The organism is Brenneria populi (assembly GCF_036016195.1).
Classification (GTDB): Bacteria; Pseudomonadota; Gammaproteobacteria; order Enterobacterales; family Enterobacteriaceae; genus Brenneria; species Brenneria populi.
Map to the genome: position 1 here is coordinate 863,072 of NZ_JAYWTM010000001.1, position 115,343 is coordinate 978,414.

Annotated in this window: 98 protein-coding genes, 1 tRNA gene, 1 pseudogene and 1 other annotated feature (2 of these 101 running past the window's edge); of the genes and pseudogenes, 43 read left to right on the top strand and 57 right to left on the bottom strand. The window is 56.4% G+C overall.

Annotation, left to right across the window (positions count from 1 at the left end; genetic code table 11):
• From murJ to rimJ, 4 genes are all read right to left on the bottom strand, one after another.
• A protein-coding gene (gene murJ, locus VSX58_RS03910; RefSeq protein WP_327616895.1) for a murein biosynthesis integral membrane protein MurJ crosses the window boundary here: on the bottom strand, nt 1-1,418 show its 5' portion. Its footprint begins 118 nt before the window's first position; only the first 1,418 of its 1,536 coding nucleotides appear in the window; the start codon lies at nt 1,416-1,418; its stop codon lies off the left edge, out of view.
• Between the two features lie 127 nt (nt 1,419-1,545).
• Nucleotides 1,546-2,514: a Gfo/Idh/MocA family protein gene (locus VSX58_RS03915; RefSeq protein ID WP_327616896.1), complete on the bottom strand. Its 969-nt coding sequence runs from the start codon at nt 2,512-2,514 to the stop codon at nt 1,546-1,548.
• Nucleotides 2,515-2,540: 26 nt separating this feature from the next.
• Complete coding sequence (locus tag VSX58_RS03920) at nt 2,541-3,176, bottom strand: YceH family protein (protein ID WP_327616897.1); 636 nt, start codon at nt 3,174-3,176, stop codon at nt 2,541-2,543.
• 9 nt (nt 3,177-3,185) lie between these two features.
• A complete protein-coding gene (gene rimJ / locus VSX58_RS03925; protein WP_327616898.1) occupies nt 3,186-3,770 on the bottom strand; it encodes a ribosomal protein S5-alanine N-acetyltransferase in 585 nt (194 codons plus the stop codon).
• 315 nt (nt 3,771-4,085) lie between these two features.
• On the opposite strand from rimJ, the gene mdtH reads away from it, so the two are divergent.
• From mdtH to VSX58_RS03940, 3 genes are all read left to right on the top strand, one after another.
• Nucleotides 4,086-5,291 (top strand): multidrug efflux MFS transporter MdtH, encoded by a 1,206-nt coding sequence (gene mdtH, locus VSX58_RS03930; protein ID WP_327616899.1) that lies wholly within the window; start codon nt 4,086-4,088, stop codon nt 5,289-5,291.
• Nucleotides 5,292-5,446: 155 nt separating this feature from the next.
• Nucleotides 5,447-6,094 (top strand): glutaredoxin 2, encoded by a 648-nt coding sequence (gene grxB / locus VSX58_RS03935; protein WP_327616900.1) that lies wholly within the window; start codon nt 5,447-5,449, stop codon nt 6,092-6,094.
• A 205-nt stretch (nt 6,095-6,299) separates the two neighbouring features.
• Nucleotides 6,300-6,863: a lipoprotein gene (locus VSX58_RS03940; RefSeq protein WP_327616901.1), complete on the top strand. Its 564-nt coding sequence runs from the start codon at nt 6,300-6,302 to the stop codon at nt 6,861-6,863.
• Nucleotides 6,864-6,914: 51 nt separating this feature from the next.
• Here the strand turns inward: VSX58_RS03940 and VSX58_RS03945 are convergent, their stop codons facing one another.
• Both VSX58_RS03945 and VSX58_RS03950 read right to left on the bottom strand, forming a co-directional pair.
• A complete protein-coding gene (locus VSX58_RS03945; RefSeq protein ID WP_327616902.1) occupies nt 6,915-7,481 on the bottom strand; it encodes a TorD/DmsD family molecular chaperone in 567 nt (188 codons plus the stop codon).
• 33 nt (nt 7,482-7,514) lie between these two features.
• Nucleotides 7,515-8,252 (bottom strand): phosphatase, encoded by a 738-nt coding sequence (locus VSX58_RS03950; protein ID WP_327616903.1) that lies wholly within the window; start codon nt 8,250-8,252, stop codon nt 7,515-7,517.
• A 311-nt stretch (nt 8,253-8,563) separates the two neighbouring features.
• Here VSX58_RS03950 and VSX58_RS03955 point away from each other — a divergent pair.
• Nucleotides 8,564-8,653 (top strand) — tRNA-Ser (locus VSX58_RS03955).
• 53 nt (nt 8,654-8,706) lie between these two features.
• Here VSX58_RS03955 and rmf read toward each other — a convergent pair.
• The 6 genes from rmf to rlmKL form a co-directional block, all read right to left on the bottom strand.
• The gene (gene rmf, locus VSX58_RS03960; RefSeq protein ID WP_239783775.1) at nt 8,707-8,874 is read right to left on the bottom strand and encodes a ribosome modulation factor; all 168 of its coding nucleotides are present in this window, start codon (nt 8,872-8,874) and stop codon (nt 8,707-8,709) included.
• A gap of 248 nt (nt 8,875-9,122) precedes the next feature.
• A complete protein-coding gene (pqiC, locus tag VSX58_RS03965) occupies nt 9,123-9,686 on the bottom strand; it encodes a membrane integrity-associated transporter subunit PqiC (RefSeq protein ID WP_327617063.1) in 564 nt (187 codons plus the stop codon).
• A complete protein-coding gene (pqiB, locus tag VSX58_RS03970; RefSeq protein WP_407654841.1) occupies nt 9,686-11,356 on the bottom strand; it encodes an intermembrane transport protein PqiB in 1,671 nt (556 codons plus the stop codon). The genes pqiC and pqiB overlap by 1 nt, the downstream gene beginning before the upstream one ends.
• Nucleotides 11,316-12,590 carry a membrane integrity-associated transporter subunit PqiA gene (gene pqiA / locus VSX58_RS03975; protein ID WP_327616905.1) on the bottom strand — a complete coding sequence of 425 codons (1,275 nt, stop codon included), beginning with the start codon at nt 12,588-12,590 and terminating at the stop codon, nt 11,316-11,318. The genes pqiB and pqiA overlap by 41 nt, the downstream gene beginning before the upstream one ends.
• A 57-nt stretch (nt 12,591-12,647) precedes the next feature.
• Complete coding sequence (locus tag VSX58_RS03980) at nt 12,648-14,561, bottom strand: ABC transporter ATP-binding protein (protein ID WP_327616906.1); 1,914 nt, start codon at nt 14,559-14,561, stop codon at nt 12,648-12,650.
• Nucleotides 14,562-14,566: 5 nt separating this feature from the next.
• A complete protein-coding gene (gene rlmKL / locus VSX58_RS03985; RefSeq protein ID WP_327616907.1) occupies nt 14,567-16,684 on the bottom strand; it encodes a bifunctional 23S rRNA (guanine(2069)-N(7))-methyltransferase RlmK/23S rRNA (guanine(2445)-N(2))-methyltransferase RlmL in 2,118 nt (705 codons plus the stop codon).
• Between the two features lie 97 nt (nt 16,685-16,781).
• On the opposite strand from rlmKL, the gene VSX58_RS03990 reads away from it, so the two are divergent.
• A complete protein-coding gene (locus VSX58_RS03990; RefSeq protein WP_327616908.1) occupies nt 16,782-17,885 on the top strand; it encodes a YcbX family protein in 1,104 nt (367 codons plus the stop codon).
• An 18-nt stretch (nt 17,886-17,903) separates the two neighbouring features.
• On the opposite strand, the gene VSX58_RS03995 is transcribed toward VSX58_RS03990, so the two are convergent.
• The 3 genes from VSX58_RS03995 to pepN form a co-directional block, all read right to left on the bottom strand.
• Nucleotides 17,904-18,473 (bottom strand): cell division protein ZapC, encoded by a 570-nt coding sequence (locus VSX58_RS03995; protein WP_327616909.1) that lies wholly within the window; start codon nt 18,471-18,473, stop codon nt 17,904-17,906.
• 176 nt (nt 18,474-18,649) lie between these two features.
• Nucleotides 18,650-19,660: a quinone-dependent dihydroorotate dehydrogenase gene (pyrD, locus tag VSX58_RS04000; RefSeq protein ID WP_327616910.1), complete on the bottom strand. Its 1,011-nt coding sequence runs from the start codon at nt 19,658-19,660 to the stop codon at nt 18,650-18,652.
• Between the two features lie 239 nt (nt 19,661-19,899).
• The gene (gene pepN / locus VSX58_RS04005) at nt 19,900-22,515 is read right to left on the bottom strand and encodes an aminopeptidase N (RefSeq protein ID WP_327616911.1); all 2,616 of its coding nucleotides are present in this window, start codon (nt 22,513-22,515) and stop codon (nt 19,900-19,902) included.
• Between the two features lie 233 nt (nt 22,516-22,748).
• Here pepN and pncB point away from each other — a divergent pair, with 233 nt between their 5' ends.
• The 3 genes from pncB to VSX58_RS04020 all read left to right on the top strand — a co-directional run bounded on the left by pncB (nt 22,749) and on the right by VSX58_RS04020 (nt 27,165).
• Entirely contained in the window at nt 22,749-23,954 is a 1,206-nt protein-coding gene (pncB, locus tag VSX58_RS04010; protein ID WP_327616912.1) for a nicotinate phosphoribosyltransferase, read from the top strand.
• Nucleotides 23,955-24,375: 421 nt separating this feature from the next.
• The gene (gene asnS / locus VSX58_RS04015; RefSeq protein WP_327616914.1) at nt 24,376-25,776 is read left to right on the top strand and encodes an asparagine--tRNA ligase; all 1,401 of its coding nucleotides are present in this window, start codon (nt 24,376-24,378) and stop codon (nt 25,774-25,776) included.
• A gap of 294 nt (nt 25,777-26,070) precedes the next feature.
• A complete protein-coding gene (locus VSX58_RS04020) occupies nt 26,071-27,165 on the top strand; it encodes a porin (protein WP_327616915.1) in 1,095 nt (364 codons plus the stop codon).
• A gap of 227 nt (nt 27,166-27,392) precedes the next feature.
• Here the strand turns inward: VSX58_RS04020 and VSX58_RS04025 are convergent, their stop codons facing one another.
• Nucleotides 27,393-27,569: a type II toxin-antitoxin system RelE/ParE family toxin gene (locus VSX58_RS04025; RefSeq protein WP_327616917.1), complete on the bottom strand. Its 177-nt coding sequence runs from the start codon at nt 27,567-27,569 to the stop codon at nt 27,393-27,395.
• Complete coding sequence (locus VSX58_RS04030; RefSeq protein WP_327616918.1) at nt 27,566-27,820, bottom strand: antitoxin; 255 nt, start codon at nt 27,818-27,820, stop codon at nt 27,566-27,568. The genes VSX58_RS04025 and VSX58_RS04030 overlap by 4 nt, the downstream gene beginning before the upstream one ends.
• Before the next feature lie 242 nt (nt 27,821-28,062).
• On the opposite strand from VSX58_RS04030, the gene VSX58_RS04035 reads away from it, so the two are divergent.
• Nucleotides 28,063-29,253, top strand: a complete 1,191-nt coding sequence (locus tag VSX58_RS04035) for an amino acid aminotransferase (RefSeq protein ID WP_327616919.1) — start codon at nt 28,063-28,065, stop codon at nt 29,251-29,253.
• Between the two features lie 67 nt (nt 29,254-29,320).
• Here VSX58_RS04035 and VSX58_RS04040 read toward each other — a convergent pair whose 3' ends face one another.
• The 3 genes from VSX58_RS04040 to ldtD form a co-directional block, all read right to left on the bottom strand.
• Nucleotides 29,321-29,968, bottom strand: a complete 648-nt coding sequence (locus VSX58_RS04040; RefSeq protein WP_327616920.1) for an MBL fold metallo-hydrolase — start codon at nt 29,966-29,968, stop codon at nt 29,321-29,323.
• Nucleotides 29,969-30,027: 59 nt separating this feature from the next.
• The gene (locus tag VSX58_RS04045; RefSeq protein ID WP_327616921.1) at nt 30,028-30,576 is read right to left on the bottom strand and encodes a YcbK family protein; all 549 of its coding nucleotides are present in this window, start codon (nt 30,574-30,576) and stop codon (nt 30,028-30,030) included.
• A gap of 181 nt (nt 30,577-30,757) precedes the next feature.
• The gene (ldtD, locus tag VSX58_RS04050) at nt 30,758-32,488 is read right to left on the bottom strand and encodes a L,D-transpeptidase (protein WP_327616923.1); all 1,731 of its coding nucleotides are present in this window, start codon (nt 32,486-32,488) and stop codon (nt 30,758-30,760) included.
• A gap of 51 nt (nt 32,489-32,539) precedes the next feature.
• Here ldtD and VSX58_RS04055 point away from each other — a divergent pair, with 51 nt between their 5' ends.
• On the top strand, nt 32,540-32,776 hold the full coding sequence (locus tag VSX58_RS04055; RefSeq protein WP_327616924.1) for a hypothetical protein: 237 nt from the start codon (nt 32,540-32,542) through the stop codon (nt 32,774-32,776).
• Between the two features lie 212 nt (nt 32,777-32,988).
• Here the strand turns inward: VSX58_RS04055 and mukB are convergent, their stop codons facing one another.
• The 4 genes from mukB to cmoM are packed head-to-tail and all read right to left on the bottom strand — an operon-like array spanning nt 32,989 to nt 40,241.
• On the bottom strand, nt 32,989-37,428 hold the full coding sequence (gene mukB, locus VSX58_RS04060; RefSeq protein ID WP_327616925.1) for a chromosome partition protein MukB: 4,440 nt from the start codon (nt 37,426-37,428) through the stop codon (nt 32,989-32,991).
• Nucleotides 37,425-38,153 carry a chromosome partition protein MukE gene (gene mukE / locus VSX58_RS04065; RefSeq protein WP_327616926.1) on the bottom strand — a complete coding sequence of 243 codons (729 nt, stop codon included), beginning with the start codon at nt 38,151-38,153 and terminating at the stop codon, nt 37,425-37,427. Before mukE ends, mukB begins: the two co-directional genes overlap by 4 nt.
• Entirely contained in the window at nt 38,134-39,459 is a 1,326-nt protein-coding gene (mukF, locus tag VSX58_RS04070; RefSeq protein WP_327616927.1) for a chromosome partition protein MukF, read from the bottom strand. The genes mukE and mukF overlap by 20 nt, the downstream gene beginning before the upstream one ends.
• On the bottom strand, nt 39,456-40,241 hold the full coding sequence (cmoM, locus tag VSX58_RS04075) for a tRNA uridine 5-oxyacetic acid(34) methyltransferase CmoM (RefSeq protein ID WP_327616928.1): 786 nt from the start codon (nt 40,239-40,241) through the stop codon (nt 39,456-39,458). Before cmoM ends, mukF begins: the two co-directional genes overlap by 4 nt.
• 294 nt (nt 40,242-40,535) lie before the next feature.
• Between cmoM and elyC the strand changes: the two genes are divergently transcribed.
• Nucleotides 40,536-41,333 (top strand): envelope biogenesis factor ElyC, encoded by a 798-nt coding sequence (gene elyC, locus VSX58_RS04080; RefSeq protein ID WP_327616929.1) that lies wholly within the window; start codon nt 40,536-40,538, stop codon nt 41,331-41,333.
• A 13-nt stretch (nt 41,334-41,346) separates the two neighbouring features.
• On the opposite strand, the gene VSX58_RS04085 is transcribed toward elyC, so the two are convergent.
• From VSX58_RS04085 to VSX58_RS04140, 12 genes and pseudogenes are all read right to left on the bottom strand, one after another.
• Nucleotides 41,347-42,240: a YcbJ family phosphotransferase gene (locus tag VSX58_RS04085; RefSeq protein WP_327616930.1), complete on the bottom strand. Its 894-nt coding sequence runs from the start codon at nt 42,238-42,240 to the stop codon at nt 41,347-41,349.
• Nucleotides 42,228-42,416, bottom strand: coding sequence for a hypothetical protein (locus VSX58_RS04090; RefSeq protein ID WP_327616931.1), 189 nt, complete (start codon nt 42,414-42,416; stop codon nt 42,228-42,230). Before VSX58_RS04090 ends, VSX58_RS04085 begins: the two co-directional genes overlap by 13 nt.
• 129 nt (nt 42,417-42,545) lie before the next feature.
• On the bottom strand, nt 42,546-43,298 hold the full coding sequence (kdsB, locus tag VSX58_RS04095; RefSeq protein WP_327616932.1) for a 3-deoxy-manno-octulosonate cytidylyltransferase: 753 nt from the start codon (nt 43,296-43,298) through the stop codon (nt 42,546-42,548).
• Nucleotides 43,295-43,477: a Trm112 family protein gene (locus VSX58_RS04100; protein WP_327614939.1), complete on the bottom strand. Its 183-nt coding sequence runs from the start codon at nt 43,475-43,477 to the stop codon at nt 43,295-43,297. The genes kdsB and VSX58_RS04100 overlap by 4 nt, the downstream gene beginning before the upstream one ends.
• Nucleotides 43,478-43,561: 84 nt before the next feature.
• The gene (gene lpxK, locus VSX58_RS04105) at nt 43,562-44,548 is read right to left on the bottom strand and encodes a tetraacyldisaccharide 4'-kinase (RefSeq protein ID WP_327616933.1); all 987 of its coding nucleotides are present in this window, start codon (nt 44,546-44,548) and stop codon (nt 43,562-43,564) included.
• Nucleotides 44,545-46,293, bottom strand: coding sequence for a lipid A ABC transporter ATP-binding protein/permease MsbA (msbA, locus tag VSX58_RS04110; protein ID WP_327616934.1), 1,749 nt, complete (start codon nt 46,291-46,293; stop codon nt 44,545-44,547). Before msbA ends, lpxK begins: the two co-directional genes overlap by 4 nt.
• A 37-nt stretch (nt 46,294-46,330) precedes the next feature.
• Nucleotides 46,331-48,612: pseudogene (locus VSX58_RS04115) on the bottom strand (ComEC family protein).
• A 423-nt stretch (nt 48,613-49,035) separates the two neighbouring features.
• The gene (tmaR, locus tag VSX58_RS04120; protein ID WP_048639190.1) at nt 49,036-49,353 is read right to left on the bottom strand and encodes a PTS system regulator TmaR; all 318 of its coding nucleotides are present in this window, start codon (nt 49,351-49,353) and stop codon (nt 49,036-49,038) included.
• Nucleotides 49,354-49,454: 101 nt separating this feature from the next.
• Nucleotides 49,455-50,213 (bottom strand): iron ABC transporter ATP-binding protein, encoded by a 759-nt coding sequence (locus VSX58_RS04125; protein WP_327616935.1) that lies wholly within the window; start codon nt 50,211-50,213, stop codon nt 49,455-49,457.
• Nucleotides 50,210-51,217 carry an iron chelate uptake ABC transporter family permease subunit gene (locus VSX58_RS04130; RefSeq protein WP_327616936.1) on the bottom strand — a complete coding sequence of 336 codons (1,008 nt, stop codon included), beginning with the start codon at nt 51,215-51,217 and terminating at the stop codon, nt 50,210-50,212. The genes VSX58_RS04125 and VSX58_RS04130 overlap by 4 nt, the downstream gene beginning before the upstream one ends.
• Nucleotides 51,207-52,166: an ABC transporter permease gene (locus tag VSX58_RS04135; RefSeq protein WP_327616937.1), complete on the bottom strand. Its 960-nt coding sequence runs from the start codon at nt 52,164-52,166 to the stop codon at nt 51,207-51,209. Before VSX58_RS04135 ends, VSX58_RS04130 begins: the two co-directional genes overlap by 11 nt.
• 21 nt (nt 52,167-52,187) lie before the next feature.
• Nucleotides 52,188-53,150 (bottom strand): siderophore ABC transporter substrate-binding protein, encoded by a 963-nt coding sequence (locus VSX58_RS04140; RefSeq protein ID WP_327616938.1) that lies wholly within the window; start codon nt 53,148-53,150, stop codon nt 52,188-52,190.
• A 246-nt stretch (nt 53,151-53,396) separates the two neighbouring features.
• On the opposite strand from VSX58_RS04140, the gene sbcB reads away from it, so the two are divergent.
• Nucleotides 53,397-54,824 (top strand): exodeoxyribonuclease I, encoded by a 1,428-nt coding sequence (sbcB, locus tag VSX58_RS04145; protein ID WP_327616939.1) that lies wholly within the window; start codon nt 53,397-53,399, stop codon nt 54,822-54,824.
• 58 nt (nt 54,825-54,882) lie between these two features.
• On the opposite strand, the gene VSX58_RS04150 is transcribed toward sbcB, so the two are convergent.
• From VSX58_RS04150 to VSX58_RS04160, 3 genes are all read right to left on the bottom strand, one after another.
• Nucleotides 54,883-56,250 (bottom strand): APC family permease, encoded by a 1,368-nt coding sequence (locus VSX58_RS04150; protein WP_327613318.1) that lies wholly within the window; start codon nt 56,248-56,250, stop codon nt 54,883-54,885.
• A 479-nt stretch (nt 56,251-56,729) separates the two neighbouring features.
• On the bottom strand, nt 56,730-57,485 hold the full coding sequence (locus VSX58_RS04155; protein ID WP_327617064.1) for a flagellar brake protein: 756 nt from the start codon (nt 57,483-57,485) through the stop codon (nt 56,730-56,732).
• A 436-nt stretch (nt 57,486-57,921) separates the two neighbouring features.
• Nucleotides 57,922-58,749: an SDR family oxidoreductase gene (locus tag VSX58_RS04160; protein WP_327617065.1), complete on the bottom strand. Its 828-nt coding sequence runs from the start codon at nt 58,747-58,749 to the stop codon at nt 57,922-57,924.
• Nucleotides 58,750-58,941: 192 nt separating this feature from the next.
• Nucleotides 58,942-59,063, top strand: a sequence feature (His leader region).
• 125 nt (nt 59,064-59,188) lie between these two features.
• Here VSX58_RS04160 and hisG point away from each other — a divergent pair.
• From hisG to pepE, 13 genes are all read left to right on the top strand, one after another.
• Complete coding sequence (gene hisG / locus VSX58_RS04165; RefSeq protein WP_327616940.1) at nt 59,189-60,088, top strand: ATP phosphoribosyltransferase; 900 nt, start codon at nt 59,189-59,191, stop codon at nt 60,086-60,088.
• A 5-nt stretch (nt 60,089-60,093) separates the two neighbouring features.
• The gene (gene hisD / locus VSX58_RS04170; RefSeq protein ID WP_327616942.1) at nt 60,094-61,419 is read left to right on the top strand and encodes a histidinol dehydrogenase; all 1,326 of its coding nucleotides are present in this window, start codon (nt 60,094-60,096) and stop codon (nt 61,417-61,419) included.
• Nucleotides 61,416-62,486: a histidinol-phosphate transaminase gene (gene hisC, locus VSX58_RS04175; protein ID WP_327616943.1), complete on the top strand. Its 1,071-nt coding sequence runs from the start codon at nt 61,416-61,418 to the stop codon at nt 62,484-62,486. Before hisD ends, hisC begins: the two co-directional genes overlap by 4 nt.
• A 15-nt stretch (nt 62,487-62,501) precedes the next feature.
• Nucleotides 62,502-63,569, top strand: a complete 1,068-nt coding sequence (hisB, locus tag VSX58_RS04180; protein WP_327616944.1) for a bifunctional histidinol-phosphatase/imidazoleglycerol-phosphate dehydratase HisB — start codon at nt 62,502-62,504, stop codon at nt 63,567-63,569.
• A complete protein-coding gene (gene hisH, locus VSX58_RS04185) occupies nt 63,569-64,159 on the top strand; it encodes an imidazole glycerol phosphate synthase subunit HisH (protein ID WP_327613293.1) in 591 nt (196 codons plus the stop codon). Before hisB ends, hisH begins: the two co-directional genes overlap by 1 nt.
• 6 nt (nt 64,160-64,165) lie before the next feature.
• Nucleotides 64,166-64,903: a 1-(5-phosphoribosyl)-5-[(5-phosphoribosylamino)methylideneamino]imidazole-4-carboxamide isomerase gene (gene hisA / locus VSX58_RS04190; RefSeq protein ID WP_327613292.1), complete on the top strand. Its 738-nt coding sequence runs from the start codon at nt 64,166-64,168 to the stop codon at nt 64,901-64,903.
• On the top strand, nt 64,885-65,661 hold the full coding sequence (gene hisF, locus VSX58_RS04195) for an imidazole glycerol phosphate synthase subunit HisF (RefSeq protein WP_327616945.1): 777 nt from the start codon (nt 64,885-64,887) through the stop codon (nt 65,659-65,661). The genes hisA and hisF overlap by 19 nt, the downstream gene beginning before the upstream one ends.
• An 11-nt stretch (nt 65,662-65,672) precedes the next feature.
• The gene (gene hisIE / locus VSX58_RS04200; protein WP_327617066.1) at nt 65,673-66,284 is read left to right on the top strand and encodes a bifunctional phosphoribosyl-AMP cyclohydrolase/phosphoribosyl-ATP diphosphatase HisIE; all 612 of its coding nucleotides are present in this window, start codon (nt 65,673-65,675) and stop codon (nt 66,282-66,284) included.
• Nucleotides 66,285-66,574: 290 nt separating this feature from the next.
• Nucleotides 66,575-67,327, top strand: a complete 753-nt coding sequence (locus VSX58_RS04205; protein WP_327616946.1) for an IclR family transcriptional regulator — start codon at nt 66,575-66,577, stop codon at nt 67,325-67,327.
• 46 nt (nt 67,328-67,373) lie between these two features.
• Nucleotides 67,374-69,002: an OPT/YSL family transporter gene (locus tag VSX58_RS04210; protein WP_327616947.1), complete on the top strand. Its 1,629-nt coding sequence runs from the start codon at nt 67,374-67,376 to the stop codon at nt 69,000-69,002.
• Between the two features lie 48 nt (nt 69,003-69,050).
• Nucleotides 69,051-69,980: a DUF1177 domain-containing protein gene (locus VSX58_RS04215; protein ID WP_327616948.1), complete on the top strand. Its 930-nt coding sequence runs from the start codon at nt 69,051-69,053 to the stop codon at nt 69,978-69,980.
• A gap of 10 nt (nt 69,981-69,990) precedes the next feature.
• Nucleotides 69,991-70,665 (top strand): AroM family protein, encoded by a 675-nt coding sequence (locus VSX58_RS04220; protein ID WP_327616949.1) that lies wholly within the window; start codon nt 69,991-69,993, stop codon nt 70,663-70,665.
• A 25-nt stretch (nt 70,666-70,690) separates the two neighbouring features.
• Nucleotides 70,691-71,386: a dipeptidase PepE gene (pepE, locus tag VSX58_RS04225; RefSeq protein ID WP_327616950.1), complete on the top strand. Its 696-nt coding sequence runs from the start codon at nt 70,691-70,693 to the stop codon at nt 71,384-71,386.
• A gap of 260 nt (nt 71,387-71,646) precedes the next feature.
• Here the strand turns inward: pepE and ihfB are convergent, their stop codons facing one another.
• The 5 genes from ihfB to serC form a co-directional block, all read right to left on the bottom strand.
• Nucleotides 71,647-71,931, bottom strand: coding sequence for an integration host factor subunit beta (gene ihfB, locus VSX58_RS04230; RefSeq protein ID WP_048639213.1), 285 nt, complete (start codon nt 71,929-71,931; stop codon nt 71,647-71,649).
• 92 nt (nt 71,932-72,023) lie between these two features.
• Nucleotides 72,024-73,697, bottom strand: coding sequence for a 30S ribosomal protein S1 (gene rpsA / locus VSX58_RS04235; protein ID WP_327616951.1), 1,674 nt, complete (start codon nt 73,695-73,697; stop codon nt 72,024-72,026).
• A gap of 128 nt (nt 73,698-73,825) precedes the next feature.
• Nucleotides 73,826-74,503, bottom strand: a complete 678-nt coding sequence (gene cmk / locus VSX58_RS04240) for a (d)CMP kinase (protein ID WP_327616952.1) — start codon at nt 74,501-74,503, stop codon at nt 73,826-73,828.
• Between the two features lie 176 nt (nt 74,504-74,679).
• A complete protein-coding gene (gene aroA, locus VSX58_RS04245; protein WP_327616953.1) occupies nt 74,680-75,969 on the bottom strand; it encodes a 3-phosphoshikimate 1-carboxyvinyltransferase in 1,290 nt (429 codons plus the stop codon).
• Nucleotides 75,970-76,140: 171 nt separating this feature from the next.
• Nucleotides 76,141-77,226 (bottom strand): 3-phosphoserine/phosphohydroxythreonine transaminase, encoded by a 1,086-nt coding sequence (serC, locus tag VSX58_RS04250; RefSeq protein WP_327616954.1) that lies wholly within the window; start codon nt 77,224-77,226, stop codon nt 76,141-76,143.
• 245 nt (nt 77,227-77,471) lie between these two features.
• Here serC and ycaO point away from each other — a divergent pair, with 245 nt between their 5' ends.
• From ycaO to pflB, 3 genes are all read left to right on the top strand, one after another.
• Nucleotides 77,472-79,244, top strand: coding sequence for a 30S ribosomal protein S12 methylthiotransferase accessory factor YcaO (gene ycaO, locus VSX58_RS04255; protein WP_327616956.1), 1,773 nt, complete (start codon nt 77,472-77,474; stop codon nt 79,242-79,244).
• A gap of 454 nt (nt 79,245-79,698) precedes the next feature.
• Nucleotides 79,699-80,556 carry a formate transporter FocA gene (gene focA / locus VSX58_RS04260; protein ID WP_327616957.1) on the top strand — a complete coding sequence of 286 codons (858 nt, stop codon included), beginning with the start codon at nt 79,699-79,701 and terminating at the stop codon, nt 80,554-80,556.
• Between the two features lie 57 nt (nt 80,557-80,613).
• Nucleotides 80,614-82,899, top strand: a complete 2,286-nt coding sequence (pflB, locus tag VSX58_RS04265) for a formate C-acetyltransferase (RefSeq protein WP_327616958.1) — start codon at nt 80,614-80,616, stop codon at nt 82,897-82,899.
• A 69-nt stretch (nt 82,900-82,968) separates the two neighbouring features.
• On the opposite strand, the gene VSX58_RS04270 is transcribed toward pflB, so the two are convergent.
• Nucleotides 82,969-83,097: a hypothetical protein gene (locus VSX58_RS04270; protein WP_327613283.1), complete on the bottom strand. Its 129-nt coding sequence runs from the start codon at nt 83,095-83,097 to the stop codon at nt 82,969-82,971.
• A 71-nt stretch (nt 83,098-83,168) separates the two neighbouring features.
• Between VSX58_RS04270 and pflA the strand changes: the two genes are divergently transcribed.
• On the top strand, nt 83,169-83,909 hold the full coding sequence (gene pflA, locus VSX58_RS04275) for a pyruvate formate lyase 1-activating protein (protein WP_327616959.1): 741 nt from the start codon (nt 83,169-83,171) through the stop codon (nt 83,907-83,909).
• A gap of 91 nt (nt 83,910-84,000) precedes the next feature.
• Here the strand turns inward: pflA and VSX58_RS04280 are convergent, their stop codons facing one another.
• From VSX58_RS04280 to lrp, 6 genes are all read right to left on the bottom strand, one after another.
• Nucleotides 84,001-85,152, bottom strand: a complete 1,152-nt coding sequence (locus tag VSX58_RS04280; protein WP_327616960.1) for an MFS transporter — start codon at nt 85,150-85,152, stop codon at nt 84,001-84,003.
• Nucleotides 85,153-85,599: 447 nt separating this feature from the next.
• A complete protein-coding gene (gene serS, locus VSX58_RS04285; RefSeq protein ID WP_327616961.1) occupies nt 85,600-86,895 on the bottom strand; it encodes a serine--tRNA ligase in 1,296 nt (431 codons plus the stop codon).
• A gap of 105 nt (nt 86,896-87,000) precedes the next feature.
• Nucleotides 87,001-88,344, bottom strand: a complete 1,344-nt coding sequence (locus VSX58_RS04290; protein ID WP_327616962.1) for a replication-associated recombination protein A — start codon at nt 88,342-88,344, stop codon at nt 87,001-87,003.
• 7 nt (nt 88,345-88,351) lie between these two features.
• On the bottom strand, nt 88,352-88,963 hold the full coding sequence (gene lolA, locus VSX58_RS04295; protein WP_327617067.1) for an outer membrane lipoprotein chaperone LolA: 612 nt from the start codon (nt 88,961-88,963) through the stop codon (nt 88,352-88,354).
• Between the two features lie 177 nt (nt 88,964-89,140).
• Nucleotides 89,141-92,479: a DNA translocase FtsK 4TM domain-containing protein gene (locus VSX58_RS04300; protein ID WP_327616963.1), complete on the bottom strand. Its 3,339-nt coding sequence runs from the start codon at nt 92,477-92,479 to the stop codon at nt 89,141-89,143.
• 236 nt (nt 92,480-92,715) lie between these two features.
• Nucleotides 92,716-93,210: a leucine-responsive transcriptional regulator Lrp gene (lrp, locus tag VSX58_RS04305; protein ID WP_005967536.1), complete on the bottom strand. Its 495-nt coding sequence runs from the start codon at nt 93,208-93,210 to the stop codon at nt 92,716-92,718.
• A gap of 525 nt (nt 93,211-93,735) precedes the next feature.
• Here lrp and trxB point away from each other — a divergent pair.
• From trxB to infA, 5 genes are all read left to right on the top strand, one after another.
• On the top strand, nt 93,736-94,698 hold the full coding sequence (gene trxB / locus VSX58_RS04310) for a thioredoxin-disulfide reductase (protein WP_327616964.1): 963 nt from the start codon (nt 93,736-93,738) through the stop codon (nt 94,696-94,698).
• 215 nt (nt 94,699-94,913) lie between these two features.
• Nucleotides 94,914-96,680 (top strand): heme ABC transporter permease/ATP-binding protein CydD, encoded by a 1,767-nt coding sequence (gene cydD / locus VSX58_RS04315; protein WP_327616965.1) that lies wholly within the window; start codon nt 94,914-94,916, stop codon nt 96,678-96,680.
• A 19-nt stretch (nt 96,681-96,699) separates the two neighbouring features.
• Nucleotides 96,700-98,421: a heme ABC transporter ATP-binding protein/permease CydC gene (gene cydC, locus VSX58_RS04320; protein WP_327617068.1), complete on the top strand. Its 1,722-nt coding sequence runs from the start codon at nt 96,700-96,702 to the stop codon at nt 98,419-98,421.
• A gap of 56 nt (nt 98,422-98,477) precedes the next feature.
• A complete protein-coding gene (gene aat / locus VSX58_RS04325; protein ID WP_327616966.1) occupies nt 98,478-99,182 on the top strand; it encodes a leucyl/phenylalanyl-tRNA--protein transferase in 705 nt (234 codons plus the stop codon).
• Nucleotides 99,183-99,298: 116 nt separating this feature from the next.
• Nucleotides 99,299-99,517 carry a translation initiation factor IF-1 gene (infA, locus tag VSX58_RS04330; protein ID WP_002211347.1) on the top strand — a complete coding sequence of 73 codons (219 nt, stop codon included), beginning with the start codon at nt 99,299-99,301 and terminating at the stop codon, nt 99,515-99,517.
• Between the two features lie 582 nt (nt 99,518-100,099).
• Here the strand turns inward: infA and clpA are convergent.
• On the bottom strand, nt 100,100-102,376 hold the full coding sequence (clpA, locus tag VSX58_RS04335; protein WP_327616967.1) for an ATP-dependent Clp protease ATP-binding subunit ClpA: 2,277 nt from the start codon (nt 102,374-102,376) through the stop codon (nt 100,100-100,102).
• A gap of 29 nt (nt 102,377-102,405) precedes the next feature.
• Complete coding sequence (gene clpS, locus VSX58_RS04340; RefSeq protein WP_327613312.1) at nt 102,406-102,726, bottom strand: ATP-dependent Clp protease adapter ClpS; 321 nt, start codon at nt 102,724-102,726, stop codon at nt 102,406-102,408.
• Between the two features lie 346 nt (nt 102,727-103,072).
• On the opposite strand from clpS, the gene cspD reads away from it, so the two are divergent.
• Nucleotides 103,073-103,297: a cold shock-like protein CspD gene (gene cspD, locus VSX58_RS04345; RefSeq protein ID WP_327613273.1), complete on the top strand. Its 225-nt coding sequence runs from the start codon at nt 103,073-103,075 to the stop codon at nt 103,295-103,297.
• Between the two features lie 323 nt (nt 103,298-103,620).
• Here cspD and VSX58_RS04350 read toward each other — a convergent pair whose 3' ends face one another.
• Entirely contained in the window at nt 103,621-105,285 is a 1,665-nt protein-coding gene (locus VSX58_RS04350; protein ID WP_327616968.1) for an ATP-dependent endonuclease, read from the bottom strand.
• A gap of 173 nt (nt 105,286-105,458) precedes the next feature.
• Between VSX58_RS04350 and VSX58_RS04355 the strand changes: the two genes are divergently transcribed.
• From VSX58_RS04355 to hcr, 3 genes are all read left to right on the top strand, one after another.
• On the top strand, nt 105,459-106,358 hold the full coding sequence (locus VSX58_RS04355; RefSeq protein WP_327617069.1) for a lysine exporter LysO family protein: 900 nt from the start codon (nt 105,459-105,461) through the stop codon (nt 106,356-106,358).
• A 170-nt stretch (nt 106,359-106,528) separates the two neighbouring features.
• Entirely contained in the window at nt 106,529-108,181 is a 1,653-nt protein-coding gene (hcp, locus tag VSX58_RS04360; protein ID WP_327616970.1) for a hydroxylamine reductase, read from the top strand.
• An 11-nt stretch (nt 108,182-108,192) separates the two neighbouring features.
• Nucleotides 108,193-109,200, top strand: coding sequence for an NADH oxidoreductase (gene hcr / locus VSX58_RS04365; protein ID WP_327616971.1), 1,008 nt, complete (start codon nt 108,193-108,195; stop codon nt 109,198-109,200).
• A 24-nt stretch (nt 109,201-109,224) separates the two neighbouring features.
• On the opposite strand, the gene VSX58_RS04370 is transcribed toward hcr, so the two are convergent.
• Entirely contained in the window at nt 109,225-110,079 is an 855-nt protein-coding gene (locus tag VSX58_RS04370; RefSeq protein WP_327616972.1) for an N-acetylmuramoyl-L-alanine amidase, read from the bottom strand.
• Nucleotides 110,080-110,127: 48 nt separating this feature from the next.
• On the bottom strand, nt 110,128-110,451 hold the full coding sequence (locus VSX58_RS04375) for a heavy metal-binding domain-containing protein (protein ID WP_327613310.1): 324 nt from the start codon (nt 110,449-110,451) through the stop codon (nt 110,128-110,130).
• 297 nt (nt 110,452-110,748) lie between these two features.
• Between VSX58_RS04375 and artP the strand changes: the two genes are divergently transcribed.
• The 5 genes from artP (at nt 110,749) to artJ (VSX58_RS04400) (ending at nt 114,515) form a co-directional block, all read left to right on the top strand.
• On the top strand, nt 110,749-111,477 hold the full coding sequence (artP, locus tag VSX58_RS04380; RefSeq protein ID WP_327617070.1) for an arginine ABC transporter ATP-binding protein ArtP: 729 nt from the start codon (nt 110,749-110,751) through the stop codon (nt 111,475-111,477).
• A 20-nt stretch (nt 111,478-111,497) separates the two neighbouring features.
• A complete protein-coding gene (artJ, locus tag VSX58_RS04385; RefSeq protein ID WP_327617071.1) occupies nt 111,498-112,229 on the top strand; it encodes an arginine ABC transporter substrate-binding protein in 732 nt (243 codons plus the stop codon).
• Nucleotides 112,230-112,240: 11 nt separating this feature from the next.
• A complete protein-coding gene (gene artQ, locus VSX58_RS04390) occupies nt 112,241-112,957 on the top strand; it encodes an arginine ABC transporter permease ArtQ (RefSeq protein WP_327616973.1) in 717 nt (238 codons plus the stop codon).
• Complete coding sequence (gene artM, locus VSX58_RS04395; RefSeq protein ID WP_327613267.1) at nt 112,957-113,625, top strand: arginine ABC transporter permease ArtM; 669 nt, start codon at nt 112,957-112,959, stop codon at nt 113,623-113,625. Before artQ ends, artM begins: the two co-directional genes overlap by 1 nt.
• Before the next feature lie 158 nt (nt 113,626-113,783).
• Entirely contained in the window at nt 113,784-114,515 is a 732-nt protein-coding gene (gene artJ / locus VSX58_RS04400) for an arginine ABC transporter substrate-binding protein (protein ID WP_327613266.1), read from the top strand.
• A 59-nt stretch (nt 114,516-114,574) separates the two neighbouring features.
• Here the strand turns inward: artJ (VSX58_RS04400) and rlmC are convergent, their stop codons facing one another.
• A protein-coding gene (gene rlmC / locus VSX58_RS04405) for a 23S rRNA (uracil(747)-C(5))-methyltransferase RlmC (protein WP_327616974.1) crosses the window boundary here: on the bottom strand, nt 114,575-115,343 show its 3' portion. The gene runs 371 nt beyond the window's last position; the window shows 769 of its 1,140 coding nt (coding positions 372-1,140); its start codon lies off the right edge, out of view; its stop codon occupies nt 114,575-114,577.

Genomic DNA, 115,343 nt, shown 5'->3' on the forward strand with positions numbered 1-115,343 from the left:
CCGCCAGCGTCCCAGGCCGGCATCCACCACAGCATGGCGAGCAATACCAGCGACATAACCACCACGGCGATGGCGAGCTTCGCCAGAAAAGCGAACCAACCCGGCTGAGGATGAAAAATATCCTGCTTACGCAACTGCCAGAACAGCAGTCCGGCATTCAGACAGGACGCCAGGCCGATGGATAGCGCCAGCCCGGCATGCTGCAACGGCCCAATAAAGATCAGGTTCATCACTTGCGTCAGAACCAGCGTTACCATGGCGATTTTTACCGGCGTTTTAATGTCCTGGCGGGAGTAAAAGCCGGGAACCAGCACCTTCACCACGATAAGCCCCATCAGCCCCACCGAGTAGGCGATCAGCGCGCGCTGCGTCATCGCCGCATCAAAAGCGCTGAATTTTCCGTATTGGAACAGGGAAACCGTTAGCGGCTGCGCTAAAATACCCAGCGCGACCGCGCTTGGCAGCGCCAGAATGAAACACAGGCGCAATCCCCAATCCATCAGGCGGGAGTATTCCCCGTGCTCGCCGCTGGCGAAACTCTTCGCCAGAGAAGGCAGAAGAATCGTCCCCAGCGCGACGCCCAGCACGCCCGAAGGGAACTCCATCAACCGATCGGCGTAATACATCCACGACACCGCGCCTTCGCTCAGAAAAGAAGCGAAAATGGTATTGATGATCAGGGAAATTTGGCTAACCGACACCCCCAGCACCGCGGGCGCCATCAATTTCATCACCCGCCAGACGCCGGGATCGCGCCATTTGATGCGGGGAAGAACCAACATGCCGATTTTTTTCAGATGCGGCAGCTGATAACCGAGCTGGAGCACTCCGCCGACCAGTACGGCCCAGGCCAGCGCCATCACCGGCGGATGAAAATAGGGCGCGGCAAACAGCGTAAACCCAATCATGCTGACGTTTAATAGCGTCGGGGCGAACGCCGGAACGGAGAACCGGTTCCAGGTGTTAAGAACCGAGCCCACCATTGACGCCAGGGAAATCAGCAGGATATAAGGGAAAGTCACCCGCAGCAGCGCCGAGGTCAGTTCAAATCGATCGGCGGTGGCGGCAAAACCGGGCGCCGTTACCATAATCACCCAGGGCGCGGCCACCATCCCCGCGACCGTAACCAGCGCCAAAATCAGCGTCAGCATGCCGGAAACATAAGCCAGAAAGGTTCGGGTCGCCTCGTCTCCCTGCTGGCTCTTGTATTCCGCCAGGATAGGAACAAAAGCCTGAGAAAACGCGCCCTCGGCGAAAATACGGCGTAACAGGTTGGGCAGCTTAAACGCGACAAAAAACGCATCCGTTGCCATTCCCGCGCCGAAAAAGCGCGCTACGATGGCATCGCGCACAAAACCTAAAAGGCGCGAAAGCATAGTCATTGAACTGACGGCGGCCAGTGATTTAAGTAAATTCATCCGATTATATTCTGAAAGATTCGGGAGTTTAGGATGACCCTTCAGCGGTCATCCTGATTCGCGGTGCAACTAGTCTACGCATTGCGCGCGCAATAGCTACCGGGGATTGCGACGACCGCTGGATTTTTCAGCGTATTCTCAGCAGCTCTTCTATCATCCGCTGGGCCAGTAGCGCCTGGCGACCCGAGGTTTCCGCCGCTTTGCGCTGTTCCAGCGCATCGATAAAATGGTTCACCGCGCCGACGAACCCCCGCTGCTCCAGCGTGGTTTGCCAGGACGGCGCCGGATGTTTGGTGGTCATTCCCTGACTATCCTGGCGCCACTCCCGCATATCCTCGACCTGATAAAGCGCGCCGTCGGTCACGGCCTGCACCCATTCTCGCTGACTGCCGGCGCGGCGGTGCATGCTGGTGGTTATTTGACCGCTATCGGTCTGAAAATGATGCTCGGCATAGTGCAACTGCCCCTGCGCATTAGATTGCAATACGCCGCCGACCAGCCTGGCCGGCCCGTCCATCAGCCAGAGCGCCGTGTCGACCACATGCAGATAATCATCCAACAGGGTAAACCGCATCTCCTGCGGACCCACGCTATCGATACGATGCTTATCCATCCGTAGCGAGGCGGGTTGCTGTAACCGATGCTTTAACTGGAGGTATAACGGCGCAAAACGCCGGTTAAATCCCACCATCAGCACTTTTTGCCGCCGCTCCGCCAGTTCAACCAGCGCTTCGGCCTGTTCAATGGTCTCCGCCAACGGTTTATCGACGTACACATGCACGCCGGCGTTAAGCAGCGTACTGACGACGGAGAAATGCGTAGCGGTACTGCTGTGCACGAAAACGGCGTCACAGGCCGCCGCCAGCGTTTCCAGATCGGTAAAGCCCCCCATGCGATATTGCCGGCAGATGCGCCGCGTCTTCTCCTGATTGGGGGAGAAGGCGCCGATCAGCCGCCAGCGTTCGGCCTGAGTGAGTATCGGCAAATAGGCTTTTTGCGCAATCGAACCTAGCCCCACGATGCCGATTCGGGGCGTTTCGTCCTGAGAATCGGGCTGCGCTGCCCGATCGGCTTTCGTCAATGCATTCGCGGCCATTGCACCTCTCCCAATGGGGTATCCGATTACGCCAGCAGTTCCGCAAGCTGCCGCTTGAGTTCCGCGACTTCCTTCTCCAGGCGTTCCACTCTCGCCGCTAAAACGCCGCTCTCCGTTTCGCCGGCCGCATCCGATGCCGCGTCCTCGATCGGTTCCGCACTGAAAAGATGCATATAGCGGCTCTCGCGCTTGCCGGGCTCGCGGGCCAGGCGCGCCACAAACGGCCCGTCTTCGCGCTGCTGTAGCCCGGCCAGATGGGTTTCCACCTCATTAACGTCGGCGAATTCATGCAGTCGGGCCGCCCGCGTACGCAATTCGCCGGGCGTTTGCGCGCCGCGCAGCAGTAACGTCGCCACCAGGGCCACCTCCGCCGGGGAAAACTTCAGATCGCCGAATTCGGAGTTGCAAAAGCGATGCTCATATTTAACCACCCGATTGCCAAAGCCGCTGAGCGTGCGCAAGAAATGCTTTTTTACCAGCAAATCCAGGGTCTGCTGCACCTCGCTTTCGCTCAGTTCCATCACCGGTTCACGATTTGTTTTCTGATTGCAGGCCGTCGTCACGCCGTTTAACGACATGGGGTACTGCTCAGGGGTAGCGATCTGCTTTTCCAACATACAGCCAATCACTCTTGCCTCTTTGGCACTTAGCTGATATTTCATCACGATTCCTTAGCGTTGCGCTTTCCAGTCGTTATTCGTTAGCGCGGTCAAAACATGATCCTGCCATTTCCCGTCGATAAGCAGGTAGTTTTGCGCATAGCCTTCACGCTCAAAGCCCAGCCGCGCCAGTAAATTCCCGCTGCGGTGATTATGCGGCATATAGTTGGCCATAATCCGATGCATATGCTGCTGCCGCTGCATATAGCGTATCGCGGGCTGCAGCGCTTCGAACATCACTCCCTGCCCCTGCCATTTCTGGCCGAGGGAATAGCCCAAATAGCAGGCATGGAAAGCCCCGCGCAGCACATTGCTGAAATTCGCCACGCCCCACACTTCGCTTTCATTCGGGTCGAGCAGCAGAAAATAGTAAGCGCTGCCCTGTTTATGCATATCACAGATCATGCTCAGGCGCGCGTGCCAGCCGGACGGATAACAGTGGCTGATATCCCGAACGGGCTCCCAAGGCTTGAGAAAATCACGGTTCTCCGCATAGTATTCAGCCAGACGCCAGGCATCACGCTCATGAGCCAAACGCACCACCATCCGATCGGTCGTTAAACGAACTTTTGATGGCGTAGAACGATAGCCAAACATTCCTCCCCCCAGGTTGCGAGTTGCTCGATAAGCAAAATTTATCGCGATGAAAAGAGCAAGCGCTCTATGTAAGCAGAAAATATTGTTTACTGCCGATGGCGTTTACTATAACCGGATAAATTCTCTGGCGTAAAACCCCCTTCGCTGAGTTATTGCGCGATCGATTCGATAATTCTGATTTTTATCCTGAAAATGCTACTCAGATACCGTTCTTACGATAAAAAAATATTATCCATCAACGGGCTATCCCAAACGCTAAATTGAGTACAGAATAGTCAACGTTATTCTTTTCCTCTTTTTTCCTCGTGGTGAAACATGCCCCTGATGTCGCAAGCCCGGAGCTTAGGCAAATATTTTCTGCTATTGGATAATATGCTGGTGGTGCTGGGCTTCTTTGTCGTCTTCCCCCTTATCTCCATTCGCTTCGTCGATCAGCTGGGCTGGGCGGCGCTGCTGGTGGGGATTGCGCTGGGCTTGCGCCAGTTTATTCAGCAAGGGCTGGGTATCTTCTCCGGCGCGATTGCCGACCGCCTCGGCGCGAAACCGATGATTGTAACGGGAATGCTATTGCGCGCTTTGGGCTTCGTCTTTATGGCGATCGCCGATCAGCCCTGGCTGCTATGGCTCTCCTGCGGGCTTTCCGGGCTGGGCGGCACGCTGTTCGATCCGCCGCGAACCGCGCTGGTGGTCAAGCTGATCCGTCCTCAGGAGCGCGGGCGTTTTTATTCCATACTGATGATGCAGGACAGCGCCGGCGCGGTGATCGGCGCGCTTATCGGCAGTTGGCTGCTGCGGTATGACTTTGAGCTGGTCTGCTGGGTCGGCGCGGTGATTTTCGTGCTGGCGGCGGCGCAGAACTGGCGGCTGCTGCCGGCTTATCGCACCTCGACGATCAGAATCCCGATGCGCGAAGGGATGACCCGCGTCATCCGCGATCGCCGTTTTCTGACCTACGTGTTGACGCTGACCGGATATTACATGCTGTCCGTTCAGGTCCTGCTGATGCTGCCGATTATGGTTAATGAAATCGCCGGCACGCCGACGGCGATAAAATGGATGTATGCCATTGAGGCGACCCTATCGCTGTCGCTGCTTTACCCGCTCGCCCGCTGGAGCGAAAAACGCTTTCGCCTGGAACAACGCCTGATGGCCGGGCTGCTGATCATGTCCGTCAGCCTATTCCCGATAGGTTTGACAACCAGCCTGCAATCCCTACTGATGTTGATCAGCCTGTTTTACATCGGTTCGATTATCGCTGAACCCGCGCGCGAAACGCTGGGCGCCTCCCTGGCGGACCCGCGGGCGCGAGGCAGCTATATGGGATTTAGCCGCCTTGGGCTGGCGTTGGGAGGCGCCGTCGGCTATAGCGGCGGCGGCTGGCTGTTCGACGCCGGACATGCGCTGGAACAGCCGGAGCTTCCCTGGTTTATGTTAGGCGTTATCGGCCTGATGACGCTGGCCGCATTATACTGGCAATTCAATCTGCGCCGTATCGAGCCCGCCATGCTTGGCGGTCAATAACCCCGCTATTTCTCCGGCATATTTGATCTCGCCGGTATTGGCCCCCATACTTCTTTAATACATTCAATCGATTGTTACGCCGTCGTTTGATGACAGCTCCATTCACGGTCGCGCCTGCGGCCAATGTTTTTTCCGTGAATCAGAGGATAGCGAAGATGAAATTATATGTTTACGACCACTGCCCTTACTGCATAAAAGCCCGCATGATTTTCGGCCTGAAGAATATCCCTGTCGAACTGCTGATTTTAGCCAATGATGATGAAGAAACGCCCAAGAGAATGATCGGGCAAAAAATGGTGCCGATCCTGCAAAAAGATGACGGCAGCTATATGCCGGAAAGCATGGATATCGTTAATTTTATTGATAATTATGATAACAAGCCGCTATTGACCGGACCGATCAACCCGGAGATTAACGCCTGGCTGCGCAAAGTCTCCGACTACACCTCGCGGCTGGTGATTCCCCGTTTCGCCAAAGCGGCGTTTGAGGAGTTCGCCTCCGCCTCGGCCCGGCAATACTTCATCAATAAAAAGGAAGCGCAGATCGGCAGCTTTGAAGAGCATCTCAAGCACTCCGCCGGCCTGATTAAGAAACTGAATAATGACCTATCGGAACTGGACCCGCTGATCGTACAGCCCAACGCCTGTAACGGCGAACTCTCCACAGATGATATTCACCTATTCCCCATGCTGCGCTCCCTGTCGATTGTCGCCGGCGTCACGCCGCCATCACGCGTCGCCGCTTACCGCGACAATATGGCCAAGCAGACGCAGATCTCCCTACTGAGCAGCCTCGCCCAGTAAAAAACCGCCGCAGGCGATCTTCATCGCCGCGTGCAGCGGCGCGAAACGCGATTAAGAAAAGTGTCGCCGCCCTTGTTGCCCGTCGCGCAAGGGCGGCGGGTTATGCCGCACTTTCGGCGCTATCCGATTGGTGAAACGCCCCTCGCGATGCACCCTGCGTTTGTAATAGATTACATCGGTGGAAATGAGACTTGAGGCCAGGATAATGAAGAAGTTGGGATTCGCCACCGCGGCACTGCTGCTGGCTTTTTCGCTGGGCGGCTGCAACAAACTGACGCAGTACACGATCGATGAGCAGGAGGTAAACCAGTACCTGCAAAAACATAACGATTATCAAAAGCAGCTGGGCATACCCGGCGTGGTGGACGCCAATATCGTCTTAACCGGCCTGTCCAGCCAAATCGGCAGAGCGGAGCCAGGCAAAGTCACCCTGTCCGGCGATGCGAAAGTCGACATCACCTCCCTGCTCGGCAATCAGACCGCCGACCTGAAGCTGACGTTGAAGGCGCAGCCGGTATACGATAAAGAGCAAGGCGCGATTTATCTGCAAGAGATGGAGTTAGTCGATTACGCCGTTCAACCAGAGAAAATGCAGACGGTGATGAACACGCTGAGCCCTTACCTGAATCAATCGCTGAAAAGCTATTTCGCGCAAAAACCCGCCTATATCCTGAATGCGGATAACAGCGCCACGGAAGCGCTAGCGAAGAAAATGGCCAAAGGGATTGAAATTAAACCGGGAAAAATCGTTATATTGCTCACCGACTGATACGCTATTCAGGTGACGGCGAGGCCGTCACCTGCTCTTCGGCCCCGCGGCTTAGTCTGAATCCGGCAAGACCTCGGCTTCATCCAGCTCTTCGCGCATAGCGTCAAGCGCCTCGCGACAGATAATCGCCAGGGTGCGATAAAACGCCGTCGCGGCATGGCTCTCCACTTTCCCTAAAAAGCGGCCGCTCCAGGGCAGCAGATATTCGTCAAAGAGCGCGATCTGCGCCGCGGTTTCATCCTCTTGCGCCCGATCTTCGAGCCAGGATGCCGCCAGAAGCAATCCGCCGAAATGGTCGACGGCGCCCTCATTCAGCTCCATGCCTCTCTGCTGTAAAAAAGCGCGCACGTCCGGCGCGTCGGCTTCCGTATCATAGGATGAGCGCCAGGGAGAAACGGCGCACGCCTCGCCGACAAACAGCGTCTGATAATCTTCGGCGATGGCGGCAATGTCGCACCCTTTTTGCAGACGCGCCAGCAACGCATCCTGCTCCAGCGGCCAGTGCGGCTGGAGCTTGCCCTCTTGAATCAGAGCAAGCAGCGGCGCCACCACCGGATCCTGGGGCCGACGATAAAATAGCGTGCCCAGAACACGACAGACGAGAGAAAACTCATTCATGCAAAACCTGCTTACCATTTTATGGTGACAACGTCACATATCAACAAACTCAGCGATAGCGGGCCTTCCCCGCTGTTCAAGGAAATCCAGCACCCGCCGAGGACTCACGTTTAAAATGCGATCCTGCGGGAAATCGACCTCCCGCAGGATGCGTTCGCACTGAGTGAAGTCGCCCAGAGAAAACGCGATGTGGGAATCCGACCCTAAGGAGAGCAAACCGCCGGCGTCGCGCACGGCTTGCGCGACGGCCCGGCAGTTTGCCTCGCTTCCCTTACGGGAATGCGTAAGGGAGGAGTTGTTCAGCTCCAGCGCTACATTATAGCGGGCGGCGGCCTCCGCGATGGCGCGAATATCGACGGGGAATTTAGGGTTGCCGGGATGGCTGATGATATGCGTATCGCCATTGGCCATAGCCGCAATCATGGCGGCGGTATGGGTCGCTTTATCCTGGGGCGGGAATACCGGCTCATGGAAACCGGCGATAACCAAATCCATGTGATCCAACATCGGTCCGGTGCAATCAATGTCGCCGTCCACATTTTTAATATTGGCCTCAATACCGCGCAAAATCCCTATGCCATCCACCACGCGCGGCCAAACCTTCATATTCATAAAATGCCAATAGTGCGGCGCATCCGCCATATCGGGGCCATGGTCGGTAATAGCGAACAGGCGAAGACCTTTTTTCTTCGCCTCGGCGATATAGTCATGCAGGGTACTGTATGCATGGGTGCTGGCAACGGTGTGCATATGTAAATCGACGGGATACATGATTCAGCCTCTGCCCCCTGAGGTAAATAGTTGGGATGCGTTCATCTCATTCTCCTTAGTCAGCTTTTAGTCGGCAGCATAACATTTTTGCTCCTGCCGAACAGTCAGCGGGGTGCTCAATCGCCCAAGTTAATAAAAGTTACACATTGGTTTGAAGCGAAACGCGCATACTGAACGGGGAATGTGGCGAGTAAAGCGACAAATTGGTTTAACTTTAGCTAAACGCGCGCGGCAAAAGCAGAAGTTTATTGACGCTGTGCGCTAATTTCCCTACATTAGCGCCGTCCGCCGATATGACCACGGCGAACTGCGGTGAGGTGTCCGAGAGGCTGAAGGAGCACGCCTGGAAAGTGTGTATACGTGAAAACGTATCGAGGGTTCGAATCCCTCCCTCACCGCCATATAAAAAGCCTCCGCAAAAGCGGAGGCGACTCCATCATCACGACAAGGCGAGCTAAGCCGCTACAGCCTTGTCCTCCATGGCCTTGCGCCAGCCTCCCAACCAGTAAGACCGCGCATTTAAAGATTGATAGGGACAAAGCTCCCTTGGTCTGCCGGAAATGCCTGCTTGATAACCGCGTGAATGAGCCCTTTCAAGGCGATCGCGTTTCTGTCTCTTCATGCCTTATTTCCCTCATTATTAATCTGGTGGAAAAAAAAACAGTGATTACTTTCTATGCAATCACAGACTATGAATAGCCATTACGGCGCCAAAGGTCAAGGCGCAAAATTCACGCCAATGTCACAATTGTGACCTAAAATGAGAATTTTCCCTAAAGTAAAAACCAGCCGGGCCGGAAAAAAATAACGTCCCTGAAAGAGGCAGACGAGTCTGGATCCCTCTCTCAGAGACTCCGTTAAGGATGGATATTAATTGGCGGAGGCAACCTGACGGGCGATGGATTGGGCAACCTCCATCCATCCCTGGGACAGGGTGCGCACCAGCGCATCGTAGCCGTCTTCGGACTGCGGCAGCACGACATTAAACGGCTGCTTGAACACCCGGCCATGCCGATTCAGCACCCACTCGCCGCTGATTACCGCCTTGCCGTCATAGCGGCCGTGAAATGCGGTCACCGACACATTCAGCACCGCCTGATCGCTGTCCTGCGGCTGCGTCGTCACCACCCATCCCGGCATCCTGCGGCTCAAGTTGGCCACCAGCGCTTGCTGGAGCTGTTGATCCAGCGGACTGGCCCACAAATTATTACTGGCTATCACATATTGCACATCATTGGTTTGATAAACCAAACCCGAATTGGCCAGATAATCCGCCACGCTAACGTGCTCCAGCCAAAGCTGCTGTCCGGTTAGCGTTTTCTCAACCGGCGTAACCCCATCAGAGATCGCCGGTAACTGATAGTAGGTTTTTTGCGTATTGGCGCCGCAGGCGCTCAGCAACAGCGTCAGCGCCAGCATCCATCCTTTCATCATCATTGTTTCGCCTTTTTCGGTTGGGGATCCTCGCCGCCCGATGCCTCAAACACCAAAGCGTTGCTCTTTTCGTTTAAGGTACGCAGCACCGGCTGCAGCTCGCGCAGCACCTGATCCAGACGCTGCATATCCGCCACCATTTTATTGTAGGCCGGCGAACCGGGCTGGAAGCCCTTCATACTGCGATTCAGCTCAAGTAAGGTCTTCTGCATATCCTGCGGCAAATCCTGCATGGATTTGCTGGAGGTTATCTTATTCAGCGAAGCCAGCGTTTTTTGCATCTCCCGCAGCGTTGCTTGGCTCTCCGCCAGCGTTCGCGTCGCCTCATTCACCATCGGATTCAGCGGCAGTCCATTAATTTTATCCAGTATCGCCATCAGCTTATGCTGGATCTGGGATAGCCCGCCGTTTGTCGTCGGCAGTACCGGGTAACCATCGATCGTCATCAGCTTTTCATCCACTTTTTCGTTCGGATAAAAATCGAGATCGATATACAGGGCGCCCGTCAGGAGATTCGCGCTTTTCAACGCGGCCCGCAGCCCCAGCGGTTTCGCCCGCTTCAAATGCTCTTCAAAGTCGAATTTTCCGCCCAAGTTGTGTGCGAAGCGGTCGGGCTCAATGCGGATCAATACCGGAATACGGTAATCATTATCGATCGTCTGCTTCAGACTTTTGGCGAAAAACGGCGCCGTCGCCACCGTCCCCAGACGGATGCCGCGAAACTCGACCGGCGCCCCGGCCTGCAGGCCGCGAATGGATTCGCTGAAGAACACCAGATACTCTTTGTACTCGGTATACAGCGAATCCTGAATACTGCGTTGATCGTCAAACAGCCGATATACGGTCTTGGGCGCGGCAGGCGCCCCCACCTCCCAGCCGGACGGCACATCAAAACTTACGCCGCCGCTAAAAAGCGTCGCCAGCGATCCCATCTCCACCCGCATTCCCTGAGCGGACATATCAAACGATACGCCGCTGTCTTTCCAGAAACGAACATTGGTGGTCACCAGGCTGTCGTATGGCGCGGAAATAAACAATTGATACCGCATTCTGCGCTCTTTGGGGTCGAACTCGCTGGTTTCAACGGATCCCACCCGGTAGCCGCGGAACAGCACCGGATCGCCGGCATTCAACTGACCGGCCTGTTCGCTATCAAGCAGAATACGCATCCCTTTCGCATCGGGAGAAGCCAAAGGAGGCGTGTCAAGCAAAGTGAACTCTCTCTTCTCCTCGCGATGAGAGCCCGGCTGAAGTTCGATATAGGCTCCCGACAATAGCGTATTAAGACCGGATATTCCGCTGCGCCCCACCTGCGGTTTCACCACCCAGAACGCCGAATCCTCTTTCAGCAGCTTATCCATTTCGTCATGCAGACGCGCCTTGATTTCCACCTGATGAAGATCGGAGCTCAGCTCGACGCTTTCCACAATGCCGACATCAACGCTGCGGCTCTTGATCGTCGTTTTTCCCGCTTCAATACCCTCGGCGTTGCTGGTGACCAGCGTAACCTGCGGCCCCAGATGGCTGAAGTGGTAAAACAGTATCCAGGCGCCGATCAGTACCGTCACGATCGGCACGATCCACACGGGCGACCAGCGTTTAATCGTTTCTACTTCCGCAACGTCGTATTTATCTTTCGTCAACGGAGGACTCCTTATGAAAAACATCATCACGGCGATCCCACAGCAGACGGGGATCAAATGTCATAGCGGCGAACATCGTCAATATCACCACGGTGGCGAACAGCACCGCGCCGATCGCCGGGTAAACGCCCATCAGCCGTCCAATGCGCACCAGCGAGGAGAGTACGGCGATCACGAACACATCGATCATTGACCAACGTCCGACAAACTCCACCACCTCGTATATCACATGCAGACGTTCGCTATCGCGTTTTCCCTTCCCGTTCGCGCTCCAGCACAGCCATCCCAACGCCAGCATTTTCAACGACGGCACCATAATACTGGCGATAAAGATCACCAGCGCCACCGGGTACGAACCCATACTCCATAAAAGAATGACGCCGGCCATAATGGTCGAGCCCGCCTCATTCCCCAGCGATTCCGTAATCATAATGGGCATCAGATTCGACGGAATATAAAGCATGACCGAGGTGAGCAACAGCGCCACCGTCCACTGCAGACTGTGCTTCCTGCGGGCATGGCCATGGCTATGGCAACGTGGGCAAGCTAATTGTCCCGCAGGCAGTATCGCCGTACAGCACGGGCAAGAGCGCAACCCTTGCGCCAGCCCGCTGACGCCCGGCCGCGGCGCCGACGGCAACGCGGGCGGCGACGCGATATCATTCCACAGCCAGCGGCGATCAAGACTTTGGAACGTCAATAGCTGCAACACGCAGAATAGGACAAAGGGGATAAAACTGGTGCCGATGCCGATATCCCCGTAAGCCATCAGCTTGACGAAACTGACCAGCACGCCGGCCAGAAAAATTTCCGCCATGCCCCAGCTTTTCAGCTGAAATAGCACTTTCCCCATCATCTTTTTCAACGGCAGCGGCAGCGCAACATGCAGACAGAGCAGAATCACCGTCGCCATACAAAAGGCGGGAACAAGCTGTACGAACAGCATAAAGAGCGTCGCGACGCTGGCATAATCATCCGCCACCATCACCTGAGGGATTTTTCCCAGCGTGATTTCACTGCTGATCCCGGCGACCCGCATATTCACGAACGGGAACAAATTGGCCAACAGCAGCATAACGAGCGCGCTGAATGCATAGCCAACGGGACGTTTCCGGGGTTCCGTCCGCTTATTGGCTAACGCCGTTTTGCAGCGCGGGCACACCGCTTTTTGACCATACGCCAAATGCGGCAGTTCGACCAAAAGGTCGCATTGCGGACACAGCATATAGTCATCATGATGATGGTGATCGTGGGAACACACTGTCAGCCGCCTCCTTCGGCCCGACGCGGCGCGCCCGAGCCATCTTTATATTGCAAATTAACCGTTCTTTTGCGCTTCGAGCGCTTCCCATCGTTCAAAACAGGACTCCAGCGCTTTTTCAGCCTCGGCCAGCGCGGTCAACGCCTGCTGCGACTCTTCATGCGGACGGCTGAAAAAGTCGGGATCGCTCATCTGTACCTGCAGCGCATCTATTTGTTGTTCCAGCTGTTCTATTTGCAACAGCAACCGATCCAATTCGCGCTGCTGGTTATAGCTCAGTTTGCCCGCATTGCGTTTAGCGGGCTGTGCGGTCCGGCCGCCGGCAGGAGAAGGCGCTGGCGCCGACGTTACCGGCGCGGTACGCAATGGCGTCGCTTCGGCGCGTTGCTTCTGGGCGTCGTAATAGCCGCCGACATAGCGGGAGATATGGCCGTCGCCCTCAAAGATCCAGCACTCCGTCACCGAGTTATCGACGAACTGGCGATCGTGGCTTACCAGCAGCACCGTCCCCTGATAACTGTCGATCAGCTCTTCCAGCAGTTCCAGCGTTTCCACATCCAGATCGTTGGTGGGTTCGTCAAGAATCAGCAAGTTACTGGGTTTCAGGAACAGCCGGGCCAACAATAAACGGTTACGCTCCCCGCCGGACAGGGCTTTGACCGGCGTCATCGCCCGTTTGGGATGAAACAGAAAATCCTGTAAATAGCCGAGCACATGACGCGGGCGGCCATTCACCATCACTTCCTGTTTCCCTTCCGCCAGGTTGTCCATCACGGTGCGTTCGGGATCAAGCTCGGCCCGGTGCTGATCGAAATAGGCCACTTCCAGCTTGGTTCCGCAGTGAATTCGGCCGCCGGTCGGCGTCAGTTCGCCCAGCATCAGCTTCAACAGCGTGGTTTTGCCGCAGCCGTTCGGTCCGACCAGCGCAATTTTATCGCCGCGCTGTACCTGCGCGGAGAAATCACGGGTCAATACCTTATTATCAACCTGATAATTAACCTCTTCCAGTTCAAAGACGATTTTTCCGGAGCGCGCGGCCTCTTCCACCTGCATTTTCGCCGAGCCCATCACCTCACGACGCTGCGAGCGTTCCTGGCGCATCGCCTTCAGCGCGCGCACCCGGCCTTCATTCCGCGTGCGCCTAGCCTTAATGCCCTGGCGGATCCACACCTCTTCCTGCGCCAGCTTGCGATCGAACTCCGCATTTTGCAGCTCTTCCACCCGCAGCGCTTCTTCTTTCCCCGCCAAATACTTATCGTAATTTCCCGGCCAGGAGACCAGCTTGCCGCGATCCAGATCGACGATGCGGGTCGCCATATTTCTGATAAAAGAACGGTCGTGGGAAATAAACACGATGCTGCCCTGGAAAGTTTTCAGAAATGTTTCCAGCCAGTCGATGGTTTCGATATCCAGGTGGTTGGTCGGTTCGTCAAGCAGCAGCACGCGCGGGGAACTGACCAGCGCGCGCCCCAGCGCCGCTTTGCGCAGCCAGCCGCCGGAGAGCGAAGCCAGCCGGGCATCGGCTTTCAGCCCCAGCTGCTCCAGCACTTCATGAATGCGGCTTTCCAACTGCCATAGTCCCTGATGTTCAAGGATCTCCTGCAGTTTGGCCAGCTGGTTCATATGCTTTTCGCTGGGGTCGGTTTCCACCAGACGCAGCGTCGCGTGATAATCCTTCAGATAATCCGCCTGGGCGGCGACGCCCTCGGCGACAAAGTCAAACACCGTGCCATCGACGTCACGCGGCGGATCCTGCTGCAGGCGGGCGACGATCAGATCCTGCTCATAGACGATCCGCCCGTCATCAAGCGGGATCTCCCGTGCCAAGATCTTCAGCAGCGTCGACTTGCCGGCGCCATTACGGCCGACCAGGCAAACGCGCTCGTTTTCTTCGATATGCAGTTCTGTGTTATCCAACAGTGGGGCGTCGCTGAACGACAGCCACGCGCCCGATACGCTGATTAATGACATCGTTATTACTTTTCCTCGCCGGCATGCGCTAGCAGCCAGCAGTTATGAATTTGACGGTTGCGGGCGAAATCCGGTGATTGCGTGCGCGCGGTGATCTCTTGCGCCGTCAGGCCCAGCTCCGTCAACCCCGCGATATCCATCCGGAATCCGCGTTTGTTATTGGAAAACATGATCGTCCCGCCGCGGCGCAACAACCGCTTGAGATCTTTCATCAATGCCAGATGATCGCGCTGTACGTCGAACGAGTCTTCCATCCGTTTGGAGTTGGAAAACGTCGGGGGATCGATGAAAATCACGTCAAACTGTTCATTGGCGTTATGCAGCCACGACAGGCAGTCCGCGTGGATCAACCGGTGTTGGCGTCCGGTCAAACCGTTGGCGCGCAGGTTCTTCTCCGCCCATTCCAGATAGGTGCGCGACATATCCACGGTGGTGGTGCTGCGCGCTCCGCCCAGACCGGCGTGCACGCTGGCGCTGCCGGTATAGGCGAACAAATTGAGAAAATCTTTGCCCCGGCTCATTTCGCCCAGCATTTTACGGGCGATGCGGTGATCGAGAAACAAGCCGGTATCCAGATAGTCCGTCAGATTGACCCACAGCCTGGCGTTATACTCTTCCACCAGAAAAAATTCGCCTTTCTGCGCCAGTTTTTCATATTGGCTTTTGCCTTTCTGGCGCTCGCGCGTCTTTAGAATCAGGCGATTCGACGGCAGCTCCAGCACGCTTAACGTGGCGTTGATAACGTCGAACAAACGCTGACGCGCTTTCTGCGCGTCGATGGTTTTCGGCGGCGCGTACTCTTGCACCACCACCCAACTGGCGTAGCGGTCGACCGCCACATTGTATTCAGGCAGATCGGCATCATACAGACGGTAGCATTCGAGCCCCTGCTGACGCGCCCACTTATCCAGTTTTCGCCTGTTTTTACGCAGCCGGTTGGCGAAATCCTCCGCCATCCGCCCTGCGCCGGGTTCTTGATTCTCCGCCAGCCGGTAATTTTTCTGCACGCAGTCCAGCGGGCCGTTTTTGGCTTTGAACTGACGCTCGGCGCGCAATTGCAGACAACCGAGCAGTTCCGGCGAGGCGCTGAACAGCGACAACTGCCAGCCGCCGAACTCGCTTTTCAGCCTGCGTCCCAACACATTATGCAGCGCAATCAGCGCCGGCTCGCTCTCCAGACGTTCGCCATACGGCGGGTTGCTGACTATCGCGCCCTGCGGCCCTTGCGGCAGCGGGTTTTGCAGCTGCGCGGCATCTTTTACGCTGAAGGCGATTAATTCGCCGACGCCGGCGCGAAGGGCATTGGCCCGGGCGATCTCTATCACTCGGCCATCGTTATCCGAACCGAAGAAACGGGCGGCGGTATCCCGCAATCCCTGACGGGCGCGCTGCTGCGCTTCCGCGCTCACTTCGCGCCACAGCGGCGCATCGTGCCGCAGCCAGGCGTTAAATCCCCAATGCGTGCGATGTAGGCCGGGAGCGCAGTCGGCGGCGATCATCGCGGCCTCAATCAGCAAGGTGCCGGAGCCGCACATGGGATCGACCATCGGCGTCTCTTTGCGCCATCCCGAACGCAAGACGATCGCCGCAGCCAGATTTTCTTTCAACGGCGCCAGCCCGGCCCGATCGCGATAGCCGCGCTGATGCAACCCTTCTCCGCTGAGATCCAAGGACAGGCTGGCGGTATCGCGCTGTAAAAAAACATTGATGCGGATATCGGGCCGCTGTTTGGCCACGTCGGGACGCTGCCCCGTTTTGCGGCTGAAGCTATCGACGATCGCATCTTTCACTTTCAGCGCGCCGTACTGACTGTTGCGGATATCTTCATTGGTACCGGTAAAATGTACGGCAAAGGTTTTATCCACGCTGAAAATCGCCGGCCAGTCAATCGCCTGCGCGCCCAGATATAAATCCAGATCGCTATGCACCTTGAATTCGTTCAGCGGCAGCAAAATACGCGACGCCAGCCGGCTCCACAGCAGGCTTTGATACAGCAGGCGATTGTCGCCCTGAAAATGCACTCCGCCTTGCACCACGGCACAGGCCTGAGCGCCCAGCGCTTCAAGCTCACTTTTTAATAATTCCTCCAAACCACGGGCCGTGCTGGCAAACAGAGCATTCATATCGTCGATATCACCAATAAAGAAAATTGAGGCGCATTATAGCTAATCCGCGACGCTTGTCATAAAGTTGCCGTTTTACTCCATCAAGGAACAGGTAGTGATTGGCGTAACGCGGCTTTATATTCATCCGGTAAAATCCATGCGCGGGCTGCAGTTGTCCCATGCCATGGTGTCTGCAAGCGGCCTGGCGCACGATCGCGCTTTTATGATTACAGAAACTGACGGCACCTTTATTACCGCTCGCCAGTATCCCCAAATGGTGTTATTTACCCCGGCGCTGCTGCCGGACGGCCTGTTTATTGCAGCGCCTGACGGACAAACGGCCAGCGTCCGCTTTACGGACTTCATCAGTACGCCGCAGCCGACCGAAGTCTGGGGCAATCACTTTAGCGCGCAAACCGCCCCCGATGTCATCAATAATTGGCTGAGCCGCTATTTCAAGCGTCAGGTGCAGCTGCGTTGGGTGGGTCATGAGCCGTCCCGACGGGTAAAAAAACATCCCGAGGTGCCGCTCTCTTTTGCCGACGGCTACCCTTTTTTATTGATCAATGAAGCCTCTTTTCAGGCGCTGCGCCAACGCTGTCCGGCGGGTATCAAGCTGGAGCAGTTTCGCCCTAATCTGGCGATCGCGGGCGCGGAGGCGTTTGCGGAAGACGGCTGGCAGACCATTCGCATCGGAGAGGTGATTTTCGATGTGGTTAAACCCTGTAGCCGCTGCGTACTGACCACGGTCAGTATTGAACGCGGCAGAAAGCACCCCACGGCTGAACCGCTGACGACATTACAATCTTTCCGCACCGCTGAGAACGGCGATGTTGATTTCGGACAGAACCTGATAGCCCGTAATACCGGCATTATTCGGGTCGGCGATACGCTGGAGGTGCTGGCGACCAAACCCCCCAGACTCTACGGCGCAGGCGAGACGGAGGAACGCGTTGCCGCGCCACGCCGCAGCGAACAGGCGGTAACCATTGATTATCAGGGGAAAAGCCTGCCGGGAAACAATCAGCAAATTCTGCTGGAACAGCTGGAACAACAGGGAATAAGAATTCCGTATTCCTGCCGCGCCGGGGTATGCGGCTGCTGCAAGCTGACGCTGGTCAGCGGTCAGGTTTCAGCGCTGAAGAAGAACGCGATCGGTAAAAACGGCGAAATCCTCGCCTGCAGCTGTATTCCGCAAAGCGATATCAGCCTGCGGTAATCTTTGCGACGCCAAGGGCTAAACCACTTTGGCATAGTGAAAAGGCGATGCGCCCTGACTGTCGGCATCCCGGACGGCGGCGGGCAACAGCCTGTCGTGCATGATTTTTATCGCATCCCCGAGAATCATCTTTTTAGCGTTAAGCGTAAGTTGTTCCTGAGCCAGCAGACACAGGCTGGCCTTATCGCCCGCTTCGGCGACCAGAAAATAGGCTTTGTCATGATTCTCGGTCAACTGCGCCTGAACGATATCCCCCGTTTGCGGCGCAAACATATTTGCAGAGGGCTGCTGCACGAAGTGCCAGCTTTTGGGCATCAGCGGCTTAAGAAAACGGCAGGCGACCAGCGCATTCAATATTAATTCGCCCTGAAGATCTCGGCTTAATGCCATTTGCTGGCATTTTTCATTATAGGTAAAAAACAGCGCCGCGTCTTCGACGCAAAATGCACACTCATTAAAAGCATCCGGCGTTAGCATTTTAGACGGAAAGCGGGAACGGAATAACATACCGTTGGCAAGATCCAGCATCAGCCGATCGTGTTCGGAATCAAAGTACCAGCGCCAATTATCGTCAGGTTTTAATTTCATATTATTCTACCCTTCGTTTCTTACTGTCGATTACACCAATATCGGAAACGGCTGATTGCAAAATGCTGCAATAAAAACCCGGCAGGTGTTGATAAATTTATGCACGAAAACGGATAAAATATAGACTAACCGGGGGAATAAATAAACCCCCGGAGATAAATGAATCAGCGAAATGATTAAATATGCGTAACGATATCTTTAATCAGACCCGGTCCGCGGAAAATAAAGCCGGAATATATCTGAATCAGCGTCGCGCCGGCGTCGATTTTTTCGCGCGCGGCAATCAAAGAATCAATGCCGCCGACGCCGATAATCGGCAGACGGCCGGCTAACTCCTGAGATAAGCGGCGGATAATTTCCGTACTCTGCAGCTGTAAAGGACGGCCGCTTAATCCCCCGGTCTGCCCGCAATGATTTAATCCCTGAACCAGGGTTCTATCCAGCGTGGTATTAGTGGCGATGACGCCGTCAATATTATGGCGAACTAAACTGTCCGCTATCTGGATCAATTCCGCCTCAGAAAGATCCGGCGCGATCTTTACCGCGACCGGAACATATTTCTGATATTTCTCATTTAATTCCGCCTGTTTATTCTTGACCGACAGTAAAAGATCGTCCAGCGCTTCGCCATATTGCAGATTGCGCAGTCCCGGCGTATTGGGCGAAGATATATTGATAGCGATATACCCCGCATGGGCATAGATCTTATCCATACAGATCAGATAATCTTCTTTACCCTGCTCGACCGGCGTATCTTTATTTTTACCGATATTAATCCCTAATACGCCGCCAAAATGTGATTTTTTTACATTCTCAACCAGATAATCGACGCCCTGGTTATTAAATCCCATCCGGTTAATCAATCCTTCCGCTTCAACAATACGGAACAACCTCGGCTTATCATTTCCCGGCTGCGGACGCGGCGTGACGGTGCCCACTTCAATAAAGCCAAACCCCATGGCGCCCAGCGCATCGATACAGTCGCCGTCTTTATCAAGACCGGCGGCCAAGCCAAGCGGGTTTTTAAATGATAATCCCATGCAGGTGACGGGCTTGGTGGGAACAGACTGACGGACGAGAAATTCAAAGGGGGTATGGCTAATTCGGCGTAATTGTTGGAAGGTCAGTTCGTGCGCGCGTTCTGGATCGAACTGAAATAAGGCTTTCCTGATAACGGGATAGAACATATCGTCTCCTGAGATCCCAATCGTAAATAAATAAAGTCAGAATACTCTTTGGGCGGGAATGGTAATTCCATCAAGCGGGAAAGTAAAACGATTGTCTGAATATCGGCATGCCCGCCGCCTTCCCGCCATCCCCGCGCAGGCGCTGATCTCCGGCAACGCCGTGCCGTCTGAAAAAGCAGGTCCCCGCCTGCTGACTGCGGGGACGACGGAGTTTCAGGTTTTGCCGTCAAACGCCGACTTTAATCCTGTAACGCTTTGCCGATTTTCTCAAACAGATCGCCGGACAGATTATCCAGCGTTTTCAGCTGTTCCAGCGCCTGCCGCATCAGGGCCTGGCGCTTGGCGTCATAGCGTTTCAGGCGGATTAACGGCTCGATCAGGCGCGCGGCGACCTGCGGGTTGCGCGTATTGAGATCGGTCAGCGCCTCCGTCAGGAAACGGTAGCCGCTGCCATCCTCCGCATGAAACGCCGCGGGGTTGGAGGCGGTGAAAGCGCCGATCAGCGAACGCAGGCGGTTGGGGTTATTCAGGCTGAACGAACGATGCTGTAGAAGCTCCCGCACCCGCTCAAGCACGTCGGCCGCCGGGCTGGTCGCCTGCAGGGCAAACCATTTATCCATCACTAACCCGTCCTGGTGCCAGCGATCGTCGAAGCCGCTCAGCAGCGCATCGCGCGCCGGCAGCTGCGCGCTCACCGCCGCGGAGAGCGCCGCCAGCGAGTCGGTCATGTTATCAGCCTGGCGATATTGCTCGGCCACCAGCCTATCGGCCTGCCCCTCATCGCCAAACGCCAGATAGTAGAGGCAAACATTGCGCAACGCGCGTTTACCGATATCCTCATGCGCGATGCGATAGCGCGGCAGCCGATTGTTGCGATAGACCGCCAGCCACTCATCCGCCATCTCTTTCGCCATCGCCCGCACCAGGCCGTCGCGCACGGCGGCGATGGCGACGGGATCGATCTCCTCGAACAGTTCGGCGATCTCATTTTCACTCGGCAGCGTCAGGATCTGCGACGCCAGCATGGGATCCAGCTTCTCGTCCAGCAAGATCCCGCGGAAAGCATCGACCACATGCATCGGCAGCGAAAGCGACTGTTTCTGCTGGTAACGCGCCACATTCAGGCGAATATAGTTCGCCAGCAGGCTCTGGGCCGCGTCCCAACGCGAGAACGCGTTGCTGGCGTGACGCATTAGAAACGTCAGTTGATCGTCGCTCCAGGCGTAATTCAGTTTTACCGGCGCGGAGAACTCGCGTAATAAAGAAGGAACCGGCTGACACGGCACCCGATCAAAAATAAAGGTTTGTTCCGCTTCGGTGACGTTTAAAACCGCAGACAGCGCGACGCCGTTTCTCTGCAACGCAATCGCCTGCCCTTGCAGATCGTACAGCTCGATATCCAGCGGAATATGCAGCGGCTGTTTCGCCTGCTTATCGGCACCGACCGGCGTCGTTTGGCTGACCGCCAGTGTATATTGCTGGGACTGCGCGTCATAGTCGTCACGCACCGTCAGCACCGGCGTTCCCGACTGGCTGTACCAGCGGCGGAACAGAGAGAGATCCACGCCGGAAGCATCCTCCATCGCCTGCACGAAATCGTCGCAGGTAGCGGCGCTGCCGTCATGACGTTGGAAATAAAGGCGCATGCCTGCCTGGAATTTCTCCTCGCCCAATAAGGTGTGCATCATGCGGATCACTTCCGCGCCCTTTTCATACACGGTCAGCGTATAGAAGTTATTCATTTCTATAACCTGATCGGGGCGTATCGGATGCGACATCGGGCTGGCGTCTTCGGCAAACTGCGCCCCGCGCATTACCCGGACATTATCAATACGATTCACCGGGCGCGATCCCAGATCCGAACTGAATTCCTGATCGCGGAAAACCGTCAGCCCCTCTTTCAGGCTAAGCTGGAACCAGTCGCGACAGGTCACGCGGTTGCCGGTCCAGTTATGGAAATATTCGTGCCCGATCACCGCTTCGATGTTCAGATAATCTTTATCCGTCGCGGTCTCCGCTTTCGCCAGCACATATTTGGAGTTAAAGACGTTCAAGCCTTTATTTTCCATGGCGCCCATATTGAAGAAGTCCACCGCGACAATCATGTAAATATCGAGGTCATACTCCAACCCAAAGCGGGTCTCATCCCACTTCATGGCGTTTTTCAATGACGTCATGGCCCAACCGGCGCGATCCAGATTGCCGCGGTCGACGTAGAGCTCCAGCGCGACGTCACGGCCGGAACGCGTGGTAAAGCGATCCTGCAATACGTCAAAATCGCCAGCGACCAGCGCAAACAGATAACAGGGCTTCGGGAAAGGATCCTGCCATTCGATCCAGTGACGCCCATCGTCCAGATCGCCCTGGGCGATACGGTTGCCGTTGGAGAGCAAATAGGGGTAGCGGGATTTATCCGCGCGAATACGGGTGGTGAATTTGGCCAGCACATCCGGGCGATCGAGATAATAGGTAATATGGCGGAAACCTTCGGCCTCGCACTGCGTGCACAGCGCTTCGCCAGACTGGTACAGCCCTTCAAGCGCGCTATTGGCCGCCGGATTGATTTCCGTTTCGATGCTCAGCGTGAACTCCGCGGGTAACTGCGTCAGCAGTAGCCCATTATCCAGCTCCTGATAATGAGGCCATGACGAGCCGTCGACCTGCAGACTCAGCAGCTTCAGACCTTCTCCGTCCAGCTTCAGCGCGGCGCCCGGCTCGCCTTGCCGCACCACCCGGCTCACTGCTTTTACCCTGGTTTTCTCCGCATGCAGGTCGAAGTCCAGCGCAATGTCGGTAATGGTATAGTCCGGCGCACGGTAATCATGGCGATATTTCACTTGTGGCTGTTGATTCATATAAAGTTTTCACCTCGTCATAAGCTTTACAGACTCAGTCTATGCCTGTTACGTCGATGTTACCACGATAAAATAATGAGAATAATAATCATGTCAGAGCACGTTTGAATCTCGCCTTAGCCATCCCAATATGTTGTGATGAGGTATTATTTACCTAAGCAGGGTATACTGATCGAACCTTGCCGATTGTCCCGACAGTGGACGCGCGTTTAACGAGGATGCTGTAACGCATTATGACATTACACACTTCCCCGATTCTAACGTCATTGCTGGATACCGATGCCTATAAGCTGCATATGCAACAGGCGGTGTATCATCATTATTATGATGTCGACGTAGCGGCTGAATTCCGCTGCCGCAGTGATGAATTGTTAGGAATCTATGCTGAAGAGATAACCGAGCAGGTTGCGCTGATGCGTTTCCTTGCATTAAGTGACGAAGAGTATCGCTACCTCTCTTCCCTGCCTTTCTTTAAGCGGGATTATCTCGATTGGTTGCGTAAATTCCGTTTTGATCCGCAGCAGGTCAGTATTAAAAATCACCACGGTAAACTGAATATCCGTATCGCCGGACCGTGGCGCGAAGTTATTTTATGGGAAGTCCCCTTGCTGGCGGTGATTAGCGAGGTGGTTCACCGTAATCGTTCTCCTCGGATCGGCCCCGCTCAGGCGATCGAACGGCTGCATGAAACGCTGGCGCACTTCCGCGCCATCAGCGCGGACGTCGACATCCGCCATTTTAAACTGATGGATTTCGGCACTCGCCGCCGCTTCTCTCGTGAAGTGCAGCAGACGATCGTCAGTACGCTGCAGGCCGAGTTTCCCTATTTAATCGGCACCAGCAACTATGACCTGGCCCGGCGCTTGGCATTGACGCCCGTCGGCACCCAGGCTCATGAGTGGTTTCAGGCCCACCAGCAAATCAGCCCGGAGCTCGCCAACAGCCAGCGCGCCGCCCTACAGATGTGGCTGAACGAATATCCCGATCAATTAGGCATCGCGCTGACCGACTGCATTACGATGGATGCTTTCCTGCGCGATTTCGATTATCCGTTCGCCAACGCCTACCAGGGGCTACGCCATGACTCCGGCGATCCCATCGCCTGGGGCGAAAAAGCCATCGCGCACTATCAGCGCCTGAACATCGATCCGTTAAGCAAAACCCTGGTGTTCTCCGATAATTTGAATCTCGAAAAATCACTGAGCATCTATCGCCATTTCTGGCAACGGATCAATCTGGTGTTTGGCATAGGAACGCGGCTGACGTGCGATATTCCAGGCATTAGTCCATTGAATATCGTCATCAAGCTCGTGGAGTGCAACGGCAAACCCGTGGCGAAACTTTCCGACAGCCCGGGGAAAACTATTTGTCAGGATAAGGCTTTCGTTTCCGAATTACGCAAGGCTTTCGATCTGCCGCGCGTCAGAAAGGCCAGTTGAACGCCGGAATGCTGGTCACTTAAGCCGATTTTAGGGGAAACACCGGAGGAGGTTCCCGTAGGGACGCCTCACCCCGGTGGTCGCCCCGCGTATCTCGATACTTAAACGATCGGCATTAAGTTGAACGCCGCGCATCCCCTCCCGATCGCTTAATCTTTGACCCACCGCCGCCGGAATGGATAAAACTTATGACATTCCGGCGATTTCTACTTGTGTCCAGCCTAACGGCAAGTAACATAGCAAAACCCCAAGATTCACGGTCGCCGGCGAACGTTGCTTCGCCGCTCGCCTGGCGCGGCGTGATTTCTGCGCAGGCATGCCGTCATTCCCGCGCAGGCGGGAATCTCAGCGCGTACCGCGGAAACGGCCGACGAACGATTGGGGCAACGTATTTAACCTTATTAATTAAAGAGAGAATTTTATGAGCGTAGTGCCTGTAGTCGACGTACTGCAAGGCCGCGTCGCCGTTGACAGCGAAGTCACCGTGCGCGGCTGGGTGCGTACCCGGAGAGATTCTAAAGCCGGTATCTCCTTTGTTGCCGTTTATGACGGCTCCTGCTTTAATCCATTACAGGCGGTAGTTAATAATAATCTCTCTAATTATCAAGATGATGTTCTGCATCTGACCACCGGCTGTTCCGTTGAAGTAACAGGCAAGGTGGTTGCCTCGCCGGGCGAAGGCCAAAGCTTCGAACTGCAAGCGTCGGCGATAAACGTAGTGGGCTGGGTAGACGATCCCGATACCTATCCGATGGCGGCAAAACGCCATAGCATCGAATATCTGCGTGAGGTCGCGCATTTGCGTCCGCGCACCAACCTTATCGGCGCAGTAGCCCGCGTCCGCCATACGCTGGCGCAGGCGCTCCACCGTTTCTTCAACGAAAACGGTTACTTCTGGGTGTCAACACCGCTGATCACCGCCTCCGATACCGAGGGCGCCGGCGAAATGTTCAGAGTATCCACGCTTGACCTGGAAAATCTGCCGCGCACCGAACAGGGAAAAGTGGATTTCAGCGAGGACTTCTTCGGCAAAGAGGCTTTCCTAACGGTTTCAGGCCAGTTAAACGGCGAAACCTACGCCTGCGCGCTTTCCAAGGTATACACCTTTGGTCCGACTTTCCGCGCGGAGAACTCCAACACCAGCCGTCATCTGGCGGAATTCTGGATGATCGAGCCGGAAGTGGCCTTCGCCTCGCTGGATGATATCGCCGGGTTGGCGGAAAGCCTGTTGAAATACGTGTTCAAAGCCGTGCTTGAAGAGCGCGCCGACGACATGGCGTTTTTTGCCCAGCGCGTGGATAAAGACGCGGTTAGCCGTCTGGAGAATTTCATCAGCTCTGATTTCGCCCAAGTTGATTACACCGACGCGGTGGAGATCCTACTCAACTGCGGACAAACATTTGAAAACCCGGTTTACTGGGGCGTCGATCTCTCTTCCGAACATGAGCGCTATCTGGCGGAGAAACATTTCAAAGCGCCGGTGGTGGTGAAGAATTATCCCAAAGACATCAAAGCGTTCTATATGCGCCTGAACAGCGATGGCAAGACCGTCGCCGCCATGGACGTGCTGGCGCCGGGAATCGGTGAGATTATCGGCGGCTCTCAGCGTGAAGAGCGTTTGGAGACGCTGGATCAGCGTATGGAAGAGATGGGACTGAATAAGGAAGACTACTGGTGGTATCGCGATCTGCGCCGTTACGGCACCATTCCGCATTCTGGCTTCGGCTTGGGATTTGAACGCCTGGTTGCCTATGTTACCGGTGTACAAAACGTGCGCGATGTTATCCCTTTCCCAAGGACGCCAAGGAACGCCAGTTTCTAAATAAAAATTTAATATAAGTAAAACAAATATGTAGAAAAAAGGGACCGAGAAATTCGGTCCTTTTTTTTAAACTTGGAGATCTCTCACAAAGTTCCCCATTTTTTACATTTTGAAATACATTTTTTCCATTTGTTACCCGATTAAGAAGTTAGTATCATTTTCGAGGTAGATTAACCGGCCTGTGAATGGAAAACTGCGTTCAGACACAGGAAGACACCAAACTTTCAGGAATAGTTCCGCAAGAATTATTTATGGCAGTGGCAGGTGTCCTACACAACACCAATGAGGGTAATAATGATGAAGCGCAATATTCTTGCAGTGGTAATCCCAGCTCTGTTAGCTGCAGGCGCAGTAAACGCAGCGGAAATTTATAACAAAGACGGCAACAAGCTGGATCTGAATGGTCGTGTTGATGCTCGTCATCTGTTCTCTGAAGATGACAGCAATAACGGTGATACGACCCGTGCCCGTATCGGTTTCAAAGGTGAAACTCAGATCACCAGCGATCTGACTGGTTACGGTCGTTATGAAACTGAAGTTAGAACAGACAGTGATTCCTCAGAAGGCAGCGGTAGCTCTTTCAGAACTCGTTTCGCATTTGCCGGTCTGAAATTCGCTGATTTTGGCTCACTGGACTACGGTCGTAACCAGGCTATCGGTTATGACGGTATTGCTTACACCGACGTTCTGCCGGTTTGGGGCGGCGACCACAGCTACACTGATGGTATCACCGGACGTAAAGACGGCGTGCTGACCTACCGTAATAAAGATTTCTTCGGCCTGGTTGACGGTCTGAACTTCGGCCTGCAGGCTATCAGCAAAGACAGCGATGATACTCTGTCAAGCAGCAGACTTCGCGGTCAAAATGGCGACGGTTGGGGTACTTCTCTGAGCTATGAATCCGACATCGGTCTGGGCGTAGTTGCTTCTTACGCCGCGGTAAAACGTCTGCAAACTCAGAACGCAGGGGCTGACCTGGGCGATAAAGCCGACACTTGGGCTGCCGGTGTGAAATATGACGCCAATAATCTGTACCTGGCCGCAACTTACGGTGAATATACTAATACCGGTAATGTATTCGCCAGCGGCGTAAACCTGGATAAAACCCAAATCTTTGAAGCGGTTGCCCAGTACACATTTGACTTCGGCCTGACTCCGTCTCTGGCTTATGTTCAGGGCAAAGGCAAAGAACAAACAACGGGAACTGCAAGACGTGATGACGACGTGAATAAATACGTCAGCGTCGCCGCAACCTACGCGTTCAACAAAAACTTCTCCACCTACGTTGACTACAAAATCAACCTGCTTGACAGCGACAATGCCTATGTCAGAGCCGGTGATGTTAGCGACGAAGACGCTGTTGGCGTTGGCGTGAAATACCAGTTCTAATTTGTCGGCCGCACAGTGTAACGGTCTGACCGTACATATTGCAGCGAAAAAGCAGCGCCCCGGCGCTGCTTTTTTATATCCCCTCGGTATCAGCTATTCACCCTTTCCACCAGCCTTGCCATCAGGTCCATGCGCTCATGAAAGATCGCCACAATCAAGGCGGGTTCATTTTCACGCGGCAAATAGAATACATAATGATGTTCACAGTGAGCCATGCGCAGCGTCGGTCAGAGTTCGCTCATATCTTTGAACACGGCATCGCCCGCTGCAAGACCAGTAATGCCATCTTCCAATTTATTGATATAATTACGCGCCTGCGCATCGCCCCATTGTTGGCGCGTATAACGGATGATTCTGCGCATATCGGCTTCCGCCGCATCCGTCAGAATATAGTTCCGGCTCAAGAACGATTGTCCCCGGACAATTCATCATTCAGGATTTCACCGACGCTTTTGCTTGAAACCTTTCCAGACAAACCGTCACCAATACGCTCGCCCAGCAGGTTTTTAAGCTCTTCCCATGCCCGTTCGGCATTCGCATCGCCGGGAAACAGTCGTTCTATGGCGTATTGCTTGATTGTCTTGCCCTGCAACGCCGCCAGTGCCTTCAAACTTTGGTGTTGTTGCTCGGTTATATCGATAGTTAGACGGCTCATAAGATCACTCCGTAAAATGCCCCCAAACCCACATTAGCACAAATGTAACTTTCCAACTACATTCAAGCATAAATCTACCTATCCACAACGTGAACGTCCCGCTATCCGTTTCCTGTTCCGGCACGTCTGATTTTTTGCCGAATTCTTTCAAGCAAACGGTTGGCAAAGAGCATAACTGGCGGTAGTCTGGGAATTCGTGCTTATCCCCTCTGCATGCTATGAAACACAGGAATAGATAATCAATGTTTGAAAATATCTCTGCCGCACCCGCCGATCCCATTCTTGGATTGGCCGATCTTTTCCGCGCGGATGAGCGTCCGCATAAAATCAATCTGGGAATCGGCGTTTATAAAGATGAAACGGGTAAAACACCGGTATTAACCAGCGTTAAAAAAGCGGAACAGTTTCTATTAGAAAATGAAACCAGCAAAAACTATCTGAGTATTGACGGTCTGCCGGCGTTCGGCCAATGCACGCAAGCGCTGCTGTTTGGCAAAGAAAACGCCATTATCGCCGACAAGCGCGCGCGCACCGCGCAAACGCCGGGCGGTACCGGCGGCCTACGCGTCGCCGCCGATTTTCTGGCTAAGCAAACCAGCGCAAAACGTATTTGGGTAAGCAATCCAAGCTGGCCAAACCATAAAAATATCTTCTCCGGCGCGGGCCTGGAAGTTTGCGAATATAGCTACTACGATGCAGCCAACCACGCGCTGGACTTCGATGGCATATTAAGTAGCCTTGAGGCAGCTCAGGCGGGCGACGTCGTTCTGTTCCACGGCTGCTGCCATAACCCAAGCGGCATCGATCCTACGGCGGAACAGTGGCTGCAACTGGCCGAACTCTCCGCGGCGAAAGGTTGGCTGCCGCTGTTTGATTTCGCCTACCAAGGCTTTGCCCGCGGGCTGGAAGAAGATGCGCAGGGTCTGCGTATCTTTGCTGAAAAGCATAAAGAGCTGATCGTTTGCAGCTCTTACTCCAAAAACTTCGGCTTATATAATGAACGCGTGGGCGCCTGTACGCTGGTCGCCGCCGATACCGCCACCGCCGAGAAGGTTTTCAGCCAGGTGAAAGCGGTCATTCGCGCCAACTACTCCAACCCGCCGTCACACGGCGCCGCCGTTGTCGCCACCATCCTGTCTAATGACGCGCTGAGAGCCATCTGGGAACAGGAATTAACGGCAATGCGCGAACGTATTCAGCGCATGCGTCAGCTATTCGTTAATACGCTCCAGGAGAAAGGAGCCAAACAGGACTTCTCCTTTATTACCAACCAGAACGGTATGTTCTCCTTCAGCGGGTTGAATAAGGATCAGGTTCTGCGGTTACGCGATGAATTCGGCATTTATGCCGTCAATTCCGGACGCATTAACGTAGCCGGCATGACGCCGGAAAATATGGCTCCGCTGTGTGAAGCCATCGTCGCCGTACTGTAACAAGCATTGATAAAAGCAAAAGCCGGCGATAAGCCGGCTTTTTTATTTACTGAAATATATCGCGCGATTACCAAATCGCCGGTTCGTCGCGGATAAACGGATTGGTTTTCCGCTCCTGACCAAACGTGGATATCGGTCCGTGGCCGGGGATAAAGGTGACATCGTCCCCCAGCGGCAGTAATTTGTTGCGAATCGACGCGATCAGCGCCTGATGATCGCCCTGCGGAAAATCGCTGCGCCCCACGCCGCCGTTGAAGATCACATCGCCGACCTGCGCCAGACGCGACGCCGCGTCGAAAAAGACGATATGTCCGGGCGTATGGCCGGGACAATGGAACACGGCCAGCGTAACCTCGCCGACCTTGACCTCATCGCCCTCTTTTAACCAACGCGTAGGCTTGAGCGGTTGACTGTCACCCAAACCAAACATGCGGCTCTGCGCCGGCAGGCCGTCCAGCCAGAACGCGTCCTCAGCCTGCGGACCCAGAATCGGAACCTGATAGTATTCGGCCAACTCGGCCGCCGCGCCTACGTGGTCCAAATGCCCGTGGGTAAGCAGAATCTGCTTAACGGCAATGCCCGCTCGGGCAACCGCCTGTTTTATTTTTTCCGCTTCGCCGCCTGGATCGACGATTGCCGCTTCATTGGTTTTCTCGCACCATAATAGCGTGCAGTTTTGGCTGAATGCCGTAACGGGGACGATTTGATACTTCATACCACTCCAAACCCAATCTGGATAACCTGAATAATGACATGTTCGATGAACCGACCGGCCTACCAGGTACGCACCGGGCCGGTATCGATATGCACAAAGTTACTGCGCGGATAATAGCCGACGCCGCCGGCGCGCATTTTTACCGCCGCCTTACGCAGGTTGGCAAGCTGGACGCCTTCAATATGAAAATCCATCGCCTGCCCTTTCGTGTGATAGCTTTGCTTGGCGACGCCTTTACGATGAGCCCGCAGTTCATTATTGGTATCCAACGCGCGGTATCCGGAAATCAGCTGTACCGGCTTGTTGGTTCCCAGCATCACCTGCAAGCGATAAAGCTGGTCAAAAAGTTGCGGATCGATGGTCTTTATCTTGTTGGCGCGATAATCGCGGAAAAAATGGTTCAGCCGTGATAATTCATCTTTATTATAACGCCGGCCATCAAAAAACTCGGTCTTGATGCGTTCTCCGGTATTCAGATTATTCAGCGTTAAAATACGTGGACGAGGGGTAGATAACGTCGCGAATGACTGACCGGGAAGCAGCGCAATACCCAATGCCGCGCCCCCCAGCGCAAGCCATTTACGGCGATGATTGTCAATGTCTTCCATAGAGCGGGTTACCCTGACTAAAGAACGGTATAAAGGGAAGTGTAAAAACGCACGGCTCTGCACCTTAACCGCCCGTGCAAAATGAGTCAACCCGCTTTATTCCAGGGTTTGCGGGGGATCGCGAGATTCCCCGCCTAATCGATTATAAGCCGGCCGCGCTAATCGCCGGAATTCTCAATGTTTACAGTAATAATAACCCGGCCTTGGGCAGAACCGGGGCTCCCGACCTTGCCGTATCATCATAATTGTAAATATCTGTGCGGAACTGCGGCTTACCATCATCCGCCACCCATGCCGTTAAATAATACAGGCTTACCGGAATCCGGTGTTTAATAGAAACGTAGGTGGTATTCCCCTGCTCCAGGGTGGAAGAGATACGCGCATTATTCCAACCGGCATCCTGTAATAACAGATTCGCCAGTTCGGAGGCTTTATTGACGCGAACACAGCCGGAGCTTAACGCCCGAATATCCCGCTGAAACAAATTATGGTTCGGCGTATCATGCAGATAGATCGCTTCGGAATTGGGCATGTTGAACTTATAGCGCCCCAAAGAGTTATTTACCCCTGGGGCCTGGCGCAGGCGGTAAGGGAAACGCTCCGGCGATACCATAGACCAATCAATCATCATCGGATCGACCACCTCCGCGTCCTGACTCCAGCCGGCCAGTACGGTGTAGCCATGACGCTGCAGGTAGCCGGGATCCCGAATGACTTTAGGGATAATATCCTGACGCGTCAGCGTCGTCGGCACATTCCACGGCGGATTGACCACCACATTATAGAGCGAACTGCTCATCAACGGCGTTTTACGCCGCGGCTGGCCGACAATCACCCGGGACGACAGCCGTTCCGCGCCGTCCTGATAATAGATCAGCGAATAGTTGGGAATGTTGACCATAATACCGGTATGGACATTGTCCGGCAGCAGGCGTAAGCGCTGGATATTGAGCGCCAGCAGCGTGGCGCGCATTTGCGGCGAGACATTCAGCCAATCGCGCGTTCGTTTGCCAATCACGCCGTCATCGGCCAACCCCTGCCAGTGCTGAAAACGTTTCACCGCCTCCACCAATTCACCGCTATAGATCTCTTCCGCGCCGGCCAGCGTACCGTCCGGCTGCTGAATTCCCGGTTCCGCCGTTGTGGTTCTTTCACTGAAAAGCGCGGCGGGCTCGGCGGTCGTCAGCATCCCCGAACGTTGCAGAATTTCACGCAACGCCGGCAGCGCCGAACTGGCTTGCCCCGGGCGCAAACTTTCAGACAGATTTAACTTCGGCCAGGGGCGATTATCCGCCAGCATCTCCTTCAGCGCCTGATGCATTTTTTCATACTGAGAATGCCGCGGCGTCAGCGACGCGATATAAACCGCGCTATCGCCGGCTTTGACGGCATGTTGCCACTGGCTCACCGCGCTCGCCGGCGGCGATTGCAACCGGTAAGACGCATTGCCGTACAGCCAGCTATTCCCACTGTTTTCTACCCCGGAAATAAACTGCAGATAGCCCAGCATGGCATCGGACAAGACCACATCACGCGCAAATCCGGTTAGCTGTGGGTCGGCAAGCCAGGTGACCCATGTTGAAAACTGCGGCTGTATGCCGGATATCGCCAGCTCGGCCAGCTGCTGTTGAAACCGCTGCACGGCCTGACTATCCGCCCACATCGGCTGCATATGCTGCAACGCATATAATGAAGACAGCTCGGAGAGATAGCGCGGCGAAACGCCTTTAGGCAGCGCGGACAGCAACGCTGCCCGGCTATGTTCGACTGAAACGGAACCCGCATTTTTAGCTTGACCCGATAACATCTCGGGCGATGTTGCCAGCACTGAAAACGAAGGAAACAGGCTACAAACCCAAATACAACCGACGCCCCACAGTAGCCTCTGCGTTTTTCGTTTATTTAACAACATCCATTATCCCCTGTACCCATTAACCACAATGCCTTCCAACCGGCCAGGCTGATGGCGAAAATAGAACCGATTCGCCTCAGGATGGCAAAGAAAACGCTTATTCTTCTTTTCACAGCGGCGAAATTTCATCACGCCTTGTCACAGCAAAATATATTGCCAGCTTTTTTTTCAGTATATAAAGAGAAAAATATTTTGCTGCTGTTATCACTGAATTATTTTACCGACTTATCCCGCCATATTTTAAATTACTCGCGTATTGTCTATAACGCCAAACAAGAGAAAAATTAAATTTGCGCAAAAAGCGACCTGAATTTAAGGCCAAAGGCTAACCGGCAAATCCATTATTCCCGTACTCCTCCGTCGTCTATGCCGTCACGCCCCTTCGTCGTCCCCGCAGTCGGCAGGCGGAGATGACGGGAAGGTGGCGCGGGGATAACGGTACGGCAGCGGCACGACGTAAAGATGCCGGCACAACGCCGAGACGGCGGGCATAACAGAGGCTAGGACGCCTGCTCCCGAGCCTCGGAAGCCTCGCCGGCAAAGCCGCGCAGCCCCACCACGTGCACATGCTCGTGGTTCTGGTAGACCTTACGCACCAATTTATACGTTGTGCCCTTTTCAGGACTGATATTTTCCGGCGCCGCGATAATCAATTGCATTTCCAGGCGATCGCAGAGCTCGAACAGCGTAGCGATGGATTTCGCATCCAGGCGGGCGGCCTCATCAAGGAACAATAAGCGGCAGGGGGAGATATCCTTACCACGCAGCCGTTTGGACTCCTCCTCCCAGCTTTGCACCACCATCACCAGAATCGACATCCCGGTACCGATCGCTTCCCCGGTCGACAACGCGCCGCTTTCGGCGCGCAGCCAACCGTCCGCGCCGCGGTTAACCTCAACCTCCATCTCAAGGTAGTTGCGGTAATCCAGAAGCTCTTCGCCGATGGTTTGCGGCGTGCGCTGGCCCATATCAATTTCAGGGTTCAGGCGGTGGTACAGTTTCGCCAGCGCTTCGGAAAAGGTCAGGCGGTTGCTGTTGAACAGATCCTGATGCACATCCTGCTGTTCGGAAAGAACGTTCAGCAGCGTGGTATGGGTTTCGCGCACATTCACGTTCAGACGCACGCTTTTTACCTGACCGAAGGCCACGGATTGCAGCCCCTGGTTCAACATGCGAATACGGTTTTGCTCGCGCTGAATCGTCTTGCGGATAATGTTCGCCACGCTGCGCGAACTGATGGCCAGCGTCTGCTCGCGCGCGGTCAACTCTTCGGTCAGCCGGTTCAGCTCGATCTCCATCTGCTCGATGGCCTCCACCGGATCGTCGGTGCGAATGATATCCTGGCGGATGCGTTCGCGCAGATGCTGGTATACCGCGATATAGAACTGAATCTTGCGTTCCGGCCGTTTGGGATCTTCGGAAAGGCGCAGCACATCCCGCAGATGTTCGTTGTCCGCCACCGCCAGACGCAATGCCCCCAGCGCCTTATCCGACATGGAACGCAGCTCATCGCCGTCCATATAGGCCAGTTCGCGGCGGTGCAAACGCCGCTCGACGCCATTGTCTTTAACCAGCCGCATAACGGCGCACCAGCCGGCCTTCGCCGTCACCACCTGCTCGCGCATCTGATGGTAATCGCGCTCAAGCTTGCGTAATTTTTTCTGCAGAGCGTCCATTTCCGCTTCGCAGAAGGTGATCTGTTTTTCCAACTGATTGCGGCGCGCCCGGTTATTGCTTAAGGCGCTATGCAGCTCATCGCGCCGCTGGCGGGCCCGAGCTTCGGCATTGGCGTCGGCGCGCACGCCGATCTCCTGCAACTCCTGCGTCAGCTCTTTCAGCATGTCGCACTTGGCGTCGTACGAACTCTTCAACGACGCCTGAACCTGGCTATACTGGGTGAGCTGAGCCTGATGCTGACGCAGGCGTTCGCGCGCCTTGGTCCGCTCCGCCTCCGCCTGCTCCAAACGCTGGCGCAGCCGGTCGTTAAGGTCGGCGTTTTCCCCCAGCATCCCGGCCGAGTCGGTGTAGCTGAAGTGCGCCCGACGCTGCGTAACCTCGGTTAACGCAAACGCCTGCTGTTTAGCCTGACGCTGGGCGTTCTGCGCCTGCGCATACGCCTCCCGCAGTTGCTCATGCTGTTGCGGATCGCTTTGCAGCACCGAGGCGATAGGCTCCAGCTTCGCCAGCGCATCGCCATGCTGTTGGATAAAGCGCGCCGACTCTTCCGTCTCATCCAGCTCGGCGCGTATCTCTTCAACCCGATCCTGCAAACCGTCGTCGCATAGCAGGCTGATACGCGGGATCAGTCTGTTTAACTGCGCGCTGCTCTCTTTCGCCAGCTCATATTGCTGACGCTGCTGCTGATTTTCGCTATCAAAATTGGCGATCGCCCGCTCCAGCTCGCCGCGGCGCGCGTTCAGCGTGCGCATTTCCGCTTCCGGATCGTCGTCGAACGCCACCGCCAGATGCGTGCCGATAAAGCGGCTGAAAGCCTGATGCAGCCGCTGCGTTTTCTGCACGTCGAACGACAGCGTGGCGTACTGCTCCGCCAGCGTTTCACGCTCGTCGCGCAGGCTTTCAAGGCGCATTTCCCGCGCCGCGCGGCCGAACAGAGGAACGTCCGGGAAGCGGGAGTAGCGCCACTGGCGTTCGGCGACCTTCACCACCACCGCCTGCTCCAGCTCCTCGACGGCGAAGACGCTGTCGTCGAACGACTGCGGATCGCCCTCGATCAGATAGAGATCTTCAGGACAATCCTCCAACCCCGCCAGTTGCTCCCGCACCAGCGACAGATCCGCCACCACGATGCCGTGGCGCGAAGGACCGTACAGCGCCGAGAAGTAAGGCGCGTCATCCAGGGTGACGTCATCGTAAATTTCCGACAGCAATACGCCGCCGAAACGTTCGGCCAGCGCGTTCAGTCTGGGATCTTCAGAGCCGCCGGGCTGGCTGAGACGCTCAATCTGCTCTTCCACGCGCCGTTTGCGGGATGCGATCTCATCGCGCTCAACCGTCTTTTCGCGCTCCAGCTCCAGCAACTGCTGCATGTGCTCCGTGACCTGGCGGCTATCTTCAAACGCCTCGCCGCTCTGTTCGCTCAGCTGCGTCAGCGCTTCCTGCGCCGCCAGCCAGACCGGGGCGCGGGCGGTCAGCCGCTGAATGCGCTGTTGAATCTGCTCCAGCTCCTGACGCAGCGCCAGCCGGCGTTCGCCGGCCTCGGCGACCAGCGCCGAAAGGGTTTCGATACGCGCCTCAAGCTCCTGCTGAAGAGACTCGAGATCTTCCGGCTGATAATCCTGCCCGTTGCGTTTGCAGAAATCCTGCAACAGCCGTTCGGCGTCCTGCTGTTCGCGCAGGCGCTGCTCCAGCTCCGCTAACCGCATGCGCAGCGGTTGTACCCGCTCCGCCTGATAACGCTGCGATGAGCTATCGCGCAACAGATCGCGCGCCGTCTGCCAGGCCTCGCTGCGGCTGACCGCGCCGGCGATACGGCTCACCAGTTGATAAGCCTCTTCGAACTGACCGTGGGCCGCGTCGGCGACGCTCAGTTTCTGTTCCAGCATCAGCAGAACTTCGGTGCTCTCCCGCTCTTTCGCCCGATAGCTCTCCAGCCGGTCATCCACGTTGTCCACGCTCAGATCCGGCAAACGGCATAATTCGCGCGCCCGTTCCAGCGCCTGCTGAGCCTGCTGATATTGAATCGCGCGGGTTTGCTGCACGTCGAGCGCCTGCTGATAATCGGCAAGCTGGCTTTTCAGCTCATCCACCTCCAGCTCGGCGGCGTCGGCGCGCTCTTCGTTTTCGGCCTGCTGTTCGCGCGCCTCTTCGACCACCTCATTCTGCTCTTCCAGCCGGTAGCTCAGCTCTTCCAAATCCGCGTTATAGCGTTCGATTTTTTCCTGCTGGCGCATGGCGGTCTGCACCAGATTCAGGTGATCGTTGGCCGCCTGATAATCCGTCTCCAGGTCGCCTTCCGCGCCGCTCTGCTCTTCCAGCTCGCGCGCCATTTCCACATGGCGATACTGTTCATTAATTAATTGCTTACGGCTGCTGAACAGATCGCGGCGCAGTTCCAGGGCGCCGTCCAGATGGATGCGGCGCTCGTTGGCGTGACGCATATAGTCTGCGGCGACATAGGAGGTCGCTTCAGAGATCAAATGCTTAAATAGATCGCGATCGGACTGCGTTACGCGAATCGCCTCCAGCGTCATGCGGTTTTCCCGCAGCGCCGCCTCCATATCCTGGAAAGCTTTACGCACGCCGCTGTTTTCCGGCAACAGGTAGTCGCGCAGAGAACGGGTAATGGCGCTGGATATCCCGCCGTACAGCGACGCTTCAATCAGCCGATAGAATTTGCTGCGATCGGACGCCGAACGCAGCCGGCGCGGAACAATGCCCAGATCGAACATCAGCGAGTGATAATCGGTAATCGAGTTGAACTGTTTGAACTGAACGCCTTCCATCTCCTCAACGCGCTCTTTCAGCTCCGGCAAAGAGAGCACGCGCGCCTGACGTTCGCCGACCGCCTCGGTCAGCAGCTGCGTCGGCTGTATCGCCGTCGGCAGCCCCTGAATGATGAAGGGTTTGATGTCCACTTTGCGGTCGCGCCCGGCCACCTGCTGCAGCCGCACGCCCACCAGCACGCGCTGATGGCGGGAGTTAATCACATCGAGCGTGGAGTAACACACCCCCGCGCGCAGCTTGCCGTGCAGACCTTTATCGCGTGAGCCGCTGGTGGCGCCGGCCTCGGTGGTATTGCGGAAATGCAACAAGGTCAGGTCGGGGATCAGCGCCGTAATAAACGCGGCCATGGTTGTCGATTTCCCTGCCCCGTTCCCCCCGGAGAGGGTGGTGACCAGCTCATCCAGATCAAAGGTACGGGCAAAAAAACCATTCCAGTTAACCAGCGTCAGCGAGCGAAATTTACCGCGTTCTATCATTCCTGTTCATCCTCAGCACTCTCTGACGAGATATCATCTCTGCGATCGTTCTCATCGTTTTCGTCTTTCAGCGATAGGCTGCTTTCGACAGGCATCGCTTCGCCATCGCGAATCATCCTCAGCTGCGCTTCGCGGGCGTCGTCGCCGCCGCGCACATCGGCGCCGAAGCGAAACACCGACTCGGTAATACGAAACTTACCGTTATCGCTGCTCATAAAGTAGATCATCCCCAGGCGGCGCAGCCGGTTAAGGGAGGTGCGCACTTTTTCCTGTAGCTTCTGCCGATCGAGATCGGAACCGGTCGAGCGCTGGTTGACCAGCTTCAGTAATTTATTTTCATCCGCCAGACCGAGCAGCTCCTCATACAACTCCTGCTGGCTGAAGATGCCCTCATGGGCCAGACGTTCCGGACTGAGATAGAGATAGCAGAGGATTTTCCCCACCATCATATCCAGTTCGGACAGCACCGAGCGGGGGATCAGCGTAGTCGAACGCGGCCGCAGGTAAAAGAAGCCTTCCGGCGCCCGGATCAGCTCCACATTGTACCGGCTGTAAAACTCTTCCATCTCTTGCTGAAAATCCATCAGAAAAGCATGATTTTCCAGCTCTTCCATCCCAATATGGCGGCCGGCGCGCAGCTGGCTGTCCAGCGCCGGAAACAGCGTATTCGATAGCGCTTTCGCCAGCCTGGCCGGCATGATTTGTTCAATATTTGTCGATGACATGGGCCTGCACCTTGGCTCCGTAATCATTGATCGCCTGCCATAGCGCAGGCAATCCGGTGAAGTCTGACTCGGCCACACCCAGGCGAACCGCCTGGTCGACCACGATTCGGGCGACATCAAAGTGCCGCGAGCGAGGATACTGCGCCAGATATTCGCGCATCACATCGCTCAAATTAAGCGGTATCCGCCGCTCTTTATATTTATGCAGCGCCTGCTCCACCAGCGCGATCAGCTGCTCGCGCATCTCGCTGAACTCTTCATATTCCAGCTCCGCGGGCAGCTCGCCGGTCACTTCGTCGCTGCGCAGCGCCAGCTCCTCGTCGCGCATATCCAGCAGGCGGTCGGCGTTGGCGAAGGTTAACGCCCAGGGATGGTCAAAATAGCTTTGCACCGACTGGCGCAAACGCTGCGCGAACACCCGGTTTTTATCCATATCGATCGCCGTACGGATAAATTTATGCACATGGCGATCGTAGCCGATCCACAGATCGATGGTTTGCTGCCCCCAGCTGACGATACGGTCGAGTTTGTTCTGCAGATCAAAGACCTGCTTATCAACAAATTCCAGGTTGTTCGGGTTATGCAGAATCGCATCCTGAATGCTTAGCAGACTGGCCTGTAATTTATCGCCGGCGGCTTCCAGCGTATCCTGCAGTTCGCGCAGGGTGGCGGACGTTTCCGTCAATAGCTGTTCGCAGTTGACGATCGCCGCGCGCCAATCCTGGTTCAGCAGCGCCGCGATATCGTTTTTCACCCCCTGCTGCTGCTCATCCATCAGCCGCTGGGATAGGTCGATGCTGTCGAAAATCTCCGCCACCGAGTATTTCAGCGGCGCAAAGACATTGCGGTGCCAGTGAAACTCATCGCCGCCCTCTTCGGCCGCGTCCGCCGCCCGGCTCAGCTCCTGGGCCACAATGGAGAGCTGCATGGAAAGCCGCAGCGTCGAAAACTCGCGCTGGCGAATATAGTAATCGGTAATTCCGATGCCCAGCGGCGTCAGGCGGTAGATGGCGTTGCCGTCCGCCAGTTCGCTGGTAAAGCGATTGAGCAATCGCTGGCGCACCAGATCGTTAATCGCATTGTTGGCGCGCACGGTGATGGTTTCGTTGGTTTGATCGAATCCCTGACTGACATGGCGAAAGGCGTCAACCAGTTCGCCTTCGCTCATTTCACCATCCATGCGCTCACCGTTCAGCGTCGCAATCGCCAGCAAAAACGCCAGACGTTCGGTGGGAAGCGAAAGGGAAAAATCATTTTTTCGTGCCCAGGCGACCAGTTCGGGTACAGTCTGGGAAAAATCACTCATAATGCATCCTTCAAATGGGTTTTATGCGCCATGACATGGATATAACGCCCCAGACTCACAAAGGGTTCCTGCCGGCAATACCGCTGTTCGAGCTCAAGAATCTCGGCGAAATTATCGCTTTGCTGCTGCTTATTCTGCAAATAGTCATGAAATACCCGCACCCCCGTTTTTCCGCCGATGGAAAATCCCAACGCCTCCAGCCAGCCGTAGACCTGCTGCGGATCCAGCGGGTGATCGGGAGAGAGCGAGCGCCGTTTGCGCTTAGGCATACCCGCTTGCACATAGGAGAAATTGCCCAACACCATGTTACGCATCAACAGGCCATGATGGTTATAGAACATCAGGGATAAAACGCCGCCCGGCGACAGGCAATCATACAATATTTTAAGCGCCTGCCGGGGTTGAGCCACCCATTCCAGCACCGCGTGAAACAATATCAGATCGGCCGGCTTTTCCATATACTGCCCGATATCCTGAACGGCGCATTGTACAAAACGCATGTTATGGCTCACATTTTGTGCGGCCGCGGCGTTTTGCGCGCGCTGAATCATCTCATCTGATAAATCGCACAACAATACCTGATGTCCTAAAGCGGCCAAACGGCAGGCCATATGGCCCTCGCCTCCGCCGGCATCCAGAATTCTTAACGGGCGATCGGGGAACTGGGCCAGCAGGCCGTCAAGATCCTGCCATAACACCGCCTGCCTCAGTTTACCTTTCGTCGTTCCATAGATATTGCGGGCAAACTTTTCTGCGATATCGTTAAAATTGCGATCCTGCATCGGTCAAGATTTCCACGTCATGATGGCTATACCGTCGCATGTCAAGCCGCAGGCGCGTTGGCCCTCCTGCGATTCGCACTCTTTAGGGCATAGCCGCCGTATTCCAAGCCGCATAGGCGTCGGTTCTTCCGCCGCTCGGACGATGTTGGCTAGAGCGAATAAAAAACGCGCGGCTATCGCGCGCGCCGGCGTTGTTGAAACTGCTATTTTGGCACAGGCTGGCTTAGAATAAATGGTCTTACCCGATGATATCTGCCCGGATGCGGTTTTTTCAGCCAAAAGGAAGGTGATTTTATGTTGTTTGTCGCTAAAAAAGTTATCGGCAGCCTGCTGCAGCCTCTGCCGATACTTTTGCTGTTAATGGGAATCGGCCTACTATGCGTGGCGTTCACGCGCTGGCAACGCGGCGGAAAAATGCTGATCCTCGCCGGTTGGCTGATGCTGGCGCTGATCAGCATTCAGCCGGTATCCGATCGGCTGTTATTACCGCTGGAAACGCGCTACCCGACCTGGCAGCCAGGGCGGCCGGGCCAGCCCAAGGTAGATTACATCGTGGTGCTGGGCGGCGGCTATACCTATAACCCGGACTGGGCGCCGAGCTCCAACCTAATCAATAACAGCCTACCGCGCGTAACCGAAGGCGTTCGGCTTTACCACGCCAACCCCGGCGCAAAAATGATTTTTACCGGCGCCGCGGCGCAGGGCAATCCGGTAACCAGCGCGAAAACAGCGGCGCTAGTGGCGGAGAGCCTGGGCGTCCCGGCGCAGGATATCCTGACGCTGGATACCCCGAGAGATACGGAGGAAGAGGCCGCCAGTACCGCCAAAGCGGTAGGAAAACGGCCGTTCCTGCTGGTGACGTCGGCCAGCCATCTGCCCCGCGCGCTGCGTTTTTTCCAGGCGCAGGGGCTAAACCCCATCCCGGCGCCGGCCAATCAAATGGCCATCACCACTGCGCTCAATCCCTGGGAGAAGATAGTGCCGTCGGCGTATGCGCTCTCGCACAGCGAACGGGCATGGTACGAGACGCTGGGACGGATTTGGCAACGCCTGAAAGGCGTCAAGCCCGCGCAGGATGCCCCGGCGTCATAGGGCGCATAGCGCGCTATTCCAGCCAGGGGGAGAGTTCGCGCGCGGCCATATCAAACAGCCGCCGATCCAGCTGCCCGGTATGGATATAGCGGGCGATCGCCTCCCAGATAACATACAGCCAGCGGCGATAGACAAACGACTCGGCGACCGGCGCTTTGCCGAGGTAATGATATAGCAGTTGCTCCGGCATGCCCGGCTCGCACAAGCGCAGCAGTTCGTACTCTCTGGGAGCCCAGAGCATCGTGCCCGGATTAATCATCGCCAGCAGCTGATCGCTGCGCGAGTCTTTCAGCATGCTGCGCAACGAGAGATTGCCGTGCACCAGTACGCAGCTGTCGTTGAAATCATCAAATAAAGCGGGCAGGCATTGACGCGAACGGTACAGCAGGCTGCGATCCTCCTGGGTCAACAGCGGCGCGCTGATATTGAGCAGCGTGGACCACAGAACCTCCAGCCGCTGCTGATACCAGCTAAACCAGTCATTCTCCTGCGTGCTGTCGACGGAGCCGACGCAGCCGTGGCTATCGATACGGTGCCAGGCCAGCACGCTTTCCACGATTTGGTCCATCAGCGATGTCCAGCGCTGCGCCGTGCGGGTCGGCGCTTCAACGGAAACGCCGCGCAGCCGTTCGATCAATAACAGCTCTTTATAGGGCGCCTGCTGCGTCACCACCAGGCCATACACCGTGGGAAGCCGTACGTCCCCTTCCCGCGCCAGCATGGAAAGCTTATACGCCTCCTGTTGCGCCACGCCTTGACAGACGTAGCCTTTGGCCAACAGGGGGATCGCATTGCCTTCCTTATCATACAACGCATACAAATGCGCGTAAGGCTGCTCGCTTACCCGTTCAAGCCGGCTGAGGCTTTCGCCCAGCACCGTACTTAATTCCGCTTTTAATTGTTCCATAAACCGTAGCCAGACCTCTGCTTGGCAGCATCGCCTAACCGTCGATCATGCGATGAGCCAAAGGTAATTTCTTCAATACAGATCAAAGAAAGGGGAATCGAGAGGAACATCGGCGCCACAGAAAACATCACGGAAAGCGCGTTGCTGCCGCGCCCTCGTCGCGCGGTCAGGCCCATATCCGTCGCTCCCCGCGCTCAGCAGGCGGGAACCTGCTGTTTCATACGGCGCGGCGTCGCCGGAGATCCCCGCCTGCACGGGGATGACGGGAAAAGGGACGGAAGTGGCGGAAAGAGACGCGGGAAAAGTCACACATTGGCGATAACCGCGCGCACGCGCGCCAAATCTTCCGGCGTATCCACCCCGACGCTGGGAACCGCTTTCGCCACGGCAACGTGAATCTTCTCGCCGTACCACAGAACCCGAAGCTGCTCCAGCAGCTCAATCTGCTCCAGCTGACTGGGCGCCCAGCCGACATAACGGCGCACAAACCCGGCCCGATAGGCGTAAATGCCGATATGACGTAAAAAGTGATCGCCGATAGTCTCCTGCGTACGCGCAAAGCGCTCGCGCTCCCAGGGGATCGTCGCCCGGGAAAAATAGAGCGCGTACCCTTGCGCGTCGATCACCACTTTAACCGCATTGGGGTTAAACGCTTCTTCGCTGGTGGTAATCGGTACCGCCAGGGTCGCCATACCCGCTCGGCAGCCGGCGAGATTTTCGGCGACCTGTCGCACGATCACCGGCGGAATCAGCGGTTCGTCGCCCTGAACGTTGACGATGATTTCATCGTCAGCAAACTTATAACGCTCAATCACTTCAGCCAACCGCTCGGTTCCTGAATTGTGATCCGCACGGGTTAAACAGACCTCGCCGCCGGCCCGGCTCACCGCGGCCTGTACGTCAGGATGGTCGGTCGCCACAATCACGCGCCGGGCGCCCGACTCCAGCGCGCGCTCCATCACATGCACCACCATCGGTTTCCCGTTGATATCCGCCAGCGGTTTACCGGGCAGACGGCTTGAGGCGAACCGCGCCGGAATGATGACGTTGAAATTCATTGCGTGATCTCGTCGGCCGCTAATTTACGCGCTTCATGCTCCAGCAAAACGGGAATATCGTCACGCACCGGATAGGCCAGCCCATCAACCTTGCATATCAGCTCCAGTTTTTCTTTATTAAAGTACAGCCGTCCGTTACATACGGGACAAGCAACTATTTCAAGTAAACGATGATCCATGCTTCCTCCATCAAGAAGCCAACAAGGTTATATTTCCCTTCAAGCCACCGCGCGTCGGCGGCTTGAAATTATTGGGTTCGACGGCTAATGCGGCCGCAACGCCGCCTCCAGCCGATTAAGCAGCTGCGCCGCCTGCGGTTCGGCCAAAACCGCATCGACCGGCAGATACCACCAGTTGCGGCGGGCGAACGCCCGACATTTAACCGCGTCTTTTTCCGTCATCAGCAGCGGCTGCGCTTCGTCGGCGGTCAGCGCTTGCAGTTGTTCAAGCTGATAGGGCTGATGGTCGGCAAACGCCGCCTCACGTGAAATACGCACGCCGGCGTCGCGCAGCGTAGTAAAAAAGCGCTGCGGGTAGCCGATGCCCGCCATCGCCACGACGTCTTGCAGCTGTTTCAGCGCGAGTTTCTCCCCGGTGAGCAGATTAACCGCCATGCCCGAGGTCAAACACATCGCAATCTCGCCGCTGCGGGCGGTTCCGCCGTTGACGATAACCGCGTCCACGGAGGCTAACCGGCCTTCCCGCTCGCGCATCGGCCCCGCGGGCAGCCACCAGCCGTTGCCGAAACGCCTGACGCCATCCACCACCACCAGCTCGATATCGCGGGCTAGCGCATAATGCTGCAACCCGTCATCGGTTATCACTACATCCAACGGATAACGCGCCAGTAACGCCTCTACCGCCAGGCGCCGCCGCGGCGCCACGGCGACCGGCGCGCCGGTGCGCTGATAAATCAGCACCGGTTCATCGCCCGCCTGCGCGGTGGAAACGTCGTCATCGACCAGCAGCGGATAGCGTTGTGCCTTACCGCCGTAGCCGCGGGAGACCACGCCGACCCGGTATCCCCTGCGCCGTAACTGCTCCACCAGCCAGATCACCACCGGGGTTTTACCATTGCCCCCGGCCGTCAGATTTCCCACCACAATCACCGGCACCGGGGCGCGCCAGCTCTTGCGCCATCCCCGGCGGTAGCTTTGACGTATCAGAAAAGCGACGAGCCCGTATAGCGCGGACAGGGGCACCAGCAGCCAATAGAGCGACGAGCGCCCCGACCAGATGCGCTCAATCATTCGCCGAACTGCATTTTATGTAACTGGGCATAGGCGCCGTTACTGGCCAGCAACGCGGCATGCTCACCGCGTTCGATAATGCGTCCGTCTTCAACGACCAAAATTTCATCGGCTTTCTCAATGGTAGACAAACGGTGAGCGATAACCAGCGCGGTGCGATCTTTTTGCAGCTCGTCCAGAGCGGACTGGATCGCGCGCTCCGACTCGGTATCCAGCGCCGACGTCGCTTCATCCAGCACCAGGATAGGACAGTTGCGCAGCAGCGCGCGCGCAATGGCGATACGCTGACGCTGTCCGCCGGAAAGCAGAACGCCGTTCTCGCCGATCATGGTATCCAGGCCGTTTTCCATCGTGCTGATGAAATCCATCGCGTGCGCCATGCGGGCCGCGCGCTCAATTTCTTCCCGGCTGTAGCGATCGTGACAGGCGTAGGCGATATTATTGGCGATGGTGTCGTTAAACAGATGCACATTTTGCGACACCAGCGCCACCTGGCTACGCAGAGAGGAGAGCGTATACTCGCGCAAATCGTGCCCATCCAGCAGAATTTCGCCGGACTGGATGTCGTAGAAACGGGTAATCAGATTAGCGATGGTGGATTTGCCCGAACCGGAACGCCCCACCAGCGCGACGGTTTTACCCGGCGGAATATGCAGGCTGACGTTTTTCAGCGCCAGATTCTCTCTGCCGGAGTAGGCGAAACTGACATTGCGGAATTCCAGATCGCCCTTGGCGCGCCCAAGCTCCAGCGTGCCGGTATCTTTTTCCTGTTCCATATCCAAGATGGCGAACAGCGTCTGGCAGGCCGCCATGCCGCGCTGGAACTGGGCGTTAACGTTAGTCAGGGATTTCAACGGCCTCATCAGCGCAATCATCGATGAGAAAACCACCGTAATCGTCCCCGCCGTCAGCGTCTCCATCACGCTCGGGAAGCTGGCCGCATACAAGACAAAGGCCAGCGCCAGCGACGCGATCAACTGAATGATAGGGTCGGAAATGGAAGAGGCGGAAACCAGCTTCATGCCCTGTTGACGCATACGGTTGCTGACTTTATTAAAGCGCTGCGCTTCGACTTCCTGGCCGCCGAAAATCAACACCTCTTTGTGGCCTTTCAGCATCTGTTCGGCGCTGGTGGTCACCAGCCCCATCGTATCCTGCATATTTTTGCTGATATTACGAAAGCGTTTGGAGACCAGGCGAATGGCCACCGACACGATCGGCGCAATGACGATCAGGATAAGCGACAGCTGCCAGCTGTAATAGAACATCAGGATGAAGAGGCCGATGATGGACGCCCCTTCCCGGATCACCGTAATCAGGGCGCCCGACGACGACGCGGCCACCTGCTCGGAGTCATAGGTGATGCGGGACAACAGCGTGCCCGTCGACTGCTGGTCAAAGAAGGTTACCGGCATCCCCATAATGTGCTGAAACAGGCGGCGGCGCATCGCCATCACCACTTTGCCGGACACCCAGGAGACGCAGTAACTTGAAACAAAGCCCGATGCGCCGCGCATCAGCATCAGCCCGATCACCACGAACGGCATCCAGACCAGGACGGAACGATCGGTCTTACCAAACCCTTCATCAAGCAGCGGCTTAAGTAGAGACAGCATCAACGTGTCGCCGGCGGCATTAACCACCAGCGCGATCGCGGCCACAATTAGCCCCGTTTTAAAAGGAGAGATCATCGGCCATAGGCGACGAAATGTCTGCCAGGTGGAGAGATCTTTATCATTCAGCATGCAATAAACCTGAGCCAATAAGAAATAGCCGCCTATTTTACTCATTATCCGGCTTTACGCCAAACCACCGATGATACCAGCGGGGAGATATTTGCTCTCTGAAGCCGATTATGCGCCAATAATCGTTGAAAAAACGCGCGCTCAGCTGCCCCGAGGCCGCCGTACCCCGCACGCATAACCCTGCCGGCGATAGCGCGCCACAACCGTTGCCGCCGGCAGCCGCCATGGGTTATAGCGTGAGTTGGAGGACCAAACGCGCGCCGCGCCGACCGCGCGGATAAACGTCGGCGACGAGGAGGTTCGGCTTCCGTGGTGGGGGATTTGTAACAAATCTGCAGCCAGCGCCTCTCTCTGCCATCTAACCAGCTGTTGCTCCGCGGCGAGCTCGATATCGCCGGTCAATAACACGCGATAGCGGCCATCGTCGATGCGAACCACGCAGGAGTCATTATTCTCCGCGTCGAGCGCCGGGGATTGCGGCCACAACACGCTGAACCTTAACCCTTGCCAGGACCAAACCTCGCCGCGCAGACAGGGATAATGCCCGGCGTCTTTAATCGGGCTGAAGATTTGCGCGCCCGGAAAGGCGGCTTTCAGCGTATCCAGACCGCCGATATGATCGCTATGGCCGTGACTCACAATAATTTTTTCCACCGCTAGTCCGCGCCAGCGCAGATAGGGCAAAATTTCCCTTGTCGCCATATCGCCCCCCTCCCAGCGGCTGCCGGTATCGTACAGAACGGCTTTGCCATTGCGCTCAATCACCACCGCCAGACCATGGCCGACATCCAGCATATCGACCCGCCAGTTTGGCCGATCGTTTTTCATCCTGAAGACCAGGAGCAGCATAATCAGGCTGAAGATACTAACGGGGTAGCTGCGCCACCACGCGAAACGCCATATCACCACGCATAGCCAGCCGACAACGCTGCCGACGAGCAGGGACGACTCGAGATCGATCCAGCCGTTCCGCATATAGGCCAGCGGCGTAAATACGCTTCTCAACGAGATATCCGCCAGCCGCCACAGCCCATAATCCAGGCCGCCGATATACATCAGAGGCAACGCCAGCAGCACCAAGGGAGTAGTAATAAACGAGACGATGGGTATCGCCCACAGATTGGCGGGCAAAGCGGTCAGGCTGACGCCATGGAACATAGCGAGCTGCAGCGGCAACAGCAGCAGCGTCATCCCCGCTTGCAAATGCAGCCAGCGGAGCCAGCACCAGTAAACGCCCCGCCGGCACCGTTGCGGCAACGGCGCCCACTGAAACCAGAAAATCAGCGACGCCACGGCCAGACAGGAAAGCCAGAAACTGTCGGACAGCACGCTGAGAGGGTCGCCGCATAAGATAAGCGCGATACACCAGAGCCATACCTGCCAGGGTGAACAGGTCACGCCTTGCGCCCTCAGCAAAACCCAGACACTGAGCGCCAGCGCCGCTCTGACCGCCGGCGGATTTCCCCCGGCGAGCCATACATAGGTCCATGACGTCAGCCAGCTGATAAATAAGGGAAAACGGTAGCCAATAGCGTAAGCCGGCAGCAAATATTGCAGCGCCCGCGCGACGGCCCAGCCGAAGAGCGCGGCGAGCGCGATATGCAGGCCGGAGATCGCCATCAGGTGCATGGTGCCGGTCGCGCGCAGCAACGTTTTGGTTTCCGCGCTGACGGTTTTCATGTCGCCAAACGCCAGCGCCAGCAGGATGGCGCGCCACGGCAGCGCCGCCACCCGATGTTCCGCATGAGAAATAATGCGCTGGCGCAGATTGCAGGACGCATCAATAAGCTGCGCGGATTGAATCCGGCCCGATAGCGGCTGACGCTTCGCGACGGCCCAGCGCTGGCTGTCAAATCCGCCTTGATTCAGGCGGCTGTGCGCCGGACGAAAGCGTGCGGCGATGCGCCAGCGTTGCCCGCCGCACCAGTCGCGCATTCCAGGTGACAATGTCACATACGCATAAAGCGGCGGAAATACCCAACGCCGGTCGATTTTCTCCAGTTTAACGATCGCCCGGGGCTCATCCACCTCGGCGAAGCGTATGCTACTTATCGTCACCGTGGCGCTGACCGGCTGCCGCGTCGTCCGTTCGATCTGTTTAAGCAGCGTCTGCGCGCTTAATCCTGCCCAGCAAAAACTGAATAATAGGATCGCGACGCGCCATAGCGCATAGCGGCGCCCGTTCGCCGCCAGCATCAGCGCCAGCAGCATCCCGCCCCACAGCGCGCCGGCCGGCGGTATCTGCGGCAGAATCAGCAGCGGCAACACGCCGAGGATCGCGGCGACGGCGGCGGCGCTTACGGATATTCGACTCATCATTCGGCTACGCTGAAGAATGGCGCGACGGCCATTTCTATCTAATGGGAAGAGCCATCTTGTTACATCACCGGCGTTCGGTGCGGTTAAAAATCAGCATATGGGAAACGCAGCGCGATAAAAACGCTCGGTTGCGGTAAATAGGTCGAGAGCTTGCGAAGCGGCGCTCATCTTCGCCGCTAAGCGGCCGTGGCCGGGGCGGCGCGCTATCGCGGCTGAAAATGCGGACGAAGAAATAAAAAAACGCCGGGAGCGTTTTTCAACGTCACGCAGCGACGGCCCGAAGGGTGAGCCCCTTTAGCGGGGCGAGTAATATCTGACTTTGTCAACAATCTGAAACGCCGGGTGTGGATGTGGGCATGGACCGCCCGCCATAAAAAAGGGACCGCCTGTGCGATCCCCGAGCGTGCGGATGTAGCGCCTGGGTTATTTCACTTCGCCCATCGCTTTCAATTTCTTGGACAATTCGCGCCGTTCTTTCGACAGGTCGGCGTTTTTAATGATGTAATCATCAACGCGGTCTTCATAATCGCTGCGCATGCTGGCGATAATCCCCTGAATATCTTCAATGCTCATCCCCGGCTTAATGTAGTCGCTCAGGTTATCAAGCAGTAAGACGCGCTTCTGGTTGTCACGAATTTTCTTTTCGTTATCAATAATTTCACGCTGTAATTTATTTTTACGACGGAACATGCGAACAAACTCCAGTACATCCTGGAAACAAGGCTTAGTGTCCTTATCCATTTTTCTACCCTTACTTAAGTCAAACACAGATTTCTCTAATATGCTAACCATACAGGTTAGCAGCTATCTGCGACAAGATGGTTTTATTCGGAACGCGCTAATTACCGATAATACACGGCAATACGCTGATTATGAACCTGTTCGATAGCGACCCTGGTGTCGAAAATATCCTCAAGCACCTCGGAAACCATGATCTCTTCCGGCGTGCCATTATAGATAATTTGCCCCTGACGCATCGCAATAATGTAGTCCGAATAGGCGGAAGCGAAATTGATATCGTGAATGACCAGCACAATGGTCTTTTTCAGCTCATCCGCGGCGCGGCGAATCTGTTTCATCATCGCCACCGCGTGCTTCATATCCAGATTATTGAGCGGTTCATCCAGCAGCACATACTCCGTGTCCTGGCACAGCACCATCGCCACATAGGCGCGCTGCCGCTGACCGCCCGACAGTTCATCGAGAAAGCGATCTCTGAATTCGCTCAGGTTGAGAAAGGCCATCGCCGCCTCGATACGTTCTCGATCGTCCGCGTTTAGACGTCCTTTGCTATAGGGATAGCGGCCGAACCCCACCAGATCGGCGACGGTCAGGCGGCTGGTAAACTGGTTCTCCTGCCGCAGCACCGAGAGACAGGTGGCCAGCTTATCGCTGGGGGTCGTCGTCACATCCATGCCATTGACGCTGACCCGCCCCCTATCGGCCGCTAATAAGCGGCTAACGATGGATAAAAGCGTCGATTTTCCTGCGCCGTTGGGACCAATAATCGAGGTAACGCCCCCGCGGGCAATGGTGGCGGTAACGTTTTTCAGCACCGCCGTACTATTGTACGTTTTAGTGACATCACCAATTTCAATCACCGGGAAACCTTCTTAAGTAATAACAGGATAAACAGTGAACCGCCGATAAACTCAATGACCACGGACAGCGCGCCGGACATGTTCAGCAGATGCTCAAGCAACAGTTGCCCGCCTACCAGCGAGACAATGCCCAGTAAGAACGCCGCGGGCAGCAAAAAACGGTGCTGACTGGAGCCGATAATCAAATACGCCAGATTGGCCACCATAAATCCTAAAAAGGTTAACGGCCCGACCAACGCCGTCGATATCGCCACCAATACCGAGACCAACAGCAAAATCACCGTCACGCTGCGCTTGTAATCCATCCCTAGGTTAATCGCGCTATTACGCCCGAGCGCCAATACATCGAACTGAAAACGCATACGCCATATAACGATAGCGACGACCAGGGCGATAGCGACCGAGAGACCGATCAGTTCAGGGGCGGCGCGGGTAAACGTGGCGAACATTCGCCCCTGCAGGATGGCGAATTCATTGGGATCCAGCAAGCGCTGCATCAGGTTGGCGACGCTGCGGAACAGCGTGCCGCAGATAATGCCCACCAGCAAAACCAGATGCAGATTGTTGCGGTTCCCGGTAAACAGCCAGCGATAAAGCAGCGCGGAAAATAGCACCATAAGCAGCGCTTCAAAAAAGAATTTCCCCTGAATGCCTAAATCAGGCATGCCCTGCGAACCAAAAACGAAAATCATTGCCGTCTGAATCAGAATAAACAGCGCTTCGAACCCCATAATCGAAGGGGTCAAGATCCGGTTATTGGTGACGGTCTGAAACAGTACCGTGGAGACGCTGGCGGCAAACGCCACCAGTAGCATAGTGACCAGCATCAATGCGCGATGCGTCAGGATATAGCGCAGATTACTGCCGAGATTGATGGTCATAAATATCGTCATCACGCCCAGCGATAACAGGCACAGCAACGCTAAACGATAGCGGGAAGAGAGCCCACGCCGCGCTGCGGACGGGGTGGAGGGCGTTGGCGAATGCGTTTTGTTAACTGACATGGCGTTTTTTACTTAGTAACAGGAGAAGAAAAACGATAGCGCCGATAACCCCCAGAATAACGCTGACCGGTATCTCAAAAGGATAGCGGATCACCCGGCCGATAATGTCGCACAGTAGCACCAGGCCGCCCCCCAGCAGGCACACCCAGGGGATGGTTTTACGCACGTTATCGCCCAATAACATGCTGATAAGATTGGGAACGATCAGGCCGAGAAAAGGCAACGCCCCCACGACCACCACCACCACGCCGCTGATAATCGCCACAATCGCCACCCCCATCAGCATAACCTGCCGATAGTTCAGCCCGACGTTAACCGCAAACTCCCGGCCCATACCGGCAACGGTGAAGCGGTCGGCTATCCAGCAGGCGGCCAGCGTCAGGACGCCGACCAGCCACAGCAGTTCATAGCGCCCCTGCAAAACGCCGGAGAAATCCCCGGACTCCCAGCTGCCCAGCGCCTGCAGCAGGTCATAGTACATGGCGCCGAACGTGGTGACCGCGCTGATGACCGCGCCGAGCATGATCCCCACCAGCGGCACGACCAGCGCCGATTTCAGCACCATTCGTCTTAGCAACAGCATAAACAACAGCGTGCCGGCCAGCGCAAACAGACTGGCGACAACCATTTTGACGAATACCGGCGCGGCGGGCGCCAGCACCAGCACCACCAATAAACCCAACCCCGCCGACTGGGTCGTCCCGGCCAATGACGGCTCCACGAAACGGTTTTGGGTCAGCAGTTGCATGATCAGGCCGGCCACGCTCATGGCGCTTCCCGCCAGCAGCAATGCCAGCGTCCGCGGCACGCGGCTGATAAAGAAGATATCGCGCATCGCCTGATCGCTCCAGACCGCCTGCACGGTCACCCGGCCGGCCCCCAGGAAGAGGCTGGCGACGACCATCGCGGCCAGCAGAAGAATGCCAAGCGAAAAATAGAGAGATTTCATTGTTCCTGCCGTAGTTCGCCGCTATTTTTTATCCAACGCGTTATTCACATCCGCAATGAGATTTTTATAGCTTTGCAGGCCCGCCGAAATATAAATGGAGGTGGAGTCCAGATAGACGATATGGTTGTGCTGCCAGGCGTTGGTTTTATGGATCAGCGGATTATCAAGCACCTGCCGCGCCGACTGTCCGCCCGCCCCCGTCCGCCCGATAGCGCTGTCGCGATCCAGCACAAACAGCCACTCGGGATTCACGCTGAGCAAAAACTCCGACGTCACCACATTGCCGTGCCGCCCGGCCCCGGCCTCGGGAAACGCCGCGGCCGGCTTAAATCCCAGCTCATCGAAAATAAAGCCGAAGCGGGATCCCGGACCGTAGGCCGACATTTTCCCGCCGGAAACCATCAGCACCAGCGCGCTTCCCGCATTGGCGCTTTTTTCCCGGCTTTGGGCAATCTGCTGTTTAAACTCCGCCAGTTGCTGTTTAGCTTCGTCTTCTTTGCCGAAGATCGCGCCCAGTTGCTCAATCCGCTGGCTAAAACTGGCCATAAACTGCTGCGCATCGACATTCAGCGAGATGGTGGGAGCGATGCCGCTTAATTTATCGTAAGCGTCGGCGGCGCGTCCGCCGGCGATGATGAGATCGGGGCGCGCGCTGCTAAGCGCTTCGTAATCGGGCTCAAACAACGTACCGGCGTTGAGGTAGTCGCCGCCCCGGTATTTCGCTAAATATTCGGGCAGATGCGTGCTGGTCTGAGGCACGCCGGCGATATCGATTTTCAAGGCGTCCATCGTGTCCAGAATCGCCGGGTCGAGAACAATGACCTTTTGGGGATGCACCGGCACCTGGGTAGTGCCCTGCGCATGCTCAATGCTTATGGTTTTAGCGCTCTGCGCCGATGAAGCCGCCTGATCGCACCCAGACAGTACAAGCATTGACGCTAATAGCGCCGTCTTCGCCGCAAAGGCCGCGTTCTTCGCCTGCATTATTTTTCCTCCGGTGGTTATCATCCTGAACAAAACGCCCAGATAACAAGCAAGTTAATTATCATTCGCATTCATAAAAAATAATTGTAACCGAGGATAATACGCCTGCCTAGCGATTACGCCGCTGAAGAGTTTGAGCGGCGTCAGGAAAGCGCCACATAAAGCGGATTCAATGATATCCTTGGCGTTTGCCAACTGTTCCCGCCGACTGCGGCGTTCAGATCAATCATTTAGCGCAATGTAAATATGGCCGATAACACACAACCCACGTTTTTTGTTCATGATTACGAGACTTTCGGTAAACATCCCGCTCGCGACCGCCCCGCGCAGTTCGCCGGGGTACGCACCGATATGGATTTCAACATCATCGGCGAACCGCTGGTCATCTATTGCCAACCAGCGGACGATTATTTGCCGGAGCCGGAAGCGGTGATGATAACGGGAATCACGCCGCAGTCGGCCCTGGCTAAAGGCGTGAACGAAGCCGAATTCGCCCGCCGCATTCACGGCGAATTCAGCGTTCCCGGCACCTGCATCATGGGCTACAACAACATCCGCTTTGACGATGAAGTCAGCCGCAATATTTTTTACCGTAATTTCTATGACCCTTACGCCTATAGCTGGCGCAGCGGCAACTCGCGTTGGGATCTGCTGGATGCGCTACGCGCCTGTTATGCGCTGCGGCCCGAGGGGATCGTCTGGCCGGAAAATGAGAATGGGCTACCCAGCTTTAGGCTTGAGCATTTGACCAAGGCCAACGGCGTATCCCATGAGCATGCGCATGACGCCATGTCTGACGTCTACGCCACTATCGCCATGGCGAAACTGCTGAAACAGGCGCAGCCCAAACTTTTTGATTATCTGTTTCAGTTGCGCAATAAAAACAAAGTCAGCGCGTTGATCGATATTCCGCAAATAAAACCGTTGGTTCATGTCTCCGGCATGTTCGGCGCGGCAAGGGGCAATACCAGCTGGGTGGCGCCCCTGGCGTGGCATCCGGATAACCGCAACGCCGTCATCATGTGCGATCTGGCCGGCGATATGACGCCGCTGATGGAGCTGGACGCCGACGCATTGCGCGAACGTCTCTATACCCGCCGAGAGCGGCTGACCGAGGATCAAAGCGCCGTTCCCATTAAGCTGGTGCATATCAACAAGTGCCCGGTGCTGGCCCCCGCCAATACGTTACGCCCGGAAGACGCGCAGCGGCTGGGCATCGACCGTCAGCGCTGTCTGGACAATCTCAAGCTGCTGCGTCAGCACAGTCAGATTAGGGAAAAAGCCGTGGCGCTGTTCGCCGAATCGCCGACCTTCCCCGCCACCGACGATGTCGATTTACGCCTCTATGACGGCTTCTTTGGCGACGCCGACCGTATGGCGATGAAGATCATTCAGGAAACCGCGCCGCAAAACCTGCCGGCGCTGGACCTGAAGTTCGCGGACGATCGTCTGGAGCCGCTGCTATTTCGCTATCGCGCCCGCAATTACCCCAACACGCTGGACGACGGCGAACAGCGGCGCTGGCTACAGCACCGCCGGGAAGTCTTTACCGGCGAACGGCTACAGGAATATATGGCGGAGCTGGATGCGCTGTATCAGCGTTATGACGGCGATAAGCAAAAAACCGATCTTCTTAAAGCGCTTTTTGCCTATGCCCAGGAGCTGGTGAACTGACTTTGCGTCAAACGGCGGAGAATAATTTCTCCGCCTTTCATCTTAAATATTCCGGCGTTTAAACCAGATCTTCACTGCACTGCGGCACCGGCTGGCGGAAACTGCGCGTGACAAACGCCAGATACAGCAGGCCGATCGTTGCCCAAACCAGGCCAAGCGTCATCGAACTCTCTTCCAGATTGACCCACAGCGCGCCGACGGTTAACGCCCCCAGCACCGGTAAAATAAGATAGTTGACCGTCTCTTTCAGCGTCCGGTTGCGGCGTTCGCGAATATAAAACTGCGATATCACCGACAGGTTGACGAAGGTAAACGCCACCAGCGCGCCGAAGTTGATCAGCGCGGTCGCCGTCACCAGATCGAACGACACCGCGGACAGCGCGATCGCGCCAACCAACAGGACATTCAAAGCGGGCGTACGCCATTTGGGATGAATATAGCCGAAGAAGCGCTCAGGGAAGACGCCGTCGCGCCCCATCACATACATCAGGCGAGACACGCCCGCATGCGCGGCCATACCGGATGCCAGCACCGTGACGCAGGAGAACACCAGAATAACGGACTGGAAGAATTTACCCGCCACGTACAGCATGATTTCCGGCTGCGAGGCGTCCGGCTCTTTGAAACGCGAAATATCGGGGAAGTAGAGCTGCAGGAAGTACGCCACGGCGATAAAAATCAGGCCGCCGATCAGCGCAGTCAGAAAAATAGCCTTCGGAATCACCCGGCTGGCGTCCTGCGTTTCTTCCGACAAAGAACTAATGCCGTCGAAGCCCAGGAATGAGAAGCAGAGAATGGTCGCCCCGGTGATCATCGGCACCACATGGGCGTTTTCCGACCAGAAAGGACGCATGCTGGTCAGCGTGCCGGCGCCTTCGCCCTGATACACGCCGTGGATCACCAGCCCCAGGAACACGGCCATAATGGCGATCTGCACCACCACGATAATCGAGTTCAAATTGGCCACCAGATTGATGCCCCGCAGGTTGAACAGCGTCATCAAACCGACCAGCGCCGCGACAAAAATCCATGACGGCACGCCGGGGAAGATCGCTTCCAGATAAATTTTCGCCAGCAGAATGTTGATCATCGGCATGAACAGATAATCCAGCAGCGACGACCAGCCGACCATAAAGCCGACGTGCGGGCTGATGGCTTTTTGCGCGTAGGTATACGCCGATCCGGCCGAGGGAAAACGCCGAACCAATTTGCCGTAGCTTAATGCGGTAAACAAAATACCGGCTAAGGCAAAGGCGTAGGCGGTAGCCACATGGCCGTCGGTCAGGCCGGACACGATGCCGAAGGTGTCAAAGATAGTCATCGGCTGCATGTAGGCGATCCCCATCATGACCACCGGCCACAGCGTCAGCGTCCTCTTTAACTGAGCGCGTTTTGCGCCGGCGGCGCCGGAATTAGACGGATTCATATCAGACATGACGCGCACCTCCGTTAATCACGGCGCGGGCGGCGTAATCTTTTCCTGACACGCTGGCGATAAGGGAGTTGATACAGGACTCGCCTGAATCACGATGAGAGGAGGTAACTGAAACCGCATCGGACCTCAATGACGACCGATGAATAGCGCCATAACCAATGCTTTTACAGCACAAGCCGGCGGGCACCGGCACGAAATTGACTGATTGCCCCATTTTTTACTGTCCTCACCGTGGCTCACTGGCACACACAAGCAGAATTATCTATCCGGATGGTTATCCGGCCTCTTCGTTGAACACATAAATGCAAAAAAATAACCGACGCGATTAAACGTCGGTTATTTTGCAAGGCGCGTATTTTGCACCACTCTGTTGCATCTGACAAGATTTAGCGAAACCCGCCGGCCACTTTATTCCCATTCCGCCACGCTATTGATACCCGCGGTCATTGATGCCGGCGCCAGGGGTAAAATCACCGATCCTGAAATTTTTTCCTCTTCTCAATCTGCAATCTTTCAAGCTCGAAAATAACCTGCTGTAGATCGCGCTCCTGCGCCGCGGTCAGCGCCGGGAATTTAAAGCTCAGGCGCTGGGTGATTTTCACATCGCCCTTGCCATCAAGGTCTTTAATCGTCGACTGACCAACAAACTGCAGGTCCAGGCGGAACTTGCCGTAATCGTTAAGATCCATCTCGACATCGCGGATAAGATCCCCCTGACTTAACAGATCATGGATATCACGATCGGTGCACAGGCTAAGCCCGCCGAGCGAGAGATCCTTAATGGTAAATTGAAAACCGCTGTCGTCCGGCAGTGTGCCCCGACACTGGAGCGGCGGCCAAAGCGGCGTATTGATGCGAAAATAGGTTCTGCGCTGAATAAGATAAAGCTGTTCGGGAATGTGGGCGCTGAAAGCGGGCAGCCCCTGAAAATCGATCGTTTGCGTTATCTCCGCTTTGAACTCAACCCTCGCCCCCGCAGGTTCGGCGATAAAAGCCAGGGTTCCCGCGCGCGACGCCTGGCTGCTTTCCTGCTCGATGCCGCCGAGATCGAAAATAAAAACATCGTCGCCGGGCAATACATCAAGAATTTTACTGATGAACTGCCCGCGGGAATGATGGACCATGACGGTGGTGTCATTTTTCTTTAATTCGCGCAGCGTTGCACAGATGGCAAGTTTATTACGCTTGACAAACTGCTCTTTCACGTTCTCATCCACAACGGTTATCTCCACCATGCGGCCAATGGTTTATCCCTGCCATTTTTAAATCATTGGCGTCCCTAAATGTCTGGCTTTACCCCTAACGCCGATCGTTTAAGCATCGAGATACACGGGGGCGGCTACCGGTGCGAGGCATCCCTATGGGAACTTCCCCCGGGTTTCCCCTAATAACCGGCTTAAGTGACCCGCATTCGGCGTTACCCCTGCTTATAGGAGCCGCAGCAAATTTTCAGCGATGGAATTTATATCCCCGCGCCAGCGAGATCAAATGATACGGGCACTCCCTCGTTGGTATCGGCAAAGCCGCATCCAATTTTAGGGCGATTAACAGAAAAATATTTTAAAGGGCGATTTGAGGATAGGCGAACATCGGCGCGGCCCGCCGATGCCATTCAGCCCTGACGGCCCCGCCGCGGGCGAGCGGGCGGCCGTCTTGCCGAGACTACTCCAGCGGCATGGTCATCGGGTCCGGATACTGGTAATCAAAGCCCAGTTCGCGACAAATGCGTTGACCATCGACAAGGCGTCCGGAGGGCGCGTCGTTATCCGCCGCAAACTGCGGCGGCGTTAAATTCAATTTACGCGCCTGGGCGGGATAGAAATCTTGCTTGGCGGGGTGCCCGGGCGCGCACAGATTATACAAGTGCCCGCCGTTCGGCAGTTTTAACAATAGCTGGATCGCCGCCAGCACATCCTCCTGATGCACCAGGTTGACGCCGAGACTTCCTCCGCTCAGCCCGGTTTTCCCCGCCATAAAGCGCCCCGGGTGGCGATCGATGCCCACCAGCCCCGCCAGCCGCAGAATGTCCACCGAGGTATCCGGCAGGTGCTGCAGCCACTGTTCAATCGACGTCAGCGTCTTGCCGGCGACCGATACGGGCCGCAGCGGCGAATTTTCCCGCACGGTGCCGCCGGTTTCGCCATACACGGACGTTGAACTGGTGAAGATGATTCTCGGCACATGAAAAACCCGCGCCGAGTTCACTAACGTCTGTATCGCCAAGGCGTAACTTTCGCCCCCTTGCGCCGTACGGCTCGCGGGCAGCGTAATCACCAGCGCGTCAACCCGCAGCAAGGCGTTTAACTCATCGGCGTCGCATTCCAGCTCCGGCGTAAGTCGGAGCGGATAGCATTCAATGCCGCTCAGACGGGCGGCCTCAACGCCGTCCATCGTCGTTTTACTGCCCACAACCCGATAACCGTGCCCATTCAGCGTGAGCGCCAGCGGCATGCCCAGCCACCCCAGACCGATAATCGCCACTTTTTTCATCATTCGCTCTCCCCACATCCCGCGCGCAACGCATTTTACACCCACCGTCCCGCGACTCGCCAGCGCAGCAATCGCCCCGCTGAAGTAAAAAAGAGTTGCGCAGATACCCGCACATGGTTTAGGTTAATCGCCAGACAGTGAATATACTGATACAGCCAAGAGATATTTTATGACAAACGTTCTGTTTAACCACCATCATCACCATCACCCTGACTAGTCTTTCAGGCGATTGGTGCTGGAAGACGTTTAAATCTTCCAGCGGCGCAGAACGCAAAGAGAGCCCTCGGAAGATTGACTTCCGAGGGTTTTTTTTATGGCGCGCGTTCCCGGCGCGCCCCCCTGCGGGCCGTTGCCATGCAACGTTAAAAAACGTTCCCGACGTTTTTTTATGCCCTGCTTTTTTTAGCAGCTTTTAATTTGACAGGTTAATGAGGTTTCCATGCTGGATAAAACACGTTTACGGATAGCGATGCAGAAGTCAGGCCGTCTGAGCGATGACTCACGAGAACTGCTGGCGCGCTGCGGTATCAAAATCAACTTACATCAACAGCGTCTCATCGCATTCGCCGAAAACATGCCGATCGATATCCTGCGCGTTCGCGATGACGATATTCCGGGGCTGGTAATGGACGGCGTGGTTGATTTAGGGATCATCGGCGAAAACGTACTGGAAGAAGAGCTGCTCAACCGCCGGGCGCAGGGCGAGGACCCGCGCTATTTTACGCTACGCCGTCTGGACTTCGGCGGCTGTCGTTTATCCATGGCGCTGCCGCTGGATGAAGAGTATACCGGACCGGAATGCCTGAGAGACAAACGAATCGCCACCTCCTACCCTCACCTGCTTAAACAGTACCTCGACAAAAAAGACATTAACTTCAAATCCTGCCTGCTGAACGGTTCCGTCGAAGTCGCCCCGCGCGCCGGCCTGGCCGACGCGATTTGCGATCTGGTTTCGACCGGAGCGACGCTGGAAGCCAACGGTCTGCGCGAAGTCGAAGTTATCTACCGCTCCAAAGCCTGTCTGATCCAGCGCGACGGCGAAATGCCGGCGGATAAACAGCAGCTGATCGACAAATTGCTGACCCGTATGCAAGGCGTGATCCAGGCGCGCGAGTCCAAATACATTATGCTGCACGCGCCGAGCGAACGTCTGGATGAAGTGGTCGCCCTGCTGCCGGGCGCCGAGCGGCCCACCATTCTGCCGCTGGCCGGCGATCAGAACCGCGTCGCCATGCACATGGTCAGCAGCGAAACCCTGTTCTGGGAAACCATGGAAAAACTGAAGTCGCTCGGCGCCAGCTCTATTCTGGTATTGCCGATTGAAAAAATGATGGAGTGATACCAATGGCAGACAGCAACACGACAAACAGCTTCAATACCCTTATCGACTGGCAGCGCTGCTCCGCGCAGGAACAGCGCCAATTGCTGACCCGCCCGGCCATTTCGGCCTCGGATCGCATTACCCGTATTGTCGAAGAGATTTTGGAAAGCGTAAAAAACCGCGGCGATAGCGCCCTGCGGGAATACAGCGCCCGGTTCGATAAAACGCAGGTTGACAAGATCCGCGTCAGCGCCGAAGAGATCGCCGCCGCGTCCGAACGCCTTGACGAAGAAGTCAAACAGGCGATGGCGACGGCGGTGCGTAATATTGAAACTTTTCACAACGCGCAGAAGCTGCCCGCGGTCGATGTGGAAACCCAGCCGGGCGTGCGCTGCCAGCAGCTAACGCGCCCAATCGCCACCGTCGGACTCTATATCCCCGGCGGTTCCGCGCCGCTGCCGTCAACGGTGTTGATGCTCGGCACGCCGGCGCGCATCGCCGGCTGCCAGCGTGTCGTTCTCTGTTCGCCGCCCCCCATCGCCGATGAAATTCTTTATGCGGCGCAGCTGTGCGGCATTCAGGAAGTGTTCCAGCTAGGCGGCGCCCAGGCGATCGCCGCGATGGCGTTCGGCAGCGAAAGCGTGCCCAAGGTCGATAAAATTTTCGGGCCGGGCAACGCCTACGTTACCGAAGCCAAACGCCAGGTCAGTCAGGATCTGGCCGGCGCGGCGATCGATATGCCGGCCGGTCCGTCTGAAGTGCTGGTCATCGCCGACAGCGGCGCCACGCCGGCGTTTGTCGCCGCCGATCTGCTTTCGCAGGCGGAACACGGTCCCGACTCGCAGGTTATTCTGCTGACGCCGGATAGCGGACTAGCCAAAGCCGTCGCCGACGCCGTGGAACAGCAGCTTCTGTTGCTTTCACGCGCCGACATCGCCCGCCAGGCGCTCTCCTCCAGCCGGGTGATTGTGGCGCGCGATTTGGAACAGTGCGTTGAAATCAGTAACCGTTACGGGCCGGAACACCTGATTATTCAGACGCGCGATGCGGAAAAATGGGTTGAAAAAATCACCAGCGCCGGTTCGGTGTTTCTCGGCGACTGGTCGCCGGAGTCCGCCGGTGACTACGCCTCCGGCACCAATCACGTCCTGCCGACGTACGGTTACACGGCGACTTACTCCAGCCTGGGGCTGGCCGACTTCCAGAAACGCATGACGGTGCAACAGTTGACGCCGCAAGGGCTGCTACAGCTGGCGCCCACCATTGAGACGCTGGCTCAGGCCGAGCAGCTCACCGCCCACAAAAATGCGGTCGCTCTGCGCGTCGCCGCCCTGAAGGAGCAAGCATGAGCATTGAAAAACTGGCGCGCGCCAATGTGCGTGCGCTGACGCCGTATCAGTCGGCCCGCCGTCTAGGCGGCTGCGGCGATGTGTGGCTGAATGCCAATGAATATCCGCAGGCGCCGGAATATCAGCTGACGCTGAATACGCTGAACCGCTATCCGGAGTGCCAGCCGAAGCTGGTGATCGAGCGTTACGCCGACTACGTCGGATTACCGCAGGAGCAGGTGCTGGTCAGCCGCGGCGCGGACGAAGGCATTGAACTGCTGATCCGCGCGTTTTGCGAACCGGGCAAAGACGCCATTCTGTTCTGTCCGCCGACCTACGGCATGTACGCGGTCAGCGCCGAAACCTTCGGTGTGGAGCGCCGTACGGCGTTAAGCAGCGCCGAGTGGCAGTTGGATATAGCGTCCATCGAACGGCAGTTGGACGGCGTGAAGCTGGTGTATGTTTGCAGCCCAAACAACCCGACCGGGAACCTGATAAAACAGCAAGACCTGCGCCGTCTGCTGGATCTGACCCGGGGCAAGGCGCTGGTCGTCGTCGACGAAGCCTACATCGAATTCAGCCCGCACGCTTCCGTTATCGGCTGGCTGCCGGACTATCCGCACCTGGTCGTCCTGCGCACCCTGTCGAAAGCCTTTGCGCTGGCCGGCCTGCGCTGCGGCTTTACGCTGGCCAATGCGGATGTCATCGCGCTGCTGCTGAAGGTGATCGCGCCTTACCCGCTCTCGCTGCCGGTGGCCGATATCGCCGCCCAGGCGCTGAGCGCCCAGGGCGTGGCGAGAATGCGCCAGAACGTGATCGACGTAGTGGAAAACCGCCGCTGGCTGGCCGAACAGCTATCGGCGCTGGCATGCGTGGTGACGGTATTCCCCAGCGAAAGCAACTATCTGCTGGTGCGTTTTACGCCATCCTGTCAGGCGTTCAAGACGCTGTGGGATCAAGGCATCATCCTGCGCGATCAGAGCAAACAGCCCGGACTGGCGGATTGTTTACGCATTACTATCGGTAATCGCTATGAATGTGAACGTGTCGTCGACGCACTGCGGTCATTACCCGGAACCCTCGCTTAATACCAAGGAGCCAATGTGAGCCAGAAATATCTCTTTATCGACCGCGACGGAACGCTGATTGCCGAACCCCCCGAAGATTTTCAGGTCGACCGCCTGGATAAGCTGGCGTTTGAGCCGGACGTGATCCCGTCGCTGCTGGCATTGCAAAAAGCGGGGTTCCGGCTGGTGATGATCACCAATCAGGATGGACTCGGCACATCCAGCTTTCCGCAGGAAACTTTTGATCCCCCTCATAATCTCATGATGCAGGTTTTCGCCTCTCAGGGCATCCGCTTTGAAAAAGTGCTGATCTGCCCGCACTTCCCGGACGACGACTGCGCATGCCGTAAGCCGAAAACGGCGCTGGTGACGGAATATCTGCAAGGCGGCGTTATCGATGCCGACCATAGCTATGTGATTGGCGATCGGGAAACGGATCTGCAGCTGGCCGGCAACATGGGCATCGGCGGATTACGCTATCAGCGCGAAGGTTTGAACTGGAACGCCATCGCCAATCAGCTGACGAAACGCGACCGCCACGCCCACGTCAGCCGCGTCACGCGCGAAACCGCCATTGATGTCGACGTTTGGCTCGATCGCGAAGGCGGCAGCAAAATCAGCACCGGCGTAGGATTTTTCGATCACATGCTGGACCAGATCGCCACCCACGGCGGCTTTCGCATGAACATTGAAGTGAAAGGCGACCTGTATATCGACGACCACCACACGGTGGAGGACACCGCGCTGGCGCTGGGAGAAGCGTTAAGCAAGGCGTTGGGCGATAAACGCGGCATCGGCCGCTTCGGCTTCGTGCTGCCGATGGACGAGTGCCTGGCGCGCTGCGCGCTGGATATCTCCGGCCGTCCGCATCTGGAATATAAGGCGGAGTACAGCTACCAGCGCGTGGGCGATCTGAGCACCGAAATGGTCGAACACTTCTTCCGCTCGCTCTCCTATGCCATGGGCTGCACCCTACATCTGAAAACCAAAGGCCGCAACGACCACCATCGCGTCGAAAGTCTGTTTAAAGTCTTTGGCCGGGCGCTGCGCCAGGCCATCAAAGTCGAGGGCGATACGCTGCCGAGCTCAAAAGGAGTGCTGTGATGAAGGTTGTCATTCTGGATACCGGCTGCGCCAACCTCTCCTCCGTCACCTATGCCGTGCAGCGTTTGGGCTATCAGCCGATCGTCAGCCGGGAAGCCGACATCGTGCTGCACGCCGATAAGCTGTTTTTACCCGGCGTGGGAACGGCGCAGGCGGCGATGAATCAACTGGCCGAACGCGGCCTGATCGACCTGATTAAAGCCTGTACCCAGCCGGTGCTGGGCATCTGCCTCGGCATGCAACTGTTGGGGACGGCCAGCGACGAAAACGGCGGCATTCCGACGTTGGGCATCGTCGATACGCCGGTCAAGCTGATGAAGGACCAGGGTTTGCCGCTGCCCCATATGGGCTGGAACCAGATCGTGCCGCAGGCCGGGCACCGTCTGTTTCAGGGAATTGAAGACGGCGCCTACTTCTATTTCGTCCATGGCTATGCCATGCCGGTCTGTCCGAACACTATCGCTCAGGCAAACTATGGCGAAGCCTTCACCGCCGCGGTGGAGAAGGACAATTTCTTCGGCGTACAGTTTCACCCCGAGCGTTCCGGCGCGGCCGGCGCACAGTTGCTGAAAAACTTTCTGGAGATGTAAATCGTCATGATTATTCCCGCATTGGATCTGATAGACGGGCAGGTTGTTCGTTTGCATCAGGGCGATTATGGACAACAGCGCCAGTACGGCAGCGATCCCCTGCCCCGGTTGCAGGATTACCAGCGCCAGGGCGCCCAGGTATTGCATCTGGTTGACCTGACCGGCGCCAAAGATCCCTCCGCGCGCCAAATCCCGCTGCTGAAAACGCTGCTGTCCGGCGTCAGCCGGCCGGTTCAGGTAGGCGGCGGCATCCGCGCCGAACAGGATGTGGAAGCCCTGCTGGACGCCGGCGCGGCCCGCGTGGTCATCGGTTCGACCGCCGTAAAACAACCGGCGCTGGTGCAGCAATGGTTTACCCGCTACGGCGCCGACGCGCTGGTGCTGGCGCTGGACGTCCGCATCGACGCTGACGGCGTCAAACGGGTCGCCGTCAGCGGCTGGCAGGAAAATTCAGACGCCTCGCTGGAGCAGATCGTCGAGCAATACCTGCCGTTCGGCCTCAAACACGTGCTGTGTACCGATATCTCCCGGGACGGTACCTTAAGCGGCTCGAACGTCGATCTTTACCGTGAAGTCTGCCGGCGCTACCCGCAGGTCGCCTTTCAGGCTTCCGGCGGCATCGGTAACCTGACGGATATCGCCAACTTGCGCGGCAGCGGCGTCCAGGGCGTGATCGTCGGACGCGCCCTGCTGGAAGGTAAATTTAACGTAGCGGAGGCCATTTCATGCTGGCAAAACGGATAATTCCCTGTCTGGATGTGCGTGACGGGCAGGTCGTCAAAGGTGTACAGTTCCGCAACCATGAAATTATCGGCGACATCGTCCCCTTGGCGCAGCGCTATGCCCGGGAAGGCGCGGATGAGCTGGTATTTTACGATATCACCGCTTCGTCCGACGGGCGCGTGGTCGATAAAAGCTGGGTATCCCGCGTGGCGGAAGTCATCGACATCCCATTCTGCGTGGCCGGCGGCATAAAAAGCGTAGACGAAGCCGGACAGATTCTCTCTTTCGGCGCGGATAAGATTTCCATCAACTCGCCGGCGCTGGCCGATCCGGACCTGATTAGCCGTCTGGCCGATCGCTATGGCGTACAGTGCATCGTCGTGGGTATCGACACCTGGCATGACGCGGCGACCGGCCGCTATCAGGTTAATCAATACACCGGCGATGAGACGCGCACCAAAGTCACGACCTGGGAAACCCTGGAATGGGTGCAAGAAGTACAGAAACGCGGCGCCGGAGAGATCGTCCTGAATATGATGAATCAGGACGGCGTGCGCAACGGCTATGATTTAGAGCAGTTAAAGCGGGTCCGGGAAGTCTGCAAGGTCCCACTCATCGCTTCCGGCGGCGCTGGCGCCATGGCGCATTTCCTGGCCGCCTTCCGGGATGCCCAGGTTGACGGCGCGCTCGCAGCGTCGGTTTTTCATAAGCAGATCATTAATATTGGTGAACTGAAACAATATCTTAAGCAACAAGGCGTGGAGATTCGGGTGTGTTAAGCGAACAGCGTATTTTAAACGACGAACAAAAAAACCAGTTGGACTGGGAAAAAACCGACGGACTGATGCCGGCGATTGTACAGCATGCCGTTTCCGGTGAAGTCCTGATGTTGGGTTATATGAATCAGGAAGCGCTGAAAAAGACCGAAGAGAGCGGCAAAGTCACGTTTTTTTCACGCACCAAACAGCGTTTATGGACCAAGGGCGAAACCTCCGGCAATTTTCTCAACGTGGTCTCTATTACGCCGGATTGCGATAACGACACCCTGCTTATTCTGGTTACCCCCATCGGCCCGACCTGCCATCTGGGCAACACCAGCTGTTTCTCTCCGGCCGCCAGCGAATGGCTGTTCCTGTATCAATTGGAACAGCTGTTGGGCGAACGCAAGAGCGCCGATCCGGCCAGCTCTTATACCGCGCGGCTGTATGCCAGCGGCACCAAACGCATTGCGCAGAAGGTGGGTGAAGAAGGATTGGAAACCGCGCTGGCGGCGACCGTCCACGACCGCGAAGAGTTGACCAATGAAGCGGCCGACCTGATGTATCATCTGCTGGTGTTATTGCAGGATCAGAATCTCTCTCTGGCGACCATCATTAATCGCTTACGCGAACGGCACCGATAACTCCCTCCTCTTCCGGGCGCTTTGCCGACGGCGCGCCCGGCCCCCCCGGCCGTTTTCTTTTTCAATCGCCGAGTGCGCCATATCGGCACAGATAAAGACCCAAAATGATGCGTCGCATTATAACCGTGCGCGCATTGGGCGAAATTTCTCAGCGCAACAGGCGGGCCAAACGCCCGCCGAAAGAGGTCTTTTCGTTAGCAATCAAATAATAACAACACCAACCAAAATGGTGGCATAAAACATGCTTGGTTCTATAAAAAGGAACCCGGTTCCATTTTATGAGACCTGATATGAGCATATTAAATACTACCGCCGCTATCCTGAATTTAATGAGTCAACTCAAACGCGGCATCACCGCCGGCGACGTGATTACCCATTTACAACTGCCTAAAAGCACGACCTCCAGAGTGCTGAAACAGCTCTGTGAAACCGGCTTTTTAACTAAAGATCCGCAGGGCGCAACCTATAGCCCGGCGTTAATGCTGCTGGAGGTCGCCTATCTGGCCCATCGCAACTCCTCCCTGACGGACGATATCGAACAGGCGCTGCGCGCCTTGTGCCGCGCGACCGGCCATACCGGTTACCTTTCGGTATTGGACGGCCCAGACATTCTGGTCTTGCGGGTTATTCCCGGCCGCCACGCATTGCAGGTTATTACCCACCCCGGCACCCGTTCCCCCTCATGGGCGACATCCACCGGGCGTTCGCTGCTTTCCCGCTACAGCGACCAGCGGCTGCAGTCCTATTTCGCAGAGACGCTATCGGCGGAAGATAAAAAACAGCTCCCTTTCTCCCGTCTTCAGGAACAGCTCCAGACGGTGAGGCAGCAGCGCTGGTCCTCGGCGATTAACGAAGCGGTCTCCGGCACCGCCTCCATCAGTTGTTCGGTAAAAAATCCGCAAAGCGGCGAAGCCATCGCATTTTGCCTGACATTTCCGGCCAGCATGGCCAATGAGCAGGAAATGCGGCAGTTAGCCGAACAGTTAACCAACGCCGCCATGTCGATCGGCAAAAAATATGGCGATCCGTACTGGTTACAGTAAACCCGTTATAAAAAGCTGATTATTTAAAACCTTAGGAGTGATACTCATGTCAGACCATTCATCCCTCCACCAGCAGCAGGGGAAAGAGAAACAACGACATCACAGCAGTTTTAATCCACTGACGTTGGTGTTTCTGGTTATTCTGAGTCTGTTTGGCGCGGTCATCGGCATTCAGCTATTAACCACATTGGGGGTTACCCCCAACACCTCGATTATCGGCGCGCTGATCGCCATGATCATCGCCCGAATTCCGCTACAGCTATTACGCGGCTTCCGTTCGATTCACGTTCAGAATTTGGCTCAGACGGCCATCTCATCGGCGACGTTCGGCGCGGCCAACAGCCTGTTGCTGCCGATCGGCGTGATCTGGCTGTTCGGCAGGCCCGACCTGGTGCTTCCGGTGTTTATCGGCGTCGCGCTGGCAATGCTGCTGGACGCCTACCTGCTTTACCGCATGTTCAATACGTCGATATTTCCGGCTAGCGGCACCTGGCCGCCCGGCGTGGCGGCGGCGGAATCGATCAAGGCCGGCGATCGGGGAGGCAGCCAGGCGGCTATTCTCAGCGTCGGAGTGGCCATCGGCGCCATCGGATCCTGGTTTAAACTACCGATGTCCGCGCTAGGCACGGCCTTTATCGGCAATATCTGGGCGCTGACGATGTTTGGCGTCGGCCTGCTGCTGCGCGGCTATAGCCAGCCTATCCTGGGCATTGATATTAATAAAAATTATATTCCTCACGGCATGATGATCGGCGCCGGTATCGTGGCGCTTTTTCAGGTCGTCGCGCTGATCCGCGGTCGGAAAGAGGCCCAGAGCGCGCTATCGGCCGAGTCACTCAATGCCGCCAACGACGACCGCCGGCACATTTTGCGCGCCATTCGTATGGGCGCGATTGGCTATATTGTCCTGGCGATGCTGATCGCGGCAGGCACCGGGCTGTATAGCGAAATGTCGCTGGGGATGCTGGCGGCGTTTATTATCTACGCCGCCTTTGCCGCCTTTATTCATGAACTGATCGTCGGGCTGGCGGCGATGCACTCCGGTTGGTTTCCGGCTTTCGCCGTGGCGCTGATTACGCTGATCATCGGTATGATGATCGGTTTTCCGCTGCTGGGGCTCGCCGTCCTGTGCTCTTTTTCCGTCGCCACCGGCCCCGCCTTCGCCGATATGGGCTACGACCTGAAAGCGGGTTTTATCCTGCGCAATAACGGCGCTGACGCCGCCTTTGAATTGGAAGGCCGCCGTCAGCAGCTGCTTGCGGCGCTGATCGCCTTCGTTATCGCCATCCCGGTGGTGTATTTCTCCTACCAGAGCTACTTTGAGAATAATTTGGTGCCGCCGGTCGCCAAAGTGTATGTCGCGACCATTCAGGCGGGCGTCTCTATGGACATCGCCAAGTCTTTGATGATTTGGGCTATTCCCGGCGCGCTGATCCAATGGCTGGGAGGTTCCAGACGCCAGTTGGGCGTTCTGCTGGCTACCGGCCTGCTGATCGCCAATCCGCTCGCCGGCTGGGCGGTGTTGTTGGGAATCGCGCTGCGGCTGCTGATCATCAAGATCGGCGGAGAAAAAATGCGTAACCGCATGGAGGTTTTCGCCGCCGGTTTGATTGCCGGAGACGCGATCTTCAATTTCTTCAACTCCATTTTTTCCAGCAAAATCAACGGAAAATAACCCCGGTTCCCCATATGCGTTGTATAAACCATAAGATGAGAGAATAAGATGAGCCTTTTACAAACGTTACAAGTCTTTGAAGCCCTTGACAGCGCCGCGGCCAGCGGAAAAACCGTCGTTGAGCTGCTGTCCGCCTACCCGGAGGTCGAAGTCAGCGTCACCGAATTCAAAGGGGAAAAAGGGAAAACGGATTTCGTCAAAATCATCATTCCCGGCAGTAGAGGCAAACGCAAAGGCGGTCAAGCCCGCACCATCGGCATCGTCGGTCGCTTAGGCGGAATCGGCGCGCGTCCTGAACGTATCGGTCTGGTTTCCGACGGCGACGGCGCCGTGGCGGCCATTGCCGCCGCATTAAAACTGGCGCATATGCAAACGCAAGGCGACACGCTGCCCGGCGATGTGATTATCACCACCCATATCTGCCCGGACGCGCCCACCCGGCCGCACGAGCCGGTTGATTTCATGGACTCGCCGGTGGATACCGAAGAGATGAATCAGCAGGAAGTGATGCCGGAAATGGACGCGGTACTCTCCATTGATACCACCAAAGGCAACCGCATTATCAATCACAAGGGGTATGCCATTTCACCGACGGTAAAACAGGGCTACATTCTGCGCGTATCCGATGATCTGCTGCGTATTATGGAAATGACCAGCGGCAGGGCGCCGGTCACCTTCCCCATCACCACTCAGGATATTACGCCCTATGGCAACGGCGTCTATCATCTGAACAGTATCCTGCAACCCTCCATTGCCACCGCCGCGCCGGTGGTCGGCGTCGCCATTACCACCGAAAGCGCCGTTCCCGGCTGCGGAACCGGCGCCAGCCATGAGGTCGATATCGCGGCGACGGCGAAATTCGCGGTGGAAGTCGCCAAAGAGTATACCCGCAATACCTGCCAATTTTTCGATCGGGCGGAATATGACCGCCTGATCGCCCTCTATGGCTCGCTGGCGCATTTGCAACGGCGCCAATAAGGAGATGACGATGCCTCTGCTCGGTACTTTGACGATTGGTCAGGCTCCTCGCGCCGATATTACGCCGATACTGGAGTCGCTTCTGCCGGTCGGAACCCGGTGCATTCATGCCGGGGTGCTGGACGGTTTGGATAAGGCGGCGATCGACCGACAATTCGCGCCTCGGCCCGACGATGCGGTTTTGACCAGCCGATTGCTTGACGGCAGCGCCGTTATTCTAGGTAAAACGGCCGTACATCAGGCGGTCCAACAGAAGCTGAACCAGTTGGAGCAACAGGGATGCACGTTCATCATATTGCTCTGCACCGGTGAGTTTCACGGACTTTCCTGCCGACAGGCATGGCTGATTGAGCCGGACAGGCTGGTGCCGAGCGTCGCCGCCACGCTCATCGGCCAACGCCGGGCCGGCATATTGGTGCCGCTGGAAAAACAGATAGCCAGCGAAGGCGGCAAATGGGGCGATCTGCGGCATTCCCCCGTTTACGCGGCGGTATCGCCCTATGACGGCAGCCAGGATAAACTGCGTCAGGCCGCGCGTTTGTTAAAAGAGCGGCAGGCGGAGGTCATCATTATGGATTGTATGGGGTATACCGAACGGCACCGGAAACTGGCGGCGGAGGCCGCCGGTTTGCCGGTATTACTTTCCAATGCGCTCATCGCCCGTCTTGTCGCCGGGCTCATCTAATACTAATACAGACAGGAAATATCGCATGCAATTACTACTGCTCAGTAACTCAAGCCTACCGGGCAAAGGCTATCTGGAACATGCGCAGGAGGCGATTCGCCAACGGGTAAAAACACGCAAGCATGCGCTATTTATTCCGTTTGCCGGCGTGACGATAGGCTGGGATGACTATACGAAAAAAGTGCGGCAGGCATTATCCGCCGTCGATATCGCCATTACATCGGTTCACACCGAAGCAGATCCCCAACAGGCCGTACTCAATGCCGATATCATCATTGTCGGCGGCGGCAATACCTTCAATTTACTGAAGTGCTGCCGTGAGCGCGGGCTGCTGACGGCGATCCGCCGGCGCGTGCAACAGGGAGCGGCATATATCGGCTGGAGCGCAGGCGCCAATCTTGCCTGCCCGACCATTTGCACCACCAACGATATGCCGATTATCGATCCGCAGGGATTCGATGCGCTGCGCCTGATCGATTTTCAGATCAACCCGCATTACACCAATGAGCTCCCCGCCGGGCACCAGGGAGAGACCCGCAATCAGCGGCTGGCGGAACTGCTAATGGCGCAACCCGACATCACTATCGTCGGCATGCCGGAAGGCGACTGGCTGACGGTCGACGGGAAGCAAATCCGCCTATTCGGCCCCAACACGGCAACGCTGTTTAAGGCGCGGCAAGCGCCGAAAACGCTGGAGCCCGGCGAGTTACGTCTGCAATAAGAGGGTATCATGACGCTCGGAATTATTCGTGTACTCACCACCCAGGATCGGTCTTTGCTCGACGAGCACGGCCGCCTGTTACGACAGGAGTATGGTTTGCAGTCGAATGGTTAGGCGCGCCGGCGTCGTCTTGACGGCGGCAGTTTTCGCGGGGCGGATAGGTAGCCAGGGCCATAAGCAAAAAAATGGCGCCGTTTCAGGCGCCATTTATAAATCATTTGCAAGTAAAACTACGGTAACCTCAGCGCATCACGGCTGAATTAACCATAGATATTGGCGCGGTCGCGCAGTTCCTTGCCCGGTTTGAAGTGAGGGACATACTTGCCTTCCAGTTCGACTTTTTCACCGGTTTTCGGATTACGGCCAACGCGTGGTGCACGGTAGTGAAGTGAAAAGCTGCCGAACCCACGGATCTCGATGCGATCACCTTCGGCCAAGGTCGTGGCCATCTGCTCAAGCATCTCTTTCACTGCATCCTCAACCACTTTGGCCGGGATATGAGATTGCTGTCCAGCAAGTCTTTCAATAAGTTCAGACTTGGTCATGGTTCCTCCAAGTGCGTGGATTAGGTAAATAACCACGATAACTTACTACCGTTTTCAAGAGCGAGCGGCCTGCGCCGCCCGTTCCACCGTTATTACTCGCCTTTCGCTGCTTTGAACGCTTCAGCCATAGCGTTGGAGAAATTGCCTTCTTCCTGTTTGTTGTTAACAGAAGCGATGGCGTCTTTCTCGTCGGCTTCGTCCTTGGCACGCACGGACAGGCTGACGACGCGGTTTTTACGATCGACGCCGGTGTATTTCGCTTCAACGCTGTCGCCAACGTTCAATACCAGCGTTGCATCTTCAATGCGGTCGCGAGAAGCTTCGGAAGCGCGCAGATAACCTTCAACGCCGTCCGCTAACTCAACTGTAGCACCTTTGGCGTCAACAGCCGTAACTTTACCAGTAACAATAGCACCTTTCTTGTTCAGAGACAGGTAGTTATTGAACGGGTCTTCAGCCAGTTGCTTCACGCCCAGGGAGATACGTTCACGTTCTGCATCAACCTGCAATACAACGGCGGCGATTTCATCGCCTTTCTTGTATTCGCGCACGGCTTCTTCGCCGGCGACGTTCCAGGAGATATCGGACAGGTGAACCAGGCCGTCGATACCGCCGTCCAGGCCGATAAAGATACCGAAGTCAGTGATGGATTTGATCTTGCCTTCAACGCGGTCGCCCTTGTTGTGGGTTTCAGCGAACTGCTGCCACGGGTTGGCTTTGCACTGTTTCAGACCCAGGGAGATACGACGACGTTCTTCGTCGATATCCAGAACCATCACTTCCACGACGTCGCCGACGTTGACAACTTTCGACGGATGGATGTTTTTGTTGGTCCAATCCATTTCGGAAACGTGCACCAGACCTTCAACGCCTTCTTCGATTTCAACGAAGCAGCCGTAGTCGGTCAGGTTGGTTACGCGACCGGTCAGACGCGTGCTTTCCGGATAACGTTTAGCGATAGCGACCCACGGATCTTCGCCCAGCTGTTTCAGGCCGAGGGAAACACGCGTACGTTCGCGGTCGAACTTCAGCACCTTAACGGTGATTTCGTCGCCCACATTAACGATTTCGCTCGGATGTTTAACACGTTTCCAAGCCATATCCGTGATATGCAGCAGGCCGTCAACGCCGCCCAGATCAACGAACGCGCCGTAGTCGGTAAGGTTCTTAACGATACCTTTGACTTCCATGCCTTCCTGCAGGTTTTCCAGCAGCTGATCGCGTTCGGCGCTGTTTTCAGATTCGATAACCGCACGGCGGGAAACCACAACGTTGTTGCGTTTCTGATCCAGCTTGATCACTTTGAACTCAAGCTCTTTGCCTTCCAGATGCAGCGTATCACGAACCGGACGAACGTCGACCAGAGAACCTGGCAGGAACGCGCGAATGCCGTTCAGCTCAACGGTGAAACCGCCTTTGACTTTACCGTTGATAACGCCGGTAACGGTCGCAGCTTCTTCGTAAGCTTTTTCCAGCATCAGCCATGCTTCATGACGTTTGGCTTTTTCACGAGACAGCAGGGTTTCACCGAAGCCGTCTTCAACCGCGTCCAGCGCTACGTCTACTTCATCGCCGACCTGGATTTCCAGTTCGCCCTGGGCGTTTTTAAATTGCTCTACCGGAATAGCTGATTCAGATTTCAAACCGGCGTCAACCAGTACAACATCTTTATCAATAGCAACGACCACACCACGAACGATGGAACCAGGACGGGTTTCGATTTCTTTCAGGGATTCTTCAAAGAGTTGAGCAAAAGATTCTGTCATGTTGATAATCTTAGGAGTCTTCAATTTAACGTCCATCCGGCGTCCTGCTCGATGGGGTTGTTTAACATGCCCCGCTGTTCATCCTTACAGCGAGGTAAAAATTCATCGGCTCATTGGCCGGTATATGACTAGGCGAGCGCTTTACGGGAATAGGCCAGCGCCCGGGCAATCACTTCATCTATCGTCATTTCCGTCGAATCCAGCACCAGCGCGTCTGCGGCGGGCACCAGGGGCGCGACGGGTCGATTGCGATCGCGTTCGTCACGTTCTTTTATCTCAGATAAAAGACGTTCAAAGTTAACACTAAAACCCTTCTCTTGCAACTGCAGCATGCGTCTCTGCGCGCGTTCCTCCGCGCTGGCGTCGAGGAAAATCTTGACCGGCGCGTCGGGAAACACCACCGTACCCATATCGCGCCCGTCGGCGATCAGTCCCGGCGCTTCACGAAACGCGCGCTGCCGCCGTAGCAACGCTTCACGGACGCGCGGGAAAGCCGCGGCCTGCGAGGCGGTATTGCCGACGTCTTCGGTGCGGATCTCATTACTGACGTCCTCACCTTCTAAAATTACTTTTAACTGTCCGCCGTCAGAAATAAAACGCACATCCAGATGGGAAGCCAAAGGTACCAGCGCTTCTTCTGATTGAATATCCACCTGGTGGTGCAAGGCGGCCAACGCCAGAACGCGATAAATCGCCCCGGAGTCCAGCAGATGCCATTGCAGCGCTTCCGCCAACGCTTTACACAACGTGCCTTTTCCTGCGCCGCTCGGTCCGTCAACGGTTATTACCGGTGCAGTCACCGTCATTTCTCTCTCCTGTATACAAGGAATGTCGTCGATGTCATTCACGACATTACGATGCTTCATTATACGCACCAACGGTAAGAAACGTCATATTAATGCCGGGCTAGAGAGGAAAAAGACGAGACGGTCGGATAGAAAAAAGCCGACTCGCCAGGACGCCGCGCCCTGACGAGCGATGATTAGCCCCCTTCGCTCAGGCGGGCTAGCTGTTCAAAATAGTCCGGGAAGGTTTTAGCGGTACATTTCGGATCTAGAATGGTTACCGGCGTATCCGATAAGGCGACCAGCGAAAAACACATCGCCATGCGGTGATCGTTGTAGGTTTCGATCTGCGCGGGCTTCAGATGAGCGGGCGGCGTGATGCGAATAGAGTCCTCCCCCTCTTCAACCTGCGCGCCGACTTTCCTCAACTCGGCCGCCATGGCGCTAAGACGATCGGTCTCTTTTACCCGCCAGTTATAGATATTGCGCAGCGTGGTGGTTCCGCCCGTCGCAAATAGCGCCGTTGTCGCGATGGTCATGGCGGCGTCGGGAATGTGGTTCATATCCATATCGATGGCGTGAAGCTCGCCGCGCTGACATTCGATGTAATCATCGCCCCAGCGGACCTTCGCGCCCATTTTCTCCAACACGTCGGCAAAGCGGATATCTCCCTGAACGCTGGCGCGCCCAACGCCGGTGACGCGTACCGTACCGCCGCGAATCGCGCCGGCCGCCAGAAAATAGGACGCCGAAGACGCATCGCCCTCCACCAGATAATCACCCGGAGAACGGTATTGCTGACCGCCGGCCACGTGAAATTGCTGGTAATTATCGTTACGCACCTCGACGCCAAACGTTTTCATCATATCCAGCGTGATATCGATGTAGGGTTTGGAAACCAAGTCGCCCTGGATGCGGATATGGCTATCCCGAGGCGCCAAAGGCGCCGCCATCAGTAGCGCGGTCAGAAACTGGCTGGAAACGCTGCCATCGACGCTGATGTCACCGCCCTGATATCCGCCGTGCAGACGTAAGGGCGGATAGTTTTCCTGCTCGAGGTAATCCACTTTCGCCCCGCCCTGGCGCAGGGAATCGACCAGATGTCCGATCGGACGCTCTTTCATGCGCGGCTCGCCCGTCAAAACGATATCGCCCTCGGCCAGACATAACGCCGCCGCCAGCGGGCGCATGGCGGTGCCTGCGTTGCCCAGAAACAGCTCAAGCGGCTTCTGCGCCTTTAATGCGCCGCCTACCCCGGTGATTTCACACTCGGTGCGGTCGGCGGAGAGGCGATAGGTCACGCCCAACGCCTGGAGCGCGTTCAGCATATGGCGCACATCATCGCTGTCGAGCAGATTCGTCAGCCGCGTCGTTCCTTCAGACTGCGCCGCCAGCAATAGCGCGCGATTCGACACGCTTTTTGAGCCAGGGAGGTTAATCGTGCCGTTAATTAATTTAACCGGCTGTAGGGTCAAGGATTCCTGCATGTGAAACTTATTCTCCAAACGTGAATACAGAAACCCCGGTTTTATACCGGGGTTTGGAACGACCAACGCGCTATGCCTGCCGAGACGCCTCTCTTTCTGATGGCAATGCGTTATGCGGGGGAAAATCCCCGCCTACGCGGGGACGGCTGCGATAGCGCGCGTTGCCATTCATTAACCGTGGCGGCGTTCGAAATCCGCCATAAAGTCGGTCAACGCTTTTACGCCTTCCAGCGGCATCGCGTTATAGATGGAGGCGCGCATGCCGCCTACGGCGCGGTGTCCTTTCAGGGCATGCAGACCGGCGGTCTGGGCTTCTTCCAGGAAGATCTTGTCCAGATCGGCATCGGCCAGCAGGAAAGGCACATTCATGCGGGAACGGCGAGCCGCGGCCACATCGTTGCGATAGAAGCCGCTATCATCAATCGCGCGATAAAGCAGATCGGCCTTCGCCTGATTGCGTTTTTCCATTTCAACCAGTCCGCCCTGCTCTTTCAGCCACTTAAACACCATGCCCGACAGATACCAGGCAAAGGTCGGCGGGGTGTTGAACATGGAGCCGTTGTCGGCCAGAATCTGATAGTCCAGAATAGAAGGCAATTCACGACGCGCCTTACCCAGCAAATCTTCGCGGACAATAACCAACGTCAGACCGGCCGGGCCCACGTTCTTCTGCGCGCCGGCATAGATTACGCCATAGCGGCTAACATCGATGGGGCGGGATAAGATACTGGAAGAGAAGTCAGCCACTACGATTTTGTCGCCGAAATCAGGCGTCTCTTCGATAGCCAGGCCATCAATGGTTTCATTGGGGCAATAGTGAACGAAAGCGGAATCGTCGGACAGCGCCCACTCGCTCATCGGTTTTACGCTGCGCAGGCCGTCCACGCGCGTTTTCACATCCACAACGTTCGGAGTACAGTATTTTTCCGCTTCTTTAACCGCGCTGTGCGCCCAATAGCCGCCGTCGATATAATCGGCCTGGGTTTTATCTCCCAGTAAATTGAGCGGTACCGCGGCGAACTGCGCACGCGCGCCGCCATGACAGAAAAGCACTTTATAATTGGCAGGGATTTTCAGTAAATCACGCAGATCCTGTTCAGATTCGGCAGCGACCTGCATAAACTCCTTACTGCGATGGCTGATTTCCATTACCGATGTACCCAGTCCATGCCAATTGCACAGTTCCTGTTCAGCCCGACGTAATACTTCAACCGGCAGCATTGCTGGACCGGCGCTAAAATTAAAAACCTGAGTCATTTCCCCTCACCACATCTAAAAATAATGATTATTCTATCACAATGGTTCAAGACACACTGCTTTACTCTACTATCGGTTTTATCACTCGGCACCCATAGCTGCAACGCTTATTGCGCTTTACGCCGCAAAACATCGGGTGAGAGGCTACATCTCATCCCATGTTATCAAGCTGTTATAGAATAATTAGAGTCCGCGCCCAAAAGCCCGTATCATGCACCCCTATTCAACCTGCAAAAGTGAAAACCATGACTCAAACGTTTATCCCAGGCAAAGACGCCGCCCTGGAAGATTCCATCGCCCGTTTTCAACAACAGCTCCAAAATCTGGGGTTCAACATCGAAGAAGCCTCATGGTTAAATCCCGTGCCCAACGTCTGGTCCGTTCACATTCGCGATCGCGATTGTCCGCTCTGTTTCACCAACGGCAAGGGCGCCAGCAAAAAGGCCGCGCTGGCCTCAGCGCTAGGCGAATACTTCGAGCGTTTGTCGACCAACTATTTTTTCGCGGATTTTTACCTGGGAAAAACCGTCGCGCAGGGCGATTTCGTGCATTACCCCAATGAAAAATGGTTTCCCGTTCCCGCGGATAACGCGCTGCCCGAAGGTATGCTGGATCCCCGACTGCGTGAATTTTACGATGCGGAGAAAGAGCTCGGCGCCAGCGATTTGATCGACCTGCAGTCAGGCGATACCGCGCGGGGAATCTGCGCGCTGCCGTTTACCCGCCAGTCCGATTTGCAGACGGTCTACATTCCGGTGAACATCATCGGCAACCTGTATGTATCCAACGGGATGTCCGCGGGCAATACGGCCAATGAAGCGCGCGTTCAGGGGCTGTCGGAAGTATTCGAGCGCAGCGTTAAAAATCGAATTATCGCGCAATCGATCAGCCTGCCAAGCATTCCGCAATCGGTGTTAGATCGCTATCCGGGCGTGGTTGAAGCCATTGCCACGCTGGAGAAAGAAGGTTTTCCCATCTTCGCTTACGACGCCTCTCTTGGCGGGCGCTATCCCGTTATCTGCGTGGTGCTGTTTAATCCGACGAACGGAACCTGTTTCGCTTCGTTCGGCGCCCACCCCGACTTCGGCGTAGCGCTGGAGAGAACGGTGACGGAGCTCCTGCAGGGCCGCGGACTGAAAGATCTGAACGTTTTCACTGCGCCGACATTCGATACCGAAGAGGTGGCGGAACATGCCAATCTGGAAACCCACTTTATCGACTCCAGCGGTCTGATCTCCTGGGATATGTTCAAGAGCCGGGCGGATTACGAATTTGTCGACTGGAGCTTCAGCGGGACGACGGAAGAAGAGTTTGCCGCGCTGATGGCGATTTTCCGGCAGGAAGATAAAGAAGTGTACATCGCCGACTATCAGCACCTTTCCGTTTACGCTTGCCGCATCCTGGTTCCCGGCATGTCGGATATCTATCCCGCCGAAGATCTGCTGTTGGCCAATAACAATATGGGCGCTCACCTGCGCGCAACGCTGTTGGCGCTGCCGGATAGCCAATGGGAAAAAGCTGAGTATCTCGCCCTGCTGCAACAGCTGGATGATGAAGGTTTCGACGATTTTACCCGGGTACGGGAACTGCTCGGCATCGCCACAGGCAAGGACAACGCCTGGTTTACGCTGCGCATCGGCGAGCTGAAGTCGATGCTGGCGCTGGCGGGCGGCGATTTGGAACAGGCGTTAACCTGGGCCGAATGGACGCAGGATTTCAACGACTCCGTCTTTGACGCGCGGCGCGGCAACTACTACCGCTGTTTGCAAACGCTGCTGCAACTGGCGCTGGAGCAAGAACGCGATCCCGCCGAGTATTACGACGCTTTCGTCAAAATGTACGGGCGTGAAGCGGTAGACGCCGCCGGCGCGGCGATAGCGGGGGAACAGAGCTTCTACGGATTATGCGCCATTGATGACGCCTTTACCGCTCTGCCCGCCCACCGCGCGCTATTGGCGGCCTATGAGAAGTTGCAACGCGCCAAAAGCCGCTACTGGCGGGAACAATCGGGTCAATAATGGCGCCGTTGGCGGCCATGGCTATTTACGCCATAATATTCTCCGCCCTGCCGGCAATATTCCGTTTTCCTGAATAGCCGCAACGATAACCTTTATTTTTAAAGGGTTATCGTTCTTTAAAAATTAATATTCCCCGTCACTTTAAACAAAATAGAACCTACTTGTTATTAGATGGTAAATATTTAATTAAATCGCAGCAAAAATAGCGTACTTAAATTCTACAAAACATGATATTCATTAACGGCGGATTGGCCTGAAAACCCCGCCAAATTCAAATATTTTTGTAAAGATTAAAATATTTTTAACCATAAAAATCAACAAGATAACCCAACAACACCCTGAAATACCCCACCCCACACCGGCGTTAGTTTCGCGCAATATGATCCATGTCAAATTTTGCTTTATACCGCTTTGCTAGTATCTCGACGCTGATAAATTTTAAGAGAGAGTTAGTGTGAAAGCTGACAACCCCTTCACTCTGTTATTACCGGCCGCGATGGCGAAAGTCGCCGAAGACGCCGGAGTCTATAAAGCAACAAAAAAACCGTGGGTAACGTTTTATTTGGCGATTACCGCCGGCGTTTTCATCTCAATAGCATTCGTTTTTTATATTACCGCCACCACCGGCACCTCGACGATACCTTACGGCATTGCCAAGCTGATTGGCGGTATTTGCTTCTCGTTGGGATTAATGCTGGTGGTCGTCTGCGGAGCGGATTTGTTTACTTCCACCGTACTGACCGTTATCGCCAAAGCCAGTGGACGTATAACCTGGAAACAACTAGCCTATAATTGGGTCAACGTTTATATCGGCAACCTGGTCGGCGCGCTGTTCTTTGTCGCATTGATCTGGTTCTCTGGAGAGCATATGGTCGCCAACGGCGCGTGGGGACTCAATATTCTGCAAACCGCCGAACACAAGCTTGAACACACTTTTGTTGAAGCCCTGTGTCTGGGGATCTTAGCAAACCTGATGGTCTGTCTGGCCGTGTGGATGAGCTATTCCGGCCACAGCCTGACCGATAAGATGTTCGCGATGATTCTGCCGGTCGGCATGTTTGTCGCCAGCGGCTTCGAACACAGTATCGCCAACATGTTTATGATCCCAATGGGCATTGTCATCAAAGACTTCGCGACGCCGGAATTCTGGCAAGCTATCAGCATGTCGCCCTCTCAGTTTGAACATTTAACCGTCAGCCATTTTATTAGCGATAATCTGATTCCAGTTACACTAGGAAACATTATTGGCGGTGGCTTTCTAGTAGGTTTAACATACTGGGTAATTTATTTGCGCGGCGGAGACAAGCACTAACGTGCAATCAGCCGCAACGTCGGATTTGAAAAAATCCATATCAAAGGTAGGTGTAAAATGACCGATCTGAATGAAAAATTGGCCAGCGCATGGCAAGGCTTTAGCAAAGGTGAATGGCAGGATGGAGTTAACGTTCGTGACTTCATTCAGAAAAACTACACGCCGTATGAAGGTGACGAATCCTTCCTATCTGGCGCCACCGCAGCGACAACTGCGCTGTGGGATAAAGTTATGGAAGGCGTTAAGCTGGAAAACCGCACCCATGCGCCGGTTGATTTCGATACCAACCTGGCATCGACCATCACCTCCCACGATGCCGGCTATATCAACAAGAGCCTGGAAAAAATCGTTGGTCTTCAGACCGATGCACCGCTGAAACGTGCGCTGATCCCATTCGGCGGCATCAAAATGATCGAAGGTTCCTGCAAAGCGTATAACCGCGAGCTGGACCCGCAACTGAAAAAAATCTTTACCGAATACCGTAAAACCCATAACCAGGGCGTATTCGACGTTTATACCCCGGACATCCTGCGCTGCCGTAAATCCGGCGTGCTGACCGGTCTGCCGGACGCCTACGGCCGCGGCCGTATCATCGGCGACTACCGTCGCGTCGCGCTGTACGGTATCGACTATCTGATGAAAGATAAATTCGCCCAATTCACTTCCCTGCAAGCGGAACTGGAAAGCGGCGAAAATCTGGAAGCCACAATCCGCCTGCGTGAAGAGATCGCCGAACAGCATCGCGCGCTGGGTCAATTGAAAGAAATGGCCGCCAAATACGGCTGCGATATCTCTCGTCCGGCCGCCAACGCGCAAGAAGCGGTACAGTGGACTTACTTCGGCTACCTGGCCGCGGTGAAATCTCAGAACGGCGCCGCCATGTCCTTCGGCCGCGTTTCCACGTTCCTGGATATTTACGTCGAACGCGATCTGGCCGCCGGCAAAATCACCGAAGAACACGCTCAGGAACTGATTGACCACCTGGTCATGAAACTGCGTATGGTTCGCTTCCTGCGTACTCCTGAATATGATGAACTGTTCTCCGGCGACCCGATTTGGGCGACCGAATCTCTGGGCGGTATGGGTCTGGACGGCCGTACGCTGGTTACCAAAAACAGCTTCCGTTTCCTGAACACCCTGTACACCATGGGTCCGTCTCCGGAACCGAACATGACCATTCTGTGGTCTGAAAAACTGCCGCTGAACTTCAAAAAATTCGCAGCGAAAGTGTCCATCGATACGTCTTCCCTGCAGTACGAAAACGACGATCTGATGCGTCCTGATTTCAACAGCGACGACTACGCGATTGCCTGTTGCGTCAGCCCGATGGTTGTGGGTAAACAAATGCAGTTCTTCGGTGCCCGCGCCAACCTGGCGAAAACCATGCTGTACGCCATCAACGGCGGCGTGGATGAAAAAATGAAGATGCAGGTTGGTCCGAAATCCGAACCGATCAAGAGCGAATATCTGAACTTCGACGAAGTTCTGGATCGCATGGATCACTTCATGGATTGGCTGGCCAAACAGTACGTCACCGCGCTGAACGTCATCCACTATATGCACGACAAATACAGCTACGAAGCCGTGCTGATGGCGCTGCATGACCGTGACGTATACCGTACCATGGCTTGCGGTATCGCGGGTCTGTCCGTTGCCGCCGACTCCCTGTCCGCCATCAAGTACGCCAAAGTTAAACCAATCCGTGACGAAGACGGCCTGGCTATCGACTTTGATATCGAAGGCGAATACCCGCAGTTCGGTAACAACGATCCGCGCGTTGATGAACTGGCGTGCGACCTGGTTGAACGCTTCATGAAGAAAATTCAGAAGCTGCACACTTACCGTGGCGCTGTGCCGACCCAGTCTGTTCTTACCATCACTTCTAACGTGGTATACGGTAAGAAAACGGGTAACACGCCTGACGGACGTCGTGCCGGCGCGCCGTTCGGACCTGGTGCCAACCCAATGCACGGCCGCGACCAGAAAGGCGCCGTCGCTTCTCTGACTTCCGTTGCCAAACTGCCGTTCGCCTACGCGAAAGATGGTATCTCTTATACCTTCTCCATCGTGCCGAATGCCCTGGGTAAAGATGATGACGTGCGTAAAGCTAACCTTGCCGGTCTGATGGATGGCTACTTCCACCACGAAACCGCCAACATCGAAGGCGGCCAGCATCTGAACGTCAACGTAATGAACCGCGAAATGTTGCTTGATGCGATGGAGAACCCGGAAAAATATCCGCAGTTGACCATCCGTGTATCCGGCTACGCTGTGCGTTTCAACTCGCTGACGAAAGAACAGCAGCAGGACGTTATTACCCGTACTTTCACTCAGTCAATCTAATTTCCCTGACTGTTTGAAAAGGCGTAAAATAGAGGCTCCACGTATGTGGGGCCTTTTTCTCGCCCCGCGTTAAATCGCAGCAGAAAAATCTGTTTTGCCGGCCCGCCGCGCCGCATTACTTCCATATAGCGGATGGCAGGCAAAACAGATTCGCAGCATCAGCCGGACGATGTGTTCTTCACTCACCGTGATAAACATAGCGTCCGTTCTCTTATGACTGCGCCTACAAAGACCGCTATTGTTCGGTCAAACCTGGAGAAAACCCTGCAATGTCAGTAACTGGTCGCATCCACTCTTTCGAATCCTGCGGTACCGTCGACGGCCCGGGCATTCGTTTTATCGTTTTCTTTCAAGGCTGCCTGATGCGCTGCCTCTACTGCCACAACCGGGACACCTGGGACACGCACGCAGGGAAGGAAATTACGGTAGAAGAACTGATGAAAGAGGTCGTGACTTATCGCCATTTCATGAACGCGTCGGGCGGCGGCGTCACCGCATCCGGCGGCGAAGCCATTCTACAAGCCGAATTCGTCCGCGACTGGTTTCGCGCCTGCCACGCGGAAGGCATCAATACCTGTCTGGATACCAACGGATTCGTTCGGCGCTATGAGCCGGTGATCGATGAGCTTCTGGATGTCAGCGACCTGGTCATGCTCGACCTGAAACAGATGAATGACGACATCCATCAAAATCTGGTCGGCGTGTCCAACCACCGGACCCTGGACTTTGCCCGCTATCTGGCAAAGCGCAACCAGCGTACCTGGATACGTTACGTTGTGGTGCCGGGATGGTCTGATGATGATAAGTCGGCGCATATGCTCGGCGAGTTCACCAAGGATATGTCGAATATCGAGAAAATCGAACTGCTCCCCTACCATGAGCTGGGTAAGCACAAATGGATCGCGATGGGAGAGGAGTACAAGCTGGATGGCGTGAAGCCGCCAAAAGCCGAAACAATGGATCGCGTGAAATCCATCCTGGAAGGATACGGGCACAAAGTGATGTATTGATGCGAACATGGCGATCGCAGGCCAGCATCTATGTGCGTCTTGATGAATCAACAGGCCGGGGTTCCCCTCCGGCCTGTTTGTTATTATGAACTCAGGCGGCGGCCAACGGTTTTGAATGGTGATCGACGTTTTTCAACAGCATAACCAGATAACAGAGCGACACCGCTGCGATCAGAACAAACAGCAGGCGATCGGAGTAGGTTTGCATCAGTACCGCCGCCAGGCTGGGGCCGCTCAGGCTGCCCAGCGTATAGCTCAGCAATAGCGCCTGATTCATCGACACCAGTTCATCCGGACGCACTTTTTCGCAGGCCCATGACATGGCGACAGGATACAGCGTGAAGCCGGCGCACCCCAAGAGGAATAAAGAGGGAGCCATTGCATAGCGGCTAACGCTCAGCATGGCAAGACAGCCGATAACCACGGCAAACGTCAACACCCGTAAAACCAGCAGGCGCCCATATCTGTCCGCCATACGGCCGACGGGCCACTGCCCGACAATACCTGCGCTGATCAGCAGCGCCATCCAGTATCCTACCTTGGCGTCGCTCATCCCCTGGTGAGAAAGATAAAGCGGCATTAGCCCATACAGCGACCCCAGAATAACGCCGGAAATCACGCAGCCGTGCACGCCTAAGCGGGCATGGCGGTATTTCAGCATCTTCCAGATATTCACCTTACGCTCTTCTTTTATCGGCGGAGGAATATGCGCGAACAGCAGCGGCAACATTCCCAGGATGATCAACGCCACGGCCCAGGGCAAAACGCTCAGGATCTCTGTTGACACCATGCCAAGCAAAAGCTGCCCTATTACGCTGCCAATGTAGTAGGCCATCATATACGAAGCTAACAGCCGGCCTCTGTGCGAAGAAGAACCGCTGCACAGCAGCGCGCTTTCAACCACAACCCAAATTAATGCGCAGCCGACGCCAGCCAGGAAACGCCAGAATAGCCAACTCCATAAATCGCTGGAGATGCCCAATCCGATCGTTGCCACGCCGAATAATAATGCGGCGCAATAATAACTGCGATTAAATCCATAATGCCGGATTAACTTACCGGCGAATAATGTCCCAACCAGATTCCCGCTGAAATAAGATGAGCCGACGAGCCCAACCTGCCAGGTCGGAAGTTGTTGATAACTCAACCAAATTGGCACCAGCGTATTCAATACGGCGATACAAATCGTCAGCAGCAAAAGGCCGCAGAGCAATAAAAGCACTGGGCGAGAGTAAGCGGACATAATTAAATGGATAACCAAAAACCGGAAAAGAATGAGCGCATCATGCCACTGCGCGTTTAAAAGTCAATCCAGGCTATATGAGCAAATAATGATTATTTCCGGCTTGATTGAAATAATTAATCAAACAAAATAGCCAAGCTATAAAACAGTGAGGGGAAAAATACTTAGCCCAATGATTTTAAATAGATTTAACTAAAATAATAATCTTAATGCGGCGACGCTGACCTAAAAAAAGAGCGTTCTTGATTAAAAAATATTGCCGTATTGCCTAATGCCGATTGTTTAAGCGTTGAGATACCGGGGCGGCCACAGGAAAGAGGCGTTCCTACGGGAGTCTCCCCCTGCGTTTACCCTAAAAACCGGCTTAGGTGACCCGCATTCGCCGTATTGCCGCATAAAAAAAGCGCCGCCAGGCGCTTTTTTACAGATAGTTAACATACGGCTTAATCAGCCAATAAATTCCTGGCCGCCCATGTAGGGACGCAGCACTTCGGGCACGGCAATCCGGCCGTCCGCCTGCTGGTAGTTCTCCAGCACCGCAACCAGGGTACGCCCGACAGCCAGCCCCGAACCGTTCAGCGTATGAACCAGGCGGGTTTTCTTATCGTTCCTGCTGCGGCAACGCGCCTGCATGCGCCGCGCCTGGAAATCCCACATATTGGAGCAGGAAGAGATTTCGCGGTAGGTATCCTGGGCAGGCAGCCACACCTCCAGATCATAGGTTTTACAGGAGCCGAATCCCATATCCCCAGTACACAGCAGCACCTTACGATACGGCAGCTTCAGCAGCTGCAATACGGTCTCGGCTTGAGAAGTCAGCTCTTCCAGCGCCTGCATGGAATCTTCCGGCCGGACAATCTGCACCAGCTCAACCTTGTCGAACTGGTGCATGCGAATCAAGCCGCGGGTATCGCGTCCGTAAGATCCGGCTTCCGAACGGAAACAAGGCGTATGCGCCGTCATTTTCAGCGGCAGCGACTCCTCTTCCAGAATTTCGTCACGCACCAGGTTCGTCAGTGGAACCTCGGCCGTGGGGATCAAGGCATAGTTGCTGGTGTCCACCTCTTCGCTTAATGGCTTGGTGTGAAACAGATCCTCGCCGAATTTCGGCAATTGCCCGGTGCCATACAGCGTCGCATGGTTAACCAGGTAAGGAACATAGGCTTCCAGATAACCGTGCTGCTGAGTGTGTAAGTCGAGCATAAATTGGGAAATTGCACGGTGCAGGCGCGCGACCTGTCCCTTCATTACCACGAAACGGGCGCCGGCCAGCTTGGCCCCGGCGGCAAAATCGACCCCATTGATCCGCTCACCGAGCTCCACATGGTCGCGGATCGGGAAATCAAACCGGCGCGGCTCGCCCCAGCGGCTGACCTCCTGGTTATCTTTCTCATCCTTGCCGAGCGGCACCGCATCATCCGGTAAGTTGGGGATAGCCAAGGCGATATCGCGGATCTCGGCCTGCAATTGATCCAATTCTGATTTAGCGGCATCCAGCTTTTCACCCAACGCGTTAACTTCGCGGCGCAACGGCTCAATATCTTCGCCACGGGCTTTTGCCGCGCCGATCTCTTTCGATCGGGAGTTGCGTTCCGCCTGTAGATTTTCGGTTTCTACCTGTAAAACCTTACGACGCTCTTCCTGCTTGCGCAGCGTATCAACGTCCAGTTTAAAGCCTCTACGAGCCTGTAGTTTTTCGGCGACTGCGTCTAGCTCATTACGCAGTAAATTGGGATCGAGCATGCTAATCCTGTGCTTATGATTATCAAATGAAATGTTGTCGTACACGGCGCATATTACACGGCCGGGCGTCAAAAATACCTCGTTAACCTTACCGCAACGCTTAGTTCAGCGGTAGCGTTTTGTCGGGCTATTTTGATCCTGAGCGGCGAGCCAGGCGAGCTTTTCGCCAATCTTTCCCTCAAGCCCGCGCGACGACGGCGTATAGTAGCGCGCGTCCGCCATCTCGGGCGGAAAATAGCTCTCGCCGGCGGCATAGGCGTTGGGTTCATCGTGGGCATAGCGATATTCCGCCCCCAGCCCCATCTCTTTCATCAAACGGGTGGGCGCATTGCGCAGGTGTTCCGGCACGTCGTAATCGGGCTTTTCGCGCGCGTCCCGCATAGCCGCCTTGAACGCCGTATACACCGCATTGCTTTTCGGCGCGCAGGCCAGGTACACGATCGCCTGAGCGATTGCCCGCTCGCCTTCAGCCGGGCCGACCCGGGTAAAACAGTCCCAGGCGGCGATCGCCACCTGCATGCCGCGCGGATCGGCATTGCCGACATCCTCGGACGCGATGGCCAGCAAACGCCGGGCGACGTAGAGCGGATCGCCCCCCGCGGTAATGATGCGCGCGTACCAGTACAGCGCGGCATCGGGCGCCGAGCCTCTCACCGATTTATGCAGAGCGGAGATCAGATCGTAATAGCGGTCGCCCTTGTTATCAAAGCGGGCGCTACGCTCTCCGGACACTTCCTTAAGCAACGCCGGCGTCAGGGTACGAACGCCCTTTGCGTCAACCTCGGCCATATCGGCCATCATTTCGAGGCTGTTTAAGGCCCGACGCGCGTCGCCGTTCACCAACTCGGCCAGCATCCGCCGGGTCTCATCCGGCAATACGATTTTCTGACCGCCGTATCCGCGCTGGCCGTCGTTCATCGCCTGTTGCAGCACCTGTTCAATATCTTCCGCGGTCAACGCCTTCAGCAAATAGACGCGGGCGCGGGACAGCAGGGCGGAATTAAGCTCAAAGGAGGGATTTTCAGTCGTTGCGCCGATAAAGGTGATGGTTCCATCTTCGATATGCGGTAAAAACGCATCCTGCTGGCTCTTATTAAAGCGGTGAACCTCATCGACAAACAGGATGGTTCGACGCCCGGCATGACGATTTTGTCTCGCCCGTTCGATCGCCTCGCGAATCTCTTTTATCCCCGAGGTCACCGCCGAAATACGCTCGACGTCAGCCTGACCGTAATGGCCGATTAACTCCGCCAGCGTCGTTTTCCCGGTTCCCGGCGGCCCCCATAAAATCATGGAGTGAAGCTGTCCGGCGACAATCGCGCGCGGCAAAGGCTTGCCCGCGCCCAAAATATGCTGCTGGCCGATATACTGATCTAACGTCGCCGGCCGCATACGCGCGGCCAGCGGTTGGAACTCGTTGCGGGAAAAATCAAGTGACAAATTACTCACCCGGACCTCACTGACGCTGATCGTCCACCGCGACACCTTTCGGCGGAGTAAAAGTAAATTTTGCCGAGTCCACCGCGCTGTTTTGCTGGTTCTTCAGTACATAGGCGCTACGCTGTCCGTCCTGTTCGGTGGCGGTAAATTTTTTAATGGTGCCGTTATTGGTTACGCTGATGGAAAACTGCTTCAGATTGCCATTGGCCGATTTCGGCGTAAGCTCAAAATCATCCCCTTGTTGCTTCACGTCGTACTTGCGCCAGTCGCCGGCGTCATTGCGCGTAATCAACATAAATGGCGTATTCCCTGTGGCGTCCTTTAGCCAGGTCGCGGTGACCTGCTCGACAAATGGATTGTAAAACCAGAGCGTTTTACCATCCGAAACCAATACGCTTTCATCCGGCGACGTGGTCTGCCAGTTAAACAGATTAGGCCGTTTCAGCCACAGTTCGCCTTCGCCTTCCTGCACCGCGGCGCCGTCGGCGCTGGTTACCGTTTGACTGAAGCTGGCATGAAAACTGTTCACCTTACTGAGCCGGCTTTGCAAATCGCCGGCGGCATCGGCATACGCCGCCGTTGATACGACTCCCGCCGCCAGGAAACCGGCGGCCAACCATTTCTTCATCATACAAAATCCTTTGAATTTACCGACATCGCGGCAGTTGCCGCGAAGAGATCCGACGCGCTGCGTAGCCAATACTTTAGCCGACCGCATCAGGCGGTGATAGGCGAATTGTCTGCTAATTATCGCTTTTACGCTTCTTTGCATAAGGGCCGCAAACGCAGCCCTTATGCTTTATCCCTACTCCATTGGCGGCGGCGCCAGCACCTCACGGTTGCCGTTATGCCCCGGCGAGCTGACGATGCCCTGCGCCTCCATCTGTTCGACGATGCGCGCCGCGCGGTTATAGCCGATACGGAATTGGCGCTGAACGCCGGAAATGGAGGCCCGGCGTTTATCCACCACGAAGGCGACCGCCTGATCGAACAGCGGATCGAGCTCATCATCGCCATCGAGGGAGAGGCCGCCGCCCTCTCCGTCATCGCCGCCGCTGACGATGTTGTCGATATACTGAGGCCGCCCGCGGGCTTTCCAATCCTGAACCACGGCATGCACTTCCTGATCGCGGACAAAAGCGCCGTGCACGCGCACCGGTATCGAAGAGTTGGGCGCCATGTATAACATATCCCCCATCCCCAGCAGGGATTCGGCGCCGCCCTGATCGAGGATGGTGCGCGAGTCGATCTTGCTGGATACCGTAAATGCGATACGGGTCGGAATATTGGCCTTAATCAGGCCGGTAATCACATCCACGGACGGCCGCTGCGTCGCCAACACCAGATGAATGCCCGCCGCGCGCGCTTTCTGCGCCAGACGGGCGATCAGTTCTTCAACCTTCTTGCCCACCGCCATCATCAGATCGGCGAATTCATCCACCATGACCACGATATAGGGCAGCTTCTCCAGGACAGGCGGCGTCATATCCATACTGTCGCCCGGCTTCCAGAACGGATCGGGGATCGGACGCCCCATCGCATTCGCCTCCATGACCCGTTCGTTATATCCGGCCAGGTTACGCACTCCCAGCGCCGACATCAGCTTGTAGCGGCGTTCCATTTCACCGACGCACCAGCGCAATGCGTTCGCGGCATCTTTCATATCGGTGACGACTTCCGTCAGCAGATGCGGAATGCCTTCATAGACCGAAAGCTCCAGCATTTTCGGGTCGATCATGATAAAGCGGACCTCTTCCGGCGTCGCTTTATACAACATGCTGATAATCATCGCGTTAACGCCGACGGACTTACCGGAGCCGGTGGTACCGGCCACCAGTAAATGGGGCATCTTCGCCAGATCGGCCACCACCGGCTGGCCGGCGATATCTTTCCCCAGCACGATGGCCAGCGGCGAAGGGTTGTCCCGGAACTTGGCGCAGTCCAGCACTTCGCGCAAATAGACGGTTTGGCGATGCTTATTCGGCAACTCCAGCCCTACGTACGGCTTGCCGGGAATCACTTCGACGATACGCACGGCGACGACCGACAGCGAACGCGCCAGGTCACGCGACAGGTTGGAAATTCGCGCCGCTTTCACCCCCGGAGCCAAATCCAGCTCAAAGCGGGTAATGACCGGGCCCGGATAGTGATCGACGACCTCGGCTTTGACCCGGTAATCGCTCAGGCGGGCCTCGATCAGGCGCGCGGTTTGCTCCAGCGCGAAATTGTCCACCGGCGCTTCGCTCGCCGGCGGCGGAGTCAGCAGATCCAGCGTCGGCAGCGGCGTAGTCGGTTTTTGCAGCGGCTGTTCGTTACGCACCAGGAACGGATGGATAAGGCTGTCCATTATCGATGGGGACGCCGCCGGCGCCTGTTCATCCACGGCGTCCGCCTCATCGGCCGGCGGCGCTTCCCGCGCCGGCTGCCGCTCGTCGATACGCGCCTCGGAGGGCGCTTGATGAACCGGAGCCGCAATCGGCTCCGAAGACTCGGGAAGGGTAAATAAAGGCTCGCTGGGGCCGTCATCGACCAAGTCGGCTAACGGGGAAAAACCCAGAACCCGCTCGCCTGACGGCAGATTGGACAGTGCGGAATCATCCCACGTCGGCTCGCGTTTGCCCGCGTCGTGCTCATCCTTCGGCTCATAACGCGTCTGCTGCTGGGCGGCGAAATCTTTAGCCAGCCGGGCCTGCGCCAACGTTTCTTCGTCCTCTTCCTGCAGCGGATATCCTTCGCCGTAGCGCTGACGCTGCCGCTCAATATACTCCTGCTGTAACGCCGCTTCCTGTCGGGCGATATCGTCCTGCGTATCCTCATCATGCGGGGCGTCAGCCGTATCGCCTTGCGTCTGCGACGCTCTGGCCTGCTGTTCGGCTAACCGCTGCGACGGCAGCTTGATACCGTACGAGGCCAGCTCCCGGCGGGTTGGAATACGCACCGGATTCGGTCTCGGCAGCTCGGGGCCGACGCCCTGCTTGACCTGCGGATTATCACCGTCGTCGGCGCTGAAGGCCGGCATAAAGGTATTATTGGCCGTAAATGACGTTGCGGCGTTTTCCGCCGCCTGCGCTGGCGCCGCGTGAGGCGTCCGGTCAATAGGATGCTCAACCAGCGGCTGTCTAATCGGCGGCGTGTCCGCGCTGCCCTGGGGATGATAAGCCTCTGCGTCGCCGTCGAGGGAGGATGGCGCGGATTCCGGCACCTCAAACGCATACAGCGGCGGGTTGAGCGTCGACGCGTCATCAATCTGTTGACGAACGGCGGGCTGCGCGGACTCGGTCGGCTCATGCCGAACCTCGGCCGCCGGCATCGCTTTCGCCTCCTGCGCCGGTGAAGCGGCCGACGACGGGCTTAGACTCTCCGGCTCGTCAGCGCCGGCGTCGCTCAGCGACTCGTTCACCGAAGGCGCGGAAAACAGAACATCATCCTCCTCGCCGCCCGCGGATTGCGCCGTTTCAGGCTGATGCTCCTGGTACGCCGGCTGTTTCGCATCGTCCGCTATCCGGGCGTCGCGCTCGCCGTCGTTACGCGAACGGTTAGACATAAACGTCAGGCAGCCCAATACCGCCGCGCCGATTTTCTCCGCAATCGTCAGCCACGACCAGCCGGTAAACAGCGTCAGCCCCGCCGCCCAGACGCACAGCAAAATCAGCGTCGCCCCCATATTATTAAAGCGGGGCGTCATCGCGCTGCCCAGCAGGCTTCCCAGCACGCCGCCGGAGGCAAAGTAGTAGAGGTCGTCAATATTCAACGCGGCCAGCCCGCAGGAGGTCAGAATCAACGCCAGCGTGCCGATGAGGCGTAAAGAAAAGGTGAAATAGTCAACCGAGTTCTGGTTGTCGCGCTGCCGGAAGGCCGACCAGCACAGGCACAGCATAATCGGCGGAATGGCGTAGGCCAGAACGCCGAAAATAAAAAACAGGGTGTCCGCCAGCCAGGCGCCCGCCACGCCGCCGAAATTGTGAATAGGCTCATGCCACGCGGTTTGGGACCAGCTGGGATCGGACGGGCTGAAACTGAGCAGCGCGACGCCGATATAAACGGCAAACAGCGCCACCACGATCAAAATCGCTTCAAGTAAACGGCGGGTAGCGCTGAGTTTCCTCAGGGTAATGACTTTATCTTCTGTATATTCCTGGCTCAAGCGTCTCTCCAGGGGCCTGTAAAAGGTTTATACCCTTCTATCCTTCAAGCTGCACTGCGTCGGCTTCGCCAACTCGCCCCGCTCGCTTATGCAAGCGCCGAGGGATTCACGCGATCGCCGTCTTGACGCAGCTCGAAATCTATTGGGCGTATGACAAAGCGCCAGGAAAACCCGGCGCTGAAACTGTATAAATTCACAGGAGTGTAGCTGAATTTATCGGGTTTTGCACCCATGCGTTATCGGGTCTTAATGACCAGACGGTTGCTTTGCTTAACTTCCTCCATCACCACATAGGTACGGGTATCGTTTACGCCAGGCAGCCGGAGCAGCGTTTCACCCAGTAGCTTACGGTACGCGGACATATCCGGCACGCGGGTTTTCAGCAGGTAATCGAAGTCGCCGGAAACCAGATGGCACTCCTGAATTTCTTCAAGCTTTTGCACCGCTGAATTAAATTGTTCAAATACGTCGGGCGCGCCGCGGTTCAAGGTTATTTCAACGAAAACCAGCAGCGACGCGTCCAGATAATGCGGATTCAGCAGCGCGGTATAGCCGTTAATGAAGCCCTGTCGCTCCAGGCGGCGCACACGTTCCAGACAGGGCGTCGGCGATAGGCCGACCCGTTTGGAAAGTTCGACATTGGAAATACGCCCGTCTTTTTGTAATTCGTTCAGGATGTTGCGATCGATACGATCGAGATCTTTTCCTGGCCGCTTTTTAGTATCTACCATTATTATTGTCTCTCTTCACTCTTCCCTGCTCCTGCTACACTCCGACCAACTTCAATGTATCAGAGCCACCCTTAAAGAAGACCCGCTGTCTATTTTGTACATCAACGGTTATTGCTCGTCGCTATCCGTCATCGCCATGCGCTATTGGCAAAATATCAAGCCAGGCAAAAGCGATTTATCCGTGGTGCAATGACCAGCCAGACAGGCAACGAATAAAAGGCCGAGCATTCAACTATTCACATACAAAAAATTTTCTCTTACCTAGATGTTTTCGCAAAAGCGCAGCGGATTGTCAAAGTAAAACAACTAAAATCAGAAGAAAGCACCAAATTAAATAGGGCGGTTCGCCGCTCTGAATCGCCTTCAGCCGTTTTGCTTATGAATATGGTCGATCTATCAGCAAGTTATTGCCGTCATCGCCGCCAGCGATTAAACAAATAGCTAACAACTTCGCCACACGCTTTTTTTACCCGGTTAATTTCCTTACAATCCCCTCATTGTCCGCCATCGTGAAATGAGGAACTCATGGCTAGCGTTAAACACCACAAGTTATTGATTCTGGGGTCAGGCCCGGCGGGTTATACCGCCGCGATTTATGCCGCCCGCGCTAATTTAAATCCGGCACTCATTACCGGGATGGAAAAAGGCGGTCAGCTGACCACCACCACCGAAGTCGAGAACTGGCCGGGCGACGCGGATGATCTGACCGGACCTCTGCTGATGGAGCGTATGCAGGCCCACGCGGAGAAATTCAATACCGAAATCATCTTCGACTATATTCAGCGCGTTGATCTGCAAACGCGTCCGTTCCGCCTTTTCGGCGACAGCGACGAATACACCTGCGACGCGCTAATTGTCGCCACCGGCGCCTCCGCGCGTTACCTGGGCCTGCCTTCCGAAGAGGCGTTCAAGGGGAAAGGCGTGTCTGCCTGCGCCACCTGCGATGGCTTCTTTTACCGCAATCAGAAAGTGGCCGTGGTCGGCGGCGGCAATACCGCGGTGGAGGAAGCGCTCTATTTATCCAACATTGCGGCCGAAGTCCATGTGATCCATCGCCGCGATAGCTTCCGTTCAGAAAAAATCCTGATCGACCGCCTGATGGATAAAGTGCAAAACGGCAATATCATCCTGCATACCGAGCGTACGCTGGATGAGGTTCTTGGCGATGAGATGGGCGTAACCGGCGTGCGCCTGCGCGATACGCGTACCGACACCGTTGAAGAACTGGAGCTGGCCGGCGTATTCATCGCTATCGGCCATAGCCCCAACACCGCCGTATTCGGCGGCCAGCTGGAACTGGAGAATGGTTACATCAAGGTTCAATCGGGCATTCACGGCAACGCCACCCAGACCAGCATTCCCGGCGTCTTCGCGGCCGGCGATGTCATGGACCATATTTATCGTCAGGCCATCACCTCTGCCGGCACCGGCTGCATGGCCGCGCTTGATGCCGAACGCTATCTGGATGGATTAGCCGCCGCCAAATAGCATGATTTGACCATCCGGGACGGTCTCCTTGCCCCGGATGGATATCCCTCCGCGCCACGCAAAAATTGATCATCTCCCGCCTTTTCGCTTGCAGCGCGCTTTTGTCGAGGTAACATGGCGGCATTCCGAGCTTTGCAGCTCGCGATTGTTAACTCACGGTTATATAAACGTTATTTCCCATCAACAATCGCGTGCTTAACACGAACCGGCGCCTGATGAAAAAAAACAGACAGCAAGAACTCACTCATTGGTTGAAGCAACAAAGCAAACTGGCCCGGCGCTGGCTGCGCCTTTCACTGTTACTGGGTTTTTTGAGTGGGATACTGATTGTCGCCCAGGCATGGCTGCTGGCGTCGCTGCTGCACGCCCTGATTATCGAACATGCGCCGCGTGATTCCCTGCGTTCCTCCTTTCTTTTGTTGGTCGCCGCCTTCGTCCTGCGGGCGCTGAACAGCCTGCTGCGGGAGCAGGTCGGCTTTATGTGCGGCCAGGCCGTACGCCGGCAGATCCGTAAACTGGTCCTGGACCGCCTGCAACAGTTAGGCCCGGCCTGGGTTCAGGGCAAACCGGCCGGCAGTTGGGCCACCATGATTCTGGAGCAGATCGAAGATATGCAGGACTATTATTCCCGCTATCTGCCGCAAATGTATCTCGCCGCCCTTATCCCCCTGCTGATTCTGATCGCCATCTTCCCGATTAACTGGGCAGCGGGCCTGATTCTGTTGCTGACCGCGCCGCTTATTCCGCTCTTTATGGCGCTGGTCGGCATGGGCGCCGCCGACGCTAACCGGCGTAATTTTCTGGCGCTGGCGCGTCTTAGCGGCCATTTCCTCGACAGGCTGCGCGGATTGGAAACCCTGAGGCTGTTTAACCGGGGACGCGCGGAGACGGAACAAATCAGCAAAGCGTCCGAAGACTTCCGCAGCCGCACCATGGAAGTTCTGCGCATGGCCTTTCTCTCCTCCGGCGTGCTGGAGTTTTTCGCCTCCATTTCTATCGCCGTGGTCGCCGTTTACTTCGGTTTTTCCTACCTGGGCGAACTGGACTTCGGCCATTACGGCGTCGGGGTAACGCTTTTCGCCGGGTTTTTGGTGTTGATTCTAGCGCCGGAATTTTTCCAGCCGCTGCGCGATTTGGGCACCTTTTACCACGCGAAAGCCCAGGCCGTGGGCGCGGCGGAGTCGCTGGTGACCTTTCTGGCGGCGGAAGGCGAAACGGTCGGTTTCGGCGAGCGTGAATTCAGCGGCGATGGCGCCATTGAAATCCAAGCGACCGATCTGGTCGTCGCGGCGGCCGACGGCGCCCCGCTGACGCAGCCGTTAACCTTTACGGCGAGAGCAGGAAAACGCATTGCGCTGGTGGGAATCAGCGGCGCGGGGAAAAGCTCCCTGCTGAACGCGCTGCTCGGCTTTCTGCCCTACCGCGGCTCGCTTACCGTCAACGGCATTGAGCTGAGTACGCTGTCCGCGGAATCATGGCGGCGGCAGCTAAGCTGGGTGGGGCAAAATCCGCATCTGCCGGAACAAAGCCTGCGCGACAATATCTTATTGGGAAAACCGCAGGCAACGGAGGATGAGCTGCGACAGGCCGTTGAGCGCGCCTATGTGCATGAGTTTCTTCCCCAACTGCCGCAGGGACTGGATACGCCTATCGGCGACGGCGCCGCGCGTCTTTCCGTCGGCCAGGCGCAGCGTATCGCGGTGGCCCGCGCGCTAATCAAGCCGAGCAACCTGTTGCTGCTCGATGAACCGGCCGCCAGTCTGGACGCCGACAGCGAGCAGCGGGTTATGCAGGCGCTAAACGCTGCCGCGCGCCGTCAGACAACGCTGTTGGTCACCCATCAACTGAATGACGTTATCGACTACGACGACATCTGGGTGATGGACAACGGCCGGTTAGTGCAACAGGGGAACTATCGGACGCTCAGCGCGCAACCCGGCCCCTTCGCTGAGCTAATGGCCCAACGTCAGGGAGAGTTGTGATATGTCTCAAAAAACGGCCATGCGGACTTTGAAACCGTTTCTGCTGCTATATCGCCGCCATATCTGGCGCTTAAGCCTGGGCGTTATTTTGGCCATTGCGACGCTGCTGGCCAGCATCGGGCTGCTTACGCTCTCCGGCTGGTTCCTGGCGGGCGCGGCGTTGGCCGGCCTGGCCGGGCTATATACGTTTAACTACATGCTGCCCGCCGCCGGCGTGCGGGGCGCGGCGATAGCCCGTACCGCCGGCCGTTACGCGGAACGGCTAGTCAGCCACGATGCGACATTCCGCGTATTGCAACATTTGCGCGTCTTTACCTTTGCGCGCATTCTGCCCTTGTCGCCCGGCGGCATCGCCCGATTTCGTCAGGCGGAGCTGCTGAACCGGCTGGTCGCGGATGTCGATACCCTCGATCACCTCTATCTGCGCGTCATTTCCCCGCTGGTCAGCGCGCTGCTGGTCATTCTGATCGTCGCTTACGGCTTAAGCTGGCTGGACGTGTCGCTGGCGCTGACGTTATGCGTCATCATGCTGGCGCTGCTGCTGCTGATACCGGTGATATTCTACCGGGCGGGCCGCGCTATCGGGCAAGACCTCACCGCGCTGCGCGCCCAATATCGGCTGCAGCTGACCACCTGGCTGCAGGGCCAGGCGGAGTTGACCGTTTTTGGCGCGCTGACGGCATCGCGCCGGCAGTTGGCGCGCTCGGAAACGCACTGGCTGAAACGCCAGCGCCAGCAGGCCAATCTGACAGGGTTTTCTCAGGCGTTAATGCTGCTGTGCAGCGGCATCACGGTGACCCTAATCCTCTGGCTGGCCGCGGCGGGCATCGGCGGGGACACGCAGCCCGGCGCGCTCATCGCCCTGTTTGTCTTCGCCGCCCTGGCGGCCTTCGAGGCGCTGGCGCCGGTGGCGGGCGCGTTCCAGCATATGGGACAGGTTATCGCTTCCGCCGCGCGCATCGACCAGATTATCCGCCAGCCGCCGGAGGTCGTTTTTCCTGAACAAGGCCCGGCGCCGGCGCCGACGGCGTCCGTTGCGTTAAATAACCTCAGCTTTACCTATCCCGAACAGCCATTGCCGGTGCTGAATGATATCTCGCTGCATATCCGCGCGGGCGAACATCTGGCGCTGCTCGGCCGCACCGGCTGCGGTAAATCCACCCTGCTGCAATTAATTACCCGCGCGTGGAACAGCCAACGCGGGGAGATTACGCTGAATGGAGATCCGCTGAGCGCCTGGCGCGAAGACGCGCTGCGCGCCATGATGAGCGTCGTGCCGCAGCGCGTTCATATTTTCAGCGCCACGCTGCGCGACAACCTGAGTCTGGCCGCGCCGGAGGCGTCCGACGAACGGCTGGCGACGGTGTTGCGACAGGTAGGCTTGGATAAGCTGCTGGAAAATGAAGGACTCGACGCCTGGCTGGGGGAAGGCGGACGCCAGCTCTCGGGCGGCGAGCAACGCCGTATCGGCGTGGCGCGCGCGCTACTGCATTCCGCGCCGCTGGTGCTGCTGGACGAGCCGACCGAAGGGTTGGACGCGGAGACCGAACGGCGTATTTTGCGCTTACTGCGCCAGCACTGCGCGGGAAAAACGCTGATTGTGATTACCCACCGGCTCTATGAGTTAGAATCTATGGATCGCATTTGCGTGATGGACGCCGGGCGGATCGTCGAGCAAGGGAACCATCAGGCGCTGATGGCGTTGCAGGGACGCTACTGGCGGTTTCATCAGCACATTTAATCATACGAATGGCCTGCCGGCGCCGGCGGCCATCGTTTAGCAACCATACGGATATTATGAGACTGTATCAGCTTTCCGCCGATTCGCTGCGTTTCCCCGACCCGGCTCATGCCCTGAACGAACCAAACGGGCTGCTAGCGATTGGCGGCGACCTTTCCCCCGCCCGGCTGAACGTCGCCTACCGGCAGGGAATATTTCCCTGGTACTCCCCCGGCGAGCCTATTTTATGGTGGTCGCCGAATCCGCGCGCGGTTCTGTTTCCCGGACAGTTCCATATCAGCCGCAGTATGAATAAATTTCTGCGCAAACACGATTTCGACGTCACCCTCAATCATGCGTTTAACGACGTGATCCGCGCTTGCGCCGACGAGCGCGCGGGCGGAACCTGGATTACCCCGGAGATTATTTCGGCTTACGGCGAACTTCATCAGTCGGGACGAGCGCATTCCGTCGAAGTGTGGCAGAATGGCGCGCTCGTCGGCGGACTATACGGCGTTGCGCAAGGCGCATTATTTTGCGGCGAGTCGATGTTCAGCCGCGCCGACAACGCATCGAAATACGCGCTGCTGACATTTCAGCAGCATTTTATTCGCCATGGCGGATCGCTGATCGACTGTCAGGTGCTGAACGCGCATACCGCGTCACTGGGGGTGTGCGAAATTCCCCGCGATCGCTTTTTGCAGCTTCTTTTTCAACTGCGGGACGCCCCGGCGGCAGAGGGCTGCTGGCAGCCGCAAACGCTGGCTCGAGCGGGGCGATAACGGACAACGGCGGCTTATAAATAATCATCAGTTTATGAACGCTCCTTTACATAATGTGGGTTTTTCGGCATTATCTTGCCGGTTAAAAACAAAGGTAGTTAGACCTAGAGGACTCGATGGCCAAAGAAGACAACATTGAAATGCAAGGCACCGTGCTTGATACGCTGCCCAATACCATGTTCCGCGTTGAGCTGGAAAACGGGCACGTGGTTACCGCTCATATCTCCGGTAAAATGCGTAAAAACTATATCCGCATCCTGACGGGTGACAAAGTCACTGTAGAGCTGACCCCGTACGACCTGAGCAAAGGCCGCATTGTCTTCCGCAGCCGTTAACCGGTTCGCCCATCGCTGACGCAGCGCGATCTCCGAGGATGTTTTACCTCTCCGCCCTTTCCGCTATCGGCAAGGGCTTTTGCGTATGCGGCTAGCGGCGGGATGTTCCTGCCATAGCCGCTTCAACCAGGGCGCCAAATAACGGCCCCATACAAAAAATAATGCCGATCGTTTAAGCATCGAGATACACGGGGCGACCACAGGGGTGAGGCGTCCCTACGGGAACCTCCCCCCTGTGTTTCCCCTAAAAACCGGCTTAAGTGAACGGCATTACCTATACAAAAAAAGGATGACGCTCTCGCGCCACCCTTCAGACTGTTGACAAACCTATCGTCCTTTATCGAACGGTGATAATGGAATGGAAGAGTAAAGCGTCCGCGCCAGGGACGGCGCGGCTCGAGCTTACAGGGACGTACTTGCAGCGTCTTTACGATCCATCCATTATCGCCGCTCACCGGACTTTGTCAGCAAACTCAAGGGTGACGCTCTCGCGCCACCCTTTTTTATACCGAGCTTCCTGCCCGTCCCCCGCAAGCGACGTTGAAAAACGCTCCCGACGTTTTTTTATCACGCCGGCAGAATTTAGTGAAGCGCGCCTTCCGCCTTGCGTTTCTGCGCGCTCTGGAAGCCGTAGGTCAGCTGCTGCGTCTCGGTATCCAGTTCGACCTTGACGGAGCCGCCGTCGACCAGTGAACCGAACAGCAGTTCATTCGCCAGCGGTTTCTTCAAGTTTTCCTGAATGACCCGACCCATCGGCCGCGCGCCCATCGCTTTGTCATATCCCTTCTCGGCCAGCCAGTCGCGCGCCTCGTCGCTAACCTCCAGCGATACGCCTTTGGCATCCAGCTGCGCCTGCAGCTCAACGATGAATTTATCCACCACCTGCTGAATCACGTCCGTGGACAGATGGTTGAACCAGATAATGCCGTCAAGACGGTTACGGAACTCCGGCGTAAACACTTTCTTGATCTCTTCCATCGCGTCAGTGCTGTTATCCTGCTGGATAATCCCGATAGAGTTGCGCTGGGTCTCCCGTACGCCGGCGTTGGTGGTCATCACCACGATCACGTTGCGGAAATCGGCCTTACGACCGTTATTGTCCGTCAGCGTACCGTTGTCCATCACCTGCAGCAGCAGATTAAAGACGTCGGGGTGCGCCTTCTCGATCTCATCCAGCAGCAGCACCGAATGCGGATGCTTAATCACCGCATCCGTCAGCAGGCCGCCCTGATCGTAGCCGACATATCCCGGAGGCGCGCCGATTAAGCGGCTGACGGTATGGCGCTCCATATACTCGGACATATCGAAGCGCAGCAGTTCGATATCCAACGCTTTCGCCAACTGCAGCGTGACTTCCGTTTTGCCCACGCCCGTCGGGCCGGCAAACAGGAAGGAGCCGACGGGCTTGCGCTCCTGCCCTAACCCGGCCCGGCTCATCTTGATGGACTCAGACAGGGCCTCAATCGCCTTATCCTGGCCGAACACCAGCATTTTCAGGCGGTCGCTCAGGTTTTTCAGCACATCGCGATCGCTGGCCGAAACGGTTTTTTCCGGGATACGGGCGATACGCGCGACGACGGATTCGATATCCGCCACGTTGACCGTCTTCTTACGCTTGCTGATGGGCATCAGGCGGCTGCGGGCGCCCGCTTCATCAATAACGTCAATCGCTTTGTCCGGCAGATGGCGATCGTTGATGTATTTCACCGCCAGCTCCACCGCGGCGCGCACCGCTTTCGCCGTATAGCGCACGTCATGATGCGCTTCATACTTCGGTTTCAGACCGTTGAGGATCTGCACCGTTTCCTCCACGCTGGGTTCGGTGATATCGATTTTCTGGAAACGGCGCGCCAGCGCCCGATCCTTTTCAAAGATATTGCTGAATTCCTGATAGGTGGTGGAGCCGATCACGCGGATCTTGCCGCTGGATAACAGCGGTTTGATCAGGTTCGCGGCGTCGACCTGGCCGCCGGAAGCGGCGCCCGCGCCGATAATCGTATGAATCTCATCAATAAACAGGATGCTGTTCTGATCCTGCTCAAGCTGTTTTAACAGCGCCTTGAAGCGTTTTTCAAAATCGCCGCGATATTTCGTGCCCGCCAGCAAAGAGCCGATATCCAGCGAATAGAGCGTGCAATCCGCCATCACTTCCGGCACGTCGCCCTGCACAATGCGCCAGGCGAGCCCTTCCGCGATGGCGGTTTTACCCACGCCGGACTCCCCGACCAGCAGCGGGTTGTTTTTACGGCGGCGGCACAATACCTGGATAGTCCGTTCCAGTTCTTTATCCCGGCCGATAAGCGGATCGATACCGCCCACGCGCGCCAGCTGATTCAGATTGGTGGTGAAGTTTTCCATACGCTCTTCCCCTCCGGCCTGCTCTTCATTGACTGGATTTTCCGGGTTTGGCGCTTGCCCGGACTCTTCTTTACGCGTTCCGTGCGAAATAAAATTCACCACGTCCAGACGACTTACATCGTGTTTACGCAGCAGGTACGCCGCCTGAGACTCCTGCTCGCTGAAAATGGCGACCAGCACATTGGCGCCGGAAACTTCACTGCGGCCGGATGACTGGACATGAAAGACCGCGCGCTGCAGCACCCGCTGGAAGCTGAGCGTAGGCTGCGTTTCCCGCTCCTCATCCCCCTGAGGCAGCGTCGGCGTAGTCTGTTCAATAAAGGTTTCAAGCTCCTGGCGCAGCGCGGCCAGATCCACCGTACAGGCTTCCAGCGCTTCGCGGGCGGCTGGATTACTGAGCAGAGCCAACAACAAATGCTCCACGGTCATAAACTCGTGTCGGTGCTCACGCGCTCTGGCGAAAGCCATGTTGAGACTGAGTTCCAGTTCTTGATTGAGCATAGGCCCCTCCCCCAATAAATTGCCTGACTTCAGGCTTTTTCCAGCGTGCAGAGCAACGGGTGCTCATTTTCTCTGGCATAACGATTGACTTGTACAACTTTGGTCTCAGCAACTTCAGCGCTGAATACGCCACAGATCGCCTTGCCCTGATAGTGAACCGTCAACATCAGCTGCGTTGCGCGTTCAATATCATAAGAAAAGAACTTTTGCAGAACGTCAATAACAAATTCCATCGGCGTGTAGTCATCGTTATTCAACAACACGTTATACATGGACGGCGGTTGCAGTTTTTCTTTGTATCGATCTGCGGTCAGGCTCTCCGAGTGCGACCGCGTATGGTTGTTTCCCATTGTCTGTCCAACATCATTTTGAATATCATCACAGCGAACCGTATTCACAGTACCACGTCTGCTTTTTACTTTACCATCCGGCGACTGAAATCATTGTCCGATACCGCGCGCCGCTGTCTCTTACCCCGCGTATTGATTGCATAACGCAGGGCAATAGCCATCAATAGCGTTAGCTGCATCAAATTTTGACAAACTGACCCGGGGCTTAAATATGGAGCGCTTGACGCCGGGATCGAATTAACTAAAGTGTAGTGTTGAATTGATGATGTTTTAAACAATTCGTATTCATGTAAACCAAATAACCTCACCTTACTTTATAAAAATACGCTTGCGAGGGATGTCATGCATGGAGACAGGTACTGTTAAATGGTTCAATAACGCCAAAGGTTTTGGTTTTATCTGTCCTGAGGGCGGCGGCGAAGATATCTTCGCTCACTACTCGACAATCCAAATGGACGGATACCGAACGCTTAAGGCGGGACAGGTTGTCAGATTTGATGTTCACCAAGGACCGAAAGGGAATCATGCAAGTCTGATCGTGCCGCTGGTCAGCGAAGAAGCCCTATCCTGACGCGCGCCGTCCGCCTTCCCCTAAAACCTCTTACTCTCTGCATAGGTTAACGCCGCAAAATGCTGGTCGCCCCGACCGGCATTTTACCCCGCCGCGGCCGATAACGCTCCCTTAGCTATAATCTTGGGACGGCGAAAAATAAATCAAGCCTTAGGCGCCGAATGTTGATCGCTTAAACCGGATTTTAGGGGAAACACCGGGGGCGGTTCCCGTCGGGACGCCTCACCCGACGGTCGCCCGCGTATCTCGATGCTTAAACGATCGGCATTAGTCTTTAGCGCCTTCACAATCTTCCGCTCATCTTTAAACTTGAACGGCGGCGGTTAATCAGCGCGTCCGCGCGCCAGCCACAGCACCCGGGAAAACATGCCGCGGATTAACGGCGGGATAGATTCGCTCCCCATTGCGGCGGCGGCCAGCGCGACCTCAATGGCCAAATCGGGTTTGGACGAGCGGTGGATCGCCTTAACGATGATCTTATGCATCGACAGCGGCGCCTTCTCGGGCAGTTGCGCAACGCGATGATAAACATGGCTGAACCCGGCGCGGTACATGTAGTGCTCCATATCCAGCGCCGGCAGAACCGTCAGGTGATCCCGCTCTCTTTCCTCCTGCGCCGTCAACAGACTGCGCGCCGTTGCGGCATACTTTTTCCCGGCGTCATCGCCGTCGACCAGCACATGCCACTCTATCCCCATCCGCTGGGCGAACTTCAGCAACGGCCGCAGCCCCGATTGCGCGAACTCGATGACCTTCACGCCCTCCGCCTCAAAATGGTGTCCGCACTGGCGCGCCAGTTCATTGAGCATCCAGACCTCCGTTTCCCCTTCCACCAGCAGCCAGCAGCGGGCGAACAGCGATGAGGGGCGGTTAAGACGAATATGAAAAGCGATACGCCGGCTATCTTCCGCATTCATCCCCTGTTGACCGATGCGGTAGGTGGCGACGCGCGACGATTCCCGCACCAGACGGCAAACCTGCTCCATCGGCACCAGCGACAATAGTTCGCCGGAGTTGGTGGTGGTAAGTTTCTGCAGCGGCAGCTGCATCAGCAGCCCCCAGGCCACCGACAGCATAATGGGATGCAGCCGCGTTTCCGGATCTTCGATCAATAACAGCGGGCGCGCATCGGGGTCCAGCGCCACCGCCCCCTTGGCCTGCAGCAGCGTGGAGAACAACCCCAACAGAATAATGCGCCGACTGCGGCTGTTCGGCCCGGCGATCAGGCGATTGATATTATCCAGCGCGCGCCACGACCTGCCGTTGTGCGGGCGGGCATTTTTATGATTGCGCCGCTCGCGCAGGGTGGCGGTCTGCTCGGAAAAATAGTGCTCAAGCAATTGGCGCATCGCCGTCAGCCCCTGCCGTAAATCCTTATCGCTCGGCTTTTGCGGATTCTGCTCCAGCTCAAACATCAATTTATCAAACTGACGGGTCAGTTTTTCGTTGCCGTTTTCCGCGGCGGTGTCCAGCGCGTCCGCCGGCGAGTGGCGCATAAACCGGGCATCGCGCAGGCGCAGCACCGGATGCAAACGCGTGATCTCGCGCGCCAACTCATCAATATTATCCAGCGCCATCGGACGTCCGTCGGCATCAAGAAAACTTCGCCAGGTGCACACCGACCGGCTCTCATCGACTTCCCCTTCCAAACGATAAAAAATCCGCCGCGGCGACGAATCGCCCTCTATCCATAGGCAGTCAAGCGAGCGGTAGCGCGGCGCAAGATGGTGCCCCGGCGCCGTTTCGCAAAACGTGAAGATAACCTGCAGATGACGCTCTCGGCTGGCTTCGTCGCCCGGCGGAAAATGGAAATCCTGCAGGTCGAAATGGTAGAGCGGCGACGTCGGCGAGAGCAGCAAAGATAACGCATCAAGCAGGCTTGACTTACCCCATGCGTTCTCACCGATCAGCACCGTGCTGTCATCCAGCGTCAACGACAGGCGATTGATCCCCCGGAATCCCAGAATTTCGACACGCTCCAGATACATCCGCCTCTCCTTTTTCGCCCCGCCGCGATAAATAGAATAATAAAACAGCCTGTTGCATAAGTTATGCCGCCAAGCGATACTGGCTTCAAGAAAATAATCTTTTTAATTTTAATAGATTATGTCATGCCTCTCGCCTGCTGCCGGTTTTTATCTCTAAGGACGCCGAATCTGTGATGTACTCGGGATTATTAATCATTTTATTGCCGCTTATTTTGGGCTATCTGGTGCCGCTTCGCGCCGAAAAAGCATTACGGTTAATCAACCATGTCCTGAGCTGGATGGTGTATATCATTCTGTTTTTAATGGGCATCAGTCTGGCCTTTTTGGATAACATCGGCAGTAATCTGCTACTGATTTTTCGCTATGCCGTCATCTGCGCCGCCTGCATCATCGCGGTAAATATGGCGGCGCTGTGGCTGCTGGAAAAACGCTGCGCCTGGCCGGGTACGTATACACAGGAGGCGCTCCCTTCGCGGCTGCGCATGCTCATGGAGTCGCTCAAGCTGTGCGGCGTGGTCTCCGGCGGATTTTTGCTGGGATTAACCCAGTGGCCCGCGCTGAGTTATGCCAATAAAGGCAGCGAATATGCGCTGATCCTGCTGCTGTTTCTGGTCGGCGTACAGCTGCGCAACAGCGGGATGACGCTGCGTCAGATTGTGTTGAATCGCCGCGGCATGACGGTCGCGCTGACCGTCGCCGTCAGCGCGCTGATTGGCGGCCTGATAGCGGCCTGGGCGCTGGGGTTACCGCTGAAAACCGGGCTGGCGATGGCCTCCGGCTATGGCTGGTATTCGCTGTCCGGCATCCTGCTGAGCGACGCTTTTGGCCCGGTCATCGGCAGCGCGGCCTTTTTTAACGACCTGCTGCGCGAACTGTTGGCCATTATGCTGATCCCCGCGCTGATTCAGCGCCAGCGCTCCTGCGCGTTAGGGCTGTGCGGCGCGACGTCCATGGATTTTACCTTGCCGGTGCTGCAGCGCAGCGCGGGCGTGGAGATGGTGCCGCCGGCGATCGTGCATGGTTTTCTGCTGAGTCTCGCGGGGCCGATCCTGATGGCCTTTTTCTCCGCATAGCCGCGTTTTCCGGGCGTTGATTGAGACTCATTTTCATTGAAAAACCTTAAAGTTGCGCTAAATCAAATTTACCTAAAATCGCATTAAAAAAATCTTTTTCGCTATGCCGCGAACCTCTATTCTCTTTAAACATGCATTTTTAATGCAACTTAAAAAAGAAGGATGTGATTATGTTTTGTGTGCAATGTGAACAAACCATTCGTACCCCGGCAGGAAATGGCTGCTCTTACGCGCAGGGCATGTGCGGTAAAACCGCGGAAACCTCCGACCTGCAAGACCTTCTGGTCGCCGTACTGCAAGGGCTATCCGCCTGGGCGCTGCGGGCCCGCGCGTTGGGCTTCGTCGATCACGATATCGACAGCTTCGCCCCGCGCGCCTTTTTCTCCACGTTGACCAACGTCAACTTCGACTCGCAGCGGATTATCGGCTATGCGCGGGAAGCCGTCGCGCTGCGCCAGTCGCTGGCTACGCGCTGCCGTTTGCTGGATGCGAACGCGGCCGTCGCGCACCCGATGGCGGATCTCCAGCTGGCCGGCGACGATATGCCGGCGCTATTGCGGCAGGCGGCCGACTTCGCGCTGGACGCCGATAAAAGCGCCGTGGGCGACGACGTACACGGCCTGCGTATGCTGTGCCTGTACGGTCTGAAAGGCGCCGCCGCCTATATGGAGCACGCGCATGTTCTGGGCCAGTATGATGAGGCCGTCTATACGCAATACCATACTTTCATGGCGTGGCTGGGCACCCGGCCGGCCGACGTCGATACCCTGCTGAACAACGCCATGGGCATCGGTACGATGAATTTTAACGTTATGGCGCTGCTCGACCGCGGCGAAACCGGGGCCTATGGCCATCCGCGGCCGACGACGGTCAACGTCCGCCCCGTCGCCGGTAAAGCGATTTTGATCTCCGGCCATGACCTGAAAGATTTACGCATGCTGCTGGAGCAGACCGAAGGCAGCGGCGTTAACGTCTATACGCACGGCGAGATGCTGCCGGCGCACGGCTATCCCGAGCTGAAGAAATTCAAACACCTGGTCGGCAACTACGGCAGCGGCTGGCAAAATCAGCAAACGGAATTCGCCAAGTTCCCCGGCACCATCGTTATGACCTCCAACTGCATTATCGATCCCAACGTCGGCAACTACGGCGATCGCATCTGGACGCGCAGCATTGTCGGCTGGCCAGGCGTGAACCACCTGGAGGGGGATGATTTCGGCCCGGTTATCGCTCAGGCGCAGCGGCTGGCCGGATTCCCCTACAGCGAGATAGAACACCTGATTACCGTCGGTTTCGGCCGGGAAACCCTGCTGAGCGCCGCCGACACCGTTATCGATCTGGTCGCGCAAAAGAAACTGCGCCATGTCTTTTTAGTGGGCGGTTGCGACGGCAGCCGCGAAGAGCGCAGCTATTTTACCGACTTTACCGTCAAGGTTCCCGACGACTGCCTGATTATGACGCTGGCCTGCGGCAAATACCGCTTCAACAAACTGGACTTCGGCACCCTGGAAGGCCTGCCGCGCCTGCTGGACGTCGGCCAGTGCAACGACGCCTACTCCGCCATTATCCTGGCGGTCAAACTGGCGGAGAAGCTGGGCTGCGGCGTCAACGATCTGCCCCTCAGCCTGGTGCTGTCGTGGTTTGAACAGAAAGCTATCGTGATTCTGCTGACCCTGCTCTCCCTCGGCGTGAAGAATATCTATACCGGCCCGACGGCGCCGGGATTCCTGACCGAAAACCTGCTGGCGATCCTGAATGAGAAGTTCGGCATGCGGGCCATCACCACGGTCGAACAGGATATGAATAACATTCTGGCCGCCTAAGGGAGACGCTCATGACCATGCCGACATCGCTGTGCCCCAACCGCATGCAGGTGCATTCGATCGTTCAGGAAACCCCTGATGTTTGGACCATCGCGCTGATTAATCACGATTTCTATCCGTATCAGCCCGGTCAGTACGCCTTGGTCAGCATCGCCGACAGCCCGGAGACGCTGCGCGCCTATACGCTCTCTTCATCGCCGGGGCTAAGCCGTTTTATCACGCTGACGGTGCGGCGGCTGGATCAGGGGATCGGCTCCCGCTGGCTGACGGAGAAAATCAAGCCGGGAGACTACCTATGGCTATCGGACCCGCAGGGCGAATTCACCTGCGCCGGCGCCATCGGCGATCGCTATCTGATGCTGGCGGCCGGCTGCGGGGTGACGCCGATCATGTCCATGTGCCGCTGGCTGCTTGCTCATAACGTCCAAGCCGATATTCAGGTGATATTCAACGTCCGCAACCCGCAGCAGGTCATTTTCGCCGACCAGTGGCGGGAACTGCTACAGCGCTACCCGCGCCGGCTGGCGCTCACCCTGATGGCGGAAGAGCATGCCGTCGACGGTTTTCTCGCCGGTCGAATTAGCCGCGATCTTCTGCTGGAACGCGTACCGGATCTCGCCAGCCGTACGGTGATGACCTGCGGTCCGGCGCCCTATATGGAACAGATCGAAAACTGGTGCCGGCAGTCGGGCGTAGCGCAAAACCGTTTCTTTAAGGAGCGCTTCCACGGCGCGGATGAAACGCCGGAAGAGGACGGCGAGCGGTTGACGTTAACCATCAGCCGCCCGCTGCAAAAACTGCGCGTTCCGGTGGGGATCGGCCTGCTGGCGGCGTTGGAGGAGAATAAGGTGCCGATTCTCGCCGCCTGCCGCGCGGGCGTATGCGGAAGCTGCAAGACGCGGATTCTGTCCGGCGATTATCGCACCAGCAGCACCATGACCCTAACCCCGGAAGAGATCGCCCAGGGCTATGTGCTGGCCTGCAGCTGTCAGTTACAGGGGGATACCGTGCTGGCCTGATAAAGACGCGCCCCGCCCCGTCCGCTACGGCGCCGCCGCCGTCATCGCGGGCGGGGATGCGCCGTACTTCTCAAGCAGCGCCTCGGCGATGGCCTCCGTCTGCGCGTCCGCTCGCCCTCGGTAATCCCCGGGCCGGAAATGCATCTGAAATGCGGCGATAACCCGCTGTTTCTGGCGCGCGGTCATTTTATCCGCGAGCGGATAGCCGTAACGCGCTAATCTATCCAGCAGACGCGCCTCGTCGACCGTTTCGTCAGGCTCCCGCCCTGCGAGGTAGAACGCCACCCGGCCGGCGTCCGGCCATGCGCCGATACCCGCCTGCGCCAGCCGTTCCCAGGGGAAAAGCGGCCCCGGGTCCTGTTTGCGCTGCGGCGCGATATCGCTATGGGCGACCACGTTTTGCGGCGCGATGCGATAGCGCGCAACGATGTGCCGGGCGATGTCCGCTAATACCGCAATCTGCGACGGAGGATACGGCGTCCATTTAACGCCCGTCAGCGTACGCCGATAGCCTGGGTTTTCCAGTTCGATACCGATCGACGCGTTATTCAGACGGGTGAATCCACGCCAGGCGCTGGCCCCTGCATGCCACGCCGCCTGCGACTCTGGCACCAGCCGCCACACGACCGGCTTGCCACGATCAAGCGGCGGATAGGCGGGAATAAGATAATGGGCGCTGACCTGTTCGCCCGTCAGCGTGCCGAGCGAAGAGGAAAAGTTTTCCGCCGTATAGTGGATCACCAGAAAACGGATGCGCGCTTCCTGGGCCTGCGCGCGATGCGCGCTATCGACCTTATAGCCGCCCCAATCCTCCAGCGAAGAGATCGACCGACACCCGGCCAGCAACAGCGACATCAGAATAACGATGCATTTGATCATGCGGTTCCCGCAGGCGTCGCCGCCCCGCCTGAAGTGACTCATTAATGGTTAACGGCGGACTTTCACCGCGGTCCCGCTGATCGACACCATCAGCATGCTGCCGTCCTTACCCACGGTTTCATAGTCGATATCGATCCCCACCACGGCATTGGCCCCCAGGTCCGCCGCCTGCTCCTGCAACTCTTTAAGCGCAATCTGCCTGGCCTTGCGCAACTCCTTTTCATAAGCGCCGGAACGCCCCCCGACGATGTCGCGAATGCCGGCGAAAAAGTCGCGGAAAATATTGGCGCCCAGGATCGCTTCGCCGGTGACGACGCCGCAATATTCGGTAATGGTATAACCTTCCAGAGCGGGGGTGGTGGATAATTGCATCATAAGCTCCTTGACTATTGATAAGCGTAACACCCTATATCGCCGCCCGCGCGGGCGGCAACCGTTAGATAAAAACGGACGGTTTTCACGTTCGCCTGCGCATTGATTTCTCCGCCGGCGGATTATCCGCCCGCGCCATTGCCGCGCATCCTGTTGACCCGTGCCGGCGTCAGCCAGTGTTTTGTGCTATTATTTAAGCGATAAATCACTTATCGGCAAATTTTAACCTACGATGATTGCATAACTATTCTGCCGACGTTACCATTCGCGGCATCAATGGCTATTCAATCCTTACGCATGAGTATTCAACTAAACGGCATCAACTGTTTTTATGGCGCGCATCAGGCGTTGTTCGATATATCACTCAACTGCCCCGCGGGCGAAACGCTGGTATTGCTTGGGCCCAGCGGCGCCGGAAAGAGTTCTCTGCTACGCGTCCTGAATCTGCTGGAAATGCCGCGCTCCGGCACGCTGTCCATCGCCGGTAAACAGTTCGATTTCGACCATGCCCCCGCGGAAAGCGCCATTCGCGAACTGCGCCAAAATGTGGGCATGGTCTTTCAGCAGTATAATCTCTGGCCTCATTTGACGGTGGCGCAAAATCTGATCGAAGCGCCCTGCCGCGTACTGGGGCTAAGTAAGGGCCAGGCCGAAGAACGCGCTGAGAAATTACTGCGCCGTTTGCGTTTGAACGACTTCGCCGACCGTTATCCCTTTCATCTTTCCGGCGGCCAGCAGCAGCGCGTCGCCATCGCCCGCGCATTGATGATGGAGCCTCAGGTGCTGCTGTTCGACGAACCGACGGCGGCGCTGGATCCGGAAATTACCGCCCAGGTGGTAGGCATTATCCAGGAGCTGACGCAAACCGGTATTACGCAGGCGATCGTGACCCATGAAGTTGAGTTTGCGCGCAAAACGGCAAGCCAGGTAGTGTATATGGAGAATGGACGTATTGTGGAGCAGGGGGACGCCAGCCATTTCTCCCAGCCGCAGACAAAAGCATTCGAAAGCTACTTATCACATTGATTAATATCAGGAAAATAATGATGAAAAAATTAATCGCCGCATCCCTGCTCGCTGTCGTCAGCCTTTCCGCCGGCGCAGCGGATAATATCCGCTTCGCCACCGAAGCCTCCTACCCGCCGTTCGAATTCGTCGATGCCGGCAATAAGATTCAGGGTTTTGACATCGACCTAGCCAACGCGCTGTGCAAAGAGATGCAGGCCACCTGCACATTCAGCAATCAGGCATTCGATAGCCTGATCCCCGGCCTGAAATTCCGTCGTTTTGAAGCGGTTATCGCCGGGATGGATATCACGCCGGAACGCCAGCAGCAGGTCGCCTTCACCCAACCTTACTACGATAACTCCGCGCTGTTCATCGCCCAGAAAAACAAGGTGGCCGATATCGCCGCGCTGAAGGGCAAACGCGTCGGCGTGCAAAACGGCACCACCCACCAGAAATACCTGATGGATAAACACAACGACATTATCACCGTGCCGTACGATAGCTATCAGAACGCGGTTTTGGACCTGAAAAACGGCCGTCTGGAAGCGGTATTCGGCGACACCGCCGTGGTCAATGAATGGCTGAAACAGAACGACAGCCTGGCGGCCGTTGGACACAGCGTCACCGATAAAGACTATTTCGGCATCGGTCTGGGCATCGCCGTGCGTCAGAACAACGATGAACTGTTGAAAAAATTCAACGCAGCGCTCGACAAAATCAAGCAGGATGGCACTTACCAGGCCATCCATCAAAAATGGTTTCAGCAGTAATCCGACTCTCAATGATTGAATTTCAACCTATTGCAAGCGCCGCCGGGATGACCGTCGGCCTTGCCGTTTCCGCGCTGACGCTTGGGCTGATGCTCGCCATGCTGTTTGCCGTCTGGGAAACATCCCGCTGGAAAGCGGTCGGCTGGTGCGGCACCGCGCTGGTGACGTTATTACGCGGCCTGCCGGAAATTCTGGTGGTGCTGTTTATCTACTTCGGCTCATCCCAACTGCTCATGACGCTGGCGGACGGCTTTACGCTGAATCTTTATCTGGCGCAGATTCCGGTCAAACTGAATATCGAAACCTTTGAAGTGAGCCCCTTTCTGTGCGGGGTCATCGCGCTGGCCCTGCTGTATGCCGCCTACGCTTCGCAAACGCTGCGCGGCGCGCTGAAAGCGGTGCCTCAGGGACAGTGGGAATCCGGTCAGGCGTTGGGATTGAGCAAATCGGCCATTTTTATCCGCCTGATTATGCCGCAGATGTGGCGCCACGCCCTGCCGGGTCTGGGCAACCAGTGGATGGTGCTGCTGAAGGATACGGCGCTGGTGTCGCTCATCAGCGTAAACGATCTGATGCTGCAAACGAAAAGTATCGCCACGCGGACGCAGGAGCCCTTTACCTGGTATGTGATCGCCGCGGCGATCTATTTAGCCATCACGCTGCTAAGCCAATACGTCATCAAACGGATTGAGTCGCGAACCACGCGTTTCGAACGGAGGCCTTCCTGATGCTCAATTATCTGCCTGAGCTGCTTAAAGGCCTGCATACCAGTCTGACGCTTACCGCGGTCGCCATCATCGTCGCTCTGGCGCTGTCGCTGCTGCTGACTATCGTTCTGACGTTGAAAGTCCCGGTATGCGCCGCCCTGACGAAAGGCTACATCACGCTGTTTACCGGAACGCCGCTGCTGGTGCAAATCTTTCTTATCTACTACGGCCCGGGCCAGTTTACCTCCATCCAGCAGATTCCGTGGCTATGGCACCTACTGTCGCAGCCCTGGCTGTGCGCCATGATCGCCCTGGCGCTCAATAGCGCCGCCTACACCACCCAGCTATTCTACGGCGCGATAAAAGCCATCCCCGACGGGCAGTGGCAATCCTGCGCCGCGCTGGGCATGTCGAAGAAACAGACGCTGCACATCCTGCTGCCGTTTGCCTTTAAACGCGCGCTTTCATCCTATTCAAATGAAGTCGTGCTGGTATTCAAAAGCACCTCTCTGGCCTACACCATTACGCTGATGGAGGTCATGGGATATAGCCAACTGATGTATGGACGCACTTACGACGTGATGGTCTTCGGCGCGGCGGGCATCATTTATCTTTGCGTCAATGGCATACTGACTTTGCTGATGCGCTTGATCGAGCGGCGCGCGCTGGCGTTTGAGCGCAGGAACTGACGACGTTTTTGGGTATCAGCATGGCGCCGCGGCGGGCCGAGCGGCGACTGCTTAATGATTTTAAATACATCTGGCGGCAACGCGTCCGCCGCCAAGCCGGAATTCGCGTACGGAGAGAGTTCCGTGCGCGTCAAAGAAAAACAGACTGGAGTGTGTACATGAAAAAATTATTGGTCGCCACATTACTGGCGGGGATAACATTCAGCGCCGCGGCCGCAGACACTATCCGCTTCGCCTCATCGGCGACCTATCCGCCGTTCGAATCCCTGGATGCGAACAACGAAATCGTCGGGTTCGATATGGATCTGGCGAAAGCTTTGTGTAAACAGATGCAGGCCAGCTGCACATTTACCAATCAGGCGTTCGATAGTTTGATCCCCGCCCTGAAATTCCGCCGCTACGACGCGGTGATTTCGGGAATGGATATCACTCCGGAGCGCAGCAAGCAGGTGGCGTTCACCCAGCCATACTACGCCAACTCGGCGGTGGTGATCGCTCAAAAAGGGAAATTCAGCGATTTCGCCGCGCTGAAGGGTAAACGTATCGGCATGGAGAACGGCACGACCCACCAGAAGTACATGAACGACAAGCATCCGGAAGTCAAAACCGTGGCTTACGACAGCTATCAGAACGCCGTGCTGGACCTGAAAAACGGCCGCATCGACGGCGTATTCGGCGATACCGCCGTCGTAAACGAGTGGATTAAAAACAACCCGTCGCTGGCTACCGTGGGGCAACACGTCACGGATCCCGAATACTTCGGCGCCGGGCTGGGCATTGCCGTTCGTCCGAACGACAAGGCGCTGCTGGAAAAACTGAATAACGCGCTGGACGCAATCAAAGCCGACGGCACTTACAAAACCATCAGCGATAAGTGGTTCCCGCAATAAATCCTCGCGGCGCCGCGCGGCCGTAAACGCCGCGTAGCGCCTTGTCTCCCCTTCCCCCGCTATCGACCCCGATCGTCTCTTTGCAACAGCGTTAACACTTCGTAATGCGCCGTATGCGGGAACATATCGAACAGCTGCACCCGTAGAACGCGGTAATTCTCCAAGTCATCCATATCCTTCACCATAGTTTCGGCATTGCAGCTGGAATAGAGGATATACTGCGGCGCCATACGGCTCAGATAGTCGCACAGCTCGCGGCCGATCCCGCGCCGCGGCGGATTCACCAGCACCAGATCCGGAACCTGGGCGTTGGCGGTGGCGAACCGCGTCGAATCCAGCGCCTGAAACGCTATGCGCGTCAGGCCAAGCCGTTCGGCGGAGAGCCGCGCGCAGGCGATGGCTTCGGCGCTGATCTCGATGCCCGTCAGCCGCATCGCCGGCGAAGCGCAGTGTAGGCCAAATCCGCCGACGCCGCAGAACAGATCCCACATACTGCTAACCTTGAGCTGCGCCACCCAGTCGCGGGCGGCGGCGTAGAGCGCGGCGGCCACCTGCGGGTTGGTCTGGAAGAAACTTTGCGGACGGATATAGAGCGGAACATGATTAAGCCGCTCCGCCAGCGCGGAGGCGTCGCTGAGTATAATTTCCCTCTCCCCTTCCATAATCGCCTGATGCACCGGCTGAATATTTACCGAGATCACCTCAAGCTGGGGAAGCTGCCGTCGCAGCCAGGGCAATGCCGCCCGCAGCTGTTCGAGTTTGCTTTCCGATCGCAGCACAAAACGCAGCATAAAAGCGCCGCGCCAGGTGCTTTCCGTCAGCAGCATA

Coding starts and splice junctions, on each gene's coding strand:
- VSX58_RS04215 (WP_327616948.1), top strand. CDS start 69,051: ATGAGCCTTTTACAAACGTTACAAGTCTTTGAAGCCCTTGACAGCGCC.
- rpsA (WP_327616951.1), bottom strand. CDS start 73,697: ATGACAGAATCTTTTGCTCAACTCTTTGAAGAATCCCTGAAAGAAATC.
- hcp (WP_327616970.1), top strand. CDS start 106,529: ATGTTTTGTGTGCAATGTGAACAAACCATTCGTACCCCGGCAGGAAAT.
- VSX58_RS04100 (WP_327614939.1), bottom strand. CDS start 43,477: ATGGATCATCGTTTACTTGAAATAGTTGCTTGTCCCGTATGTAACGGA.
- pyrD (WP_327616910.1), bottom strand. CDS start 19,660: ATGTTCTATCCCGTTATCAGGAAAGCCTTATTTCAGTTCGATCCAGAA.
- hisH (WP_327613293.1), top strand. CDS start 63,569: ATGAAGGTTGTCATTCTGGATACCGGCTGCGCCAACCTCTCCTCCGTC.
- aroA (WP_327616953.1), bottom strand. CDS start 75,969: ATGCAGGAATCCTTGACCCTACAGCCGGTTAAATTAATTAACGGCACG.
- artJ (WP_327613266.1), top strand. CDS start 113,784: ATGAAAAAATTATTGGTCGCCACATTACTGGCGGGGATAACATTCAGC.
- VSX58_RS04280 (WP_327616960.1), bottom strand. CDS start 85,152: ATGTCCGCTTACTCTCGCCCAGTGCTTTTATTGCTCTGCGGCCTTTTG.
- rmf (WP_239783775.1), bottom strand. CDS start 8,874: ATGAAGAGACAGAAACGCGATCGCCTTGAAAGGGCTCATTCACGCGGT.
- VSX58_RS04205 (WP_327616946.1), top strand. CDS start 66,575: ATGAGCATATTAAATACTACCGCCGCTATCCTGAATTTAATGAGTCAA.
- serC (WP_327616954.1), bottom strand. CDS start 77,226: ATGACTCAGGTTTTTAATTTTAGCGCCGGTCCAGCAATGCTGCCGGTT.
- kdsB (WP_327616932.1), bottom strand. CDS start 43,298: ATGAATTTCAACGTCATCATTCCGGCGCGGTTCGCCTCAAGCCGTCTG.
- hisF (WP_327616945.1), top strand. CDS start 64,885: ATGCTGGCAAAACGGATAATTCCCTGTCTGGATGTGCGTGACGGGCAG.
- pqiC (WP_327617063.1), bottom strand. CDS start 9,686: ATGATGAAAGGATGGATGCTGGCGCTGACGCTGTTGCTGAGCGCCTGC.
- hisG (WP_327616940.1), top strand. CDS start 59,189: ATGCTGGATAAAACACGTTTACGGATAGCGATGCAGAAGTCAGGCCGT.
- mdtH (WP_327616899.1), top strand. CDS start 4,086: ATGCCCCTGATGTCGCAAGCCCGGAGCTTAGGCAAATATTTTCTGCTA.
- pflA (WP_327616959.1), top strand. CDS start 83,169: ATGTCAGTAACTGGTCGCATCCACTCTTTCGAATCCTGCGGTACCGTC.
- pepE (WP_327616950.1), top strand. CDS start 70,691: ATGCAATTACTACTGCTCAGTAACTCAAGCCTACCGGGCAAAGGCTAT.
- VSX58_RS04020 (WP_327616915.1), top strand. CDS start 26,071: ATGATGAAGCGCAATATTCTTGCAGTGGTAATCCCAGCTCTGTTAGCT.
- VSX58_RS03945 (WP_327616902.1), bottom strand. CDS start 7,481: ATGAATGAGTTTTCTCTCGTCTGTCGTGTTCTGGGCACGCTATTTTAT.
- VSX58_RS04370 (WP_327616972.1), bottom strand. CDS start 110,079: ATGATCAAATGCATCGTTATTCTGATGTCGCTGTTGCTGGCCGGGTGT.
- VSX58_RS04045 (WP_327616921.1), bottom strand. CDS start 30,576: ATGGAAGACATTGACAATCATCGCCGTAAATGGCTTGCGCTGGGGGGC.
- cspD (WP_327613273.1), top strand. CDS start 103,073: ATGGAGACAGGTACTGTTAAATGGTTCAATAACGCCAAAGGTTTTGGT.
- mukE (WP_327616926.1), bottom strand. CDS start 38,153: ATGTCATCGACAAATATTGAACAAATCATGCCGGCCAGGCTGGCGAAA.
- mukB (WP_327616925.1), bottom strand. CDS start 37,428: ATGATAGAACGCGGTAAATTTCGCTCGCTGACGCTGGTTAACTGGAAT.
- clpA (WP_327616967.1), bottom strand. CDS start 102,376: ATGCTCAATCAAGAACTGGAACTCAGTCTCAACATGGCTTTCGCCAGA.
- VSX58_RS04135 (WP_327616937.1), bottom strand. CDS start 52,166: ATGAAATCTCTCTATTTTTCGCTTGGCATTCTTCTGCTGGCCGCGATG.
- VSX58_RS04090 (WP_327616931.1), bottom strand. CDS start 42,416: ATGGGCCTGACCGCGCGACGAGGGCGCGGCAGCAACGCGCTTTCCGTG.
- VSX58_RS04355 (WP_327617069.1), top strand. CDS start 105,459: ATGTACTCGGGATTATTAATCATTTTATTGCCGCTTATTTTGGGCTAT.
- aat (WP_327616966.1), top strand. CDS start 98,478: ATGAGACTGTATCAGCTTTCCGCCGATTCGCTGCGTTTCCCCGACCCG.
- hcr (WP_327616971.1), top strand. CDS start 108,193: ATGACCATGCCGACATCGCTGTGCCCCAACCGCATGCAGGTGCATTCG.
- VSX58_RS04150 (WP_327613318.1), bottom strand. CDS start 56,250: ATGAATCCGTCTAATTCCGGCGCCGCCGGCGCAAAACGCGCTCAGTTA.
- artJ (WP_327617071.1), top strand. CDS start 111,498: ATGAAAAAATTAATCGCCGCATCCCTGCTCGCTGTCGTCAGCCTTTCC.
- VSX58_RS04040 (WP_327616920.1), bottom strand. CDS start 29,968: ATGAAGTATCAAATCGTCCCCGTTACGGCATTCAGCCAAAACTGCACG.
- hisA (WP_327613292.1), top strand. CDS start 64,166: ATGATTATTCCCGCATTGGATCTGATAGACGGGCAGGTTGTTCGTTTG.
- sbcB (WP_327616939.1), top strand. CDS start 53,397: ATGGCCGATAACACACAACCCACGTTTTTTGTTCATGATTACGAGACT.
- cydD (WP_327616965.1), top strand. CDS start 94,914: ATGAAAAAAAACAGACAGCAAGAACTCACTCATTGGTTGAAGCAACAA.
- hisC (WP_327616943.1), top strand. CDS start 61,416: ATGAGCATTGAAAAACTGGCGCGCGCCAATGTGCGTGCGCTGACGCCG.
- infA (WP_002211347.1), top strand. CDS start 99,299: ATGGCCAAAGAAGACAACATTGAAATGCAAGGCACCGTGCTTGATACG.
- pncB (WP_327616912.1), top strand. CDS start 22,749: ATGACATTACACACTTCCCCGATTCTAACGTCATTGCTGGATACCGAT.
- elyC (WP_327616929.1), top strand. CDS start 40,536: ATGTTGTTTGTCGCTAAAAAAGTTATCGGCAGCCTGCTGCAGCCTCTG.
- cmoM (WP_327616928.1), bottom strand. CDS start 40,241: ATGCAGGATCGCAATTTTAACGATATCGCAGAAAAGTTTGCCCGCAAT.
- lpxK (WP_327616933.1), bottom strand. CDS start 44,548: ATGATTGAGCGCATCTGGTCGGGGCGCTCGTCGCTCTATTGGCTGCTG.
- pqiB (WP_407654841.1), bottom strand. CDS start 11,356: ATGATGTTTTTCATAAGGAGTCCTCCGTTGACGAAAGATAAATACGAC.
- hisD (WP_327616942.1), top strand. CDS start 60,094: ATGGCAGACAGCAACACGACAAACAGCTTCAATACCCTTATCGACTGG.
- VSX58_RS04035 (WP_327616919.1), top strand. CDS start 28,063: ATGTTTGAAAATATCTCTGCCGCACCCGCCGATCCCATTCTTGGATTG.
- artP (WP_327617070.1), top strand. CDS start 110,749: ATGAGTATTCAACTAAACGGCATCAACTGTTTTTATGGCGCGCATCAG.
- ihfB (WP_048639213.1), bottom strand. CDS start 71,931: ATGACCAAGTCTGAACTTATTGAAAGACTTGCTGGACAGCAATCTCAT.
- artM (WP_327613267.1), top strand. CDS start 112,957: ATGCTCAATTATCTGCCTGAGCTGCTTAAAGGCCTGCATACCAGTCTG.
- VSX58_RS04140 (WP_327616938.1), bottom strand. CDS start 53,150: ATGCAGGCGAAGAACGCGGCCTTTGCGGCGAAGACGGCGCTATTAGCG.
- VSX58_RS04220 (WP_327616949.1), top strand. CDS start 69,991: ATGCCTCTGCTCGGTACTTTGACGATTGGTCAGGCTCCTCGCGCCGAT.
- tmaR (WP_048639190.1), bottom strand. CDS start 49,353: ATGGATAAGGACACTAAGCCTTGTTTCCAGGATGTACTGGAGTTTGTT.
- trxB (WP_327616964.1), top strand. CDS start 93,736: ATGGCTAGCGTTAAACACCACAAGTTATTGATTCTGGGGTCAGGCCCG.
- msbA (WP_327616934.1), bottom strand. CDS start 46,293: ATGCTGAATGATAAAGATCTCTCCACCTGGCAGACATTTCGTCGCCTA.
- VSX58_RS04055 (WP_327616924.1), top strand. CDS start 32,540: ATGGCGAAAATAGAACCGATTCGCCTCAGGATGGCAAAGAAAACGCTT.
- VSX58_RS03980 (WP_327616906.1), bottom strand. CDS start 14,561: ATGTCATTAATCAGCGTATCGGGCGCGTGGCTGTCGTTCAGCGACGCC.
- ycaO (WP_327616956.1), top strand. CDS start 77,472: ATGACTCAAACGTTTATCCCAGGCAAAGACGCCGCCCTGGAAGATTCC.
- mukF (WP_327616927.1), bottom strand. CDS start 39,459: ATGAGTGATTTTTCCCAGACTGTACCCGAACTGGTCGCCTGGGCACGA.
- VSX58_RS03950 (WP_327616903.1), bottom strand. CDS start 8,252: ATGTATCCCGTCGATTTACATATGCACACCGTTGCCAGCACCCATGCA.
- VSX58_RS04030 (WP_327616918.1), bottom strand. CDS start 27,820: ATGAGCCGTCTAACTATCGATATAACCGAGCAACAACACCAAAGTTTG.
- cmk (WP_327616952.1), bottom strand. CDS start 74,503: ATGACGGTGACTGCACCGGTAATAACCGTTGACGGACCGAGCGGCGCA.
- VSX58_RS03995 (WP_327616909.1), bottom strand. CDS start 18,473: ATGAAATTAAAACCTGACGATAATTGGCGCTGGTACTTTGATTCCGAA.
- VSX58_RS04160 (WP_327617065.1), bottom strand. CDS start 58,749: ATGAAAAAAGTGGCGATTATCGGTCTGGGGTGGCTGGGCATGCCGCTG.
- VSX58_RS04350 (WP_327616968.1), bottom strand. CDS start 105,285: ATGTATCTGGAGCGTGTCGAAATTCTGGGATTCCGGGGGATCAATCGC.
- grxB (WP_327616900.1), top strand. CDS start 5,447: ATGAAATTATATGTTTACGACCACTGCCCTTACTGCATAAAAGCCCGC.
- VSX58_RS04210 (WP_327616947.1), top strand. CDS start 67,374: ATGTCAGACCATTCATCCCTCCACCAGCAGCAGGGGAAAGAGAAACAA.
- pflB (WP_327616958.1), top strand. CDS start 80,614: ATGACCGATCTGAATGAAAAATTGGCCAGCGCATGGCAAGGCTTTAGC.
- VSX58_RS04085 (WP_327616930.1), bottom strand. CDS start 42,240: ATGGAACAATTAAAAGCGGAATTAAGTACGGTGCTGGGCGAAAGCCTC.
- lrp (WP_005967536.1), bottom strand. CDS start 93,210: ATGGTAGATACTAAAAAGCGGCCAGGAAAAGATCTCGATCGTATCGAT.
- VSX58_RS03915 (WP_327616896.1), bottom strand. CDS start 2,514: ATGGCCGCGAATGCATTGACGAAAGCCGATCGGGCAGCGCAGCCCGAT.
- artQ (WP_327616973.1), top strand. CDS start 112,241: ATGATTGAATTTCAACCTATTGCAAGCGCCGCCGGGATGACCGTCGGC.
- VSX58_RS04130 (WP_327616936.1), bottom strand. CDS start 51,217: ATGTCAGTTAACAAAACGCATTCGCCAACGCCCTCCACCCCGTCCGCA.
- lolA (WP_327617067.1), bottom strand. CDS start 88,963: ATGAAGAAATGGTTGGCCGCCGGTTTCCTGGCGGCGGGAGTCGTATCA.
- VSX58_RS04375 (WP_327613310.1), bottom strand. CDS start 110,451: ATGCAATTATCCACCACCCCCGCTCTGGAAGGTTATACCATTACCGAA.
- cydC (WP_327617068.1), top strand. CDS start 96,700: ATGCGGACTTTGAAACCGTTTCTGCTGCTATATCGCCGCCATATCTGG.
- serS (WP_327616961.1), bottom strand. CDS start 86,895: ATGCTCGATCCCAATTTACTGCGTAATGAGCTAGACGCAGTCGCCGAA.
- rimJ (WP_327616898.1), bottom strand. CDS start 3,770: ATGTTTGGCTATCGTTCTACGCCATCAAAAGTTCGTTTAACGACCGAT.
- pepN (WP_327616911.1), bottom strand. CDS start 22,515: ATGAATCAACAGCCACAAGTGAAATATCGCCATGATTACCGTGCGCCG.
- rlmKL (WP_327616907.1), bottom strand. CDS start 16,684: ATGAATGCTCTGTTTGCCAGCACGGCCCGTGGTTTGGAGGAATTATTA.
- VSX58_RS03940 (WP_327616901.1), top strand. CDS start 6,300: ATGAAGAAGTTGGGATTCGCCACCGCGGCACTGCTGCTGGCTTTTTCG.
- VSX58_RS03920 (WP_327616897.1), bottom strand. CDS start 3,176: ATGAAATATCAGCTAAGTGCCAAAGAGGCAAGAGTGATTGGCTGTATG.
- clpS (WP_327613312.1), bottom strand. CDS start 102,726: ATGGGAAACAACCATACGCGGTCGCACTCGGAGAGCCTGACCGCAGAT.
- ldtD (WP_327616923.1), bottom strand. CDS start 32,488: ATGTTGTTAAATAAACGAAAAACGCAGAGGCTACTGTGGGGCGTCGGT.
- VSX58_RS04270 (WP_327613283.1), bottom strand. CDS start 83,097: ATGTTTATCACGGTGAGTGAAGAACACATCGTCCGGCTGATGCTGCGA.
- asnS (WP_327616914.1), top strand. CDS start 24,376: ATGAGCGTAGTGCCTGTAGTCGACGTACTGCAAGGCCGCGTCGCCGTT.